Origin of the sequence: Chitinophaga sp., assembly GCF_039596455.1 — a bacterium.
Lineage (GTDB): Bacteria > Bacteroidota > Bacteroidia > Chitinophagales > Chitinophagaceae > Chitinophaga.
Genome location: NZ_JBCNJR010000011.1, coordinates 1 through 115,343, shown reverse-complemented (window position 1 = coordinate 115,343; position 115,343 = coordinate 1). Strand labels below are relative to the sequence as shown.

Annotated in this window: 87 protein-coding genes (1 of these 87 running past the window's edge); 57 read left to right on the top strand and 30 right to left on the bottom strand. The window is 53.6% G+C overall.

Annotated elements, in window-relative coordinates; translation table 11 throughout:
• Positions 1 to 1,800, top strand: the 3' portion of a protein-coding gene (locus tag ABDW36_RS24470) for a sensor histidine kinase (RefSeq protein WP_343704573.1). It extends 159 nt beyond the left edge of the window; the window shows 1,800 of its 1,959 coding nt (coding positions 160-1,959); its start codon lies off the left edge, out of view; the stop codon is at positions 1,798 to 1,800.
• Here the strand turns inward: ABDW36_RS24470 and ABDW36_RS24465 are convergent, their stop codons facing one another.
• Positions 1,801 to 2,241 carry an SRPBCC domain-containing protein gene (locus tag ABDW36_RS24465; protein ID WP_343704572.1) on the bottom strand — a complete coding sequence of 147 codons (441 nt, stop codon included), beginning with the start codon at positions 2,239 to 2,241 and terminating at the stop codon, positions 1,801 to 1,803.
• Between the two features lie 128 nt (positions 2,242 to 2,369).
• Here ABDW36_RS24465 and trxA point away from each other — a divergent pair, with 128 nt between their 5' ends.
• Entirely contained in the window at positions 2,370 to 2,666 is a 297-nt protein-coding gene (trxA, locus tag ABDW36_RS24460; protein WP_343704571.1) for a thioredoxin, read from the top strand.
• A 1-nt stretch (position 2,667) separates the two neighbouring features.
• Positions 2,668 to 3,183 (top strand): GNAT family N-acetyltransferase, encoded by a 516-nt coding sequence (locus ABDW36_RS24455; protein WP_343704570.1) that lies wholly within the window; start codon positions 2,668 to 2,670, stop codon positions 3,181 to 3,183.
• 14 nt (positions 3,184 to 3,197) lie between these two features.
• On the opposite strand, the gene ABDW36_RS24450 is transcribed toward ABDW36_RS24455, so the two are convergent.
• On the bottom strand, positions 3,198 to 4,085 hold the full coding sequence (locus tag ABDW36_RS24450) for a hypothetical protein (protein WP_343704569.1): 888 nt from the start codon (positions 4,083 to 4,085) through the stop codon (positions 3,198 to 3,200).
• Between the two features lie 100 nt (positions 4,086 to 4,185).
• Here ABDW36_RS24450 and ABDW36_RS24445 point away from each other — a divergent pair, with 100 nt between their 5' ends.
• The 13 genes from ABDW36_RS24445 (at position 4,186) to ABDW36_RS24385 (ending at position 23,522) form a co-directional block, all read left to right on the top strand.
• Positions 4,186 to 4,596 (top strand): Dabb family protein, encoded by a 411-nt coding sequence (locus ABDW36_RS24445; RefSeq protein WP_343704568.1) that lies wholly within the window; start codon positions 4,186 to 4,188, stop codon positions 4,594 to 4,596.
• A 673-nt stretch (positions 4,597 to 5,269) separates the two neighbouring features.
• Complete coding sequence (locus ABDW36_RS24440; RefSeq protein ID WP_343704567.1) at positions 5,270 to 8,575, top strand: TonB-dependent receptor; 3,306 nt, start codon at positions 5,270 to 5,272, stop codon at positions 8,573 to 8,575.
• Between the two features lie 17 nt (positions 8,576 to 8,592).
• Positions 8,593 to 10,299, top strand: a complete 1,707-nt coding sequence (locus ABDW36_RS24435) for a RagB/SusD family nutrient uptake outer membrane protein (RefSeq protein ID WP_343704566.1) — start codon at positions 8,593 to 8,595, stop codon at positions 10,297 to 10,299.
• A gap of 160 nt (positions 10,300 to 10,459) precedes the next feature.
• A complete protein-coding gene (locus ABDW36_RS24430; protein WP_343704565.1) occupies positions 10,460 to 11,479 on the top strand; it encodes a histidine kinase in 1,020 nt (339 codons plus the stop codon).
• Complete coding sequence (locus ABDW36_RS24425; protein WP_343704564.1) at positions 11,476 to 12,168, top strand: LytTR family DNA-binding domain-containing protein; 693 nt, start codon at positions 11,476 to 11,478, stop codon at positions 12,166 to 12,168. The genes ABDW36_RS24430 and ABDW36_RS24425 overlap by 4 nt, the downstream gene beginning before the upstream one ends.
• 132 nt (positions 12,169 to 12,300) lie before the next feature.
• Complete coding sequence (locus tag ABDW36_RS24420; RefSeq protein ID WP_343704563.1) at positions 12,301 to 12,552, top strand: hypothetical protein; 252 nt, start codon at positions 12,301 to 12,303, stop codon at positions 12,550 to 12,552.
• Between the two features lie 367 nt (positions 12,553 to 12,919).
• The gene (locus tag ABDW36_RS24415) at positions 12,920 to 14,005 is read left to right on the top strand and encodes a DNA alkylation repair protein (protein WP_343704562.1); all 1,086 of its coding nucleotides are present in this window, start codon (positions 12,920 to 12,922) and stop codon (positions 14,003 to 14,005) included.
• A gap of 68 nt (positions 14,006 to 14,073) precedes the next feature.
• Complete coding sequence (locus tag ABDW36_RS24410; protein ID WP_343704561.1) at positions 14,074 to 14,679, top strand: sigma-70 family RNA polymerase sigma factor; 606 nt, start codon at positions 14,074 to 14,076, stop codon at positions 14,677 to 14,679.
• Between the two features lie 70 nt (positions 14,680 to 14,749).
• Positions 14,750 to 16,060 carry a FecR domain-containing protein gene (locus ABDW36_RS24405; RefSeq protein WP_343704560.1) on the top strand — a complete coding sequence of 437 codons (1,311 nt, stop codon included), beginning with the start codon at positions 14,750 to 14,752 and terminating at the stop codon, positions 16,058 to 16,060.
• Between the two features lie 219 nt (positions 16,061 to 16,279).
• A complete protein-coding gene (locus ABDW36_RS24400) occupies positions 16,280 to 19,606 on the top strand; it encodes a TonB-dependent receptor (RefSeq protein ID WP_343704559.1) in 3,327 nt (1,108 codons plus the stop codon).
• 12 nt (positions 19,607 to 19,618) lie between these two features.
• Entirely contained in the window at positions 19,619 to 21,082 is a 1,464-nt protein-coding gene (locus ABDW36_RS24395) for a RagB/SusD family nutrient uptake outer membrane protein (RefSeq protein WP_343704558.1), read from the top strand.
• A gap of 12 nt (positions 21,083 to 21,094) precedes the next feature.
• The gene (locus tag ABDW36_RS24390; RefSeq protein ID WP_343704557.1) at positions 21,095 to 22,726 is read left to right on the top strand and encodes an FAD-dependent oxidoreductase; all 1,632 of its coding nucleotides are present in this window, start codon (positions 21,095 to 21,097) and stop codon (positions 22,724 to 22,726) included.
• A gap of 103 nt (positions 22,727 to 22,829) precedes the next feature.
• Positions 22,830 to 23,522, top strand: a complete 693-nt coding sequence (locus tag ABDW36_RS24385) for a hypothetical protein (RefSeq protein ID WP_343704556.1) — start codon at positions 22,830 to 22,832, stop codon at positions 23,520 to 23,522.
• Between the two features lie 11 nt (positions 23,523 to 23,533).
• Here ABDW36_RS24385 and ABDW36_RS24380 read toward each other — a convergent pair whose 3' ends face one another.
• The gene (locus ABDW36_RS24380) at positions 23,534 to 23,908 is read right to left on the bottom strand and encodes an STAS/SEC14 domain-containing protein (RefSeq protein WP_343704555.1); all 375 of its coding nucleotides are present in this window, start codon (positions 23,906 to 23,908) and stop codon (positions 23,534 to 23,536) included.
• Between the two features lie 54 nt (positions 23,909 to 23,962).
• Positions 23,963 to 25,114, bottom strand: a complete 1,152-nt coding sequence (locus ABDW36_RS24375) for a hypothetical protein (RefSeq protein ID WP_343704554.1) — start codon at positions 25,112 to 25,114, stop codon at positions 23,963 to 23,965.
• 303 nt (positions 25,115 to 25,417) lie between these two features.
• Between ABDW36_RS24375 and ABDW36_RS24370 the strand changes: the two genes are divergently transcribed.
• From ABDW36_RS24370 to ABDW36_RS24315, 12 genes are all read left to right on the top strand, one after another.
• Positions 25,418 to 25,990 carry an RNA polymerase sigma-70 factor gene (locus tag ABDW36_RS24370; RefSeq protein WP_343704553.1) on the top strand — a complete coding sequence of 191 codons (573 nt, stop codon included), beginning with the start codon at positions 25,418 to 25,420 and terminating at the stop codon, positions 25,988 to 25,990.
• Between the two features lie 144 nt (positions 25,991 to 26,134).
• The gene (locus ABDW36_RS24365; protein ID WP_343704552.1) at positions 26,135 to 27,211 is read left to right on the top strand and encodes a FecR domain-containing protein; all 1,077 of its coding nucleotides are present in this window, start codon (positions 26,135 to 26,137) and stop codon (positions 27,209 to 27,211) included.
• Between the two features lie 173 nt (positions 27,212 to 27,384).
• Positions 27,385 to 30,675 carry a TonB-dependent receptor gene (locus tag ABDW36_RS24360; RefSeq protein ID WP_343704551.1) on the top strand — a complete coding sequence of 1,097 codons (3,291 nt, stop codon included), beginning with the start codon at positions 27,385 to 27,387 and terminating at the stop codon, positions 30,673 to 30,675.
• A 103-nt stretch (positions 30,676 to 30,778) separates the two neighbouring features.
• The gene (locus tag ABDW36_RS24355; protein ID WP_343704550.1) at positions 30,779 to 32,419 is read left to right on the top strand and encodes a RagB/SusD family nutrient uptake outer membrane protein; all 1,641 of its coding nucleotides are present in this window, start codon (positions 30,779 to 30,781) and stop codon (positions 32,417 to 32,419) included.
• A 62-nt stretch (positions 32,420 to 32,481) separates the two neighbouring features.
• Positions 32,482 to 34,590 carry a hypothetical protein gene (locus ABDW36_RS24350; RefSeq protein WP_343704549.1) on the top strand — a complete coding sequence of 703 codons (2,109 nt, stop codon included), beginning with the start codon at positions 32,482 to 32,484 and terminating at the stop codon, positions 34,588 to 34,590.
• Between the two features lie 12 nt (positions 34,591 to 34,602).
• On the top strand, positions 34,603 to 35,976 hold the full coding sequence (locus tag ABDW36_RS24345; RefSeq protein ID WP_343704548.1) for an arylsulfatase: 1,374 nt from the start codon (positions 34,603 to 34,605) through the stop codon (positions 35,974 to 35,976).
• Between the two features lie 10 nt (positions 35,977 to 35,986).
• Positions 35,987 to 36,925: a glycerophosphodiester phosphodiesterase family protein gene (locus ABDW36_RS24340; protein WP_343704547.1), complete on the top strand. Its 939-nt coding sequence runs from the start codon at positions 35,987 to 35,989 to the stop codon at positions 36,923 to 36,925.
• Positions 36,926 to 36,956: 31 nt separating this feature from the next.
• Entirely contained in the window at positions 36,957 to 38,255 is a 1,299-nt protein-coding gene (locus tag ABDW36_RS24335; RefSeq protein ID WP_343704546.1) for a Gfo/Idh/MocA family oxidoreductase, read from the top strand.
• A 123-nt stretch (positions 38,256 to 38,378) separates the two neighbouring features.
• Positions 38,379 to 38,870 (top strand): GNAT family N-acetyltransferase, encoded by a 492-nt coding sequence (locus ABDW36_RS24330; RefSeq protein WP_343704545.1) that lies wholly within the window; start codon positions 38,379 to 38,381, stop codon positions 38,868 to 38,870.
• A complete protein-coding gene (locus ABDW36_RS24325; RefSeq protein WP_343704544.1) occupies positions 38,867 to 39,364 on the top strand; it encodes a MarR family transcriptional regulator in 498 nt (165 codons plus the stop codon). The genes ABDW36_RS24330 and ABDW36_RS24325 overlap by 4 nt, the downstream gene beginning before the upstream one ends.
• A gap of 70 nt (positions 39,365 to 39,434) precedes the next feature.
• Positions 39,435 to 39,698, top strand: coding sequence for a type II toxin-antitoxin system HicA family toxin (locus ABDW36_RS24320; protein ID WP_343704543.1), 264 nt, complete (start codon positions 39,435 to 39,437; stop codon positions 39,696 to 39,698).
• Positions 39,691 to 40,062 (top strand): type II toxin-antitoxin system HicB family antitoxin, encoded by a 372-nt coding sequence (locus tag ABDW36_RS24315; protein ID WP_343704542.1) that lies wholly within the window; start codon positions 39,691 to 39,693, stop codon positions 40,060 to 40,062. Before ABDW36_RS24320 ends, ABDW36_RS24315 begins: the two co-directional genes overlap by 8 nt.
• 44 nt (positions 40,063 to 40,106) lie before the next feature.
• Here ABDW36_RS24315 and ABDW36_RS24310 read toward each other — a convergent pair whose 3' ends face one another.
• The 4 genes from ABDW36_RS24310 to ABDW36_RS24295 all read right to left on the bottom strand — a co-directional run bounded on the left by ABDW36_RS24310 (position 40,107) and on the right by ABDW36_RS24295 (position 44,508).
• Positions 40,107 to 41,153 (bottom strand): linear amide C-N hydrolase, encoded by a 1,047-nt coding sequence (locus ABDW36_RS24310; protein ID WP_343704541.1) that lies wholly within the window; start codon positions 41,151 to 41,153, stop codon positions 40,107 to 40,109.
• Between the two features lie 92 nt (positions 41,154 to 41,245).
• Positions 41,246 to 42,838 carry an ABC-F family ATP-binding cassette domain-containing protein gene (locus ABDW36_RS24305; RefSeq protein WP_343704540.1) on the bottom strand — a complete coding sequence of 531 codons (1,593 nt, stop codon included), beginning with the start codon at positions 42,836 to 42,838 and terminating at the stop codon, positions 41,246 to 41,248.
• A 244-nt stretch (positions 42,839 to 43,082) separates the two neighbouring features.
• Entirely contained in the window at positions 43,083 to 44,003 is a 921-nt protein-coding gene (locus tag ABDW36_RS24300) for a bestrophin family ion channel (RefSeq protein ID WP_343704539.1), read from the bottom strand.
• A 19-nt stretch (positions 44,004 to 44,022) separates the two neighbouring features.
• A complete protein-coding gene (locus tag ABDW36_RS24295) occupies positions 44,023 to 44,508 on the bottom strand; it encodes a hypothetical protein (protein ID WP_343704538.1) in 486 nt (161 codons plus the stop codon).
• A 190-nt stretch (positions 44,509 to 44,698) separates the two neighbouring features.
• Between ABDW36_RS24295 and ABDW36_RS24290 the strand changes: the two genes are divergently transcribed.
• Both ABDW36_RS24290 and ABDW36_RS24285 read left to right on the top strand, forming a co-directional pair.
• Complete coding sequence (locus ABDW36_RS24290; protein WP_343704537.1) at positions 44,699 to 45,409, top strand: response regulator transcription factor; 711 nt, start codon at positions 44,699 to 44,701, stop codon at positions 45,407 to 45,409.
• The gene (locus ABDW36_RS24285) at positions 45,396 to 46,778 is read left to right on the top strand and encodes a HAMP domain-containing sensor histidine kinase (RefSeq protein WP_343704536.1); all 1,383 of its coding nucleotides are present in this window, start codon (positions 45,396 to 45,398) and stop codon (positions 46,776 to 46,778) included. The genes ABDW36_RS24290 and ABDW36_RS24285 overlap by 14 nt, the downstream gene beginning before the upstream one ends.
• Before the next feature lie 66 nt (positions 46,779 to 46,844).
• Here ABDW36_RS24285 and ABDW36_RS24280 read toward each other — a convergent pair whose 3' ends face one another.
• From ABDW36_RS24280 to ABDW36_RS24270, 3 genes are all read right to left on the bottom strand, one after another.
• Entirely contained in the window at positions 46,845 to 47,975 is a 1,131-nt protein-coding gene (locus tag ABDW36_RS24280) for a serine hydrolase domain-containing protein (RefSeq protein WP_343704535.1), read from the bottom strand.
• 184 nt (positions 47,976 to 48,159) lie between these two features.
• Positions 48,160 to 48,630, bottom strand: coding sequence for an SRPBCC family protein (locus ABDW36_RS24275; RefSeq protein WP_343704534.1), 471 nt, complete (start codon positions 48,628 to 48,630; stop codon positions 48,160 to 48,162).
• Between the two features lie 81 nt (positions 48,631 to 48,711).
• Entirely contained in the window at positions 48,712 to 49,413 is a 702-nt protein-coding gene (locus tag ABDW36_RS24270; RefSeq protein WP_343704533.1) for a DUF2071 domain-containing protein, read from the bottom strand.
• 86 nt (positions 49,414 to 49,499) lie between these two features.
• Between ABDW36_RS24270 and ABDW36_RS24265 the strand changes: the two genes are divergently transcribed.
• From ABDW36_RS24265 to ABDW36_RS24255, 3 genes are all read left to right on the top strand, one after another.
• A complete protein-coding gene (locus tag ABDW36_RS24265) occupies positions 49,500 to 50,720 on the top strand; it encodes a transglutaminase domain-containing protein (protein WP_343704532.1) in 1,221 nt (406 codons plus the stop codon).
• A 102-nt stretch (positions 50,721 to 50,822) separates the two neighbouring features.
• Positions 50,823 to 51,230 carry a hypothetical protein gene (locus ABDW36_RS24260; protein ID WP_343704531.1) on the top strand — a complete coding sequence of 136 codons (408 nt, stop codon included), beginning with the start codon at positions 50,823 to 50,825 and terminating at the stop codon, positions 51,228 to 51,230.
• Positions 51,203 to 51,598, top strand: coding sequence for a hypothetical protein (locus ABDW36_RS24255; RefSeq protein ID WP_343704530.1), 396 nt, complete (start codon positions 51,203 to 51,205; stop codon positions 51,596 to 51,598). Before ABDW36_RS24260 ends, ABDW36_RS24255 begins: the two co-directional genes overlap by 28 nt.
• Before the next feature lie 8 nt (positions 51,599 to 51,606).
• On the opposite strand, the gene ABDW36_RS24250 is transcribed toward ABDW36_RS24255, so the two are convergent.
• The 3 genes from ABDW36_RS24250 to ABDW36_RS24240 form a co-directional block, all read right to left on the bottom strand.
• Entirely contained in the window at positions 51,607 to 52,812 is a 1,206-nt protein-coding gene (locus tag ABDW36_RS24250; protein ID WP_343704529.1) for an MFS transporter, read from the bottom strand.
• A gap of 84 nt (positions 52,813 to 52,896) precedes the next feature.
• A complete protein-coding gene (locus ABDW36_RS24245; RefSeq protein ID WP_343704528.1) occupies positions 52,897 to 53,811 on the bottom strand; it encodes a helix-turn-helix transcriptional regulator in 915 nt (304 codons plus the stop codon).
• Between the two features lie 34 nt (positions 53,812 to 53,845).
• Positions 53,846 to 54,838, bottom strand: coding sequence for a hypothetical protein (locus tag ABDW36_RS24240; RefSeq protein ID WP_343704527.1), 993 nt, complete (start codon positions 54,836 to 54,838; stop codon positions 53,846 to 53,848).
• Positions 54,839 to 54,970: 132 nt separating this feature from the next.
• Here ABDW36_RS24240 and ABDW36_RS24235 point away from each other — a divergent pair, with 132 nt between their 5' ends.
• From ABDW36_RS24235 to ABDW36_RS24215, 5 genes are all read left to right on the top strand, one after another.
• Positions 54,971 to 55,780: a CHRD domain-containing protein gene (locus ABDW36_RS24235; RefSeq protein WP_343704526.1), complete on the top strand. Its 810-nt coding sequence runs from the start codon at positions 54,971 to 54,973 to the stop codon at positions 55,778 to 55,780.
• 272 nt (positions 55,781 to 56,052) lie between these two features.
• A complete protein-coding gene (locus ABDW36_RS24230) occupies positions 56,053 to 56,829 on the top strand; it encodes a phytanoyl-CoA dioxygenase family protein (RefSeq protein WP_343704525.1) in 777 nt (258 codons plus the stop codon).
• A 220-nt stretch (positions 56,830 to 57,049) separates the two neighbouring features.
• Positions 57,050 to 58,897: a CARDB domain-containing protein gene (locus ABDW36_RS24225; protein ID WP_343704524.1), complete on the top strand. Its 1,848-nt coding sequence runs from the start codon at positions 57,050 to 57,052 to the stop codon at positions 58,895 to 58,897.
• A 90-nt stretch (positions 58,898 to 58,987) separates the two neighbouring features.
• A complete protein-coding gene (xth, locus tag ABDW36_RS24220) occupies positions 58,988 to 59,758 on the top strand; it encodes an exodeoxyribonuclease III (protein WP_343704523.1) in 771 nt (256 codons plus the stop codon).
• A gap of 236 nt (positions 59,759 to 59,994) precedes the next feature.
• A complete protein-coding gene (locus ABDW36_RS24215) occupies positions 59,995 to 61,455 on the top strand; it encodes an IPT/TIG domain-containing protein (RefSeq protein WP_343704522.1) in 1,461 nt (486 codons plus the stop codon).
• An 86-nt stretch (positions 61,456 to 61,541) separates the two neighbouring features.
• Here ABDW36_RS24215 and ABDW36_RS24210 read toward each other — a convergent pair whose 3' ends face one another.
• The 3 genes from ABDW36_RS24210 to ABDW36_RS24200 are packed head-to-tail and all read right to left on the bottom strand — an operon-like array spanning position 61,542 to position 63,182.
• Positions 61,542 to 61,958, bottom strand: a complete 417-nt coding sequence (locus ABDW36_RS24210; protein ID WP_343704521.1) for an arsenate reductase ArsC — start codon at positions 61,956 to 61,958, stop codon at positions 61,542 to 61,544.
• 8 nt (positions 61,959 to 61,966) lie between these two features.
• A complete protein-coding gene (locus ABDW36_RS24205; protein WP_343704520.1) occupies positions 61,967 to 62,797 on the bottom strand; it encodes an arsenite methyltransferase in 831 nt (276 codons plus the stop codon).
• A gap of 55 nt (positions 62,798 to 62,852) precedes the next feature.
• Positions 62,853 to 63,182 (bottom strand): metalloregulator ArsR/SmtB family transcription factor, encoded by a 330-nt coding sequence (locus ABDW36_RS24200; RefSeq protein ID WP_343704519.1) that lies wholly within the window; start codon positions 63,180 to 63,182, stop codon positions 62,853 to 62,855.
• Between the two features lie 17 nt (positions 63,183 to 63,199).
• On the opposite strand from ABDW36_RS24200, the gene ABDW36_RS24195 reads away from it, so the two are divergent.
• From ABDW36_RS24195 to ABDW36_RS24160, 8 genes are all read left to right on the top strand, one after another.
• Complete coding sequence (locus ABDW36_RS24195; protein ID WP_343704518.1) at positions 63,200 to 63,880, top strand: RNA polymerase sigma-70 factor; 681 nt, start codon at positions 63,200 to 63,202, stop codon at positions 63,878 to 63,880.
• Positions 63,881 to 63,968: 88 nt separating this feature from the next.
• A complete protein-coding gene (locus ABDW36_RS24190) occupies positions 63,969 to 65,120 on the top strand; it encodes a FecR domain-containing protein (protein ID WP_343704517.1) in 1,152 nt (383 codons plus the stop codon).
• A 200-nt stretch (positions 65,121 to 65,320) separates the two neighbouring features.
• The gene (locus tag ABDW36_RS24185; protein ID WP_343704516.1) at positions 65,321 to 68,722 is read left to right on the top strand and encodes a TonB-dependent receptor; all 3,402 of its coding nucleotides are present in this window, start codon (positions 65,321 to 65,323) and stop codon (positions 68,720 to 68,722) included.
• A gap of 24 nt (positions 68,723 to 68,746) precedes the next feature.
• Positions 68,747 to 70,597, top strand: a complete 1,851-nt coding sequence (locus ABDW36_RS24180) for a RagB/SusD family nutrient uptake outer membrane protein (RefSeq protein ID WP_343704515.1) — start codon at positions 68,747 to 68,749, stop codon at positions 70,595 to 70,597.
• A 20-nt stretch (positions 70,598 to 70,617) separates the two neighbouring features.
• Positions 70,618 to 71,004, top strand: coding sequence for a DUF5017 domain-containing protein (locus ABDW36_RS24175; protein WP_343704514.1), 387 nt, complete (start codon positions 70,618 to 70,620; stop codon positions 71,002 to 71,004).
• A 22-nt stretch (positions 71,005 to 71,026) separates the two neighbouring features.
• Positions 71,027 to 74,236 carry a polysaccharide lyase family 8 super-sandwich domain-containing protein gene (locus ABDW36_RS24170; RefSeq protein WP_343704513.1) on the top strand — a complete coding sequence of 1,070 codons (3,210 nt, stop codon included), beginning with the start codon at positions 71,027 to 71,029 and terminating at the stop codon, positions 74,234 to 74,236.
• 28 nt (positions 74,237 to 74,264) lie between these two features.
• Complete coding sequence (locus tag ABDW36_RS24165) at positions 74,265 to 77,333, top strand: PVC-type heme-binding CxxCH protein (RefSeq protein ID WP_343704512.1); 3,069 nt, start codon at positions 74,265 to 74,267, stop codon at positions 77,331 to 77,333.
• 40 nt (positions 77,334 to 77,373) lie between these two features.
• Positions 77,374 to 77,850 carry an isoprenylcysteine carboxylmethyltransferase family protein gene (locus tag ABDW36_RS24160; protein WP_343704511.1) on the top strand — a complete coding sequence of 159 codons (477 nt, stop codon included), beginning with the start codon at positions 77,374 to 77,376 and terminating at the stop codon, positions 77,848 to 77,850.
• Positions 77,851 to 77,868: 18 nt separating this feature from the next.
• Here ABDW36_RS24160 and ABDW36_RS24155 read toward each other — a convergent pair whose 3' ends face one another.
• On the bottom strand, positions 77,869 to 78,039 hold the full coding sequence (locus ABDW36_RS24155; protein WP_343704510.1) for a BBE domain-containing protein: 171 nt from the start codon (positions 78,037 to 78,039) through the stop codon (positions 77,869 to 77,871).
• On the opposite strand from ABDW36_RS24155, the gene ABDW36_RS24150 reads away from it, so the two are divergent.
• Positions 78,028 to 78,390 (top strand): hypothetical protein, encoded by a 363-nt coding sequence (locus tag ABDW36_RS24150; RefSeq protein ID WP_343704509.1) that lies wholly within the window; start codon positions 78,028 to 78,030, stop codon positions 78,388 to 78,390. The genes ABDW36_RS24155 and ABDW36_RS24150 overlap by 12 nt on opposite strands.
• Positions 78,391 to 78,396: 6 nt before the next feature.
• On the opposite strand, the gene ABDW36_RS24145 is transcribed toward ABDW36_RS24150, so the two are convergent.
• The gene (locus tag ABDW36_RS24145; RefSeq protein ID WP_343704508.1) at positions 78,397 to 78,774 is read right to left on the bottom strand and encodes a hypothetical protein; all 378 of its coding nucleotides are present in this window, start codon (positions 78,772 to 78,774) and stop codon (positions 78,397 to 78,399) included.
• Between the two features lie 685 nt (positions 78,775 to 79,459).
• Here ABDW36_RS24145 and ABDW36_RS24140 point away from each other — a divergent pair.
• The 4 genes from ABDW36_RS24140 to ABDW36_RS24125 are packed head-to-tail and all read left to right on the top strand — an operon-like array spanning position 79,460 to position 87,210.
• Positions 79,460 to 82,582 carry a TonB-dependent receptor gene (locus tag ABDW36_RS24140; RefSeq protein ID WP_343704507.1) on the top strand — a complete coding sequence of 1,041 codons (3,123 nt, stop codon included), beginning with the start codon at positions 79,460 to 79,462 and terminating at the stop codon, positions 82,580 to 82,582.
• 18 nt (positions 82,583 to 82,600) lie between these two features.
• On the top strand, positions 82,601 to 84,436 hold the full coding sequence (locus ABDW36_RS24135; protein WP_343704506.1) for a RagB/SusD family nutrient uptake outer membrane protein: 1,836 nt from the start codon (positions 82,601 to 82,603) through the stop codon (positions 84,434 to 84,436).
• A 17-nt stretch (positions 84,437 to 84,453) separates the two neighbouring features.
• Positions 84,454 to 86,049: a sialidase family protein gene (locus tag ABDW36_RS24130; RefSeq protein WP_343704505.1), complete on the top strand. Its 1,596-nt coding sequence runs from the start codon at positions 84,454 to 84,456 to the stop codon at positions 86,047 to 86,049.
• 54 nt (positions 86,050 to 86,103) lie between these two features.
• Positions 86,104 to 87,210, top strand: coding sequence for an alginate lyase family protein (locus tag ABDW36_RS24125; protein WP_343704504.1), 1,107 nt, complete (start codon positions 86,104 to 86,106; stop codon positions 87,208 to 87,210).
• Positions 87,211 to 87,231: 21 nt separating this feature from the next.
• Here the strand turns inward: ABDW36_RS24125 and ABDW36_RS24120 are convergent, their stop codons facing one another.
• Together ABDW36_RS24120 and ABDW36_RS24115 are read right to left on the bottom strand one after the other, a co-directional pair.
• The gene (locus tag ABDW36_RS24120) at positions 87,232 to 88,809 is read right to left on the bottom strand and encodes a Na+/H+ antiporter (RefSeq protein WP_343704503.1); all 1,578 of its coding nucleotides are present in this window, start codon (positions 88,807 to 88,809) and stop codon (positions 87,232 to 87,234) included.
• A 19-nt stretch (positions 88,810 to 88,828) separates the two neighbouring features.
• Positions 88,829 to 89,836, bottom strand: a complete 1,008-nt coding sequence (locus ABDW36_RS24115) for a bestrophin family ion channel (RefSeq protein ID WP_343704502.1) — start codon at positions 89,834 to 89,836, stop codon at positions 88,829 to 88,831.
• 210 nt (positions 89,837 to 90,046) lie between these two features.
• Here ABDW36_RS24115 and katG point away from each other — a divergent pair, with 210 nt between their 5' ends.
• The 3 genes from katG (at position 90,047) to ABDW36_RS24100 (ending at position 97,715) form a co-directional block, all read left to right on the top strand.
• Complete coding sequence (katG, locus tag ABDW36_RS24110) at positions 90,047 to 92,320, top strand: catalase/peroxidase HPI (RefSeq protein WP_343704501.1); 2,274 nt, start codon at positions 90,047 to 90,049, stop codon at positions 92,318 to 92,320.
• 242 nt (positions 92,321 to 92,562) lie between these two features.
• Positions 92,563 to 96,627 (top strand): hypothetical protein, encoded by a 4,065-nt coding sequence (locus ABDW36_RS24105; protein WP_343704500.1) that lies wholly within the window; start codon positions 92,563 to 92,565, stop codon positions 96,625 to 96,627.
• Positions 96,624 to 97,715 (top strand): hypothetical protein, encoded by a 1,092-nt coding sequence (locus tag ABDW36_RS24100; RefSeq protein ID WP_343704499.1) that lies wholly within the window; start codon positions 96,624 to 96,626, stop codon positions 97,713 to 97,715. Before ABDW36_RS24105 ends, ABDW36_RS24100 begins: the two co-directional genes overlap by 4 nt.
• Positions 97,716 to 97,837: 122 nt before the next feature.
• Here the strand turns inward: ABDW36_RS24100 and ABDW36_RS24095 are convergent, their stop codons facing one another.
• The 5 genes from ABDW36_RS24095 to ABDW36_RS24075 are packed head-to-tail and all read right to left on the bottom strand — an operon-like array spanning position 97,838 to position 106,102.
• Positions 97,838 to 98,980 (bottom strand): metallophosphoesterase, encoded by a 1,143-nt coding sequence (locus ABDW36_RS24095; RefSeq protein ID WP_343704498.1) that lies wholly within the window; start codon positions 98,978 to 98,980, stop codon positions 97,838 to 97,840.
• Positions 98,981 to 98,991: 11 nt separating this feature from the next.
• Complete coding sequence (locus ABDW36_RS24090) at positions 98,992 to 100,044, bottom strand: glycoside hydrolase family 99-like domain-containing protein (protein WP_343704497.1); 1,053 nt, start codon at positions 100,042 to 100,044, stop codon at positions 98,992 to 98,994.
• A gap of 21 nt (positions 100,045 to 100,065) precedes the next feature.
• Positions 100,066 to 101,673 carry a SusD/RagB family nutrient-binding outer membrane lipoprotein gene (locus ABDW36_RS24085; protein WP_343704496.1) on the bottom strand — a complete coding sequence of 536 codons (1,608 nt, stop codon included), beginning with the start codon at positions 101,671 to 101,673 and terminating at the stop codon, positions 100,066 to 100,068.
• Between the two features lie 12 nt (positions 101,674 to 101,685).
• Complete coding sequence (locus tag ABDW36_RS24080; RefSeq protein WP_343704495.1) at positions 101,686 to 105,087, bottom strand: SusC/RagA family TonB-linked outer membrane protein; 3,402 nt, start codon at positions 105,085 to 105,087, stop codon at positions 101,686 to 101,688.
• Positions 105,088 to 105,106: 19 nt separating this feature from the next.
• Positions 105,107 to 106,102, bottom strand: coding sequence for a FecR domain-containing protein (locus ABDW36_RS24075; RefSeq protein WP_343704494.1), 996 nt, complete (start codon positions 106,100 to 106,102; stop codon positions 105,107 to 105,109).
• A gap of 115 nt (positions 106,103 to 106,217) precedes the next feature.
• Here ABDW36_RS24075 and ABDW36_RS24070 point away from each other — a divergent pair, with 115 nt between their 5' ends.
• On the top strand, positions 106,218 to 106,772 hold the full coding sequence (locus ABDW36_RS24070; protein ID WP_343704493.1) for a sigma-70 family RNA polymerase sigma factor: 555 nt from the start codon (positions 106,218 to 106,220) through the stop codon (positions 106,770 to 106,772).
• A 5-nt stretch (positions 106,773 to 106,777) separates the two neighbouring features.
• On the opposite strand, the gene ABDW36_RS24065 is transcribed toward ABDW36_RS24070, so the two are convergent.
• On the bottom strand, positions 106,778 to 107,263 hold the full coding sequence (locus tag ABDW36_RS24065) for a DUF1772 domain-containing protein (RefSeq protein WP_343704492.1): 486 nt from the start codon (positions 107,261 to 107,263) through the stop codon (positions 106,778 to 106,780).
• 372 nt (positions 107,264 to 107,635) lie between these two features.
• Complete coding sequence (locus tag ABDW36_RS24060; protein ID WP_343704491.1) at positions 107,636 to 111,004, bottom strand: chondroitinase-B domain-containing protein; 3,369 nt, start codon at positions 111,002 to 111,004, stop codon at positions 107,636 to 107,638.
• Positions 111,005 to 111,365: 361 nt separating this feature from the next.
• Between ABDW36_RS24060 and ABDW36_RS24055 the strand changes: the two genes are divergently transcribed.
• Positions 111,366 to 112,136 carry a hypothetical protein gene (locus tag ABDW36_RS24055; protein ID WP_343704490.1) on the top strand — a complete coding sequence of 257 codons (771 nt, stop codon included), beginning with the start codon at positions 111,366 to 111,368 and terminating at the stop codon, positions 112,134 to 112,136.
• Positions 112,137 to 112,207: 71 nt separating this feature from the next.
• On the opposite strand, the gene ABDW36_RS24050 is transcribed toward ABDW36_RS24055, so the two are convergent.
• The gene (locus ABDW36_RS24050; protein WP_343704489.1) at positions 112,208 to 113,551 is read right to left on the bottom strand and encodes an alkaline phosphatase family protein; all 1,344 of its coding nucleotides are present in this window, start codon (positions 113,549 to 113,551) and stop codon (positions 112,208 to 112,210) included.
• A gap of 81 nt (positions 113,552 to 113,632) precedes the next feature.
• Positions 113,633 to 114,220, bottom strand: a complete 588-nt coding sequence (locus tag ABDW36_RS24045; protein ID WP_343704488.1) for a DUF488 domain-containing protein — start codon at positions 114,218 to 114,220, stop codon at positions 113,633 to 113,635.
• A gap of 39 nt (positions 114,221 to 114,259) precedes the next feature.
• Here ABDW36_RS24045 and ABDW36_RS24040 point away from each other — a divergent pair, with 39 nt between their 5' ends.
• Complete coding sequence (locus ABDW36_RS24040) at positions 114,260 to 114,817, top strand: hypothetical protein (RefSeq protein ID WP_343704487.1); 558 nt, start codon at positions 114,260 to 114,262, stop codon at positions 114,815 to 114,817.
• Positions 114,818 to 115,343: the final 526 nt, after the last annotated feature.

Below are 115,343 nucleotides of genomic sequence, written 5' to 3'. Positions count from 1 at the left end.
GCGCAGGTGCAGCAGGCCGGGTACCAGTACCGTTTCCGCCAGGGCAGGGAAGAAATAGGCGCCTTTGGTCTCAATAATGGCGCTGTTTGGGCACATGGCAGCTTCTCGTCTTCCGCGCCGGGCAAAGTATATCTCCTGATAGAGTTTGCGAATGTAGACAGTATTACCTTGTACTACTATGACGGTCCTGAGCTGAAAACCATTACTTCCGGCAGCCGCCTGCGTGACAAACATAAAGTATGGGACCTGCCCGGCTTCAATTTTGAACTGCCGGCGCTGGGAGACCGGCAACAGGAGTTCTGGCTGCGTATGCGCACCGGCAACGCGGTGATACTGCCGATTACGCTGGCTGCGGAAAAAGGAGTGCCGGCGGCTTTGTGTGGCATGTACGTGGTGGAGCTGGTGTACTTCGGCATTGTGATAGCCCTGTTCTTTTACAATTTCTCGTTATTCTGGTGGATCAGGGAGCGCAACTACGCCTTGTACCTGGGGTACCTTTTCTTCCTGGCCTCATTTGTATTGTTGTACCTGCGTGGGTTTCACGTTGTATTGCCGGATGCGCTCTCTGCTTTCGTGAATATGTACGGCATGAGCTTTGTGGCGGTCAGCTACCTGTTTGCCATCCCGTTTTCCATTTCGTTCCTCCATGGCCGCCAGCATGCGCCCCGCTTGTGCAAGGCGCTACAGGCCTTCAATATAGTAGCGTTGGCGGCCATTGCCTTCAACATAGCCGGCCTCAGGCATGTAACCATTGTGCTGGAGGAAGTGATCAGCATTGTAGTGCCCGTACTCTTCGTATGGCTGGCTGTGACCGTCAGGCGTAAAGGGTATGAACCGGCGCTCTATTTCCTGGTGGCCTGGGCGTTGCTGCTGTGTTCCATTGTTCTATTTACCATCGTTAACATGGGCCTGCTGCCGCTAAAAAACTGGTACTTCCATATTTTGCCGGTAGGGTCTGCATGCGAAGTGGTGTTACTGTCACTGGCGCTGGGCCACCGGTATGCGGTGCTCAAAAAGGAGAAGATCGAGCTGCATGAGAAGCAGATGCAGTTTGTGAATGAGCAGAACGCGTTGCTGGAACGGAAAGTGGCAGAGCGCACGCAAGACCTGAAAGAGAGCAACCAGGTAAAAGACAAGCTGCTGGGCATTATTTCTCACGATCTGCGGACGCCGCTGAACAACCTCTCCGGCCTGCTGGAGCTGTCTGAGCAAAAGGCGCTTTCTGCCGGGGAAATACAGCATTTTTCGCAAACCGTGCGCCACAACATCAAGTACATTGCGGGTACCATACAGAACGTGCTGAACTGGTCTCTCACCCAAATGGAGCGGATAGAGACCAAACCGCGCAAGGTGCCGCTTTCGCCGCTGGTATACCAGGTGATAGATACCTATCGTTTTGCGGCAGACCAGAAAGCTATCTTATTGCGGAAGATAGTACCCGAAGACATAACGGTTACCGCAGATTACCACCAGCTGGAGCTGGTTTTCCGCAACCTGGTAGACAATGCTATCAAATTCACCCCGCAGGGCGGCATTATTACTATTGGCTGCCGGCCGCGGGATGAACGGATAGAGGTATTTGTAGCAGACACCGGCAAGGGCATGACGGAAGAGCAGGCGCAACGCCTGCTGCGTGGCGGCAGCCTGTATACCACTGAGGGTACGGACGAAGAAAGAGGTACCGGCCTGGGGCTGCAGCTATGCAAAGAGTTTATAGCAAACAACGGCGGCGTGCTGCAGATCAAAAGCGAACCGGGGAAGGGCACGGAGTTCTATTTCAGCCTTCCGCGCGGGCAATAGCTAAGACTGTTCAGACAGCTCTTTCACAATGGCCAGCGCCTTCGGGAACATGTCGCTGAAAATGCCGCTATGATCTTCCGTAACGTCCAGGTCTACCTTCAATTCTGTTTGCCCGTTCACTGTGCTCAGCGTATAGTTTTCTTCCGCACCAGCCCAGGCTTTTACTTCAGGGCTTTCCGTGTCTTTAACACCGTTGATGATATTGCCATGGTGCTTGAAAGACAGATATTCAGGCTCCCGCTTTACAGCAATGGAAGATAACATGCCGTTGCCTTCCCCGTCCAGGAATTTCACTTCGCTGCCTTCCTGCCAGTCCGTTTCCACGGCACTGCCTTCATTGAACGGTTTGGTCCATTTCGGGTAGCTGGTCTCGCCCCAGAGTATATCCCATACTTTTTCACGGGGGGCGTTGATGGTAGTGTTGAAATGCAACTTTTTCATGGTGCGTTGATTTGTTCTTCACAAAGATGAAGATCTTTCCATTTCCTGATGCGGTGTAAATACGACAAAATAAGGGCAGATCGGGCCAGTTGCGGCAGATGTTGTAAATTTGCATGAAACGGAATCTTATGGCCACATTTTCGGAAACCATCAACAGCAATAAACCCGTGCTGGTTGATTTTTTTGCCACCTGGTGCGGCCCCTGCAAGATGATGGAGCCTATCCTGAAAAACCTGAAAGACCAGGTGGGAGATGATGCTACCATTATCAAAATTGACGTGGACAAGAACCCCGCCGCCGCGGCTGCATACCAGGTGCAGGGCGTACCCACGCTGATATTGTTCAAGGAGGGAAAGATACTATGGCGCCAGGCCGGCGTGGTGCAGGCCAAACAACTGGAACAACTGATCAAACAGCACACATAACATGGATATTGAACTGGTGAGAATAACCCCGGCAGACGTAGCGGTGCTGCAACAACTGGCGCTGCAAACATTTTCAGACGCATTTTCAGAAGCCAACACTGCAGCCAACATGCAGTCGTATGCCAGCGAAGCATTTTCAACCACCCGCCTGACGCAGGAGCTGAATAACCCCGGTTCCCTGTTTTTCTTTGCCGAAACCGGCGGCAGGCCGGCAGGTTACCTCAAGCTGAATTTCGGGGCGGCGCAAACAGACCTGCAAGACCATAAAGGCCTGGAAATTGAGCGCATCTATGTATTGCAGGAATTTCACGGCCAGCAGGTAGGGCAGGCCCTTCTGAACAAAGCCCTGGAGATAGCCGCCCGGAACGGTTCGGAATACATCTGGCTGGGCGTATGGGAAAAGAATCCCCGCGCCATCCGGTTCTATGAGAAAAACGGTTTTGTTCCATTCGGCACGCACCTCTTCAGGCTGGGAGACGATGAGCAGACGGACGTGCTGATGAAGCGGGTGTTGTAGCGGGCGGACTTCTATCAATTCCCCGTTCTTTCCAGTGATTTTAATCTTTTTTCCATTTCCAGCAACTGTTGTTGCTGCGCCTGGATGGTTTTATGCTGATCTATCAGGTACAGTGTAAGCTCTTCTATTTTCTGCAGGAGCTTTGCCTGGTTGTCTCCCAGGTCAAGCCCCTGTGTTTGTACGTCGGCGGCGGAGGGGATGTTGGGGAGGTGTTTGTTGGTTTTGACAAAGGCTTCTACATGTGCCAGGGGAGGCAGGCGGTAACCGGGGGCAAATACGAAATCAGGCCAGTTGTTGATGTCAAGGGAAACTTTGACCTTATGCGCAATGATGCCGCCGTTTACGGAGAGTTTGGCGGCAGGTGACAGGGTGCCAATGCCCACATTACCGCCGTCAGGATTGATGATCAGCGGGGTATTGGCGCCAACGCCTTCACCTATTTGTATTTTGGTTTCCCATTGCGGTGCTTCGGTTGCGCCGATCTGGAACTGAACGGTACCGCTATATGCATCCCGGAATATTCTGAAACCGTAAGTTCCGTTGGTCCGGCTGAGGGTAAGGGCATGATTTTCATCAGAACTGAGGTGGAGCTGGCTGGCGGGATTGCTGGTACCGATACCCGTGCGGCCATCCTGCATGATGTACATCAACGTCTTTTGCATATGGGAATTGAAGAACTCCCAGCCTCCGCTCCCGAGAATGCTCTCGCAATCAAACCGCAGTATTCTGGATGCTACGGGAGAGGGCCGCAAAAAGTGGGAGAAGGCCGAGTAGCCTGCAGAAGCGTCCACGCCAATGTTAAGCCCATTTGCATTCTGTATCTTGATACCGTGGGTGGTAGTGTTGCCAATGTTTGTTACATCATCCAGGTCCTGGGCAAAGGTGGCAACAGACAGAAACATACATATTAACACACAGGATGAAAGTTTCGTTTTCATAGCAAGGGATTTTTCTTAAAGATAAGATATTCCAAAATCCCGTTTAATTCACTATTTTACTTGCATGAAAAACACGAACAGACGAAAATTCCTCCGCTCCGCCGCCGCGCTCGCCGGCGCCGGTACGCTGGCTTCGGCCATGCCCCTTTCCGCCGCCCAAAAGAAATACCCCGTGGCGCACCATGTCTTTTTCTGGCTGAAGAACCCTGATTCAAAGGAAGACCGGGACAAACTGATAGCAGGAGTTAAAAGCCTGGCCAAAATTGAAACAGTGAAAGATCTCCGTGTAGGCATCGTAGCCCGTACAGAGAAAAGAGACGTGGTAGACAACAGCTGGGCCGTGTCCGAGCTGATCTTTTTTAATGACCTGGCAGGGGAGGAGGCTTACCAGGTACACCCCATTCACCAGGAGTTCATCAAAAACTGCAGCCACCTCTGGAGCAAGGTAGTGGTATATGATGCCGTGGAAATTTGACTATCCTGAAATACATATTTGGAATTAACAGAAAATGATGTAAATTTACCCTGTTGTAACACGTTATCAACAAAACTGAAAGAAATCTACTTCGAGTACCACCTGACATCAATCGCTTCTTATCAATCATTTTATTCATGCAGAAGGCCCGCAGTGGCGGTAGCGTAATCCGCTACGGTAGCTGATTGTGATGCTTTTTTGCATGGCGCTGTGCCGGTTACGGGTAACTGTGGCCTTCCCAGCTTATGATGATTGGTGTGGCATGTTTAACCCGTGAATATGCTCTGCCTGCATCTGATCCAGCATTCTATTGTTTAACTAAAAATGTTTATGAAAGCCGTCTGCAGAACCAAAATCAACATCAGTAAACGCAGTGCTCAATTGATTGTATAAATTTTTTCTCCGCCGTTCTGATACAACAATGAAAGAGGCTCCGCAAGCACATTGCCCGCGGTACGGGGGAGAGGTTTGCCTGCTTTATGCTGTCATCAACCAAATCGATTATAAGAAACACAATCCTTAATCCTTAAAAACAATCCATGTTATGACAAGAATAGAAACTTAACAATAATGAAACCGGCAATACGGGAATATTGCCGGCTAAAAAAACTGGAGTGAAGCTTCCAGTCTATTACAGTTCAAAATACTTGGTGAACCATAACTCTTCAAAAATATGAAAAAAAAGAGGAATATTGCTTTTTTTACGAAAGCGATAAGAGGTACCTTTTTACCAGCGTTTACGCTACTTTCCACACTTTCTTTCACGTATGCCCCAGCCTCCACAGCCGCGCCGGCGCCTTACTTCCAGCAGGAAACCACTGTTAAAGGAAAGGTGACCAGCGAAGACGGGTTGCCTGTGCCCGGAGCGGTGATACAGGTTAAAGGGCAGACAAGGGGTACTGTTACCGGGGAAACCGGTGAATTCACCCTTCGCGCCAAACCCGGTGAAATACTGGTGGTGAGCAGCATCGGCTTCACGGCACAGGAGATGGCCGTAGAAGCGGGTAAAACTTACAACGTTATACTCGTTGCCTCCAACAGCACGCTGGACGAGGTGGTGGTAACGGGTTACTCCAGCCAGCGCGTGAAAGACCTTACCGGCTCTGTGTCGGTGGTGAATGTTAAACAATTGAAATCGCAGCCGGTGGCCAGTCCGGTAGAAGCGCTGCAAGGTAAGGCAACCGGTGTGCAGGTGATCAGCGACGGAGCGCCGGGCGCCACGCCGCAGATCAGGATCAGGGGTTTCAGTACCATCAACAACAACGATCCGTTGTTCGTAATTGACGGCGTACCGTATGAAGGCAAGCTGAGCTGGCTCAGCCAGAATGATATTGAAAGCATGCAGGTGCTGAAAGATGCGGCATCCGCGTCTATTTACGGCGCCCGTGCCAACAACGGCGTAGTGATCATCACCACGCGGAAAGGCATCAAAGGGCCGCCCCGCATTTCGCTTGACATGTATTATGGCCAGCAGTCTCCCCGCAGGGAAGCTTTCCCGGAAATGATGACGCCCATGCAATACGCGGAATTCCTGTTCGAAGCCTTCCGCAACAATAACCAAACGCCGGGCACACCGGAAACAACGGGCAGCAACTACGGCCCCGGTCCTAATCCTACCTTGCCGGAGTACCTGCTGGCAGGCGCCGCCACCGGTCATAATGTAACGGCCGCCGATGCCGACCCGTCCAAATACAACTATAGCCGGGATGGCGCTACGTTTTACCAGATCACCAAAGCCAACCAGGCCGGCACCAAATGGTTTGATGAGATCACCCAGAACGCACCCATGAAAAGTGTGCAGCTGGGCGTGAATGGCGGCGGAGAAGATGCCACTTATGCCATCGGCGCCGGTTATATGGGGCAAAGAGGCATTGTCCGTCATACCGGTTATGAACGTTTTAACGTAAGGGCCAATACCATTTTCTCGGCATTCAACAACCATGTTCGCTTCGGTGAAAACCTGCAGTACAGCTACGAAGAGTTTGTAGGCGTTGGGGTGAACCCCAATATCTCCGGAGAGTACCAGGGAGAGGGCAGCGCCTTCGGCTTTGCTTACCGTATGCCGGCCATCATACCGGTGTACGATATTATGGGCAACTTTGCCGGCAGCCGGGGAGACAAGCTGGGCAATGCGCAAAACCCGATGGCTTTGCTCTACCGCGCAAAAGACAATGTGAACAAACGGAACTTTTTCTTCGGGAACATCTTCGGTGAGGTAGATATCCTGAAAGGCCTGATGTTCCGCACTTCTTATGGCATCCGTTATGAAAACTACAACGGCATAAGCGTGGGCTACCCCAACCTGGAATTCTCCGAAGGCGGCAATGCCAACAGCCTGAGCGAGTTCCAGGGGTACAATACAGATTGGACCTGGACGAACACGCTTACCTACAAGCTGAACATCCAGAACCGCCACGCATTGACGGTGCTGGCAGGCACGGAAGCCTTCAATGCCCGCAACCGCACGCTCAACGGTGGCAGGAACGAGTTCTTCCTGCTGGGGAATATGGACTACTACTATCTTTCCCGCGGCTCCGCCAATATCAGCAATAACAGCACCGGCGGTGTGGGTTCCCTGTTCTCTATATTCGGCCGGGCGGATTATTCATATAACGACCGGTACCTGCTGAGCCTCACCGTGCGGAGAGACGGTTCTTCCAACTTCGGTTCGGAAAACAAATACGGTACCTTCCCCGCGGGCAGCGTTGCCTGGCGTTTGTCTGAAGAAGGTTTCGTGAAAGACGCCGGGTGGATAACCGACCTGAAGCTCCGCGCCGGTTACGGTATTACCGGTAACCAGCGCATCCCCGGCTTCCAGTACCTGCGCCGTTTTGAAAGCTCGCTCACTACCTCCGCTTACGCCATTAACGGCGGCAACGGGGTGGTAACAGGGGTTTGGCAGAAAGATTATGACAACCCGTCCGTAAAATGGGAAGAACTGCGCTCGCTGAACGTGGGCCTGGACTTCACCTTGCTTGACGGTACCATAGACGGTACGCTGGACTGGTACAACCGTAAAACCGTAGACATGCTGTACCCCGTGCCGCTGCCCGCCACGGCAGTAGGGCAGGGTAACTCGCCTTTTGTGAACATTGGCGATATGCAGAACAAAGGGTTTGAGATTGCCCTGGGCTACCATTACGGCCAGCGTGGCAATAAGCCCTTCCAGTTTGACATAACCGCCAATTTCTCCCGCAACGTGAACGAAGTGCTTTCCCTGGCGCCCACTGTAAAAGAGCAACTGTATGGTACCTTCCGCAGCCTGCAGACCACCATTCTGCGCCCCGGCGCGCCTTTCGGCTCCTTCTACGGGTATGAGGTGGCTGGTATCTACCAGGACGATGCAGATGTGGCCAACAGTCCCTCTTACAGCGGCGCGCGCCCCGGCAGCTTGAAATACCGCGATATTTCAGGGCCTAACGGCAAGGCAGACGGCATCATTGACCCGTTTGACCGCACTGTGATCGGCAACCCGCACCCTGATTTCCTGTATTCCCTGGCCATCAACGCCAAGTACCGGAATTTTGACATCATGATGTTCTTCAACGGCTCACAGGGTAACGATCTGTATGAGGCCACCCGCTATTTCACAGACTTCTTCACCTTTGACGGTACCGCCAGCACCCGCATGCTGAACCGCTGGAGCCCCACCAACAAAGGGTCAGACATTCCTTCCCCGAAAAGGCAGGCCTCTGACTTCGAGTATGCGTCTTCCAGCTACTACGTGCAGGACGGCAGCTTTTTCCGCATGAAGAACCTGCAGATAGGCTACACCTTCCCCACGGAGGGATGGTTTGGAGGCCGCATCCGCAACCTGCGGGCTTACGTAGGTGCTACCAATCTTTTCACCATTACGAAGTATACCGGTCTTGACCCCGAGGTAAGCCAGACCAACAGCACCTTCTCCGCGCTGGGTGTTGACTTTGGCATCTACCCTGTTGGCAGGCAGTATCTCTTTGGTATCAGTGCAGGTTTCTAACTTAAAAGCTTCTAACAATGAAAAGAATTAACAGCATCATACTTTTATGCACCGCCGCATTTTTTGCGGCCTGCAACAGCGACTTTCTGGAAAAAACGCCGCAAGGGGAGCTGACCATTCCCCAGCTGGAAACTACAGACGGCGTGGAGGGCGCGCTGATAGGCGCTTACGGCCTGCTCAACGGCAACGTGAACGGCACCTGGGGTAACTATTCTTCCGCGCCCAGCCAGTGGCTTTTCGGGGAAGTGGGGGCAGACAATGCCCACAAGGGCAGCGTGAACGGGGACCAGCCCAACATGAACCAGGTAGAGCTGTACGACGTGTCTGTCACCAATGACAATACCGAAATTATGTGGAACCGGTATTACGAAGGCGTAGCCCGCTGCAACAACACCCTGCGGCTGCTGAAGGCCGTACAGGCCGGCAGCGGCAGCAAGTTCAGCGACGCCAGGGCCACTGAAATTGAAGCGGAGGCCCGGATGCTGCGCGCCCACTATTACTTTTACCTGGTAAGGGCTTTCCGGCACATTCCTTATGTGGATGAAACCGTAGCCACAGCGGATGCCATCACTATTCCCAACGAGGAAGAAGTATGGCCCAAAATTGAGGACGATCTCAAATTTGCCGTACAAAGCCTTACCGTAGAGAAACCCAAGAAGGAAGTGGGCCGCGTTAACAAAACCGCGGCGCAAGCCTACCTTGGCAAGGTATACCTGTACCAGAAAAAGTACGGCGAAGCGCTGGTATTGTTCAAGGATGTAATGACGGCCAAGGGCAACCTGGTAGACATGCCATTCCAGAACAATTTTGACGTAACCACCGAGAACGGCCCGGAATCCATTTTTGAAGTGCAACACAACATTAACCCCGATGGCAGCGGAGACAATGCCAACGTTGGTGATATGCTGGGCGGCTTTTACGGCAGCGCGCCGGTGAACTGCTGCGGCTTTTACCAGCCTACGTTCGACCTCGTGAACGCCTTTAAGGTAACCGCTGCAGGCTTGCCCATGCTGGATAACAGCTACCGCACAAATCCGTATAAATCCGACTTCGGCCTTACAGGAGACGCCAAGGCGAATTACCAGGTAGATAAGACCATTTCCTTCGACCCCCGGCTGGATTATACCGTGGGCAGAAGAGGCGTTCCCTTCCGTGACTGGGGCATTATGGCCGGAGACGCCTGGATACGCGACCCCGCTTATGCAGGCCCCTTCGTAGGTGTGAAGCATATGGTGGAACAGGCCCAGTTTGCCAGCCAGACGGTTTCCGGCGGCCGCTACATCACCGGCCTCAACGTACACCTCATCCGCCTGGCAGACGTGTACCTGATGGCGGCTGAATGCGAGGTGGAAGCGGGAAGCCTCACAGAGGCCATGCGCCTCGTGAATGCGGTAAGGGCCAGGGCGGCTAAACTTCCCGGCAAGGTGGTAGACGGCGGCCCTGCTGCCAACTATCACGTAGGCCAATACACGTCTTTCCCCAACCCTGACTATGCCCGCAATGCCATCCGGTTTGAAAGGCGGCTGGAACTGGCCATGGAGGGCCACCGCTTCTACGACCTGGTGCGCTGGGGCATAGCCAAACAGGTGCTGGAAAGTTATTCCGCATTTGAAGGCGGCATACTTTCCGCGTTCGCAGGCCTGGTATTTGATGCAAGGGATGAGTACTTCCCCATCCCCCAGCAGCAGATAGACAGGAGCCAGGGCGCCCTTAAACAGAAATAGAAAACCCGCATACTGATCTTACAACAAAAGCAGGAGCGTTTACCCCGGTGGTAAACGCTCCTTGTTTTTTCGTCTGCACATTTAGCCCGCTTGTCTATTCATCCCGCCCGGAGCAGGGTTTTAAGGCCATAACAATTATCTTTATCCTATTGAATGGCCCATGAAACTGCACGTACCGCCTAAATACATCACCATCGCCATGCATGCGCTCATCTGGAGCGTTCTGCTGCTGTTGCCCTATTTTGTTTCCGGCCCCGAGAACGGTTTCAGGATAGGCATGATACCCGGCGCGTTTTTTACCCTGGCAGGGCTGGTGCATATGGGCCTTTTTTACGGCAACGCGTATTTCCTGTATCCGAAGCTCTATAACCGGCGGCACTGGTGGCTGTACATCCTTGCCAGTATTGCACTGATAGCGGCCGCTTCAGGGCTGAAAGGGGGGATGCTGAGGGCCTGGTTTCCCGGTGTGCTGGAAAACCACATGGCCGGCCGCTTTGTGTTCGGCTCCACCATGCCGTTTTATATCATCAGCATCGTTTACCGCAGAATTATTGACAAAATGCGGCAGGAGCGGGAGCAGCGGGAAAGGCAGGCCACGCAATTGCTCACAGAGCTCAAATTCCTCCGTTCCCAGATCAGCCCGCACTTCCTGTTCAACGTGCTCACCAACATGGTATCCCTGGCCCGTAAAAAAAGCGACCAGCTGGAGCCGGCGCTGATTACCCTGGCAGACCTCATGCGCTACATGCTGTATGATACGCGGGGCAAAAAAGTGGCGCTGGAGAAAGAAATAGCGTACCTGAACAGCTACATTGCCCTGCAGAAGCTGCGCTTTGGCAGTGATGTGGATGTAGACCTCCATATTACGGCCAACACGGAAGGCCTGCTGATAGAGCCCATGCTGCTCATCCCGTTTGTGGAGAATGCCTTCAAGCATGGCACAGGCGCATCCGGGCCCAATACGATGAACGTACGGCTGGCGGTCAGCAACGGGGTGATGACGTATGAAGTGAGCAACCCGTATACGGACGAGCCCGCCGCCAGCAAAGACGACAGCTCCGGTATAGGCCTGGCCAACGTGCAAACAAGGCTGGAATTGCTGTACAGGAACAAATACACGCTCCACATCCGGAAAGACAACAACCTGTTCCATATCACCTTAACTTTGAAACTGGTATGATACGCTGTATTGTAGTAGATGATGAACAACTGGTGCGGGAATTGCTGGAAGACAACATCCGGCAGATACCTTTCCTGCAGCTGGTCAGCACATGCAAAAACGCCATGGAAGCCGCCGCGGTGCTGCAGGAAGAAGAAGTAGACCTTATTTTTCTTGATATACAGATGCCCCGCCTCAGCGGGCTGGAATTTCTCCGTACGCTCAACAACCCGCCGCTGGTGATACTGGTAACGGCCTATGAAAAATACGCCCTGGAAGGTTATGACCTGCGCGTGGCAGACTACCTGCTGAAGCCCTTCAGCTTTGAACGTTTTCTCAGGGCCTGCAACCGCGCCCAGGAGCTGCTCCGCCTTAAAGCCGCGCCGCCCGGGGAGCTGAAAGACTTTTTTGTGCACGTGGAATATACGCAGGTGAAAATTGTGGCGGACGATGTGGAGTATGTTGAAGGGCTGAAAGACTACATCAAGATACACCTCAATTCACAACCCCGCCCCGTGCTCACCCGCATGACCATGAAAGCCATTGAAGAAAAACTGCCGCCGCCGGCTTTTATCCGCACGCATAAATCCTTTTTGGTGGCGGTTGCAAAGATCACCGCTGTAAAGCGGGAACTGGTTTGCATCGGCAACAAGGAAATTCCTGTTGGTGATGCTTACAAGGAAAATGTGACCCGCATGCTGAACACCTGAACCCTTTTGTCGGCACACTTTTCCCGTACGTCTACTTCGCTCCGCAGGCCTTTTCCTTTGAGGTAATTTTACAACAGGTGAAAAAGATACGCCATTCTTGTCACCTTATTGTTCACTTAAAATCTTACGATCATGGCATTCGGAGCTATTATTCTCATACGGGTGTTGTTTATTGCCTGTATGGTATTCATTATCGGGTATGTTTTCGGCGGCTTTTCAAAAAGGCCCGCCCTCACCGTTATCACCAAAGTGGCCGCCATTTTGATGATAGTATTGTTTTTTGCCGCCAACGCGGTAATGATGCGCGGCCGTTTTGCCGACAGGGGCCACTGGCATCATCATGGCTGTGACAGCGTGCAGGTAGACGGGCGGTATCTGCGGTAGGCTTTCTTTTAAGCGCCTGCAAAACAAAGGTAGCTCAAGCGTGCATACCGTGGCAAAAAATGGGGCGGGCTTCGGTGAAACCTGGGGCGGGCATCGGAGAAAGCCGGGGTGAATGTAATAACGAAGGCCGGGAGAATAGTGTTTCCCGGTCTTTTTGCTGGGAAAAACCGGTGCCCCGGAATACGTCCCTTCTTCGGTCATCCTTCGGTGATCCTTCGGTCAACCTTCGGTTAAACACCCTCAAACCCGTACTGCTACCGAACACCACCGAAGGATGACCGAAGGATTGTCAGTGGCATGTCAGTAGGGCGCAGGGAATTTTAAGCCGCAATCTGCTGATATTCCACCGTTTCTGTAATTTCATGGCATGGAACCGCTGAAGGAAATGTTCAACCGCCGTTTTTATACGGGCTTTGCTGAAGCATTCGGTAAAGCAGACAGGAATTTTAACGTGGAAGGGTTTATGAAGGATGTAACGCAGGGGCTGGACGGTTTGTCTCTCAACCAGCGGCTGCACAACACTTCCGTAGTATTGCAGAAGCACCTCCCCGCAGATTTTCAGAAAGCCCTGGCCGTGCTTTACAAAGTAGCCGGCCAGGTGCAGACCGGGTATACCGCGCTGGTGTTCCCGGGTTTTGTGGCGCTGTACGGCAAGGGTCATTTTGATGCCTCCATGGAAGCGCTGAAGTTTTTCACGCCCTTCGGCTCATCGGAGTTTGCCGTGCGCGAGTTCCTGAGAACAGACTTAAACAGGGCGCTGCAGGTCATGAAGGGATGGGCCGCAGACAGCAACCACCATGTGCGCCGCCTGGCATCGGAAGGAAGCCGCCCACGGCTGCCGTGGTCGTTCAAGCTGGATGCCGTTATTCAAAACCCCGCGCTCACAAGGGATATACTGGAACAACTGAAAACAGACACGGAACCGTATGTACGTAAATCCGTGGCCAACCATCTCAACGATATTTCAAAAGACCACCCCGCGTACATGATCAACCTGGTGAAAAGCTGGGACGCGTCTAACACCCACACCGCCTGGATCATCAAACACGCCAGCCGCTCGCTCATCAAACAGGGCCACCAGGACTCGCTAGCCGTTTTCAATTTTGAAAAGAACGTAAAGGTAAGGCTGGAAAAGCTGCGGCTCGGTCCCGCGCGGATCAACCTGGGGGAGGCGCTGCAATTTTCTTTCGAGCTGGTATCTGAAAAGAAAACGCCGCAGAAGCTGGTGATAGATTATGCGCTGCATTACCGCAAGGCCGGCGGCGGTCTTTCCCGCAAGGTATTCAAGCTGAAAGAAGCGGAGCTGGCGCCCGGCGCAATACTGCAGGTAGCCAAAAAGCAGGTGCTGAAAGACTTCACTACCCGCAAACACTACGCCGGCCGCCATTTGCTGGAGATCATGGTGAACGGGAGAACCATGGGGGAGAAGGCTTTTGACCTGCGCATACCCTGATTGCCGCGAAAAAATAGCATTTTTACCGGGCATCCTGTATATTACCACCGTAAAAATCCACGTTGCCGTTGCGTAAAACCTTACCAGACCTGAACAATGAACATGCGCTGCTGCAAGAAATAGCAGGCGGCAGCCAAGCCGCGTTTGCCGCGCTGTTTGACGGCTACTGGGCAGGCGTGTACGCGCATATCCTGAGTTTTCTGAAAGACGCGGCCCATGCTGAAGAAGTAACGCAGGATATTTTCATGAAGATATGGGAGCTGCGCCGGCGCCTGCCGGAACTGGAGAGCTTCCGGAATTTTCTTTTCGTGATCACCCGCAACCGTATCTTTTCGGAGCTGCGCAAAAAGAAGGAACTGCCCGCGGAGCCGGAAGCATTGTTGCTGGAAGAACAGCAGCTGGTGCCGGACCGGCAGCTGGGGTACAAGGAGTTTTACCGCCAGGTGATGGAAGCCATTGAGCTGCTGCCCGCCCAGAAAAAACGGGTGTTCAAGATGTACCGGGTAGAGCAGATGAGCCGGGCAGACATTGTGCGGGAAACGGGGCTCAGCTACGGCACGGTGAACCAGTACCTGGTAGAAGCCCTCAGCTTTCTCAAAACACGCCTCAAAAACAGCGTCAGCGCTGATTTCCTGTTGCTGCTATCCGTTGCGTGGTTCATGTTCGAAAAATAATTACAGATTTTTTGGGGAACGGCACTACAAGTGCCGTTTTTTTTGCGTCTTTAATATTGAAAGCATTGTCATGCATACGAAACAAGACATTCAAACCCTTTTGGACGATTATATCACCGGCAGGCTGGACGCGGCCGGGCGGGAAAAGCTGCACCGCATTTTTAAAGACCCTGGCTGTGAGCCGCTACTGGCCGGCATGCTGGATGATGCGCTGAAAGAACGGCTGGCCGGGAGTTACGACTTCCCGGAAACGGGGCAGCGGTTAAAAAGCAAGCTGCTGCACCGCATCAGCGAGATGAAAGAAGAAGGGCAGGCCGGGGCCCCGCATGCACTGCCTCATGAGGCCCAGGTATCTGCGGGCCCGGCAGCAACGGCGCAAGCCAGCGAAGCACCTTTCCGCGAAGGGTCTCTGCATGACATTCACGCCACGGCAGGCTCCGGCGCAAACCGCGCACGCCCGCTGCATACGCGCCGCCGCCGTGTATGGCTGGCCGCGGCCGCAACAGTGGCGGCCGTTACTGCCGCATGGTACCTGTATGAACGGCCCGCCGTGAAAGCCCCGCCATTACAGGTGGCGGCGCAGCCTCTTCCCGGCGGCAACAAAGCCATGCTGGTACTGGCAGACGGCACTACCGTGCAGCTTGACAGCACCGGAGAACGCCAGATACGCCAGGGGCAGGCCGCCATTCAACAGCAAAACGGAAGCCTTCAATACACCACGCAGGGAACAAGCGGTGCGCAGGGTTATAATACCCTCCGCACGCCCCGCGGCGGCCAGTTCCAGGTTACCCTGCATGATGGTACCAGGGTTTGGCTCAACTCCGCCAGCAGCCTGAAATACCCTGTGGTGTTCGGTGAAAGTGAAAGGGTGGTGGAGCTGAGCGGACAGGGGTATTTTGAAATTGCCGGCAACGCCGCCAGGCCATTCAAGGTGAAGATCAGCAGCGCCACGGAAGTGCAGGTACTGGGTACCCGTTTTGACGTGATGGCGTATCCTGACGAGCAGGCCGTTAAAACAACGCTGCTGCAGGGCGCCGTGCGCGTAAGGCATAAAGCGGCCACACAAACGCTGCAGCCGGGCCAGCAGGCTGTAACGGAGCCAGGCGGGTTGCAGATAGCCGTACATGAAACGGACGTGAACAAAGTGACGGACTGGAAAAACGGCCTTTTCATTTTCAACAACATGGAGCTGCCGGCCATTCTGCGGGAGGTGGCCCGCTGGTACGACGTAGATGTTGTATACAAGGCGCCGGCCAACAAAGGCTTGTACGGCGGAGGGCTTAGCAGGAAAATGGCGCTGGCTGACGTGCTCCTTTTCCTGGAAGAAGGCGGCACCAATCATTTTAAAATAGAAGGGAGAAAAGTGATCGTATTACCGTAACACAACCAAATAAATAAAAACGGGGTACAAAAGAAACCGGAGATGTTAGCGGCATCCCCGGTGATATCTGGCGTGCTCTGATAATCTCTGTGTGACTATTTAAGAACCACCAAACACCACGAATGTATGTATTTTAAACTGAAAGGAGAAATCCCGCAGCCGTGCGGGGTATCAACCAAATTTGCCTCCGTTTCTCTCAGAAGTAAATTATGCCGGGTGATGAGAATGACCGCATTTATTTTACTGGTAACCTGCCTGCATGTGAGCGCCGCGGGTTATTCGCAGAAAGTTTCCCTGTCAATGAAAAACGCGCCGTTGCAGCAGGTGTTTGCGGAAATCATTTCGCAAACGGGCATTTCCATTATCTATAATGAAAACGCCCTTTCCCGCACCAGGCCGGTATCCATCCAGGTCAATAACGTGCAGGTGAAAGATGTGCTGGACATCTGCATGCAGGGCCAGCCTATTGCCTACCGCGTAAAAGGCAAGAACATCGTGATAGAGACCCGGAGAGCCGCGCCGGCCACCGCCGTGCCAGACACGGTGGCGGCGCTTTCCCCGCCTGATAACACACTGACGGGCACGGTAACGGACGAAAAAGGTACACCCGTACCCGGCGCCAGCGTAGTGATCAAAGGTACCAGGCAGGGCGTGTCTACCAATGCCAAAGGAGAATTCACCCTCAACAACGTACCGCCCGGCGCGGTGATAGTAGTATCAAGCCTGGGTTATACCACGCGGGAGCTGGCTGCCGAGGGGCAAACACACCTCAGTGTAATACTGCAGGAACATGTGGGCAAGCTCAATGAAGCGGTGGTAGTGGGGTATGGCACCGTTAAAAAAAGTGACATCACCGGCGCCGTGGCCAGCGTAGGGGAAGATGACATCAAGGCCACGCCGGTAACCGACCTGGACAGGGCCATGCAGGGCCGTGCAGCCGGCGTGCTGGTCACCCAGAACTCTGCCCGGCCGGGCGGCGCGGCTACCATCCGCATACGCGGCACGGGGTCTGTAAACGCCGGCAATACACCCCTGTACGTGGTAGACGGTTTTCCCACCAACAGCATCAACGACATCAATCCCTCAGACATTGAGTCTATTGAAATACTGAAAGATGCCTCTTCTACCGCCATTTATGGTTCACGCGGCTCTAACGGCGTGGTGATGGTGACCACCAAACGGGGTAAAAAAGGCGTATCCAGCGTCAACTTTGAAAGTTATTACGGTATTCAGTCCGTAAGGCGGAAAATACCGCTGCTGAACGCGCAGCAATACGCGGAATTTATTAACGAGGCCAGGGTGAACGGCGGCGGCGCTCCGTACTTTGACGGCTCTTCCGCAGACCGGCCATTGCCGGCTAATGTGGGCAAAGGCACAGACTGGCAGGATGAAGTGTTCCGCCAGGCGCCCATCCAGAACTACCAGTTGTCTTTTACCGGCGGTGAAACCAAAACACGTTACGCCATTTCCGGGAATTATTATAACCAGGACGGTATCCTGCTCAACTCTTACTTTAAGCGCTATACCCTCCGCGCCAACGTAGACCGGGAAGTGACCTCGCGCCTCAACGTGGGGCTGTCTATGCAGGCGGCCTATACCAAATCAAACGCTTCCCGCACGGAAACGGATGGCGGCGCCAGCTCCGGTGTTACCAACGCCGCCATCAACTATGCACCGGTATTCCCCGTGTACAATGCCAACGGCTTGTATTACCGTGACCAGGGGCCGCTGAACGGCAACCTGGTAGATAACCCGGTAGGGCTTGCCAACGAGATCACTGACCAGGTGAGCACCATTCGCCTGCTGGCCAACTTTTTTGCAGAATACAAGATACTGGAAGGCCTCACTTTCCGTACCTCCTGGGGCGCAGATCTGAACAGCTTCAAAACGAACTATTATGCTACCCGCCAGATAGGGCTGGGCGCGGGCACCAACGGGGATGCTTCGGTATCTGCCGGCCAGGGCATCAACTGGCTGAATGAAAATACGCTCACGTATACACGCACTTTCCATAACGTGCATCAGCTTACTGCGCTGGCAGGCTATACCACGCAGGCGTATCACAATGAGAACGTAACCGCCAACGCCACCAACTTTATAGATGATTTTGCGAAGTACAACAACCTGGCCTCCGGCGCCACGTTGAGAACACCGGGCTCTTCCGCGGGAGACTGGGCGCTGATATCTTACCTGGCCCGCGTGAACTACGGGTACGATAACCGTTTCCTGCTCACGCTAACCGCCCGGCGGGACGGCTCCTCCCGCTTCGGCCCCAATAATAAATACGGTTTCTTCCCTTCCGGCGCCGTGGCATGGCGGGTGATCAATGAAAATTTTATGAAAGGCCAGCAGCTGGTTTCTGACCTGAAAGTGCGTGCCAGCTATGGTTTGACCGGCAACCAGGAAATCGGGGATTACGGTTACCTGTCTTTCATCTCCAACGTAAAGTACCCCTTTGGCCCCAACGCCGTGCTGCAAACCGGCGGCGTACCGGGCGGGATCAGCAATCATGACCTGAGCTGGGAAAAGAACGCGCAGCTGGATGTGGGGGCAGACATCGGCCTGATGCGCAACCGTATTATGCTGACGGCGGATTACTATGTTAAAACTACGTCAGACCTGCTGTTCAGCGTAAACGTACCGCAAACAACGGGGTATAGCACTTCCCTGCAGAACATCGGCAAGGTGGAGAACCGCGGTTTTGAGCTGGGCTTGAATACCGTGAATATAGACGGGCCCGCTTTCAAATGGAGCAGCGCTTTCAATATTTCATTCAATAAAAACAAGGTGCTGACGCTGGACGGGCGCCCTGAATTTACCGCCGGCTCCGGCAGCGGCCACCTGGGCGTATGGGGCAGTACCGTGCTGATGCGGGTAGGCCAGCCGCTGGGCAACTTCTACGGGCGGCAGATGACCGGCATTTTCCAGAACAAGGCGGAAATAGATGCTTCCGCCCAACCGTCTGCCAGCCCCGGAGACATCCGCTATGCAGATATCAATAACGATGGCGCCATCAATGATGCAGACCGTACGGTGATCGGGAACGGCAACCCTGATTTCTTCGGCGGCCTCAACAACACGTTTACCTGGAAAGGGCTGGAGCTGAACATTTTCCTCCAGGGCAGCTATGGCAATGATATCCTGAACTTCGGGCGTTTTGACCTGTATAACCTGAACGGCAACAACAACCAGTCTGCAGACGTGCTGGGCCGCTGGACGCCCTCCAATCCCTCCGGCACCATTCCCCGCGCCAACTCCAACGGAGGTCAGCGCATTTTGTCCAGCTTCCACATTGAAGACGGCTCCTACCTGCGCGTGAAGAACATATCACTTGGTTATTATTTTCCGGAGCATCTGCTGAACCGCATGCGGCTGGCCGGTTTGAAAGTGTACATGTCTGCGCAGAACTGGGTGACTTTTACCAAATACAAGGGCTATGACCCGGAAGTAAGCCGCTTCGGCAGTTCTGCTATTGACCAGGGCATGGACTACGGCGGGTACCCTACCGCCAAAACACTGTTATTCGGCTTAAACGTAAAATTCTAAAAGGCATTTATCATGAGATCTCTTGCAATCATCATATGTGTATGTATAATAGGCTGCCAGCCCAGTCTCGATCTTTCTCCTGACGGCTGGAAGGCCAGCAGTACTTTCTACCGCAACGCCGCGGATGCGGAAGCGGCGGTAACAGGCGCCTACAGCGTGCTGCATGAAGTGTACCGCAACGAGCACATTCTTACGCCCAACGTGATCTGTGCGGACGACGGCATTCCCTTCCTCACCGGCGCGGCAGACAGGGTGGCCCTCTGGAAGTACGAGCAGGTATCTTCCAATACCTACTCCGGCCAGATATGGAGCAGCGCCTACCGCGGCATCCAGTTCTCCAACATCATACTGGCGCGGATACCCGGTATACAGATGGACGAAAACCTGAAAAAACAATACCTCGGAGAAGCGCATTACCTTCGCGCCCTTCATTATTTCAACCTGGTGCGTTTCTACGGCGGCGTACCGCTGATCACCAGGGAGGTGACCACACTGACAGGTGTGGAAACCCCCAAGTCAACCGTAGAAGAGGTATACGCGCTGATAGAGGCAGACCTGAAAGAAGCCGAACTATCGCTGCCCAAAAGCTACAACTCCACCGCTCATATCGGCAGGGCCACCCTGGGCGCGGCCAGCGGCCTGCTGGCCAAAGTGTACCTTGCGCGCGCCGGCAATACGGCCGGTTCTCCCTACTGGGCACAGGCTGCCGCCAAAGCCAAAGCCGTGATAGACCTGGGGATATATGACCTTTGGGACAACTATGCCGATGTATTTGCCATCAAGAACCGTGGCGGCAGGGAATCGCTGTTTGAGGTGGTGTTCCTGACAGATATACAAGGCAACTCTTTCACCACCGGTTATGCCCCTCGAGGGGCGCCCATTGTGCCTAACAACGGCTTCGGTATTTTCAGGGTAAGCCCGTCTCTCTTTAACGCCTATGCGGCCAATGACAAGCGGAAGGCCGTCACTTTCCTGACCTCCTATGTGCACCCCGTTACACAGCAAACCGTGCAGTTGTCTGTAGACAACCCTGACCCTGCGCTGGCCGTTTCTTTCTGGAAGCTGGCAGACCCCACGGTGAAGGTGGGGCTGAACGGCGGCACCAGCTGGCCTTATATGCGTTACGCTGAAATATTGCTCATCTATGCAGAAGCTTTAAGTGAAGCCAACGGCGGGCCGGGTACGGACGCATATGCGGCTATCAATGAAGTACGGCGGCGTGCCGGCCTTGATGACCTGGCCGGTCTCAGCGCCACGGAGTTCAAAAATGCCGTGCTGCAGGAAAGAAGACTGGAATTATGTTTTGAAGGACAGCGCTGGTTTGACCTGGTGCGTACCGGCCGGCTGGAAGCCGCGGTAAAAGCGGAGAACAGTTTCTCCCGCAATGCCACCGTGCAGCCGCATCAGGTATGGTTCCCCATCCCGCAGCGGGAAATAGACGCCAACCCGGCGCTGGAGCAAATCAAAGGGTATTAAACAGGAAAAACGATGATCAGGAAATATATAACAGGCCTGGCCTGCTGCCTGCTGCCATTGCTGGCCGCGGCGCAGCTGCGGTACGATGTGGTAGTGTACGGCGGTACGCCTGGCGGAATAACCGCGGCCATACAGGTGGCCAGGATGGGCAAAAACGTTGCCCTGATAGAAACCACCGCCCATGTAGGCGGCATTATGACGAACGGCCTCGGTGTAACCGATATAGACAGCCAGCAGGCGTTTCAGAACAGCGTGGCGGTAGGAGGGCTGGCGCTGGAATATTACCGCCGCATAGCCAGGGTATATGGCCGTGAAAAAGAGTTTGAAGAGGCGTGGCGGACAAGAACAAAAAAACATGCCCTCTGGTCTCACGAGCCAGGCGTGGGCGAAAAGGTGCTGATGGACTGGCTGGCAGCGCACAAAGTGAACGTATTCACCCGCTCCCGCCTGGCGGAAAAACGCAACGCCGTCAGCAAGAAAGGCACTGCCATTACCCGCATCCGGATGGAGAACGGGCAAACGTTCTCCGCCGGTATTTTCATAGATGCTACGTACGAGGGAGACCTGCTGGCAGCAGCAGGTATCTCCACCGTCATTGGCCGTGAGGCCAACGCGCAGTACAATGAAACGCTGAACGGCATCAGGGGGGAAACCACGCATGCCCAGTTCCAGGTGAAAGTAGACCCGTATAAAATACCCGGCAACCCGCAAAGCGGCCTCATACCCACCATTCAGCCGGGGAGCATCGGCACGCCGGGCGCGGCAGACAAGCACCTGCAGGCTTATTGCTTCAGGGCCGTGCTTACGCCGGAGCCCGCTAACCGTGTGCCTTTCAGGAAACCGCCCGGTTATGACCGCAACACCTATGAGATATATGTGCGCTACCTGGAAGCCGGCGGTCATTTGCTGTGGCCCTGGGTGAGCGTGCCCAACAAGAAGTCTGACCTTGGCGCCTGGCACGACCTTTCTCATAACCTCTACGGCATGAACGTAGACTACCCCGGCGGGAACTATGCCACCCGCAAACGGGTATATGACGAGCATCGTTTTTTTACCGAAGGGCTCTTTTACTTCCTGGCTAACGATACGGCGGTGGGGCGCCTGGCGCCTGACCTGCAGAAGGAATGGGCGTCATGGGGGCTGGCGAAAGACGAGTTTACAGACAACGGCAACTGGCCTCACCAGTTCTACGTGCGTGACGCGCGGAGAATGGTATCTGATTATGTAATTACCGAACACCATATCCTGAAACCGAATCCCGTACCGGTAGAAGACCCCGTGGGCGTGGCTTTCTGGCCGCCAGACGTACACAGTGTAAGAAGGATCGTAAAAGACGGGTATGCATACAACGAAGGGTTTGTATTTGAACCCGCCGGCAACTGGCGCCCGCTGCCGGTGGCTTACCGAGCGCTGGTACCCCGCAGCAGGGAATGCACCAACCTGCTTACGCCCACCTGCCCGTCTTCCAGCCATATCGCTTACGGCGCCATCCGCCTGGAATGGACGTTTATGGTGCTGGGGCAATCTGCCGCAACGGCAGCCGTGATGGCGCTGGATGAAGGCAAGAGCGTGCAGGAAGTGGATTACGCCCGCCTCCGGGCAAAGCTGCTGGAACAGGGGCAGGTATTGTCATTGGATGAATGACCTGTTGGCGGCAGGGATGGGATGTTATGAATGGGCGGAAAAGTTAACATTGGCTGAATGCCCGGATTTGAGTATTTTCAGGGTACTTTATCATGTACCGCTTATGAAACCGCTGCCCATCCTTGCCGCTTTACTGATGCCGCTCGCCGCCCTGGCGCAGACTACCATCCTCGTCACCAACAATTCCGACAGGTACCACGCAAAGATCACCGCCATTCCCTGCGAAGGCAATGAATGCAGCGGCGAAGCCAAAATACAGTTGCTGGAAAAAGAGCGGAACCGGGCGGTGCAGTCTTTCACGGCAAAACGTATGGTTGTGCGCCTGGACAGCAACCGGCAGAAAGGAGACAAGCAAGCCGTGCCCGCGGAAGGCGAGCATCCCCTCATTTTCGATGATTTCAATTTTGACGGAGAGGAAGACGTAGCCATCCGCAACGGTAACAACGGAAGCTATGGCGGCCCTTCGTACGATGTGTACGTATACAACAAGGACCGTAAGGCGTTTACGCCAGACAAGGGGCTGACCAGGCTGGCCTCCGAAAACCTGGGCATGTTTGAAACAGACAGGCGGCGCAGGCAGCTTACTGTCCGCCAGAAAGACGGATGTTGCCGGCGTACCACCATTGTATATGGCATGAATGCGGCCGGGAAGCTGGCGAAGGTAGAGGAGGTAACAGAAGATACCACGGGCGGGGGAGACATGGTAACCGTTACCATCAGCCAGATAACGAACGGCAGAATGAAAAAGACGATAAAACACTACAAGGCCAGTGAATATTACAAGAATGAGCAGTAAGGGCGGGGCGCTCAGTTCGCAAACGGCCCCGATACCCAGGTGCGCGCCGCTTCGAAGTCCCGCAGGGGATAGGTCCTGATCTCACCGTGCACCAGCGGGCTGAGCATGCTGTAGGCTTTCCTGAGCCAGCTTTCGTCCGTAACAATGGCCATGCGCTGCCACTTGAAGAAATGCTCAAAACTTACTTTCAGGTACTCAAGGAAAGCGCCGATGCTGTAATTTCCCATGTCTGTTTCCAGCCGTACCAGAAAATTGATCTGGCCGTACTTTCCGGCTACCTCATCAACCCGGCGCATCACTACATCCCGGTATTCTTCTTTGCTGACAGCCCCCGACGCCTTGTAGGCCGCTACATGCGGGGGAAAGTCTGCGAGTAGTTCCACCATGGGCAAATATTTTGGTATCTGCCGCTATTTTCGTGCCATGACGGAGGATGGGTATTATTTGCTGCTGTTTTTCAGGGCATCCAGTTCTTTTTTCAGTTCGATAACGTAAAGGGTCAGCTCTTCCACCTTTTCCAGCAGCTTGACGTTCATTTCCGCAAGGTCTATACCCTCCCGCTTTACGGTTGATTCTGCCGGTATGCCGGGCAGGTGCTTATGGGCCCGGATAAAGGCATCCAGCTCCAGGAGGGATGGCCTGTGGTGGGCGTCTGTAAACACATGGTCTGCCCACGAAGCAACACTGGTCACTTTTACCTTTCGCGCGCCAATGGTGCCTTCTACGGCCAGTTTGTAGCTGCCGGGAGTGGTGGTGCCGATGCCTACGTTGCCGGTGGTTACCCGAAGGCCGCTCCCTACGATGTCTACATAGGATTTTTCGTAGACCGTACCCGGGTCAAGGATGATCCCTGTATTCCAGCCAAGCCGTAATTGCTGGTAGGCCGGATATACCCAGGGGCCGGCAGTTTTATGAATACCGTATTCTGTAGGGTTAGCGGTACTGTGATACCAGGAGAGGCCAACCGCTCTTTCAGCTTCAGTTACATTTGGAAGGTTGATATCCGAAGACTTTGCCTGCGTACCTACGCTGAGTGTACCCATGGCTACCGTACTGGGACCGCGGACGGTCAGATCGCCGCCAAGGGAAATACCGGCAGACATAATGTAAGCATCCAGCTCCGTTTTATAGGTATAACTTACTCCGTTGGTGGTAACAAAGGGGCCGGCATCATACACCTGCACCGTTATGGCCACGTTGCTGTTGCTGACATAAGTGGTACCACCTCCTTTTAACCATACTACCAGGCATAAGTGGGCATTGGCGCCGGAAGCGTCCGCAAAGCCGGCAATAAAATGCTGGTTAACATTGCCATAATTGTACTGGCGGATATCAGCGTCAACAAAATTAGACCCATGCCCCCAGTTGGTAGTGTGAAACCGGAATTTGGCAATAAGGGAGCCCAGGTTATCGCTGTCCTGGTGAACGTGGGAACGGCCTATTTCCAGTTCTGTGGCCTTGTTCAAATACCAGCCGCCGTCATAAAAAGTAACCGGGTAATACTTGTCCGCATCACCGTTTACCATAAAGGTCTGTTGTGCAGTTACTATCAGGGGGCAGCAGCTCATGAGAAATACGAAAAAATGCTTCATGGCACAGGGTTTTAACTGTTTATGGGAAAAAGAACGGGTAACGTCAGATGTTTAGACAAAAACAGCCGGGCTCCAAACAAATCATTTCAGATGCGGTAAATATTCGGGCAGGCACGGGTATAGGGCTTCGTCCAAACCTGATAAAGATAGATAATTGCAACTGATTTTGCATTTCTCCTCCAAAAATCTATAAATTTGTTTCACTACCCGGGGTCAACCACCGGGCTTTCTCTGGTAACGCCACGTTGTTCATATTCAGTTAATATTGGTTATAGATATTGCAGATTAGACCAATCAATCTATATGTTGGATCCGGTTACGAAAAACTTTATTGATCTGATTGCTGATAAAAAGGACAATGAGGCCTGCCAGCTGCTGTATGCTCACTATCATGCCACCCTGCTCGATTTTTCGGCTGCCTACCTCAAGAGCCGCGAGCCGGCGGAAGAAATTGTGAATGACGTGCTGTACAAGGTATGGCTCATGAAGGAAAACATCGTGGAGATCAGCAACCTCCGGGCTTACCTCTTCACCGCCGTGAGAAACGCCAGCCTCAACCTGCTGGCCAGGCTGAAAAAGGAGCAGCACCTGCTTTCCGGCCTTCCCTTCAAAGACCTGGCTTCCGAAGACCCGGAAAGCCTCATTATTTCCATGGAGCTGTATGATTGCATCCGCAACGCCATCAACGCCCTGCCGCCCCGCTGCCGGCAGATCTACGAAATGGTGCGGGTAGACGGTATGCGAAATAAAGATGTAGCGGAAAAACTGCAGATTTCCGTCAACACCATTGACGTGCAGCTGGCCATTGCCCTGAAAAAACTGGTACAGGCCGTAGGCGCTTTCAACCGGGAGAAAAAGATCTCCAACAAGATATGATCCGGCCACTGCTCCCCCCGCCAGACTTTTTTTCAACCGGCTTTAGTAGAACCCCCCCGTTTCATTGTCTTATCATAAACTGGTACATACAATGAGCTGTTTCCACCGGCATTCCCACCGATTTAAAGTATTATACGTTCATCCATGAAACATTCCAACAGGATCTGGTTCCTGATGGGCAAACAATTGTCCCATTCCATTACTCCCGCAGAAGAGCAGGAGCTGAAAACGTTATTGACGCAAGATCCCGAACTCTGGTATTCCTACGAGCTGATACAGGCCGTCAACAACCTTGACGATGTTACCAATGAATTTATAGACGAGATCAAGCTGCTGCTGGACAACCGCGCTCCGGAGCAGCTCAATGAAGCGTTGCTGCGCCGGCTGGAAGAGCCGCAGGGCCCCGAAGCGCCGCGCCGCCGCAGGCTCGGCCTGCTTTTCAAAGTGGCCGCCGCCATTGCAGGGATAGCCATACTGGCCTGGGGCGGTTTTACCTTGCTGAAACCCAGGCTCAGCACCATCACCGCGGCCACAGCCATCAACGAAATAATAGCCCCCAAGGGCTCAAAAACACAGATCACCCTGGCAGACGGTACGGAAATATGGCTGAACGCCGGCAGCAAGCTCACCTATCCCAAAAATTTCAGCCTGGAGAACAGGGAGGTGACGCTCACGGGAGAAGCGTATTTCAAGGTGGTACATCACGATCAGCATGCATTTGTTGTACATACTCCCCAGGCAGATATCAAAGACCTGGGCACCACTTTCAATGTAAAGGCCTATGAAGGCAGCTCCACTACAGAAACCACGCTGATAGAAGGCGCACTGGAGGTGTTGCTCACAAAGGGCAGCGGGCGGAAGGTGCTGCTGGCGCCCAATGAAAAAGTGGTAGTGCACCACCAGCCCGCTACGGCAGGAAAGCAGCAGGAAGAAGTGATGGAAACGCAAAAGCTGGTGCCTTTCCAGGCTACCAATGACATTGTGGAAACTGCCTGGGTAGATAATAAACTCATTTTCAGGGACGAGCGGTTTGACAACCTGGCCGCCATGATGGAACGGCGGTACAACGTATCCATCGTTATAACAAATGAAGATATCAAAGCCTGGCAGCTGACGGGCATATTCAAGAACGAAAGCCTGGACGAAGCGCTGAAAGTGCTGCAGGTAATTGCACCATTCAAATTCACAATTGACCATGACACAGTAACCATCACCCGATAAAAAAGAAAGAGAGATGCGTCAACATCCCCCTTTCGTGTAATTACCGGATTTAATTTGGAAGATCGTTGTGAAGAGCGGCTTCCAAAAAACCAATAAAAGCTAAAAGTATGAAAAAAAATCTACTTAATGGATGGCTATGCCATGTCATTAACGTCAGGCAAATTGAAAGAACTATGCGACTTACGCTACTGGCTGTTTTTCTATTTTGCATGCAGCTGTCTGCCAAAGTGTACTCACAGAAAGACATAAAGCTATCGCTCCAGGTGAAAGACGTGAAACTTTCAAGCGCCCTGGAAAAAATAGAGTCAGCCACCGGCTGCCGCTTCTTCTACAACGCAAAAGAAATCGCACCCCATAAAAACATCAGCTTTTCCAGCAACGGCCAGCAGAAGCTGGGAGATATCCTGAACAGCCTGCTGAGCCCTGCCAACCTCAATTACCAGGTACTGTCAGACAGCGTGATTGCCATCACAGCCTCCCAGCATACCAGCTTCCTGATGGTGAAAGGCATCGTGAAAGACAGCAAAGGCACAGCTTTACCCGGCGTATCCATCAAAATAAAAGGTACCAGCATGGGCACGGTTACCAATGCTGACGGCCGCTTCGAGGTAGACGCCCCGGCAGACGCTACGCTGGTTGTGTCTTACATCGGTTTCCAGACAAAGGAGGTGCCGGTAAACGGCGCTACGACGCTTGATATTACCCTGCCAGACGAGCTGCAGGGCCTGAACGAGGTGATAGTAGTAGGCTACGGCACACAGAAAAAAGCTTCCACGACCGCCGCGGTGTCTACCCTGAAGGGAGATGTGATCACCAAAAATCCGGTGGCCAATGTCAACAACAGCCTGGCCGGCCGCATTTCCGGTGTGCTGGCCTTCCAGGGAAGCGGCGAGCCTGGCGCGGACGCCGCCACACTGCGGGTGCGGGGTGTAGGGACCACCGGCTCCAGGAATGGCGCGCTCACTATTGTAGACGGTGTGCCCCGTAACTTTTCGCAGATCAACCCCAACGAAATTGAAAGCATCACCGTGCTGAAAGATGCGGCGGCCATTGCTCCCTACGGCCTGGCAGGCGCCAACGGGGTAGTGCTCATCACTACCAAAAGAGGCAAACAGGGAAAAGTGGAAATGGGCTTTGATACCTGGTACGGCATACAGCGCCCCACCCAATACCCTAAATACCTGGATGCCTACGGCTTTGCCTCCACGCTGAATGTAGCTAACAAAAACGCGGGACTGGCGCCGGCTTATACGGAAGAACAGCTGGAGAAATACCGTACCCATTCAGACCCTGATCATTTTCCTGATCATGACTGGATGAAGGAAGTGATAGATTTCAGCGCGCCCATGACCAGCCAGAACCTGACCTTTTCCGGCGGTTCGGAAAAGATACGCTTCTTCAGCTCGCTGGGCCATCTGTACCAGCAGGGTTCCGTGAAGGTGATCAACTACCGCCGCTACAACCTGGCTACCAACGTAGACGTGAACGCTACCAAAACCACGGTGGTATCCCTTGACGTAAAGGGCAGCCTGGAAGTAACGCAAAACCCCGGGTCCCAGACCGGTACCGGCATCTACACGTCTGTTACGAAAAACCCGCCGCTGCTTAACCAGCAGCTCCGTTTCTCCAACGGCCTGCCCGGCAACACTTTGCTGCCCTCCATTTACGAAAGCGGTTACAACCGGGATAACAAGAACACCTTGTACACCCAGCTTTCAATTGAGCAGCAGATAGCCGCCGTGCCGGGCCTGGCGCTGAAAGCAGTAGGCGCGTATGACAAGAATTATGCTACCAACAAACAATGGCAGCTGCCCTACAACATCTATTCCCTGAACGCGGCAGATGAATTTGTGCCCATCAAATCAGGCGTGGCGGCGCCCAGCCTGAACCAGGGTTTTGAAGAAGTGGTGAACACCACGCTGCAGGGCTACCTTACCTATAAAAACACTTTCGGCAAACACAGCGTGAACCTGCTGGGCGTAGCAGAACTGCGGCAAGGCAACAACAACCAGTTCGGCGCGTCACGGTTGAACTACCAGGTGAACCTGGATGAGCTTTCCCTGGGCAGCCCTTCCAAGAATGACCTGGACAACAGCGGCTCTTCCGGCTCTTATAAACAAATGGGTTTTGTATACCGCGTAGGATATGATTACGCGCAGAAATACCTGGTAGAGCTTTCCGGCCGGTATGACGGGCATTATTTCTTCGCCCCCGGCAAACGTTTTGCTTTCTTTCCTGCATTTTCCCTGGGCTGGCGGTTGTCTGAAGAAAACTTCATCAAGGATAATTATCACTGGATAGATAACCTGAAGCTGCGCGCTTCTTACGGTATTTCCGGCAACCTGGCGGGCGCTGCGTTCCAGTACCTGAGCAGCTATGGCATTAACAGCAGCTACATTTTCGGCGGCACGCAGTTTACGCAGGTGCAAGGGGCATTTGAAAGGAACGAGCCTAACCCCGGCATTACCTGGGAAACCGCCCGCAAGGCGGATATTGGCCTGGAAGGAATGCTCTTCGGCGGAAAGCTGGGCTTTGAGCTTGATTTCTTTAAAGAACGGCGCTCAGACATGCTGGTAAGCCCCAATGCGGTGGTGCCGGTAGAATACGGCATCGGGATCTCGCAGGTGAACGCGGGAATTATGGATAACAAGGGATTCGATTTCTCTGTCAATACATCGCATGTTTTCAATAACGGCATCAATTTCAGCGGCGGGCTGAATTTTTCCTACGCCAAAAACAAGCTGGTGCAAACCTTTGAAAATGCCGCTACGTTGAACAATCCCAACCGCAGCCGCACCGGCCGCCCGCTCGATACCCAGTTCGGCCTCAGGGCCATCGGGCTCTTCCAGTCGCAGGAAGAGATCAACGCCGCTCCCAAACAGTTTGGCACCCTGCGCCCGGGAGATATCCGGTATGCAGACATCAACGGCGATAAAAAGATTACGGACGATGACCAGGTGGTGATCGGCCATCCGGCTTTCCCGCAGGTGATATTCGGCGTTACGCTCAACGCAGGCTGGCACGGGGTAGACCTGGGCATGCTCTGGCAGGGCGCTACGCAAAGCAGCTTCCAGCTTACCAACGAAGCCGCGCTGCCTTACTTTAACGGCGCCAAGATCTTTGAAGAACAGCTGGATTACTGGACGCCCGAGAACAGGAACGCCAAATACCCCGTCATCCTCCCGTCTCCCAGCACCAACAGCCAGCAGGTGTCTTCTTTCTGGCAGCGTGACGGCTCGTACCTGCGCCTGAAGAACATTGAGCTGGGATACACCCTTCCCCGGTCTGTCATGGACAGGCTCAGGATTTCATCCATCCGCATATACACCGCCGCGCAGAACCTGCTGACCTTCTCCGCGGAAAAGTACCTCGATCCGGAAATAGGGGTGAGCAGCGCCAGTAAAAGGGCCCGCTACTATTTCCAGCAAAAGGTGTTCTCCTTCGGCCTGAACGCCAATTTCTAACAACCGTTAATTGTCAAATGATGAAACCGAGCATGATACGCTTTGCCACCCATGGCCAATTAATGCGAGGTTCCATCTGGCCCGTAAAAAAAAATATTAACAGATGAAATACTTACGCCTGATATACATTGTTGCGGGAGCATGCTTTATGGCGGCCTGCGACAAAAACCTGAACATAGACCCGACTGACCAGCTGACAGATGCCGCCATCTGGAGCTCGCCTGCCAACGCGGGGCTGTTCCTGAATGATATTTACAACAACCTGAATCCCGGCCCGCAGTCTACCGTGTTCACCAACCTGCCGTCAGAGATCAGTAATGACCCGCTGGACAATTTTTCGGACAACAGCATCAGCGGCCCGTTGTCTGGCATACCTTCCTACGAGAATTTTGCGCAGGGCTCCTACGGCCCCTCTGCGCCCATCTTCACGCCGCACTGGAAGAACATGTACGCCAACATCCGCAAATGCAACCTGTTCATCAAGAACGTTACGCCAGCGGAGTTTGATGATGCTGTTAAAAAACCGCTGCTGGCACAAGCCCGTTTCCTGCGCGCGTATTTCTATAAATCACTGATAGATATTTACGGCGGCGTGCCCATCATCACTATTCCTTTAAATCAGGCAGAGCAGGGAGAAGGCATTTTTTATCCCCGTAATACTTACGAAGAATGTGTGGCCTTTATACAAAAAGAATGTGAAGAAGCCGCAACAGACCTGCCGCTGAAAGTAAAGCCGCAGGAAGCCGGCCGCGCTACCAAAGGCGCTGCCTGGGCGCTGAAAGGCGAGCTGGAGCTGTATGCAGGGAAATGGCAGGATGCTGCCGCCACCCATCTGAAGATCATGACGGCAGGCGCCGGGTACGATCTGTTTGCCGACTATGAAGCCCTCTTCCTGCCGGCCAATGAAAACAATATAGAAGTGATCTTTGACGTGCAGTATGCCGCCAATATCCGCGGCCACATCCGCGAAAAATACTGGAACCCCGTGCGCGTAGCTGACGGTACCGGCTGGGGCGCTGTGAACCCCACGCAAGACCTGGTAGACGATTACGAGTTCCTGGACGGTAAAACCGAAGCCGAAGGCTCCGCCCGCTTCGACCCCGCTAATCCCTACGCCAACCGCGACAAGCGTTTTGCCGCGTCTATCATTTACGATGGCGCCAAATGGAAAGGCGGTACCATCTATACCCGCCTGGGCGTGCCCAATAACAACAACGAGCTGGATGCCTCCGGCGCGGGCGGTAAAGGCCGTACCGGCTATTTCCTGAAAAAGATGCTTGACCCTGCGCAGGTGCCCGGCATCAGCAGCGGCGCCAACCCCATTATATGGCGGTATGCAGAAGTGCTGCTCAACTATGCCGAAGCGCAGAACGAAGCCGCAGGGCCGGATATTACCGTGTACAACGCCATGAACAAAGTGAGAACAAGAGCAGGTTTGCCTGATTTGCCCCTGGGCCTCAACCAGGCGGAGATGCGCGCAAGGATACGGCGGGAGCGCAGGGTAGAGCTGGCTTTTGAAGGCAAGCGCCTCTTTGACCTCTGGCGCTGGAGAACAGCGGAGCAGGTGTTCAGCAAACCGCTGCGCGCTATGAAGATCACCACTGTAGCAGGCCAGCTGGTATACGAAAAAGTAAATGCAGGCGGAGGGAAAATTGCGTTTGACCCGGCCAAAAATTACCTGATGCCCATTCCGCAAAGCGTTATTGCACAAAACGAAAAAATTGTTCAGAACCCGAATTATTGACCCGCATATGAAACCACTATTTAAATAACCTCCAAAATTTAGTTATGAAAAACACTTTCATAATGCTTGCAATCAGCATTGCAATAGGGCAGGGTATTGCCTGCAAAAAAATGAGCAGCAAACTCGAAAAGAGCGTGCTGAACGGTGAACGCTCCGGCACGGGCAGCGCTACCATTGCTTCTTCAGTACCTTACAACTGGAGCAATGTAGCCATTGGCGGCGGCGGCTATGTAACCGGCATAGCCATTCACCCTACTCAAGGCAACCGCATGTACGTGCGTACAGACGTGGGCGGCGCTTACAAATGGGACGGCACCAACCAGCGCTGGATACCCATGCTGGACGGCATCAGCACCATCCGGGTAGACGGCATGGCCCTGGATGCCAATTCGCCAGACAGGGTGTACCTGGCCCTGAACGATGGCGTGTACCGCTCAGACGACCGTGGCGTTAACTGGAGCAAGGTATTCTCCACCACTTACGATGGTAACGGAGATCTGCGCTGGGCCGGGGAATGCCTGGCGGTAGACTCGCTCACCAGCACCGTAGTGTATGCCGGCACACGAACAGATGGATTGTACCGCAGCACGAACACCGGCAGCACCTGGACCAAGATCACCTCCGTGCCCAACGGCACCAAAGGCGTGCGCAGCGTGGCCGTAGACCCTTCTACCAGCACCAGCGGCCGCTCTGCCATTGTATATGCAGGTATACCAGGTACCGGCATTTACCGCAGCACAGACGGCGGTACGACCTTCTCCGCCATGAGCGGCGCGCCTGCCTCACCTAACCGCATGGTGGTAGTGGGCGGCAAACTTTACGTAGCGCATACCACCGGTGTAAGCGTATGGAACGGCAGCGCCTGGAGTGATATTACCCCCGCCGGCGGCGCCAATAAAAACTATTGCGGCCTGGCGGTAGAAGCCTATGATTACCAGAAAATAGCCGTGTGCCAGCGCTATTCCACTTTCAACAACCCGCTCTACCGCTCTTCAGACGGCGGCGCCACCTGGCAGCAGATGAATACTGCCGCCCTGCCCATCACCAAAACGCTGGAAGCTCCCTGGTGGCCCAACAGCTGGTTCTCCAGCGCCACCTCGGCCCTGGCCTTTGACCCGCTGCATCATGGCGACCTGTATTACACAGACTGGTTCGGCGTATGGTTCACTTCCAACGCATGGGCCGCAGGTTCTGTAGCATGGACCACCCGCATCAAGGGAGATGAGGAAACCGTGGTGCTGACGCTGACCGCGCCTCCCGGAGGCGTTTCCCTCTATTCCGGCCTTGCAGACGTGTTCGGCTTCCGGCATGATGATGTAACGGCGTACCCGACCGCGCGCCTCTATAACATCAACGAAGGGTTCAGCATTGCCTATTGCGAGAGCACGCCTGCCAACATTGCCATCCTGGGCGCTTCCGGCAATGACGGTACGGGCACCATTCTCGCCACTTCCAGCAACAGCGGCACTTCCTGGACTGTCCGCACCTTGCCCTCCGGCGTTAAGCTGGGCCGTATTGCCATTTCCGCTACCAATCCCGATAAAATGGTGTACATAGCCGGCGGCAGCACGGGAGCGGTGTACTACAGCACCAACCGCGGCAATTCCTGGTCTGCCGCCACCGGCGCCCCCACCGGCGCGGTGAACGCTATAGACGTGTGGAGCAAAGACTTTTCGCTGGCGGCGGATTGTGTAGACGGGAATACGTTTTATATTTATAAGACCGGCTACCTCTATGCCTCTACAGACGGAGGCGCCACCTGGGTACAGAAAAATGCCACGGCCATTCCCAACAAGAACTCTTACCTGTTTGTAGCGGCACGGCCAGGCACCAACGGAGAGGTGTGGGTAAGCCTGGATAATAACGGGCTTTATAAAACCACCAACGGCGGCACCACCTTCACCAAGGTAACCGCGCTCACTACCACCACCGCTTTTGCATGGGGCGCTCCGCCTTCCGGCAGCAGCACGCCCACGCTGTTCTGCTACGGCACCGTGTCAGGCATCAAAGGGATGTACCGCTCTACAGACCTGGGCGCCAGCTGGGACCAGATAGATAACGGCACGGAGAAATTCCCGGCCGGCGTGAAAGGGCTGGCGGGAGACAGGCAGGTATTCGGGCGCGTGTACGTAGGTACCGGCGGCCGTGGAGTAATGTACGGACAACCATAGATCAGATATATCATGCGCATACTTATTCTTTTTACGTTGCTGGCCGCGGGCATACCCGGCAAACCGCAGCGCCCGCCAAAGCCTAACATCATACTCATCATGGCAGACGATATGGGCTACGGAGACCTGGGCTGCTACGGCCAGCAGCAGATACAAACACCGCATATAGACGCATTGGCAAAGAACGGGATGCGCTTTACCGGTTACTATGCCGGCAGCACTGTTTGTGCGCCCTCGCGCGAGGCGCTGCTGACCGGCAGGCATACCGGCCATACCGCCATACGGGGCAACTTCCTGACTGACAGGCAGGAAGACCCCGCTATGCCGGGAAACAAGGTGACTATAGCAGAGCTGCTGCAACAAGCCGGTTACCGCACCGGCCTCATCGGCAAGTGGGGACTGGGCGGCGAAGGCCAGGGCCCTGACACGCAGGGTTTTGATTACAGCTACGGCTACCTTGACCAGATACAGGCGCATAACTATTTCCCGCCTTTCCTGTATGAGAACGGGAAAAAGGTGATGCTGCCGCAAAACGGGAACGGCCGGCAGGAAGCTTACAGCCATCACCTCTTCGTGGAAAAAACCATGCAGTTCCTGGCAGAAAGCAAGCCCGCGCAGCCTTTTTTTCTTTACCTGCCTTACACCATCCCGCATGGCAAACATGTAATCCCGGATAATTCGCAGTACGCCGGGAAAGACTGGCCGGAGCAATTCCGGAACTACGCCGCCATGATCTCCCTGCTGGACGCAGACATAGGCCGCATCATGCAGCAGCTGCAGCAAAAAGGGCTGGATAAAAATACCCTCGTGCTCTTCACCAGCGATAACGGGGCCAACCCCGGCTTTGCAAAATTCTTTCACAGCAACGGCAGCTTCCGCGGGCATAAAACCACCTTGTACGAAGGCGGCATCCGCGCCCCCCTCATTGCATATTGGCCAGGCATGATAAAGCCCGGCCAGACCACCGGCCATCTGGCTGCCGCGTGGGATATACTACCTACCTTATGCAAGGTGGCAAACGTAGCGGCGCCGGCAGGTACAGACGGCATCTCGCTTTACCCTTTGCTTACCGGTACAGGACAGCCGGCTGCGCATGACTACCTGTATTGGGAATTTTACGTCTACAACTACAACTGGAACAAACCCGGCGCCACGGAGCCACGCAACTGGCTGGATGCGCGGGCCATCCGCTCCGGCAACTGGAAGGCCGTGATCAAAAACACGCCTGCCGGGAAGGAAGGGGAGATGGAGTTGTATGACCTGGCTGCCGATGCCGGTGAAAAAAATAACGTGGCCGCGGCCAACCCGGCAGTGGTACAAAAGATGAAGGCGTGGATGGCCGCTTCAACGCGGGCAGACGCGCCGTATTTTCCGTATAAACCTTAATTCGTCAGTAATGAAAATCAAGATCCTCGTTCTATTTTTTATAGCTGCAGCTGCCTGTGCTTTTCAGCGGCCGGCGGCGCCGCGCCTGCATACCATTCAAACCGGCAGCGCGCAGGCACTAAAAGCCTTCCTGAAATACACGCCAGACCGGCTGCCCTTCATCTGCGCCCACCGTGGCGGCCCCAGGAAAGGGTTTCCAGAGAACTGCATCCCTACCTTTGAAAATACCCTGGCGCATAACCCTGCCATGCTGGAAATAGACCCGCGTTACACAAAAGACGGGCACATCGTACTGATGCACGACCCCACGCTTGACCGAACCACCAACGGCCAGGGTAAAGTATCTGACCATACGCTGGCAGAACTCCGGCAGCTGCGGTTGAAAGACACGGAAGGCCATCTCACCGATTACACTATTCCCACGCTGGATGAAGCGCTGGAATGGGCGAAGGGGAAAACGGTGCTGGTGATAGACGCGAAGGACGTACCTGTTGAAGCACGCGCCAAAAAGGTACTGGAGCACGGCGCGCAGGCCAATGCCATTGTGATAGCCTATTCCATTGACGATATCAAAAAATGCTACCAGGTGAGCAGTGATATTGTAATGGAGGTAATGACCGGCAAAATGGCGCATGTGAAGCAGCTGGACGAAAGCGGCGTGCCCTGGGAAAACATCATCGGTTTTGTAAGCCATGAGCTGTCGCCAGACTCCGCCATTTTCCGGGAAGTGCATCAGCGCGGCTCCATGTGCATACTGGGCAGCTCCCGGAATTACGACCGGCAGTTCACGAGCGGCAAAATAACCGCGGAGGCCCTGGAGAAAGGATATCTCAGCCTTATCAGTTACGGGGCAGACGTTATAGAGGCAGACCTGAGCATTGAAAGCGGCGCAGCGCTCAAGCCATTGCAAACCGCGGCCTCTTCCAAGTCAAAGTTTTTCCGCTATTAACGGCGAAAAAAAATATCTATCTTAAGCTATTATGAAAAACAGCAAGAATACCATCAGCCGCCGGCAGTTTGTCAGCAATGCCGCGGCGCTTTCCGCGTTTATGATACTGCCCCGGCACGTACTGGGAGGCCGGGGTTATACCGCTCCCAGTGACCAGGTGAGCCTGGGTTTTATTGGCGCCGGGCGGCAGGGGCTTTCCCTGCAAAAGTCTTTTCTGCCGCAGGAACAGGCGAAGATTGTGGCGGTGTGTGATGTATATGATTCCAAAGCCGCCCATTTCTGTAAGCAGGTGGATGCTTATTACACGGCCAAGTCCGGCCAGGCGGCCTACAAAGCCTGTACGCCCTTTCATCACTTTACGGAGCTGCTGGACCGTAAAGACATAGATGCCGTGGTGGTTGCCACACCCGACCACTGGCATGCCGCCATGGTAGTAAGGGCCGCCGCGGCAAAAAAGGATATTTACTGTGAAAAACCATTGTCACTCACCATTGCCGAGGGCCGCGCCATGGTAAACGCCGTCAGCAAACACAAGCGTGTGTTGCAAACCGGCAGCATGCAGCGTTCCCGGCCGGAATTCAGGCAAACAGCGGAGCTGGTGAGGAACGGGCTGATTGGTGATATCAAAAACATCAAAGTAAGCATAGGCGGCCCCCCGGTGCCGTACAACCTGCCGGAAGAAACAGTACCCGCTGACCTGGACTGGGACCTCTGGCTGGGGCCGAATGATTATGTGCATTATAATCACCAGCTGAACCCCGTTATTGGAGACAGCATCTGGGGCCGCTGGAGGGATTTCAAAGGTCTTGGCGGCGGAGATATCACAGACTGGGGCGCGCATATGTTTGATATAGTGCAATGGGCGCTTGACATGGACCAGAGCGGTCCGGTGGAGATTACCCCGCCCAACGGCAACGACGTGCAGCACCTCACCATGCGCTATGCCAACGGGGTGATCATGACGCATGAAGACTTCGGTAAAAAACACGCTATCCAGTTCAATGGTACCGCAGGCACTATTGAAGTGCAAAGAGGCAAGCTGGTAACGCAGCCGGAGGGCCTCATCACGCAATTGAACGGCAACCTCTCCAAACGTGTTTACCATAGCGATAATCATCACGCAGACTTCCTGCAGGCCATCAAAAAACGCAGCAAGCCCATAGCCGATGCGGAAACCGGCCACCGCAGCGCCACTGTAGGCAACCTGGCCAATATTGCCTTTGAGCTGGGTACGCCGTTGCGCTGGGACCCTAAAAAGGAGCGCTTCGAGAAGAACGATGCCGCCAACGGGCTGCTGTCAAGGAAAATGAAGAAGGAGTGGGCGGTTTGACGGAACTTTACAGATTGCTTTAAGAATCCGGCCGGAGGGGACCAGTCCTTCCGGCCGGTTGCATTTTACCTGGTTTTGAAGATATGTAGTCAACTACGTATATTTGTACATATTTTGGAGACCATGATTAATATACAAACGCTCAACAACACTTATTCCGGTCAGGTGGTAAACCTGATATTGCCTATCCAGCAGGTGGAGCATAATATTCCCGTAACCCTTCAGGACCAGCCTGACCTGCTGAGCATCGAAGGTTTTTACCAGCAGGGGGGCGGCCAGTTCTGGGGCGCGTTCAAAGACGGGGAGCTGATCGGTACTATAGCCCTGATCAACATCGGCCACCACGCCGGCGCTATCCGCAAAATGTTCGTGAAGAAGGAGTACCGCGGCAAAGAGCTGGCGGTGGCGCAGCAACTGCTGGAAACCCTGCTGGACTATTGCCGCCGGCAAGGCATTACAGACATTTACCTGGGCACGGTAGAAGTATTGAAGGCCGCCCACCGCTTTTATGAAAGGAACGGTTTTACGAGGATCGCCAAAGCTGCGCTGCCGCCGTACTTCCCGCTGGTGCATGTAGACACGCTATTCTTTCACCTTCACCTGGCTGCAGCATGAATATTATAGACGAGGCCGGCATATTGGCCATTTCCACAAGGCTGCAGCGCCTCAGCGACCAGTTGCGTAAAGACGGGCAGCTCATCTACCAGGCCTGCGGTATTGATTTTGAGCCCAAATGGTTTCCCGTGATCTGGACCCTCACGTCCAAACCTTTGCTGAGCGTAGTGGAGATAGCCGAAGAGATCGGCTATACCCATCCCTCCACCATCAGTTTGCTGAAAGAGCTGGAGAAGATCAAACTGATACGTTCCAGGAAAGACAAGGCGGATGAAAGGAAGCGCCTCATAGCGCTCACGCCGAAGGGTAGGGAGCTGGTGGAGAAAATGAGGCCCGTATGGCATGTGATGGCCCTTTCGCTGGCGGAGATTACCAATACGCCCAACAACCTGCTGCGCGCTGTTGAGGAAGTAGAGGCGAAGTTGAAGGAGCGATCTTTTTTGGAGGGCGCAAAAAATATTTGGAATGCCGGAAAGGATGGTGTAAGTTTGTAACTGAAATTTAGTTGCAATGCCAGTTATTCATATGGAGAATGTTATCGAAAGAAAACAAACTCGTAAACATATGAGCAGGCAAGAAAAACTACTAACCCGGATGTTATCGTTCCCCCGGGATTTTACATGGAACGAGATGGTGAGGTTGCTGATGATGTATGGATATACAGAGCTCAGGAACGGGAAAACAGGCGGGTCGAGGCGGAAGTTTGCAGACATATACAGGAATGTAATTGTGTTGCATAAGCCTCACCCTGAGAATACCATCAAGGAGTATGTCATCAAGCAGGTAATTGCACATTTAAGAGAAAAAGGTCACTTAAAATATGAATGACGTGTTACAATACAAAGAATACCGGGCTTCCGTTCACTATAGCGCAGAAGACGATGTGTTTTTTGGCAAGGTGCTGGGCATAGATGATCTGGTAAGCTTTGAAGGCTCTTCAGTGAAGGAGCTGAAAAAATCTTTCCGTGAAGCAGTGGAAGATTATATTGAAACCTGCCGTCAGCTTGGCAAGGAGCCAGGAAAAACTTATAAGGGCTCTTTCAATGTGCGTATTCCTACAGACCTGCACAAGGAAGCCGCTATGTTTGCTGCAATCAACAATGTTTCATTAAACGATTTTGTCAAAAAGGCCATTGACTTTGCGCTTTCGCATAAAATCGAAATGAACAGGGAGTTGCAGGTGAATGCCTAGCGGGGTGGCAGCAAAAATATGCTGCCGCCGCGTATTGTTTTGTCTTAAATGCCCAAAAACCTGAAGGGCTGCGTGGCTATAAAAGACTTCACGGCGTTGCCCGCATATACTTCTCCCTTGGTAAGCCCCAGTTTTTTTACCGGTGCCCCTGCGTTAAAATTGACGTCTTTGAAATCTACCCAGAATACGTTGGGCGTGAGTGTAGATTCAAAATAATAAACCAGGTTTTTGTGGTCTGATACCGTCCGCCAGAGTGTAGAGGAAATATTTGGCTGATCAGGTGTTGAAATGCCCAGTGGTACAGAGCAGTTGCGGATCACGCTGAAAGCGCAGGCTACCGCTACACGGGTATTGTCTGTTTTAGGAACGGCATTGCTATAGAAAGACGCTCTTGCAAACCTGTCTGCCGCCCGGTTGGTGCCCGGAAGCATTACCGTGCCGCCAATTTCTTTCCAGTATTCATTCAATGCCAGTTGCTTCTCAAATACAGGGGAATTGGTCATTACATTGTAGGCCGTGTCATGATGTATGACCAGCTTGCCGTTAACGTACTCAAAAACGGCGTTATCACCGGTGGGGTCGGAAATAGACAGATGCAGGGTGGCTTCCCGGTCCTGTCCGGGCACCTTGTCTGTTACTATCACAAATTTTTCCTGCTGAAGGACGTCTACCGCTTCCTTTACGGTGGCAAAATTATCCAACACATATTGTACCCAGGCCGAAATAGCGAGCCCCGGTTTCTGGTGGTCCCATGCCGGGTATTGGGATTCCGCCAGCCACAGCAGGTTGGCCACGAGCCCTTTTTCATTCATACCGTCTGTACTGGAAATTTCATACGCAGACGCTATTACGCTGCCGTACTTCGATGTCCATTTGATGGTCTGGGGGCCGGTTTCTCCCGTCCGCGCCATGCCCCGCGGAAATATCCAGAGGTTGGTCTTGAGATCTTCTTTCCAGTCCATAGAGCGGGCAGTAAGAATAAGATGATTCAGGCCTTTGTATACCACCCTGGTGCAGGCGGTGGCAGTTTGCGCAGGGGCAAGGGAGAGAGCGATCAGAGACGCCAGCGTGGTCTTGAGCAATAGGTTCATAGCAGTTATTTTACCAGTATAACACACCGGAGGCAGAAGTGTTCGGGAAAAAAAAGCGCCGCTGCGGTTTTTGTCACGCAGCGGCTTCTTTTTTACAAATGCAATTCTTCTGTAATCCCCGCATCCTGCAGAAAACCGGCATCGTGAGAGATGATCACCAGCGCACCGCGGTAGCTCGCAAATACTTTCCCCAGCATGTCAATATTAGCCAGGTCGAGGTTATTGGTAGGCTCGTCCAGGAAAATAATATCCGGTGCTTTGTGCTGCAACACCATGCAGCATAAGGCCAGGCGCAACATTTCGCCGCCGCTGAGCACAGCGCAGGGTTTCTCCCAGTCCGCCGGGCCAAACAGGAAACCTGCCAGCAATGTATGCACCCTGGCGGCTTCCAGCCGGGCTTCGTTAAAGCTTTCGGTTTGCTGCAGCACGGTTTTCTGCCGGTCAATGAGGCTGTAGTCCTGGTCCAGCAACAGCGCCCGGCAGTCTGCCGCCGTAACGCCGCCCTGGCCGGGTTCCACCCGGCGTTGCAATATGTTCAGCAAGGTGGTTTTACCGCTGCCGTTATTCCCCGAAATGGCCAGCCTGCTGCCGCTGCGGATGGTGAGCGTAAGAGGTTCCGGCCACAGCCACTGGTCATTGTTAAAAGCATGATTGACGCCGGTGGCCTGTATCAATACTTTGCTGGCGGGCAGGGTAGAGGCGCCGAAATATCCCTTCATGATGCGCTGCACCTGTGCCATGGCGGCCACTTCTTCCAGGTCTGCGCGCAGCTCGCTTACTTTATCTGCATGTACCTGTTTAAGCTTTGACGTGCTGGCTTCCGCGGCGTTGCGGCGGCCGTTCAGAAAACCTTTAGGCTCGCTTGACCCAGCGTACCGCTTGCGCGCCTGGGCATCTGCATGCTGCTTTCTTTCCAGGGCCTGCTGCTGCTTCTGGCGGGCTTCCTTGAGCGTTTTTTCATGATGCGCCAGCTTGTGCTCTATGGCGGCGGTTTCTGTGTCTTTCTGCGCCGCATACAGGTCATAGTTACCACCGTATACCTTGACGCCGCTGGCACTCAGCTCCCAGATGGGATTGCAGAGGCGGAGCAACTGCCGGTCGTGGCTGGTGAGCAGCAGCGTGCAGGCGGTGTTTTCCATCCACCCGTAGAGCTGCGAGCGGGCCTGCCGGTCAAGGTGATTGGTGGGCTCGTCCAGCAACACAACGGCGGGTTTGAAAATATCGATGCCGGAGAGGAACAGTCTTGTTTTCATGCCGCCGCTCAGCTGCTGCAGCGGCTGCTCCAGGGAAATTCCCTGCAGGCCCCATCTGGCAAAGGCTTCTTCACAACGGGCGGTGATGTCCCAGTTATGTTCCAGCAGGTCATAATAGTGCGGGTCTACGGCGCCTTCTTCCACGGCGCGCAGCGCCTCCAGCAGTGGCGCTATGCCCAGGGCTTCCGCCACGGTAAAGTGATTGAAGTGGCCATAGTGCTGCGGAATGTAATACAGGTGGCCGGCTACCTGGAGGTTGCCGGAATAGTTTTTTTCCAGCCCCGCTATGATCTTCAGCAGGGTGGTTTTACCGGCGCCGTTGTTCCCGACAATAGCGGCTTTATCTCCTTTCTGGAGGCTGAAATTAATATGGCTGAAAAGCGGTTCCCGGTTGGGCGTATGATAGCTGATATGTTGTGCGTTGATAAGCATGGAATGTTCTTGTGTAACGATGAGGAATGAGCTTCCACAGGCGGGAAGCAATACAGCAGGCAGCCCGTTGGCAGGATGTAATTTTCATGACAATGATGTTTTGTACAGTAAATAGAATGATAAATGAAGATGATGAAGCCGGAGCGGCTTGCAAGGTGCATCTGTGAGATGCTGTGTATGGGTGGATTATAACTTCATGATGGGGCAAAGGTACAAAAAAACCGGTTGTTTCCAAGCAACCGGTTTATAGTACGTAAAATTGTTCGGTTTGTGCCGGCTCGTGCTCCGGTTCCGGGAGCGGTACATCGTCCAGCATCTGGAGCAGGTCTTGCTCTATACGGCGCGCAATAGCGGTCATGGGGGTGTCTGTAGGTTTGTTCTCAAAAGGGTCTTGCAGGTTAACGGCCATTTTTTCTATCAGCAGAAAGGAGGCGGATATGGCTGCTACCAGCGGTACTTCCATCATGCCCAGCGAGTCAATGAGCGCAAAGGGCAGCAGGAGTATAAAAAAGATCACGGCAAAATGGGTGTACAAGCTGTAAGTAGCTGGGAACACGGTGTTTTTAATACGTTCACATTTGCCCATGGCGTCACAGAGGCGGGTGAGCGTTTTATCTATCTCTACCTGCTGGTAGGCATTGAACCATTCATGGCGCAGGGCGTACTTGAGGTCCCGGCTGTGCATGTGCAGGATGCCGGCGGGTACGTTGTCAAACCGGGCCAGGTAATTCATTTCCCGGCGTGAAAGCAGCCTTTCCAGCCCCTTCAACGGATCTTTTCTCCGGAGCGATTGCCCAAGGGCGTAATTCCATGCTATCTGCCTTTTAACGAACTGGAGCTGGAAATGCCGCGTTTCATCCGATTCTTCTGCTGCATCCATCAAAGACATCAGCTGCCTCACCAACGTGCGGGAATCATTCACAATAGCGCCCCACACGGTGCGGGCCTCCCACCAGCGGTCATACGCCTGGTTGGAACGGAAGGCCAGCAGCAGGCTCAGCACAGTGCCCAGTACCATAGGTACGCCCAAGGGAATGGAAATTTCCTTGAAGCCGTACTGATAGTATAATATATTGATTACCAGTGTGTAGATTGTCACCACCAGTATCTCATATTTAATCTTGCCGAATATGTATTGGAGAGGAATGCCTTTTTTTAGCAGCATAACCGTAGTTTAAAGTTGATCAATGATAAGCGCCCAGCAATTCGGAAATAGAGGATGGCGCGGTTACAACCCTGCGGTGCTGGCTGATCTGCAAGCCAAACGCGGGTACTTTGCATTTGCGGAAAAGGGGCTCCGGGTTATAACTGTTCTCGCAGGGCAACTCATAGCGGTAGTTTTCCGGCAGGCCGATTTCGTTGATGTTATGCGCCTGGAGAAAGTTACGCAGGGCGGGAGAGGTGCTGCCGTAAAAAAATTCCACTTCGAGAGACAGGAAAGTTTGGGCATACCTGTTCCGCATCACCTCACAGGCTTCCCTGAAATTGTCTGTTATCACTGCATGCTGCCTGCCCGTTCTGGTAAAGGCCCAGAAGTCCATAATAGAATCAGGCAACCGGAGGGCATGCATTAAAATGATGTTGGCCGGCGTTTGCTGCCGTTCAGCCAGGCTATGCAAAAAATTCAGTGAGCGGATGGAGAGGTCTGTGGGTACAAGTATGTTTTTCATGATGCAAATTGTTTTTGGCAAAACTAGCGCCACGTGGTAAGGAAGGGGTAACAGGCAGGTTAGAAGGCTGTTTTGAAACGGTAAAAATCCGGTGGCAGTGAGGTTAAAATCCGGTAAGAGAATACCGGTTGCCTGCTTTTTACGGAAGCAAGGGGTTATATTTGAACGCATCAATGCGATTTGTAACGATATGAGAATATTACTAGTGGAAGATGAACCGGCCGTGGTATCGGTCATTTCGCGGGGACTGGCGGAATCTGGCTATGAAGTGAGCGTGGCGCCGGACGGGCTGCTGGGGCTTGAAATGGCCCGCGGCTCAGACTTCGGGCTGATCATACTGGACGTAATGCTGCCGGGAATGAACGGCGTAGAGCTGTGCCGGCAACTGCGGGCGGAGAAAAACAGCACGCCCATCCTGATGCTCACCGCGCTGGGCACTACAGACAACGTGGTAATGGGGCTTGACAGCGGGGCGGACGATTACCTTTCCAAACCCTATAAATTCCAGGAGCTGGAGGCCCGTATCCGTTCGCTGATGCGGCGGCAGGGGGGAACAATGCCGCTGCCGGCCGTTAATGCACCCAGGCTGTTGCGCCTGGGCAACCTGGAGCTGAATACAGACACCCGGCAAGCCAGCCGCAACAACCGGGTGTTCATGCTCACGGCCACGGAATACAGGCTGCTGGAGTACCTGCTCAGCAACCCGCGCAAGGTGCTGTCACGGGCGGAAATCCTGGAACATGTATGGGGCATAGATTTTAATATGAACACCAAGGTGGTGGACGTATACGTGAACTACCTGCGCAAGAAGATCAACAAGGGCCAGGAGCCTGAGCTGATCCACACCATAGTGGGCCACGGGTATATGTTAAAGGAAACGCTGACAGATGAGAATCAGTAACAAGATCATGCTGCTCTTTTCGGTGCTCACCGCCACCATCATTTTGCTGATGAGTTTTTTTGTGTATTACCTGGCCAACCGCTATTCTTTCGGGGACTTTTACAAGCGCCTGGAAATACGGGCTTACATGGCTGCCAACGCAGCTTATCCGCCAGTGGGCACAGATACGGTGGTCTATAATTACATCCGCGACCATCACCTGGAAAAGCTGCCTTCCGAAGAAGAGTACATCCTTCCCATACACTCCGCTACCAATACCGTGCAGCCGCCGCCCGCCCTGGCGCTGCCGGCCCGGTTTTACGGGTCCGTATTGCAGGAAGGGAAAGCAACCTTCCGTAACGGGGAGCGTTTTTACAGTGGTCTTGTTATTCCCCATGCACAAGGCAAAAACCTGGTGATCGTTTCCGCCGTGAACGAATACCGTAGCCAGTACATGACGGAGCTGCGCCGCATCCTCAGTTTCTGTTTCATTATTGGCGCCGCGCTTATCATAGGCGCAGGCCTGTTCTTTTCCCAATACATCCTGCAACCCGTACACCGTATCATGGAGCAGGTGAAGAATATCAGCTCCAGCAACCTGCATTTGCGGGTGGCCTCAGGCAGCGGGCAGGACGAGGTGAGCGAACTGGCGGCTACTTTCAATAATATGCTTGACCGGCTGGAGACCGCCTTTGAAACACAGAACAATTTTGTGAGCAATGCTTCGCATGAACTGGGTACCCCGCTCACCGCCATTATTGGCGAAGGAGAGCTGGCCCTCAGCAAAGAGCGGGAACCCGCCAGCTACCGGGCTGCCATCAGCAACATGCTGCGGGAGGCGGAACGTCTCAACCAGATCACCCGAAGCCTGCTGCACCTGGCGCAAACCGGCTTTGACGGTAAAAAACAGAATTGGGGCATTGTGCGTACAGACGAGCTGCTGTTTGCCGTGAAGCATATGATAGACAAAATAACGCCCGGCAACCATGTGGAAATAGATTACAGCCTGTTCCCCGAAGAAGAGGAGAAGATGTGTATCAACGGCAACCAGCAACTGCTGGAGCTGGCGCTGGCCAATATTGTGAGCAATGCTGTAAAATATTCCAGCAACCGGCCTGTGTCAATGGCCCTGGCAGCTACAGACACACGCAATATCATTATCGTGAAAGATCATGGCATCGGCATTCCGCCCGAAGACCTGCCATATATCTTTTCTCCTTTTTTCAGGGCCTCCAATACAGAACGGTTTGAGGGTTACGGCATCGGCCTGCCGCTTACCAACAACATCATCCGGATGCACAAGGGAGAGATATCCGTGAGCAGTTACGTAAATCAGGGCACGGAAATTAAAGTAGTGCTGCCCTCGGCCGTCCGTGAGCCGGAAACCTGACAGGGCCTGCATGCAAAGGGCTGACCGTGCTGGTCAGCCCTTTATGTGCGGGGAGAGACTATGCGGCTACTCCCAGGAATCGTTATAGGCGTTGTTGGCAATAAGGGAGAGCTCACGCCTTGACCCGTCCCAGGAATTGACGGTAAGCGCGAGTTCTACCTTGCTGGGATATTTCACCACCAGGGTTTGCATGCCGCGGTCATCCCAGTAGAGCAGGCCGCCTTTGCCGTAAGACGGGCCGGCTATGGTCATCCAGGAATCATCCTGGTCCCAGCCCAGGAGCTCATCGTCCATTAATTTCTTTTGTGCATTGCTCAGCAGTTTTTCCGTATATACCAGGTATGCCATAACCCTGGCCATTTCCATGGTAGAGAGGTGTATGCCGCCTCCGGCGCAGTCTTCCGTCCAGTCCCCAAAATCAACATAGCTGAGTTTAGGGCCTTCATTGAAGTAATGGGCCGTAACGGGGCCGGGTTTGCAAAGCACTTCATTGAGACCGATGGGTGTAAATACATTTTCCTGCATGTATTTGATGTATTGTTTCGCCATGAACAGTTCAAAGGATGCCGTATCGTCCGGCACCAGGGATGCTTCAATCTGCAGGGCGGCGGTCCGGTTGATGAGATAGGGGATGATAACGCGGAACAGCGCGTAGTTCATGTTGGCGTAGGCATAGCCCTTGGAGGGCTTGGCCAGCGGTTGTTTCACAATGTCTTTCATCACCACGTACTCATGAGAACCGGAGGTAATGCCGGATTTGTGGGCCAGCAGCTGGCGGAAGGTGATGTTCTTCACTTCTGCCGTAGCCTTAAAATAAACCGGCAGGTATTTGCCGATGCTGCTGTCAAGGTGCACGTTCTGCTTTTGCAGCAGCTGCAGTACGGCAATAGCTGTGAGCGGCTTGGTGACGCTGGCAATGTTGACCTCCAGATCTGGCCGCATGGGGCTAACCCGGTCTCCTTTAATATAGCCATAGCCATATGAGCAGGTGTCCACCCACTGGCCGTTCTGGTTGATCACGAAAGAGAAGCCCCTGGGCAGGGTAGCTTTGGCTTTCATAATACCGTCTTTCAGGAGCGCTTTGAATTTTGCCACATTGAATACTTTGGTGGGCATGGGCGCCTTGTCTTTGACGCAGGAGGAGGCCGTTATTGCTACAGCCAGGGCTAACAGCCAACATTTGAATAACGTTTTCATTTGATGTTCTTTTTGGGGTGAAAAAATTGATGCAGCAAAGTTGCAGCGGCACGGCGTGTGATGAAAACGGGAATTAACGGAAAAGATATTTGGATTTACAGATGGCGGTTGTAAAACAACAAACCCCGGGTAATTACCCGGGGTAGCCTGTTATATGTTGTAACAGATGGTTTAATTGAAAACTTTATTTACCATGCTTTACCGCTTCTTTGGGAAACTTGTCCCCGATCAGGTTCAGGTCGATGCCGTGTTCCAGGTAAGCCTTCAGGCCGTCCAGCACAGTAGTGAAGCCTCCGGTAGAATCCCGGATTATGGCCAGTAGATCGTCTCCCGTTTGTTTGAAGCCGTATTCACGGACAACTACATACGTGCTGCCGTCCTGCAGGGGCTGGAAGTTGAAATCAACCGCGGTAGACGGGTCACCCCAGTCTACGGCGATTTTTGTATCCGGTATTATCTCTTTTACCATCACTTTGGTAGATACATTGTACATTTCCCATTCCCAGGTAATGGTTTTGCCTGTTTCCAGCTTGCCGCTGCTTTTGGTGAACCAGAAATGGCGGGTAACGGCAGGGTCTATAAATGCTTCAAAGACCGTTGCGGCGGGTTTCCTGATGAGCATCTGCGCTTCTACGTAAGCATTGTTGTTTTCCATGATATGCCGGTTTTTGAGGTTTGGTAATGAAACCGTTTGGTTACAAAAATAAAGGGAAGTGATTTACCGGGCAAGTTTTTTTCAGAGGCTTCGCCATTCATGCTCTGTGTTTTTCATTAGCAGTGCATGGTCAAAGCAGACATCGTTTGCGCTAAAGAACGAACGATTTTCAAAGAAGCTGGAAGTAACCTGGAATACCTGTAGTGGCGACACTTTCCATTGATAAACCTGTAAGCAAAGCCCATCCAGTTGCTGCCGGCCGCTGGGAGAGTAACCATTTGCTCCTTTTTCGAAAAAGTCTGAGGCTTCCTGCAGGGAGCTGAAAACGGAACCGGCCGGGAAAGTAGTACTGGTACGGGCTGTAATGGAAATATGGGTCTGGTCGGAACTGTTAAAGGCAACATGATAGTCATCTCCATCTTCCCGTACCTCAAACTGCGCCAGATGGTGTTTCCCGGGGAAAAAGCGTCCACCCGCCCAGGCATTCCACCTGGAGGAAGTATCTCTGCGTGGTATATAAACACCTTCCTTTGTTTCGCCGTTCTCTTCCCACTCTATGGCAATACGGTGAGCCCCGTTTTCGGAAGAGAGACCCATAAAGGCAGGGAACCCCTTGGGTTTTATTTCCCTCAGCCTGATAAGGCAAACACCCGCGATGGCCCTGCCTTTAAAAAGCTTGGGCCGGAAAGGCGGCGGCAGCAATGGCTGCACGGCGTCAGGATTTACCGTGAAGTTTACCAGTATGCGACGATCTATGAACCCATGTATGACTGGAATTTTCATGTGGGTCAAATATCCCGAAATCCCGCCATTCCCCCAACTTTGCAATAGCATCCGCATATACTATCTTTACGCCTCAAAAGTTGCCCATGCGCCCGCTATACCTTTTCATTGTTATTTTAAGCCTGTCTTTAAACGCCGCTGCCCAGTCAAGGCCCGCTGCCCGTACTCAAAAGACCGCCGCACCGGCCAAACCCGTAAACGCGTATGCCGCTATAGACGCAAAGGCACTGCAGGTGCCGGAAGAGGCAACGGCTACCACTGCCGGCATTGCGGCCTATATCAATGCCAGCTTCACCAAGCCGGTAGACAAGGTGAGGGCTGCCTTTATCTGGACCGCTTCCAGCCTTCAATACGATCTTGATAACATGTTTGCGCTCAACTTTCATGAAAAAAGAGAGGAAAAGATTGCCCGGTCGCTGAAAACCAGGAAGGGCATTTGTGAAAACTATGCGGCTATCTTTAACGATATCTGCAATAAGGCCGGCATCAGGGCCTTCGTAGTGGAGGGTTATACGAGGCAGAACGGGTTTACGGACTACATTCCACATGCATGGTGCGCGGCTTACGTAGATACTGCCTGGTTCCTGTTTGACCCCACCTGGGGCTCCGGCTATGTTGTCAGCGGAAAGTTCGTCAAAAAGATCAATAACGAATACTTCCTGGCGGCGCCCCGGCAGCTTGTCAAATCCCATATGCCGTTTGACTACCTGTGGCAGCTGCTGCATTACCCGGTTACAACCGCTGAGTTTTATGAAGGCAAAACGGAGGAGAATACGTCCAGGCCGTTCTTTAGTTATGCTGACTCTATCGCTGTGTTTGAAAAGCAAGACGAGGTAGACTATTACGCAGCGGCTGCGTCCAGGATGGAAAGGAACGGCGTCAGGAACTCACTGGCGTTTGACCGCCTTCAACAAATGCGCAGGGCCATTGATATAGAAATGCAGAACCGGGTGGTGCACCTTTACAACACGGCGTCAGTGAACTACAACAACGCCGTCAATTCCTTCAATACGTTCATAGATTACCGCAACAAACAATTCAAACCTGAAAAAACCGACCCCCAGATCCAGGCCATGCTGGACGAATCTGCTGATGAGCTGAAAAACGCTTCCCTGAAACTGGCGCGGATCAAAAATCCCGACGCCAATACCGCCTCGCTTATTACCGGATTCAACAAACAGATTGGAGACCTCTCGGCGCGTATTGACGAGCAGCAGGAGTGGCTGAAGAAGTACTTTTCCAAAGGAAAGGCCGGCCGCAGGTCTATGTTCACAAAATATTCCTGGTTTGGTATCCCGTTGAACTGAGGGCGATTAAAATTGCCGGTAGGGCTGCATTACAAAAAGGGCTGATTGAGAAGAATCAAAATCCTGCTGTATATTTAGGGCGTAACATCCCCTGAAAATACCATGAAAACAAAGCCCCTCTTTTTAGTAACCCTTTTGATCGTACCCGCCCTTCGTACCCTGGCCCAGAACGATTTTCCTTCCAGCGGCAATGTCCGGATCAACACGACCCAATCTTATAACACGCTGGATGTATATGGCAGTGTGGGACTTGGTTCCGGCCTTGATAATATGACGGTACGGCCGCCAGTCTCCTCAGGAACACTTACCGGCGAGCTCCGCGGTATTGGGGCGCATAATCATTCTGACGATGGCTTTCTGAGGCTCAGCGCCGGTGGAGGTACAAATACCTACACCAAGTCATTTATTGATCTGTCTGGTTATACAGATAATTTAAATGAACGGCATCAGAACATTATTATGGCCACCAGCGGGAAGAAAGAGTGCGGATCGATCACGCTGGCAATGTAGGCATCAGTACTACGCAAATGCACGGTTACCGGCTGGCTGTAAACGGTGATGCTATTTTTACGAAGGTAAAAGTGAAGGCCTTTAACACCTGGCCAGATTATGTGTTTGATGACGCACATCACCGCCCCGCATTGACCGACCTCGAAAAGTATGTTCAACAAAACAAACGCCTGCCTGGCATGCCATCGGCAACGGAAGTGGCAGTGCAGGGAATTGACCTTGGGGAAATGAACCGGAAACTGCTTGAAAAAGTGGAAGAGTTGACGCTGTACATTATTGAGCAGCACAAAAAAAGCGAGCAGCAGGAAAAACGGCTAAATGTCCAGCAGCAGCAAATTAACGCACTGCAGCAAAAGCTCGGGGATTAGGTAATGGCTTACGCTCCCGCACCCGCCGGTGCTTTCAGCCGGTAGCCCGCCGCCAGCAATACACCCAGTATCAGCAGGCTGAACACAAAGTACCCGGTGGCCAGTGACTGTTGCCCGGATATGGTGATAATTCCCAACACCCCGGAGCTACCTGCGGAAGTGACCAGGTAAGAGCCGCCGCTGGTAATGCCGCTGGCTACTCCGGCATTTTGCGGGAAGCGGGTAAGGCAATACGTCAGGAATACATTGTATACAAATCCCCCGATGCCATGTATCAGCACCACAAACAGCATCATTACCGGCAGGCTGTTAATAAATGGACCAGTGGTGAACATCACAGCAATTACCACGGCCTGCAGAATGCCGGCCGTTATCAGCTTGCTGTACAGGGAACCGGTTTTTAAAGATTTGCCGAATATGCCGCCAACAAACAGGGACAGGCCGGAGAACAGCGCACAGTAGCCGGTGGTAATGGCGGAGAGGTGAAAGGTATGTTCCACAATAAAAGGCGCGGCCATGGAAAATACCATTACCATAGAATAGCTGGCCCCCAGTACCAGCACGCCGGCGCTAAAATCCGGCGTGGAAATGAGACGGCGGTATACCCTTAGTACTGCGGGCAGCTGGAAGGGCTGCGGAGTGTGGAGAGATTCCCCGCTAAAACTCCATTCCAGCAGGAACATTGCCAGTCCGTAGATACCCAGCAGGTAGAAGTTGGCCGTCCAGCCGAAGCTGTTTTGCAGGAAACCGCCCAGGAAGGGCGCCACAATGGGGGCTGTGGCCCAGATGATAGACAGCAGGCTGGTATAGTGTTTACGCTGCTCGCCCGTGTAAACGTCTACCAGCAATGCACGCTTGCCTACAATGATGAATGCCGTACAGATACCCTGTATAACGCGCATCATGTATACTACGTGAATATCTTTTGTAGCAATGATAACAAAGTTGCTGGCCGTAAAGATGAACAGCGCCAGCAAGTTCAGCCGGTACCGGCCAAAGCTGTCTATGATGCTGCCTACAAAAAGCTGGGAAATGCCGTAGCTCACCAGGAACAGTACCATTGTTTGCTGAATACCGGCTTCCGTAGTGTTGAATGCTGCCGCCATATCAGGGAAGGAAGGCAGGTATACGTCTGTAGCCAGGCCGGAGAGGGGTATTAGAATAAACGAAAGGATGGTGCTGATCCGCCTGTTATGTTCATTAATTCGTCTCATGACTCATATGATCGGTTACAGGCGCAAAATTATTCCAACCGTATTCGGCAAAAAATAAACGATTCAAACTATTTATTATACAAATCAAAGATTTTCCAGCAAGGTCAGGCGGTACGATTTCGGACTTTTGCCGGTTTGTTTTTTGAAGAAGGCATTAAAATACTGCGGATAGTCGAAGCCCAGCCCGGCGCCTATTTCCGCTATGGTCCATTCAGTATTCTTCAGCAGGGCCATGGCTTCTGCGGTCCTTTTACCGGCAATCAGCTCGCTGGTGGTTTTGCCGGTGGCGGATTTGATGGTATGGTTAAGATGGTTTACGTGGATGTTGAGATGGTCTGCAAAATCTGCCGGCGTTTTCATGCGGATGGGGTTGCGGGGCGAGTCTATAGGGAATTGTGCATCAAGCGCGTCCAGGAAGCGGTCCACCAGCTGGCCTTGCCGTTCCGCTTTGGCGGAGGGGTGGGAAGCGAGGTGAATTTTCATGGCGGTGAAGATGATCAGTTTCAGGAGGCTTTGTATCACTTCGTCTTTATACTCAAAGTGGCCGGCATATTCTTCTGCCATGAGCCTGAAGTATTGATGGAACAGGTCGTATTCTTCATCACTGAGCGTTACGAGAGAGTATACCTCGTTTTCAAACAGCCGCCCCAGCTTTTTCAATTCCCGCTTGAGCTCCGCGCTCACATACAGTTCATTGAAAAGGCAAACATATCCTTCCTGATCGCGGGAAATATTGCGCCAGCCGAATTTGATGACGGGGTTGGAAAAGAACAGGGTAGGGCGGGTTACGGCTACTTCTCCTTTCTCCGTATACAACACCGCCTGCCCGCGGCTGAGGCAGATCTTGTAATAGTCCCGGCGGCCGAAGGGCATGGTGAGCATGCAGTTCTTGCGCAGCAGTACGTTAAAATGGCGGGTATGGCCTGCGCGCTGCAGTTCTTCCGGCACCTGCCGGCGGGTGATCTCGTAATATTGCTGTAAGGTTTCCGGAGCGTCCATACGGTGCAAAGTTAAGAAATTCAAAGAAATGGTCTCAAAGCTCCAGTTTCTTTAAATACCGGTATTTTCCGTTTTCCTTCGCGAATACGTATTGTTCCCAGAAGCGGTCATCGTCAAGCGTGCAGGAGGAGTGGAGATAATCTACCTCATCCCATGGCGAAATGGTTTTCAGCTGGGTTATTACCAGCTCCGGATAATGACCGCGGATCTCAGCCCGGTTTGAAAAGTACGTCCATTCAAATACCTCCCCGCTCTTGCACTGGTAGAGCAGATAACGTAGTGTGCCCGCGGTGTCATGCCTGCCCCTGGCTGCGGTACCCAGCAACACAAACTGCTTGTGCTCAGGGAAAATACTGGTGAAGTGTCTTGCGCCGAACAGGCCATCCAGCACGTCGTACTTTTCCGGGTATCGGAGGCGTAGCTGCGCCGCCAGAGGGGCCAGGGTGGTAGCCGTGAAGTAGTGCCTGAACGCATGATTGATTCGCTCCTTTTTTTGTTGGAGGAGATGTGCCACCAACCACGGTGCATCTGCAAATTCCCTCATCGTTACAGCGTTTGTGGCCCATGTTGTCTGGCTGACGGAACGGTAAGTATCCCGGGAAAAAACATGTTCAGGTGTGTTGAGTTGCATAACATCCCCTTCATTCATGCCGCAAAAAACGGAGACGGAAGGGAGAACATACCATTCTCCCCGGTACAGGGCGCCGTAAAAGGAAGCCGAATATCCGCTATATTCCCGCTTGCTGTCTGGTTCCATCTGAGCAGCCTCGTATTGTTCCTCCGGCGATAAGGAAGCCCAATGCAGGCCCTCTGGTGTATTTGCTGATATTTGACTTACAATAGTATATCCCTCAAAAAATAGTTTCAGATCGTTAAGATCCTGATCTTCCAGCACTTTATTCACATAGCTAGCTGCATAGAACTGATCCTGCATATCATTGAACACACCGCCGTAATACCCTTTCAGCATGAACGGGTCAACACGCGGGTACAGCAGGTCATAAATAGACTGGTTGTAAGGAAACATAAGTAAACGGGAACAAAACACCCGATTAGCAAAAATATAGATTTAAAGCATACACGGAAGCACCTGTAACACAACGGGATACACTTTTGGAGCCATTTTTGCGCTGCACAACAGGTAACCAAATCCTTCATTATGAAAAACAGCCGTATCCTGACCATGCCTGCCCTGGCCGCAGCCGGTTTGCTGGCACTTGCCGCCTGTAACAAGAACGATAACCCCAATCCGGACATCATCTGGAGCATTCCCCTCAGCACCAGGCTGGAAAATCCCACACCCGCCGGCCGCACTGAAACAGGGCTCCTCACCATGCAACTTTATAACACTACGCTCAAATACTCTTTCAGGGTGGAAAACCTGGCTTCCGGAGACCAGTTGACCATGGCGCATTTCCATACCGGAGACCCGGTCACCAACGGCCCCATCATACTACCTTTCCCCGCCTTCAGCGGCACGGCCGCTTCCGGGGAGATCACCTTGCGGCAGTCGCTGGCAGACAGCCTGAAAGACAGTAAAAACGATATCTATTTCAACGTGCACTCCACCCAGTTCCCCGCGGGCCTGGTAAGAGGTACGGTGAACAGTGACATCATTATGGCGGCGGATGTGGAAATGAACGGCCTCAACGAGGTGCCGCCCGTAACCACCCTGGCTACCGGCAGGGCGCTGGTACGCCTCACCATAGACCGCAAGCTGTACTCCCGCGTGACGGTGGAAGGCGGGCTGGGCGGCGAAACATTGACTGCCGCGCATATCCACCGCGGTGCAGCCGGTACCAACGGCGCGGTGCTGGTAGGCCTTTGCGCCAGCGCGGCCGATTTCGGCATTTCAAAAATGACACCGGTAGATGAAGCAACGGCAAATGCATTAAGGAATGAAGCATTGTACACTAATGTGCATACTAATGCCCATCCTGACGGGCTTATCAGGGGGCAGATCCGCTAGACGTACTTTTCATGAAAAGGCCTGCAAAGAACGCAGGCCTTTTTTCAAAAAATTTCTGCCTATATTTGCGATACCATGAGAATGACACCAACACTCTGATAACTTCCTCTCAATGCCCTTCCGGCATGGCGCCTGCTTCAGGCGCCTGTAGATTATTTCCTACATTCTGATCACATAGCTGGCCGGCGCCCACCGGGCCCTGTTAGTATTTCTTATCACATTACCACCGGTTGCTATTCCATTGCCCGGCAGGTAAATAATGCACAATAATCATGGCAGATATTCTTTCAAGTCAGCAGATAACACAATTCATACAAGACGGTTTCATTCGTATAGACAATGCATTCTCCGCCACCCTGGCCGAAGAAGCCCGCACTATACTCTGGCGCAATATGCCTGAAAACCCTCATGACCCCGCCACCTGGACGCGCCCGGTAGTGCGGTTGGGTATGTTCACTGAAGGACCATTTGTTAAAGCGGCCAATACTACGCTGCTTCACCAGGTGTTCGACCAGTTGGTAGGACAAGGTAAATGGCTGCCCTGTATGGCTATGGGCACCTTCCCGGTACGCTTCCCATCCCCGGAAGATCCGGGAGACGCAGGCTGGCATATAGACGTCAGTTTTGCCGGTGAGGATACCGGTGATTTCATGGAATGGCGCGCTAATGTACAGTCAAAAAACAGGGCGCTGCTGATGTTGTTCCTGTTCTCGGATACGGGGGAGCATGACGCGCCTACCCGCATCCGCAAAGGCTCTCATCTTGATGTGGCAAAGCTGCTGCAGCCGGCGGGGGAGCAGGGGCTTTCGTTAAGGGAAATAGCGGCCAGTCTGGATGCCTTGCCTTCAAAGGAAGAAGTGCTGGCCACCGGAAAGGCAGGTACCGTATACCTTTGTCATCCCTTCCTGGTACATGCCGCGCAACCCCACCGGGGCAAAGAGCCGAGGTTTCTGGCACAGCCGCCGCTGCTGCTGAAGAAGGAACTGAATATTGAAAAACCTGAAGCACCGGTTGAAAAGGCCATTCATCTGGCATTGGCGCAATCATGAAAATCAGTGATAGCGCACCCATGAGCAAAAGACCGCTTGATGCCGCGCCAGTGTGGGCGCGGTAAAAGCGCGCCAAATGCGGACATGCTGCAAAAAAGGGCCGGGGCACTTGCATATATCATAAATTAGCAATAGTTTGTAATTATTGCAGAGAATAGTTAAGTGTACCCCGGCCCATTGTAGCACATTGTATTTGTATTCACCCAATAAATCCACGTTTATGATCCAAAAAACCCTGGTAACAACGTTTGCCCTCACCACGTTAGCATTGCAGTTTTTTTTGTTTACGACCGCCTGTCGTAAACCGTTGCCCAAAGAAGCCCTTCATAACGGGCTTGCCACTACGCAGCCACTCAGCGCCCAATCCGCAAACCTGAAGGTGGGCATCAACGGTCACCCGCTGAACACCTACGCTTACAATGCCAGCTCTTCTACGGTGGCAGGTGTGAGCTATACCACGCAGGCAGCTATGATAGAGCAGCTGGGCATGGGCTGGTACCGGATAGATGTGTCCACGCAGCCCGATGGGCAGGCGGTGAACCATGCCAAGCTGCTGGACATCATAGCCAAATGCTCTGCCAAAAACATCAAGATCCTTCCCATGGTGTATGACCGTTGCCGGTATGACGGCACGCCGCAGGAAGCTTATGACGAAGCCTTTGCCCAGATGGCCGGCTTTGCTGCGCTCTATGGGCAGTACTTCGATCATTTCGAGCTGGGCAATGAATGGGAGTTGTTCGACCACCTGCTCTCGAACGGAGACGGCCGTGTGCAAAGCAATTATGACATGGCCCGTGTGCTGATTGCGGAGCAGTACGTAAAAGGCATGGAAGAAGGTCTCAAATCCGTACTACCCAACGCCAAAAGCATGGTGAACACCGCTGGTTATTTCCCCATTTTCTGGATGGACAGAATGCTGGCCGCCGCACCCACTATCAACATCTGCGCCTGGCACCTGTATTCCGAAATGCCGTCTGCCTACCAGGGCAACCTGGGCATCAGCAACATCCACCAATACCTGTTCAACCGCTATCAGCGCCCCATCTGGTACACGGAAACTAACGCCCGGTCCAAAGAAACACTTACGCAGCAGCAGAATGAAGACCGGTCTAACGACTGGCGCATCCGCCTCACTTCTGAAGTACAGGCTGAACCGAGCGTAGAAGCTATTATTTTCCACGAGTTGCTGGACCAGCCGGAGCGGGCAGGTAGCGCTAATTATGAAGAAGAGAACTTCGGCTTTGTGAAGTTCAACGGCTATCCCGGTAAAACGGATTCCGTAGCGTTTAATGCCTGGAAAGCGGATCCCAACCGGTACCAGAACTGGTCTTACAAAAAACAGGCGCTCGATTCCGTGAGGCCAGACCTGGTGGTAACAGATGTTACCTGGGTGCCCGCCTTCCCTGAACCGGGAGAAGTGGTCACTTTCACAGCCGTTATCAAAAACCAGGGAGATACCGCTACACCTGCCGGCGTTATTCACGGCGTTGCCTTTAAACTGAACGGTGTGAACGTGGGCTGCAACGGAAGCTCGGTTACTTCGCTGGCGCCCGGCGCTTCCAGAACGCTGACGGCTAACGGCTGCTTGCCTTCCACGTGGACGGCGGCACTGGGTACTCACTCTGTTGTAGCAACGGTAGACGATCAGTTCCGTTTTAATGAAAAGAGCGAAACCAATAACACCCGCACAGAAACCTTCACCGTGAACCCACCGCGGCCAGACATGATAGTGACAGACATTACATGGACACCTGCTAACCCTGTGGCTGGTGATGTAGTACGTTTCACCGCAGTGGTGAAAAACGTAGGCACAGTAGCCACTCCTGCCAGTGTAATCAATGGGGTGAACTTCAAGGTGAACGGCGCCAGCGTAGGCTGCAATGGCTCCTACACTGCTTCACTGGCGCCCGGCGCCTCCATCACCTTGGTGTCTAACGGCTGCTCGCCCAGTACATGGACGGCCGTTTCCGGCACACATACTGTTGTAGTGAAAACAGATGATCAGAATCGTTTTGCGGAGCGGGATGAAACTAATAATACCCGCACGGAGAGCATAGTGATACCATAGTGAAGGTCTTGTTACGCATAGCCGGCGGGCCAGGGTTGCCGGCGTAAAAATATTATGCCTAAATTGAGGGTCTGAAACGAAATCCGTTGTATGAAAATAGCCACTTATAATGTAAACGGCATCAACAGCCGCCTGCCGGTGCTGCTCCGCTGGCTGGAAGAATCTGCGCCTGATGTGGTATGCCTGCAGGAGCTGAAGGCCCCGCAGGAAAAGTTTCCTGAACAGGCCATCCGTGCTGCCGGGTATGATGTGAACTGGCACGGCCAGAAAAGCTGGAATGGCGTGGCCATCCTGTCTCGCATAGGGGAGATCAAAGAGCTGCGCCGCGCGCTACCCGGAGACCCTGATGATGTGAACAGCCGCTACATAGAAGCAGTGGTAGGCGGTATTCTCGTAGCCTGCCTTTACCTGCCCAACGGCAACCCGGCGCCAGGCCCCAAGTTCGATTACAAACTGAGCTGGTTCAAACGCCTGCAAACGCATGCTAAAGAGCTGCTGGCACAGGAGCTGCCGGTAGTGCTGACGGGAGACTTCAATGTGATGCCCACAGAAAAAGACGTGTACAAACCGGAGCGCTGGGTAGACGATGCGCTCTTCCGTCCGGAAACCCGCGCAGCCTTCCATGAGCTGATGCAGCAGGGCTGGACGGACGCGGTGCGCCACCTTCATCCTGATGAGACCATCTATACTTTCTGGGACTATTTCCGCAATGCCTTTGGCCGCAACGCCGGCCTCCGCATAGATCACTTCCTGCTTAGTCCGCAACTGGTGCCACGGCTGCAGAAAGCCGCAGTAGACATGCATGTGCGCGGCTGGGAGAAATCTAGTGACCACGCCCCGGTGTGGATCGAGTTGAAGTAGCAGCACCGGCCACGCTCCGGTTTATCAGAGACACCGGTTGCGGTGAGCGGCATAGCGGCAGTGGTTTATATCAAGACAAGTTTGCTGTTTGTCGGACCGTTGGTAAAATATTTTTCCGATTCTCATTTTTTAAATTACTTTTGCATCATCATAGCAGTTCCTGGCAGGAGCTGCTATTTTTTTATGCTGGCAAATACTGAAGAAGCACCCCAAACGCTACAAACCCCTTTTAGACAATGAAGACGAACCATGCATTCATGGCATTAACTGCCTTATTCCTGACTGTATTGTCATGCAAGAAAAACAATGGCCCCGGCGCCCCGCCAGACAATGAGCGCATTCCCGTAATAACCGCGTTTACTCCCTCCCATGGTGTGGCCGGCACGGCTGTCACCATCACGGGCAAGAACTTTTCGGCCACCGCGGCAAACAATGAAGTCACATTTAACGGCGCCGCGGCCGTGGTAACGGAAGCCTCAGCCACGCAGCTGAAAGCAACGGTACCAGCAGGAGCCGGTACAGGCAAGCTGCGTGTAACCGTTAACGCGCAGCGCGCGGTGTCTGCTACAGACTTTGTTGTAGATCCCTTACCGGATGGCATCGCAGACTTTACCCCTAAATCAGGGCCTTTTGGCACGGAAGTGACCATCACCGGCCGGGGGCTGCCGCTTTCTCCCAAAGTGAGGCTGAACGGCGTGGAAAGTGCGCTGAAAAGCAGCAGCGTAGACCAGATCATCTTTACCATCCCTTTCAACACCAGCCTCACCAGACACAAGATCACGGTAGAGGCAGACGGCAGGCTCTTTGAGAGCGCGGCGGAGTTTGAAGTGACTGCTCCCGGCAAGTATGCCACCTGGGGAACTCCCACAGTTCCGCCCAACGCGCCCGGCGCCAATATTTACCCCGGCGGGATATCTTTCGTTTATGGCAACAGGTTATACTGGGGCTTCCGTAGTCTGGCAGCCAATATCAACACCGCATCCTTTCACGTGTGGGACCCCGCCAAACCAACGGACGGCTGGCTGATGACAGACCTTCCAGGCATACCCGCCAACCTGCAGAACGCCACCGCGGCAGTAGTGGGCAACCAGGTGCTGATAGGCAACGGTCTGCCGCAGGAGCATTACGCCCAATGGTGGGCATTTGACCCGGCCGGGGGCACGGTAACCGCGGCAGCGCCCTTTGCTGCTTTTAACCCGGGTATGGGTATTTCGTTTGTACTGTATGGGATGTTGTATGCCGGCTCCGGATTGGGGAATACGGATATTTACGCCAGGGATGCCAACGGCAACTGGAACAAAATGGCACAGGCTCCCTGGCGGCAGATAGACGGCGGCAATGCCGTTAATATGGGCAGTTACGTGCTCATCGGTCCCGCGCTGATGCAGCTGAACTCCCCCCGCAATGCCGTATTCCGTTTTTACCACGCCAACGGCGCCGCACAGCTGACGCGGGTGGCAGACTTCCCCGGCCAAACCGGTACCAACACCCCGGCATTTCACTGGAATGGCAAAGCCTACTTTGTTGCCGGCAGCCGCGTTTGGGAATTTGACCCCGCCAATGGAACTGACGGCGCCTGGCGCATGGTGCTGGATGAGCCGGTGGGTCAGTTTATTCAGCATGTTGGTGTGATCAATAACAAAGTGTACGGCTGGTCAGACAAGGGAACGATATATGAATTCCGTTTCAGGGATTAGCAGCGCCATATGGTTGGCAAGACAGGGTACCTGGCTATGGGAAATATGCTCCTGCAGCCAGGTACATTGTTCATCGATAGTACAGATTATACCAGGTGCGCAGCCGCAAATTTCTCGCAGTAATCACGAATGACCTGCCGCACCTCCCTGAACTGCGCCATGATCTCTTCCTCAGTACCTGTAGCCTTGGCGGGGTCAGGGAAGTTTTCGTGGAACTTTTGCGCACCGGAGGGAAATACCGGGCAACGTTCCCTTGCGTTGTCGCACACGGTGATGACATAGTCAAACGGAATGCCGGTGTATTCACTGACCTTGTTAGACGTATGCCCGGAAATGTCAATGCCGTCTTCCGCCATCGTGACAATGGCCCTGGGGTTTACCCCGTGCGTTTCAACGCCGGCGCTGTAAATTTCGGCGGTATTGCCTGCAAAATGCCTTAAATACCCTTCCGCCATCTGGCTGCGGCAGCTATTGCCTGTACAAAGTACCAGTACTTTTTTCATAAGATGATTTAAGAACAACACCCCGGCCCGCAGCAGCCTTCCACCGGCTTCTCCGCGTACACGGTGATGCTGTAGATACCGGACTGTCCTGATTTGATCTCTTCCGTTGAAAGGTAGCGGGAAAGAATGTCCTCAGGTATTACGATAGGTTTCTCCTTTTGGATGGTCACATTCCGGAAACCGTTGGCCTTGATCAGGTTGATGTAGTCATCTTTCCGGCTGGCGCCGGCTACACAGCCGGCATACATTTCCGCGGCGGCCTGCAGGGCGGGCGGGAGGCTGCCGGTGAGCACCACGTCAGATATGCTGAAGTGGCCGCCGGGCTTCAACACCCGGAATATTTCAGCAAACACGCCGTTTTTGTTCGGCACCAGGTTCAGCACGCAGTTGCTCACCACTACATCAGCCACGTTGCTGCTCACCGGCATCTGCTCTATGTCGCCCATTCTGAATTCAACATTGTTGAACCCCCGCGCTTCGGCGTTTTGCCTGGCTTTGCTGATCATGGCTTCAGTAAAATCGATCCCGATCACCTTGCCTGTATCGCCGGTTTCAGCACGCGCAATGAAACAGTCGTTCCCCGCGCCGGAGCCAAGGTCTATCACCACGTCTCCCTTTTTGATGTTGGCAAACTGTGTGGGCAGGCCGCAGCCGAGGCCCAGGTCCGCATCAGGGTTGTAGCCGTCAAGAGCGGTGTAATCTTCATTCATGATGTTGTATACTTCGCTGGAGCAGCTACCGGCGCCGCAGCAGGAGGCGGCGTTGGTTTCCTTGTCCTGCAGGGCAATTTGCCCGTATTTTTCCCGTACAATGGCTTTGAGTTCCTGTTCTGTAGGCATGATGGCAAGTGTTTTAGCTTAATTGCAATATTGCGATAGATAAAGGCAAAAAAAATCAGCAGCAATTGCCTTCGGATACGCTGCTGTCAAAAAACTTCGAAAACAGCTCCCGGTACTGTTTCCAGGTTTTGGGGTTGATACAATAACATACGGCCGTGCCTTCCACCGTACCTTGTACCAAGCCCACCGCCTTCAGCTCCTTGAGGTGCTGTGAAATAGTAGGCTGCGCCAGGCCGAGTTCTTCTACCAGGTCTCCGCAGATGCAGGTGTTGATCTTCACCAGGTACTGCAGGATGGCAATGCGGGCAGGATGGGCCAGCGCCTTGGCCATACCGGCAATATCATTCTGCTGCCTGGTAAATAGATCTGTTTTTGTTGCACCCATTTGATTGTAATATTACGATGATAGGTGATAAAAACAAAAAAAACTTCTCAGCATTCTTTTTTATACATTTGTCCGCATACAACCAGGTCTGTAACCAAGCCGCCACCACGGGGATGTACGGGGAAATTCAAAATCAGACATACTTATTGCATGAGATGGCTGCTGGCAACCAGCAAGCCCTCAAAACTATTGTGTCCGTTTTCTGGCCCAATGTATACGCGCATGCCCTGGCCTACCTGCGCTCTCCGGAAAAAGCGGAAGAGCTTACGCAGGACGTGTTCCTCGCCATCTGGGAAAAGCGGGAAAGCCTCCCCGGCGTAGAAAATTTCCGCGGTTACCTGTTCATCATTGCCAGGAACAAAATTGTATCCCGCTTGCGGGAAAAGCTTGCCGCGGAGCATACAACCGAAGAGGTGCATGCGGCGGAAACCCTGTATGTGCCGGACAGCCAGCTGGAGCTGAAAGAGCTGAACGGCCTGCTGCGCCAGGGCATAGCGCAACTGCCGCCCAAACGGAGGAGGGTGTTTGAAATGAGCCGGCTGGAAGGCAAAAGCCACGCGGAAATAGCGGCGGAGCTGAACATTTCAAAAGACACGGTGAGTGAATACATCACCCTGGCGCTTAACTTCCTGCGCACTTACCTGAAGAACAACGGCAGCCACCTGCATATAGCCATATTCTGCCTGTATTATTTATAGCGGATAAGAATATTGAAATTTTTTTTGACAGCCATCCCCGGTACCTCTTTTCTTTTGCGTCTTTATATGTAACCGCTAACCTGACAATATGAACAAGGCCCTGCTGCAAGAACTGACAGACAAATACATTACCGGTACCGCCACTGCTGCGGAAGAGCGGGAGCTGCACAACCTGCTGGCAGATCCTGCGTACCTGCAGGCGTTTGAGGAAATGCTGCTGGGCAGCCTGGAACAGGAAAAGTACGGGCAGGAGGGGCAGGAGGAGGTTTTCCGGCGCATTTACGCCCGTATTGAAGCCGCCATTCGCCCTCCTGCGCCGGTACGCCGCCTGAAGCCGTACCTGGCCGCTGCTGCAGCCGTGTTGCTGCTGGTGCTGGCAGGAGGTTTCTATTTCCTGCTGCAGCAACCGCCCTCACCGCCGCAAACGGCGCAAATGGAAGAGGTGATGTCGGGCAGCAACAAAGCCGTGCTCACGCTGGCAGACGGCAGTACGGTAACGGTAGACAGTACGGCGCGGCAAATTGCCCAGCAGGGCAGCGGCGCTATCCGGCAGCAAAACGGACAACTGCAATACACCGGCGCCACCGCGGCAGCGGGCGCCTACAATACGCTCACAACGCCCGCCGGCGGCCAGTACCGCCTCCGCCTGCCAGACGGCACGGAGGTATGGCTCAATGCGGCCTCATCCATTCGTTTCCCCATTTCCTTTGACAAACATGAAAGAAAAGTGGAGCTGACCGGCGAAGCCTATTTTGAAGTGGCGCAGCAGGCATCCGCGCCGTTTAAAGTAATGGTGAACCGGCAGGCGGAAGTGCTGGTGCTGGGCACTACGTTTAACATCAACGCGTATACGGACGAGCGCAACATCAAAACCACGCTGCTCAGGGGCAAGGTGAAAGTAACGGCAGGCAGCAGGGACATACAGCTTTCTCCAGGGCAGCAGGCCGTAAGCACGACCACTTCGTTAACGATCAACAACGCGGCAGACACTGAAAAGGCCATTGCCTGGAAAAACGGCCTGTTCAATTTCCAGGATGCCTCGCTGGAAGAGGTGATGCGCCAGCTTTCCCGCTGGTACAACATCACGGTGGTGTATGAAAACGGCATACCTGACATGGAGTTCTACGGCAAAATGCAACGCAACATCCCGCTTTCCACCATGCTCAAAATGCTGGAACGAACCGAAGTGAAGTTCAGGCTGGAAGGTAATAACAGGCTGGTAGTGCTGGCCGTCAAATAAGAGGAAACAATTCGCGCGTCACAAAAAGAATACGCCCCGGATTAGGGCCCGGGGCGCATCGGCTGACGTGGCGGACAATGAATACGCACAGTCGTGGCAGACTGGTTATTAGTCAACCAAATCAATGTAAATGTATGCAATTTAAAGCTATTTACAGGGGCCTTCTATTGCCCGGCTCCTGTAGCCAAATGTTCCGCGCCATGAGATTTACAGCTTACCTGTTGCTGCTTTGTTTGCTGCATGTTTCGGGGAAGAATATTGCGCAAACGGTTACTGTTGCAGGCAGTAACATGCCCCTTACGCAGGTGTTCAGCACCATTGAAAAACAAACGGGCTATGTAGTGTTCAGTAACAAAAGAGTGCTCGGCAACAGCCGTCCCGTTACGCTGAACGTAGTGAACATGCCGCTGCCCCGCTTGCTTGACATGGTGCTGCAGGGCCAGCCACTGGGCTATGAGATCAGTAACAAAACCATCCTCATCTACAAAAAAGACGATAGCAATGCCGGCAACGCGCTTGCCGCCACGCGGAACATCACGGGTATTCTGCAAGACAGTGCGGCCGTTCCCGTACAGCGTGCTTCCGTAAGACTGTTGCCCGGCAACAAGGGCACATCTTCAGACGCACGCGGCGCCTTCCTGCTGGCGGGCGTGGCGCCGGGTAACTATATGCTGGAAATTTCCTGCCTGGGTTACCAGTCACTCCGCATTCCCGTTACCGTAACAGCAACGGCAGACCTTGACCTGGGCAAAGTGCGCATGCGGCAGCAGGCTAATAACCTGGGGCAGGTGGAAGTAGTGGTGGCCTACGGCTCTGTAAAAAAGACAGACCTCACCGGCGCCGTAGGCCAGGTGGATATGGGAGACCTTGCCAAAGCGCCCGTAGCCTCCTTTACAGATGCACTGGCAGGCCGCATTGCGGGTGTACAGGTAGCCGCGCAAGACGGGCAGCCCGGCAAGGGAATGGACATTGTGATACGCGGCGCCAACTCCCTCACGCAAAGCAACGCCCCCTTGTACGTGATAGACGGGTTCCCGATTGAAGACCCGGAAGACGGCATGCTCAACCCTGATGACATTGAAACCATCAACATCCTCAAAGACGCCTCCGCCACCGCCATTTACGGTTCCCGTGCCGCCAACGGCGTAGTGCTGGTAGAAACAAAAAAGGGCAAGCTGGGCAAACCCGTTGTAACCTTCAACACCTCCTGGGGCATGCAGCAGGTGCAGAAAACAATACCGGTAATGGGGGCGTATGATTTTGTGGAATACCAGTCGGAGCTCAACAAAACCTCCGCTACCAATACCTATTTTCAGAACGGGCGCACGCTGGAATCTTACCGCGGTATGGAAGGCATCAACTGGCAAGACCAGGTGTTCCGTACTTCGCCCGTTATGATCAGCAACATTGCCGTAAGGGGCGGCACCGGGCAAACACGGTATTCCATCTCCGGCTCTGTATTTGACCAGCAAGGCATCATCATCAACTCCGGCTATAACCGCTACCAGGGCCGCATTGCCATAGACCAGGGTATTGGCCGCCAGTTCAAGGCAGGCGTTACGGTGAACTATAGCCGCATCAATACCAACGGCCAGCCGGTGGCGGAAGGTAACGGCCCCATGTTCACCACCTACCTGCTGTCCCGCGCCTGGGGCTACCGCCCCGTGGCCGGAGATCCGAATACAGACCTGATTGATGATGATGGCGACATGGCTTTCATCAACCAGTACGACATCAGGCTGAACCCCATCACCACCAGCAATAACGAGCATAACAAATCCAGCACCTCAGACTTCCTGGCCAATGGGTACCTCACTTATACGCCCATCCCTGACCTCGTGTTCCGCTTTGCCGGCTCCATGTCAAGCAGGCGGCGGCGGGGAGATGTGTTTTTCAACTCTAAAACCGTGCAGGGCAGCCCGCTGAACCCACGCAACGTCAGAGGCCAGCATGGTTCCGTTACCTATACGGAAACCAACATCTTGTCTAACGACAATACGGTGACCTACACCAAAAAGATCAACGATCACAAGCTCACAGCACTGGGCGGTGTTTCCTTCCAGAACTACAAAGCGGACACCTATGGGTATGCCGCGCAAAACCTGCCCAATGAATACCTGGGAATGCCCGGCCTTGATGAGGGCATTCCCTATACCGCCTATGCCACTTCCGGAGAAAATTTTATTGCTTCCTATTTTGGCCGCCTTACATACAACTACCGCTCCCGGTACCTGCTGGAGTTCACTTTCCGGGGAGACGGTTCCTCCAAGTTTGCGGAAGGCCACAAATGGGGCTATTTCCCCTCCGGCTCGCTGGCCTGGAACATGCAGGAAGAGAATTTCATGAAAGGCCTTTCATTCGTGTCCAATGCCAAGCTCCGTCTGAGTTACGGCAGCACCGGCAATAACCGCGTAGGTAACTACGATGCGTTTTCCGGCCTGAGTTTCCCCATCGGCAATTCCTATTCTTTCAACAACGCCGCGCCTTCCAAGGGCGCCATCATTTCCGGTCTTGGCAACCGCAACCTGAAATGGGAAACCACGCGCCAGCTGAACATCGGTTACGACCTGGGCCTCTACAACAACCGGGTGGAGCTGACGGTTGACTGGTACCGCAAGGTAACCAGTGACCTGTTGCTGAATGCAGACCTGCCCGCTACCATGGGCCTGGTGCAGGCACGCATGAACATCGGCAAGATCCAGAACCAGGGGCTTGAGCTGGCGTTAAGAACGGTCAATTTCAAAACGAAGGCCTTTGAATGGAGCAGCAACTTCAACATCGCTTTTAACCAGAACAAGATACTGGAGCTGGTGAGAGGGCAGGAGGCGCTGTATTCTACGGTGAACTTTGAAACGCAGTACAACAACAACCCGCCGTACATCTCACAGGTGGGGCAGCCCGCCGGGATGTTTTACGGTTACATTTTTGACGGCGTATACCAGCTGAGTGATTTTGACAAATCTCCTTCCGGCGTTTACACCCGCAAGCCCGGTGTGCATAACAATGGCGCCAACGCACAGCCCGGCCATATCAAGTACCGGGATGTGAATGGGGATGGAGATATTACACCGGCAGACCAGGTAGTGATTGGCCGCGGGCAGCCCATCCACACCGGCGGCTTCTCCAATAACTTTTCCTACAAGGGCTTTGACCTCAATGTGTTCCTGCAATGGTCTTACGGTAATGACATCCTGAACGCCAACCGCTACATGTTTGAAGGCAACGGCAACATCAGGCTCAGCCTGAACCAGTTTGCCAGTTATATGGACCGCTGGAGCGAAACCAATCCCACCAACAAGAACTTCAAACCTGGCGGCCAGGGCACCATTGGCAGCTATTCTTCCAGGGTCATAGAAGACGGTTCCTACCTGCGGTTGAAAACGGTGTCTTTGGGCTACAACCTGCCGGAACGTTACCTGAAGGCGCTGCATATGAGCAGGCTGCGGCTGACCGTGGCTGCGCAGAACCTGCTCACGTTCACGAAATACACGGGTATGGACCCGGAAGTGTCTGTACGCAGTTCCGTGCTTACGCCCGGTTTTGATTTTTCCGCCTATCCCATTGCCAGGACCATTGTGTTTGGCCTGAACGCTACTTTTTAATTCCTGACGCTCATACTATAAAACATGAAGTACAGAAAACTGATCTTATTTGCCGGTATGCTGCTTTCACTGGGCAGTTGCGTAAAAAAGCTGGACCTCCGGCCGCAGGATTTTGTTGAACCGGACGCTTACTACCGTACCGCCGAGCAGCTGAACGTAGCGCTCACCGGCGTGTATGACAACCTGGGCGTACTGTATTCCAACCCCATTCATTTCCGCTTCGGCTTTGAGGGAGATGAGCACTGGTACGTAAAGAACTCCCCGCTCAGCGGGCTGCATGTATATGATTACACCGCCGCACACCCTGATTTCCAGAGCGTGTGGAGCAATTTGTACATCGGCATTGGCCGCGCCAATTACCTGCTGGCCAACATAGACAAGAACCCTGAGATAGATGCCGCCCTGCGTTCCAAAGTAAGGGGAGAAGCCCTTTTCCTGCGGGCGTACTACTATTTTATGCTGGTGCAGAGCTTTGGCGGTGTGCCCCTGGTGCTGCAGCCGCCCGCATCGTTGAATGATGTGGACGTACCCCGCGCTACCGCCAGGGAAGTATACGAACACATTATTGCAGATATGACAGAGGCCGAAAAGCTGGTAGCTCCCATCCAGGAGCTGGGCTTTGGCGGCCGGGTAAACAAGTCTGCCGTACGCGGCATGCTGGCACGGGTATGCCTGTACATGGCCGGCCACCCGGTAAAGGACGTGAGCAAGTATGCTGAAGCACGCAGCTGGGCCAAAAAGGTGATAGACGATGCGGCCGCCGGCCACGCCCTGAACCCTTCTTACGTAGGCGTGTTCATGAACCTGATCACAGACAAGTATGATATTAAAGAGTCTTTATGGGAAGTGGAGTTCTGGGGCAATAAATCAGACGCCTATACGGAAACCGGTTCCCTGGGAGACGTGAACGGCCCGGCTACACAAAATACGCAGACGGGTTTTGCCTATGCCGGCATCAAGGCCACGGCAGACCTGTATTACCGTTTTGAGGAAGGAGATGCCAGGAGGGACTGGTGTATTGCCAATTTCAACTACGGCACCGCCAGTCAGCCCGCTTTTTTCAGAACCTACGTTACCACCGCTGTAACGCGGAACACGGCTTACAACCGCTGGCCCGGCAAATACCGGCGGGAATATGAGCTGGTACTGCCCAAAAACAACACGGGTACGCCTACCAACTGCCCGCTGCTGCGTTTTTCGGACGTGCTGCTGATGTATGCCGAAGCAGAGAACGAAATAGCAGGCCCCACTGCGGAGGCTGTTGAAGCCGTGAACAAGGTGAGGAAAAGAGGATGGCGAACAGGCATCAAAACAGTGACCATCACCAACGGCGGCGCCGGCTATACTGCAGCGCCTGCAGTGAGCTTCACCGGCGGGGGAGGCAGCGGCATCAGGGCTACTGCTACAGTATCTGGCGGCAAGGTAACGGGTATTACTTTCGCATATGATTCCGTGACTGGCAGGGCATGGGGTATGGGATATACATCTGCCCCGCAGATAACTTTCACCGGCGGCAACGGCTCCGGCGCTGCGGCAACGGCTGCCATCTACACGCCTGCAGACGCGCAGGTGCCTGCGGCAGCAACGGCCGGGAAAGAGGAGTTCCGGAAGTTTTTGCAAGACGAGCGCTCCAGGGAGCTGAACGGGGAAACCTTCCGGAAGGCAGACCTGCTGCGCTGGGGCATTTTTGTGGAACGCATGCACCAGTTATCTGCCACCATACAGCAAGACCTGGGCAACCTCACTACGCCCGCCTACCTCAATCTTTACATCAAAGGCTTCGGCCCCAATATATCTGAAAGGAACACGCTCTGGCCCATTCCTACCAAGGAACTGACCTTAAACAGGGCATTAACCCAAAACCCGGGATGGTAATGCATTAAAACGATATGCTCATGAAACGTATACTGATCATCTGCTGCATGCTGGTGCTGACCATGGCATGCAAAAAAGAAATATTGCCTGAAACGCCTGATTTCAACGTAACGGCTGCTGCCTTCACCTTTGCGGCGGGCAAGGAGGGAACTTTTGAATTTAACGGTACGGCTGGCATCATTGCCTTTTACTCCGGGGAGGCCGGCCGTGAATACGTGGCGGGCGGCGCGCCGGATGGCGTTAATAAGTCTATTTCCGTAAAAGGGTATTCAGATTCCCGTCTGCAGCGCTTTACGTACACGTATGCCGCCAAAGGCGAATACAAGGCGTATTTCATCGGCAAAAATACCAGCATTTATGGCAGCAGGGAAGTAGTGAAGGCCGTTACCGTCACTGTTACAGAATAAGTACAACTAAAACGTATCCGCTATGAAAACAATTTTACTGACTTTGACAGTGATGTTGGCAGTGTGCGGTCCCGCTTCGTCCCAGCAACGGTCCGTGTCTTTTGACAACGATATTCCCGTCAACTGGCAAACCAATTCAGACACGCCGCTGGCGCGCAGCAGCGAACATGTAAAGGCAGGCGGCCACGCCCTGCTGTGGAAGGCGGCGAGCGGCAACTACCTCAGCGCATCAGCGCTGGGCATTCCTTCCGCCGAAGTGGGCAATGCCACCACCGGTCAGGCGCAAATATTCTTCTACGTGCCGCAGGCATCGGAAGATACGCTGCTGTTCCAGTTCCTTGACGAAACCGGCGCCATCCGCCGCGAAGCCAAAATGCTGCTCAACTTTTCAGGCTGGCGGGAGTTTCACCGTTCCTATTACTATGACTACGGCAACAGCGCGGGCCTGCCGGGCTTCAATCTGGAAGAGATGCGCATCACCTTTCGCCCGCAAAACCCTGCCAATACCTGCACTGTTTACATAGACGAGGCCACTATTATCGGAGATAACAATGTACGCATACCCGGCCCTCATGTGTGGCCTGACTATACAGCCTTCCGCAAGCACGTTACCAACGCGCCTTACATGAATGTGCTGGAGAACTGGAAAGCCGGGCCAGACCTGCCCGTTACCACGGCCACCGCGCAGGAGCTGGCAGATCTTGCGGTGTTGAGAAGCCGTTTTTCCCGCCCCGTTCCAGACACTTCCGCCGCCGCTGTTACCGCCGCCAAAAACTATGTAACGGCCTGCCAGATCACAGTGAATGCAGACGGCAGCCTCAACGGCGCAGGCATTTCCAACATTTACCAGCCCGCTACGCTGGTGCTGTTGTCTAATCATGTGGCCGCGCTGGCAAGGGCGGCCAACAAGGGTGATGCAGACGCAGAGGCCAAACTGCTGTTGTTCACCCGGTATTTGCTGAGTGAAGGCCTGGCGGAAGGCGGGAGAATTGTACTGCAAACAAATTCTTATCCCAACGCGCGCACCTTCCCTGTGGGTTTCCTGGAAGCGCTGACGTTTTACCCGGCCGCGCTGCGGGAAGAAGTGCTGAACATGCTCAAATGGAGCAATGAATACAGCGTGATATACGGCGCCACTTTCACGGAAGGTTACAGCGTTGATTATCTCAACATCCGCATTGCCTTCCTGTTTGAGCTGGCGCTGGCCAATACGGATGACAACGTGGCCGTGAGAGACCTGAAAATGGTGAAACGTTTCCTGGAACGCAATACCGTGCCCGGCATTGGCGGCAGGGACGGTATGAAGCCGGATGGCGTAGGGTATCATCACGGCTCCCAGCACACCAGCTACATGGGCGCCTGGGGCCGGTGGATAGAAATGGCAGACCGGTTGAAAGGCACCGTGTACCGCGTCAACCTCGCTTCGTACGAAAACATCAGCACAGGCTTTAAATACTTGCTGGCAGGCTCTTCCGGCGGCGTGCTGTTTGCACATGCCGAGTCTGGCCGCAATCCTTTTCCGGCTGCGCTGCCCGTGAGCCTGGCGCAGTTTCAGCAGTTTGCACAGATTGGCGGGGATATTAAAAACACCACGGCAGACCCGGTGATGGGCGCCTTCTACAACGCTGTAACCGGCACCACCACCTTCCCTGTACCTGCTGTATCCGCAGACGGCTTTTATCAATACAATTACGGTGCATTGGGCATTCAGCGGAAAAGGAGCTGGGTAGCCGTGATGCGGGGTTTTACCAGCAAGATATTCGGCGCGGAAATATACAGCGCGGAGAACCGCTACGGGCGTTACCAAAGTTACGGCACGCTGGAAGTGCTCTACGGCACCACGTTGGCGGCTACGGGATATACATTGGCCGGCAAGGGCTGGGACTGGAACGTGATGCCCGGCACCACCACCGTTCACTTCCCCGACTTCCTGGGCCTGCAGCCGGTGAAAACCACTGCCATGGAGTTTCAGAATAACAACTTTGCCGGCTCCTTGTCCCTCGGGCAAAACGGCATATTCGGCCTCAACCTTGACGAACGCGCCAATGGCAACTACAGCCCGTCAAGACTGAAAGCCAAAAAATCCGTGTTTGCCTTTGACACCATACTCGTGTGCCTGGGCAGCAGCATCAACGCCCTCAACGGGTTAGGGAACGTGGCTACCAATCTTTTTCAGACCATCAACAAAACCAGCATCGGAGATATTTACGTGAACAGCACCACGCCGCTGTCTACCCATCCCTATGACGAGCTTTTTGATACGCAAACCGCCGGCCTTTGGCTGCTGAACGCGCAAACCACGGGGTATTACGTGCCGCAGGGCAACGGTACGGTGCAGGTGGTGAGAGGCCTGCAGTCTACACCCAGAGAAACGGTGGCAAACCAGAGCCTGCCCAATTCTTTCGAGTCTGCTTATGCCAGCAAAGCCTGGATGAACCATGGCGTCAATCCTGTGAATGCGAAGTATCATTTTGTAGCCGTACCCGGCACCACGCCTGCCGCCATGCAGGCGCTGGCTCCGCAGCTGGCTGGCGGCACGGTGTACAGCGTGCTGCGGCAAACAGATACCATGCATATTGTGAAGTACCACCCGGCTGCGCTCACAGGATATGTGTTCTTCAAAGCCAATACCGCCGTCAATACCGGGCATATCAAAAGCGTATCGTCCGTTTGCATTGTGGGCATACAGGAAAACGGCGACGAGATCACCCTCAACATCAACTCGCCGGATATGAACATTCAAACTACCACTGCATTTGACAATTACTGGAAAACACAGCCGCGCACGGTGAGCCTGGTGTTGAACGGCAACTGGGATGTAGTGGAGAACCTTCCCGGCGCAGCCATCACCCAGCAAGCCACCACCACTACCGCGGTGTTTACGCTGGAACACGGCTTTGCGCAAACCATCCGCCTGAAAGTGCCGGAAGCTTTGCAACGGGCGCAAACGCTGGCTGCCCTGGCCGTGAAGCCAGCTGAAGACCGGTCGTTCATCCTGTTCCCGAACCCTGCTTCCCGTCAACTGGAGACCGGCTTCACCGCAACCCGGGCGGGGGCGGCCTACATCCGGGTATTCAACATGCAGGGCGCCGCGGTGCTCGTGAAAAGCATCACGGTAAACAAGGGGTATAACCGCCAGGCGGTAGACGTAGCAAGCCTGCCGCCCGGCAGTTATGTACTGGTACTGGATGGAGCCGGGCTGCAGGAAAGGAGCCTGTTCATCAAACAATAAAACGGACGTTGTTATTAAAGCATAAAAAATGAACCTGAGTTTCAGAGCCTGGCTGCTATGCCTGGGCATGGCGGCCCTTACGGCCTGTCAGCAAAAGAACACTAAAAAGGAAGCGGCTTCACTGCTGCCGGAAAGTGATAATGAAGATGTAGCCCGCTACATGCAGCAGTTCAGCGGCGTAGGCGCCCTGAGCGATTCTTCGGAGCCTACAGCGCCTAAAGATGCGCTGGCGCATTTTAAGTACCCGGCAGACCTTGCGCTGGACCTGGTGCTGGCTGAACCGCAGGTGGTGCAGCCGGTAGAGCTGAGCTTTGACCACCGCGGCAGGCTGTGGGTAGTGCAGTATCACCAGTACCCTTACCCGCAGGGACTGAAAGTAAGCAGCATAGACAACTACCTGCGCATAAAATTCGATAAAATTCCCGCCGCCCCGCCGCAAGGCGTGAAGGGCGCAGACAAGATCACCATCTTTGAAGATACGGACGGTAACGGTACTTTCGACAGGTCGACGGATGCCGTTACGGGACTGAATATTGCCACGAGTGTACAAACGGGACGTGGTAAGGTCTGGGTGCTCAACCCTCCGTATCTTCTTGCTTATCCTGATGCCAATAACGACGGTATTCCTGAAGGCCCGCCGCAGGTATGCCTGGAGGGTTTTGGCCTGGAAGATACCCATGCCGTGGCCAACAGCCTGCGCTGGGGCCCTGATGGCTGGCTGTACGGCGCGCAGGGCAGCACTACCACCGCCAACGTAAGTTCATCTGTTTCTAAAAATATAGCTTTCCAGGGCCAGGCCGTATGGCGGTACAATGTGGATACACAGGTGTTTGAAGTGTTTGCTGAAGGCGGCGGTAATACCTTTAACGTGGAGTTTGACAGCAAGGGGAGGCTCTTTTCAGGTGATAATGGTTACAACCGCGGTCCTTATTTCAAACAGGGCGCCTATTACCAGAAAAGCCTTGGCAAGCACGGCCCCTATACCAACGCCTATACCTTCGGCCATTTGCCCAGTATGCCGCTTACAGGGGAAAAGAAACGCTTCACCCATTCACTGGTGCGCTATGAAGAAACCGCGCTGCCGGAGCGTTACCGCGGTAAAATGATAGCTGTTAACCCGTTGCTGAACTTTGTGCAGCTGACGCGTTTTGCAACAAAAGGCTCGTCATTCGCTAATGTGGACGAAGACAAGGTACTGCAAACAGATGACCGCTGGTTCCGCCCCGTCAACATCAAAACCGGCCCGGACGGCGCGGTGTACCTGGCAGACTGGTATGACAGCCGCCTTTCCCATGTAGACCCGCGTGATACCTGGCATAAATCTTCCGGCAGGGTGTACCGCCTGCGCAGCAAAAGCGGAAACCGCCCAGTGCCTCGTTTCGATTTGAGCCGCTATACTATACCTCAACTCGTCACCCTGCTGCAGGACGAGAATAAATGGTTCCGTCAGCAGGCGCAGCTGCAGTTTGCCAACCGGGCAGATAGATCGGCCATACCCGCCTTGCTGCCCCTGCTCCGTTCCGGCAACCCGCAGGCCGCGCTGGAAGCGCTCTGGGCCATTCACGGCAGCAAAGGGTTTACCGACGATATGGCGCTTGAAGCCCTGGCGCATCAAGACCCGTATGTAAGGAGCTGGGCAGTGAGGCTGTTGGGAGACGGCAAGGCTGTGTCTGTCAGGGCCGGGGAGGGGCTCGAGCGGCTGGCAAGAAAGGAGCAGCACCCTGAAGTAAGAAGCCAGCTGGCCGCTACCGCCAAACGGCTGCCCAGCAGTGTGGCCGTACCTGTTATCACCGCTTTGCTGAAAGACAACAAAGATGCGGAAGACCCCGATATTCCACTGCTCACGTGGTGGGCCATGGAAGCCAAAGCGGAAACAGACCGGGAGCAAATACTGGCCATGTTCGGCAACAGTGGCTTATGGCAGAACAAAGTAGTACAGAAAACCATTCTGCCGCGTTTGGTACAGCGTTACGCAATGCCCGGCGGAGAAGCTAACTACGCCGCAGTGGCCAGGCTGCTTGCGCTGGCTCCTTCAAAAAGCATGGTGAAAATATTGATAGACGGGTTGAGCGAAGGCCTGCGGGGAAAAGATATCAATGCCCTGCCTCCTGTGCTGGCCAAAGCCATCCAGCCCTACCAGGCGGAGCTGTTTGGCGCTCCGCTGGCGCTGGAGGTCAAGCAGGGCAACGCCAAAGCAACCGCAGCAGCTATCAAAACCATTACGGATACCAAAGCTGCCACCCGCCACCGCCTGGCATATATCAGGATCATGGGGGAAACCCGGCAGCAGCAGGCAGTACCCGCCCTGCTCAAAGTAGTGACCGCCGCCGGCGCTTCCGCCGCGCTGAAACAAACCGGCCTGCAGGCATTACAGTACTTCAGCGCGCCTGAAATAGGCGCCCGCGTAGTAGCTGCCTACCCGCAGCTGCGGGGAGATGAGGATGTACGGAATGCGGCCATAGACCTGGTGGCCAGTCGCGCCGCGTGGGCCGCCGCTTTCCTTGACGCTATTGAAACACAAAAAGTGATCAGCCCGGCGGATGTGAGCGAACAGGCCGCCCGCAAGCTGCAACTACTGAAAGATGAGGCCATCACAACGCGGGTAAACCGGCTGTGGCCGAACGTCAAAGTAGCTACCGCCGCCGAAAAGAACGCCAGCATGGCCCGCTACGTGAAGATCATCAAAGCCGGCGGGGGAGATGTCGGCAAAGGAAGAATACTCTACCAGAACAATTGCGGCGCCTGCCACCGCCTGTTCGATGCCGGCGGCGCCATCGGGCCTGATCTCACGGGGTACGACAGGGATAACATCAGCAGCATGCTGCTCAATATCATAGACCCCAACGCAGACATCCGGGAAGGATACGTGATACACCGTGTTATTACCACAGACGGGCGCACGCTGGAAGGAAAGATCGTTTCCCGCAACGGGGATGCCATCACCCTGCAGTCCTTGGCAGGTAAAGACATGACGCTGCCTGCCTCCCAGGTAAAGGAAATGAAAGCACAGCCAACGTCCATTATGCCGGAGCGCATCCTCGACAGGCTAAGCGAGCAGGAGGTGAAAGATATTTTTGCGTACATCATGAAGAAGTAGGCGGGGAGGCGTTATCTTTACCTGACCCTAAAAGGCAGGGATGATGAAAACAACAACGTCCTTATTGCTCAGAAACCTCCTGTTCACCATTTTACAGCCCGGTGTGGTGGCCGGGTTGATTCCCTGGCTGATTGTTCGCAGCCACCGCGCTACACCGGTTTCTCCCTGGCTTCACTATCCAGGCATTGTCCTTTTTGCAGCAGGGGTGATAATGGTGCTGGCCTGCATTGTACAATTCGCTTTACAGGGCGCAGGCACGCTATCTCCCGCAGATCCTACGAAGAAACTGGTGATTGCCGGTTTGTACCGGTATTCAAGGAACCCGATGTATATTGGTGTGATGATGACGTTGGCGGGAGAGGCCATGGCCTGGGGGAACATATATCTCTGGTTATATGCTGCGCTGATCTTTCTCTGTTTCTACCTGTTTGTACGGTACCGGGAAGAGCCGCGGCTGCGGCGGGATTTTGGGGAGGAATACGATGACTACCGGCGGCGGGTGAGGCGGTGGTTCTAGTAAGATACAACAGAACTGCTAGCTGCCCGGTCTCACAGACAAAGCATGATGAAACACCTTCAGCGGGTCCCATTTCCGCTTTACCTGCTGCAACCGCGGGTAGTTTTCCTTGTAATACAGCATATGCCACGGCTCGCCAGACTGGTTCCAGGCCGGGTCTGCAACGTCTGTGTCAGGGTGGTTGATCATGCAGCCGTCTGCCTGTACATCGGCGCCTTTGGCACGCAGCGTTTCAACGGGCGTGAGCAGCTGTTCATGACTTATTCCAATTTACAACGAGCATTGGTGAAAGACAGTATGAAGCTTGTGCTGTACAATGTGAATGGCCAACACCCTGTGCAGTTATTCAACCTGGCCAAAGACCCTTTTGAAAAGGAGGACCTGGCAAACAGGAAGGAATATCAGCCCAAAGTGATGGCCATGCATAATTTGCTCTATGCAGAGATGCGCTCTTATGGCGACTTTTGTGACCCTGCAAAAAAAGACTGGGGCTACCCAAGGAAACTAAAATGGGAAGATGCCTTGCGCATCAACCCATAATGAACGTTATCTGCCGCAGTCCGCGCTCCATGAACGGCCGTCTCTCGTAAACCCTATTACCAGCCTGTCTTTATTGATAGTGATCAGTCCCGTGCCGGCGGAGCCTACGCTTACCAGGGTGTTGTCATCCTTTCTTTCAAACTGTACGCCGGTAAGGTCCGGAATACCGTCTGAAAAACGGAAGTCATACCGGGTGTCTATTTTGGTAACGAACACGCTGCCGTTGTCTTGAGAAATATTCTTTTCGGCATCAGTGTATCCTATTTTACCCCTGAACGTCCCGGCAAAAATATCTCTATCCGCGGGGTCTGTGTCTTTACTGCAAGATGTAATAACGAGTGCTGTGAACAACAATGCGCCCATGATTTTTAGTATCGATTTCATACTGACAGATTTGGTATGTAGATGAAAAAGCAATTTGCATACCAAAGTGGTGTACGGTTGATGGGAGAGGGGTGATTACAGCAGTATAGCGTAGTGTGATATAGCAGCTTTAACGTCTGAATGAGGGGAATTTTGTTATAGTATGATCATGACCAGGTGCAAATAGGAGCATCAGAATAAAGATGATAACTATCAGAATTGCAAGATACCTTCGCCACTTGGGTATATCTTCTGATTTGCGTGTCATAACGTTACTATTTCCTTTTTTCTAAAGAAACGGTTCACTTGCCAGCAGGGGGCTGCAACGGCTCCTCGGTTGGTTGTTTCTCTATAATATCGGTGGTCGTTTTCATGGCAGGAGCACTTATCGTTATTTAAGGTATAAAAAAAGACGATGCTTGCCAAATGGGAGCCTTATCCCTGGCAGCATAAAAACCAGCTCCTTTTATATATGTACTACATATTAAAATAGCTTCATCAGTTCCAAGCCGTCAGGCACCGCAAACACCCTGCAGTAACCCCCACCCAGGCGCATTCTCCTATTCCCTTATCAATGCGTACAGAATACACTTCCCCGTTAATCAACAACTATTTTCAAAAAGTATTTGGATGAATCAAAAAACTGCCGCATATTTGATATGTACTACATAAGTACCAATCCCTTTAATATTTATAACTTCCAGTTATGATCAAACATTTACTCACCTATACCGGGCGCGTACCCAGTATATTTTCCCTCTTTATTCTAACGGTGCTGCTTGCGCCGGACTTACATGGCCAGGACAGGATACTGAATGTTTCCGGCAAGGTCACAGACGAGCTGGATGCCCCGGTGATAGGCGTCAGCATCCGCATTTCGGGTACACGCCTGGGCACCCTGTCAGACGTAGACGGCAAGTATGCCATTGCAGTGAACCCGGCAGATACGCTGGAGTTCTCTTACGTAGGTTATAAAACCGTGCGGTTCCCCGTGAAAAACAGGGTAGACCTGAACGTGAAGCTGGAAGCCGCCGCCGGCGGCCTCAACGAGGTTAGCATAGTTGGCTACGGGCAGCAGAAAAAGATCAGCGTAATAGGCGCCCAGTCTACCCTCAATGCGGAAGACCTCAAGCTGCCCGTGCGGGATATTGCCAGCACCCTGGGCGGCCGCATTGCGGGCATGATCACCACCTCCCGCGGTGGCGGGCCGGGGCAGGACAATTCCGGCTTCCTCGTGAGGGGTGTGTCTACCTTCGGCACCAGCGTGCGTACGCCGCTGATCATTATTGACGGGGTGCCAGACAGGGCGCTGAATGATGTAGACCCGGAAGATATCCAGACGTTCACTGTACTGAAAGATGCGGTATCTACCGCCGTATACGGTACCCGCGGAGCCAACGGTGTTATCATCATCACTACTAAAAAAGGCGTAGCCGGCAAACCGGCCGTGAAAGTGGAGCTGAACCAGGGCGTTACCCAGTTTGTACAGGTGCCCAAAACGCTGGACGCGCCTACCTGGATGACGCTGTATAATGAAGCGCTCACCACCCGTGGCAGGAACGCGCTCTACACGGATGAGCGCATTGACCTGCACCGCTCCGGCGTAGACCCTGACCTGTATCCCAATGTGAACTGGTACGATGAGATCTTCCGGAAATCCGGCATGACGCAGCGCGCCAACATCAATATCAGCGGAGGCTCAGATAAGGCTACTTATTATATTTCCGCCGGCTACTACGGAGAAACCGGTTTGGTTAAGAATGACCCTGAAGAAACGGGTTACGACTCCAAATCTTATTACAGGCGTTATAATTTTACGGCCAACATAGGCGTGAACGTAACCAATACCACCAAGGTAGACCTGAACATATCTTCCATTATCAGCAGGCGGAACGCTTCCTGGGGCGGAGACAACACCAACTCCAACAACAACCTGTTTCTGCAGGTGCTGCGCGTGCCGCCGCATGTGATGCCGGGCAGGTACTCTACGGGCGCTTACACCATGTACCCCGGCGGTTTCAGCAGTCCCAGCAGGATCGCTTTTGCGGTGGGCGCTGCCAATGACTATACAGCTACCATCCGCCCAAGCCTGCGCCTGAAGCAGGAACTGGATGCCATCACCAAAGGCCTCTCTGTTTCCGGGTTGTTCTCATTTGATATTTATACTGACGGTACTGTTGCCACCACAAAGAACACGCCGGCGGAATACGCAACCGGCAGGGATGCCAACGGCAACCTGATCACCGAGATCACCTACAATGCGCCCGGTACCCTGAGCTTTTATTCGGAAAGAGGCTCCACGAGGCGCATGTATTCCGAGGCTTCGCTGAACTACGGGCGTACTTTCGGTAAACACGAAGTTGGAGGCCTGTTCCTGTTTAACCAGTCGGAGTATATTAACGGTAATGCCAACACGTTCACATCCGCCGTACCGTTCCGCAACCGTGGTTATACGGGCAGGGTTACCTATGGGTATGACAACCGTTATTACGTGGAAGGCAACTTTGGGTATACGGGCTCCGAGAACTTCAGTCCCCGCAAACGCTACGGGTTCTTCCCTTCAGCGGGCGTAGGGTACGTAGTGTCTAACGAAAAGTTCTACCAGCCGCTGAGCGATTTCATGCCGTACTTCAAGTTGCGCTACAGCTACGGCCTCACGGGCAACGGCGGTTTCAGCACCCGTTTCCTCTACCTGACGCAGTTATCCAAAACGGCGGCTTCGGGTTACCAGTTCGGCATTCCTTCTTCTCTTTCCCCGAACTACAGCGGTTATGCTGAATCGCAGATCGCTACTGACCCTTCCTGGGAAACTTCTTACCGCCACAACCTGGGTATAGAACTGGGTTTCCTCAACAACGATCTTAAAATTGTCACAGAGCTGTTCCGTGAAATGCGCAAAGGCATTCTGCGGGCAGACCAGACCATTCCCGGCATTTCCGGCTTTGGCGGCGTAAACCCCACGCGCAACATCGGTATTGTGCTGAACAAGGGTGTTGACGTAACGCTGACCTACCGCAAAACCCTGTCTGAACAGAAATGGGTAGACATCACGGGTACCTTCACCTACAACCGCAACACCAACCTGGAAGACGGCCTGCCGCCGCAACGCTATCCCTGGATGGAGTGGAAGGGGAAAGAGGTAGACGCCAAAACCCTCTACATTGCTGAAGGCCTCTTCAGAGACCAGGCGGAAATAGACAGGAGCGCGGTACAGTCCGGCAATATCCGCCCCGGTGATATCAAGTACAAAGACCTGAACGAAGACGGCATCATAGACGCGAATGACATTGCGCGTATAGACGTATCCGGTACGCCCAAAATGATGTACGGCCTGAACCTCTCTTTCGGGTATAAAGGTTTCGACATCGGCGCTTTCATCCAGGGTACCGGCAAGGTATACCTGAACTACGGCCTGGGAGATGGTACAAGGCCCTTTAACTCAGGCGCCATCAGCGGTGCGCTGATGGAAATGGTGGCAGACCGGTGGACGGAAGAAAATCCCAACCCGAATGCTTTCTATCCCCGCCTCAACACCAACCAGGACCCTAACTCCAATTACCTGAACAGTACCTGGTGGCTCAAACCCTCCGATTTCATCCGCCTGAAAAGCGCGGAAATAGGGTACACCCTCAGCCCGTCTCTGGTGAAACGCTACGGTATTAAAAACCTGCGGATGTTCATCAACGGTACCAACCTCATCACCATCTCCAAATGGAAATACTGGGACCCCGAGCTGAATGATACCGGCACCAGCTCCAACAATTACACGCGCGGCGAGTCTTATCCCAACATCAAGGCGTACAATTTTGGCGTAAGGGTAACTTTTTAACAGCACAAGCATCTCAACATGAAACATTATATCAGCAACTATACAGCATTAATGATTACTGCCGTGGTCTTGTTCACAGGCTGTAAAAAGGGCTTTTTCGACAATGCGCCCAAAGACCTGCAGACCATAGACATGGTGTTCCAGAACAAGCTGGAAACGGAACACTGGCTGGCCGGCGTATACAACCGCCTGCCTGATGTGTGGGCAGACGGCAACGTAACCGGCAGGGGCCTGGCCGAACTGAGCGACGAGCTGGAGCTTTCTTCTCCCTCGATCATCGGCGCGGGCAGCATGAGCAGCCAGAGCGGCATCAACGTGTACACCGGCTATTACCAGGCTATCAGGCTGGCCAATATTTTTATGGCCAATGTAAACAATAGCAAGTCTAACCTGATGAAGGAGCCGAACGGCGAAGAGCTGGTGCGCCAGTATACCGGCGAGGCCCGTTTCCTGCGGGCATATTATTACTGGCAGCTGATCAGGCTGCACGGCCCGGTGGTATTGGTAGGAGACAAGATAGCGGGCGTGGACGATGATTTCCAACTGCCCAGGAACACCTGGAGCGAATGCATACAGTACATCCTTTCAGAGATGGATGCCGCCAAAGCGCTGGTGCCGGAGAAACACGTGGTGCCCTCTTCCGGCGCGGACGATCTTTCGCAAACCGGGCGCATCACCAAGCTCATTATAGACGCCGTAAAGAGCCAGGTGCTGTTGTTTGACGCCAGCCCCCTGTTTAACGGCAACGCAGATTTTGCCGAGTTCAAAAATAAAGACGGCAGGCAGCTGATGAACATAACGGCGGCGCCGGAGAAATGGGCAAGAGCGGCAGAAGCCGCCAAGGCAGCCATAGACCATGCGGAGGCCAGTGGCAGGAAGCTGTACAAGGCAACCAACGCAGATCCCTTCCTGGCGGCGGTCAATTCATTGCGCGGCCTGTTCATGACCGGCTGGGCGGATGAAGGTATCTGGATCAGGACCAACACAGGGTATTCCGTATGGGAAGAAGATGCCGCGCCCCGCGCAGCCAACGGCACCAAAACCAACGCCCGCCTTTCCCTGCCACAGGAAATGGTAGACAAGTACAGGATGATCAACGGGAAGAATATTGAAGAAGCCGGCAGCAACTATGTGGAAACAGGCTTTACCAATACCGCCAAATCGGGGTTCTATGTTGCAGGCACTTCCAACATGTACATCAACAGGGAGCCCAGGTTCTATGTAAACGTTACCTTTAACGGCTCCACCGTGCCGTTTGTGCCCCGTAGCGGCGCCACGCGCGTGGAGTTCTGGCCCAGCGGCAATTCAGGCAATGCCAATGGCAGCCAGACCATGTTCCCCATCACCGGTTACCTGGTGCGTAAAAACACCAATGTGAGCAGGAACCTGCAAACCAACGCCGGCAACGTAGTACGGCCTGCCATGTACATCCGCCTGGCAGAGCTGTACCTCAACTATGCGGAAGCGCTGAACGAGTCTAATCCCGGTCACGCAGACGTGCTGACCTACCTGAATGCCGTACGTACCCGCGCCGGTATCCCGGCCATAGCCGCCGGGCTGGACCAGGCCGCCATGCGCGCCCTCATCAGGCGGGAGCGGTGTATTGAACTGGCCTATGAAGGGCATCGCTTTTACGACCTCCGCCGCTGGAAAATTGCCAACGATGCGGAAGGCCGCCAGGCGGGAGACTTCCACGGCATGAACGTATTTACCGGGCAGAACCTCGGAGACGTGGCGTTCTATGAGCGTACCCGCACCAGCACCCGCCTCTGGTATGATCGGTATTACCTGCTCCCGCTGCCGCAGAGTGAAGTGAATAAAAACTTGAACATGGTACAAACCATCGGTTATTAAATATGCAAACCAGGATATTGACATCAGTCCTGCTGTACTGCCTTCTGCCCGCCACACTGGCGGCGCAGGAGGCAGCGCAGCGTAAATACAAGGTGCCGGTGCTCACCGGTAAGGAAATCAATCCCGTCATCCGCATCAGGGTAGACGCAGCGGCAGACAATCAAACCCTGCAACAGGTGGAAGTGCAGCTGAAGAGCCCGGCCAGCCACCTGCAGCACATACGGGTGTATGCCGCAGGTACAGACAGCACGCTGCTGAAAGCGGACAAGATGAAAGGTAAAACATTGTTTGCCGAAGCGCCCGCCGGCCGGAAGGTTGTGCTGAAAGGTAATGCCGGCCTGCAACGCGGCGCTAACTACTTTTGGGTAACGGTGACGCCTGCCGCCGGCGTGCGCCTGTCTGCCCGGCTGAACATCAACGCCGCCGCCGTACAGGTCAGCAACCGGTCAATAAAACTGCCGGCAGACGCATATGCTCACCGCTTCGGTGTAGCCCTGCGGCAGCATCAGCAAGACGGCGTGCACACCTACCGTATTCCCGGCCTGGCCACCGCCAAAAACGGCACGCTGCTGGCCATTTACGATGTACGCCGGGAAACCGGCCGGGACCTGCAGGGGAATATAGACATCGGGCTGCAGCGGAGTTTTGATAAAGGCAAAACCTGGCAACCCATGCAAATTGTGCTGGACATGGGCGCCTGGGGCAACCTGCCGGAAAAATTCAACGGCGTGTCAGACGCCAACGTGCTGGTAGACCGCAACTCCGGCAACATCTACATTGCCGGCCTGTGGATGCACGGCGTCATCAACACAGATGGTAAATGGGTAGAAGGCCTTACAGAGAAAGACACCGTATGGAACCATCAGTGGAGAACAAAAGGCTCTCAGCCGGGTTATGGAGAGAAACAAACGTCGCAGTTCCTGCTTACAAAAAGTACAGACAACGGCGCCACCTGGAGCCAGCCCCTTAACATCACCCGCATGGGCAAGCAGGAAAACTGGTGGCTGTGGGCGCCCGCACCGGGGCAAGGCATCACGCTGAAAGACGGTACGCTCGTATTTCCCACGCAAGGCAGAGACAATACGGGCAAGGGCTTTTCCACCATCTCCTACAGCAAAGACGGCGGCAACACCTGGAAAACCGGTACCCGCGCCGCGCGGGAATCTACTACAGAAAACATGGCGGTAGAGCTGGCAGACGGCTCCATTATGCTGAACATGCGCTCCGGCGTTAATAAAGACACCGGCAGCACCAATGGGCGGGTAGTAGCCGTTACCAAAGACCTGGGCGAGACCTGGAGCGTGCATCCCACATCCCGCAACGCTTTGCCGGAGCCCGTCTGCATGGCCAGCATCATCCGCCATACAGACGGAAAAGGGAAAACGATGCTGCTGTTCTCCAACCCCGATTCCAAAACAGCCCGCAAGAACATGACCATCAAGGTCAGCTATGACAACGGGAATACATGGGCGGCCAAAGTGCTGCTGGACGAGGAGAAGAGCCGGGGATATTCCTGTCTTACAAGTCTGGATGAAAACACCATCGGCATATTGTATGAAAGCAGCGAGGCGGATATGGTGTTTCAAACGGTAGGAGTGGAGGAGCTGCGGTAATGGCCCTGAAATTTTCGCAAATAACCATTATTTTAGGGCTTTACAATTCACGTTATGAAACAAAAAGCCACGCTCTTCCCGCGCCTCATCCTGGCGAAAATATTCCTGTTATTGTCTGCCACCCTCATGGCCTATGACCACCCCGGCGGCATGCACCCGAAGGCCCAGATCAGTTTTGTAAAAGAACAGGTAAAACAAAAAAGGGAGCCTTATTACACGGCATATCTTCAGCTCATACATAAGGCGGATTCCATCCTGCAGGTGCAGCACCACGCCCTGGCAGATTTCAGCGTTCCCGGTTATTACATCAAACCCCAAGAGCACCGCGCCAATTCACAGGCCATCCAGCAAGACGGTTTTTCCGCCTATGCCGCTGCGCTGGCCTGGCAGCTCAGCGGGAAATCAGTATATGCGGAAAAGGCGCTGTATTTCCTCAATGCCTGGGCTTCCATCAACAAAAAGTATTCTGACTTTGACGGCCCGCTGGTAATGAGCTATTCCGGCACGTCGCTGATGATGGCCGCGGAGCTGATAAGGCCTTACAAAAAATGGAAGAAGGCAGACCGGGAGCTGTTTGCCGTATGGGTGGAAAACGTGTACCGCAAGGCCGCCAACTCCATCCGCAACCGCAAGAACAACTGGGCAGACTGGGGCCGCATGGGCTCGCTGCTGGCGGCTTATTACCTGGATGATGCGGCAGATGTGGCGGAAAACGCAAGGCTCATCAAATCAGACCTGTTCCATAAAATAGCAGCTGACGGCAGCATGCCTGAAGAGACCCGCCGGGAAAAGAACGGCATCTGGTATACGTATTTTTCGCTGGCGCCCATCACCGCCTCCTGCTGGATCGTTTACAACGCAACAGGAGAGGACCTGTTCACGTATGCGCAGGGCCAGCAGTCTATCAAAAACGCGCTGGATTACCTGCTGTACTACAACCAGCACCCTGACGAGTGGAAATGGTTCAAGAACCCGAACACGGGCAAACCCGGCGCCATCGGCTTCTGGCCGGCCAATCTTTTTACGGCCATGTACGGCATTTATGGAGATGAAACGTACAAAAAATATACCCGCCCGCATGAGCCAATCATCTACGAGCAGCACCACTTTGCATGGACGTTCCCATCACTGATGCCGGTTTCGCTGAAGGGCTACCGCTAAGCCATTCAGCAGGCAGCGTAGTTACGCGTGTTTCATTTTCTCTTCCTCCAGGTCGATCTGGTGCAGGAACTTCCTCACAATTTCCTCATCTATCCGTTGCTCTGCCTTGTTCTTGCGCAGCAGCAGCTGGCGCTGGTTGTCCAGCAGTTTTTTGTAGATGGACTTGATATTGGCCGGAATGGCTAGCGTTTCATCAGACTCCAGCTGGTTGCGCCACTGGTTGGCGAGCTTTTGCAGCACAAAGCTCTGCTCCAGCTCCGTGGCATGGTGCTGCGTCAGGTAACCGAGAGATTCCCGTGCCAGCTCTTCCCTGATCAGGTTTTCGGTTTCGGCTTCCGGCAGATGATCATTGAAGGCAGGCAGCTTTACCTTCCTGATGAGCGCAGGCAGGGTGAGGCCTTGCAGCACGAGCGTTACCAGTATCACAATGAAGGTAATGTAGAGCACCAGGTCACGGTGAGGGAAGGGCGTTCCGTTATCCAGTGCCACGGGAATGGATAAGGCCGCCGCCAGGGACACCACGCCGCGCATGCCCGTCCAGCCCATTACCAGCGGCGCTTTGGTGCCGGGGTTATTATCCGCCACCGTAATGAAATAGCTTGCAATTTTGGTTACAATGAGCGCCCCGAAGGCTGCCAGCATCCTGCCCAGTATCAGTACCGCGGTTATCAGCAGGCCGTATGCCGTGGCCTCATAAAAGCCAATGCCCTCATCTTGCAGGCCGGCCGTGATCTCCGGCAGGTCAAGCCCTATCAGCATAAACACCAGCCCGTTCAGCAAAAACACAAAGCTCTGCCACACGTTCTCGCCCTTGAGGCGGGAAGAGCTGCTCAGGAACACATGCCGGTGGTAAGACAGGAACAGCCCGCCGCTCACTACTGCCAATACGCCGGAGGCATGTACCTCTTCCGCCGCTATATACATGGCATAGGGCGTTACCAGGCTGAAAATAATGTCCATGTTCACGTCAGTAGGCAGCCACTTGTGCGCCTTCAGGAAAACGAGGCCTACCAGCAGGCCTATACCCACGCCGCCAATCACCATCCACACAAAGCTCAGCGCCGCCTCATACCAGATGAACTGCCCGGTGGCCACGGCTATCATGGCAAAACGGAAAATGATGAGAGACGAAGCATCGTTCAGTAAACTTTCGCCTTCCAGGATGGAGGCCATTCTTTTGGGCACCTTCACAAACTTCAGGATGGCGGCGGCGCTCACCGCATCGGGCGGGGATACGATGCCTCCCAGCACAAACCCCAGCGCCAGCGAGAAGCCGGGAATGAAGGAGTTGGCTACAAACGCTACAGATACCGCCGTGAGGAAAACCACTATAAAGGCAAAGCTGCCGATGATCCTGCGCCAGTGCCACAGCTCCTTCCAGGAATTGGCCCAGGCCGCTTCATACAGCAGGGGAGGAAGGAAGATGATGAAAATCAGCTCCGGGTCTATTTTCAGCACCGGCGTACCGGGTATCAGGCATACGCCCAGGCCTGCCAGTACCAGTAAAACAGGGTAGGCTACCTTGATCTTGTTGGCCAGCATGATCAGCAGTACGATGAGTACGATCAGGGCCAGGTAAAATGGAAAGTGCTCCAGCATGTGTGTGGTGGTGATTTGTTTACATTACAATGTTATGCTGCGCCGTAATGGGCTCCGGCAGCGAAGGCTCGTCCAGCATGTCACGCATATCGATTTCTATGGTGCGGCTGATCTGTGTGATCGGTATGTCGTTAGCGCTGCCTTCAAAAGGGTTCACCGCGCTTTCACCGACGCTGTCCAGCACATGAAAGGCCCAGGCGGCAACGGCGGAAAAAGGGATGTTGAACCAGAGGGTATAGCCTTCCAGGAAAGTGCCGTTCCCCAGCATGCTGTATTCCCGCAGCAGCCCGAAGGGCAGCAATACTATAAAGATCACTAGCAGGTAGGTGGTGATGGAAGCAAAATTGCGGGGGTAGGGAAAGTTCTTGATGCGCTCTGCCTTGCCCTGGCCGTCTGTAAAACAGGCAATGCCTCTTTGCAGCGCCGTCCACTGAAAGTCATTGATCACGCCGTCTCTCCGCAGCGCCGCCAGTGTTTCGGATTGCAGGGCTACCAGTTGCGTGGCCCGGTTCTTTTTCGAGAGAATGTACCGCCATTCGTCTTCCTCCAGGTACTTGCGCAGCTCGTCATCCAGCCTGGTTTCCCATTCAGGGATGGTGTAATGGCCGGCCCGGAAATCCTTGTTATTGCGCCGTTGCATGTTCTCCCAGCTGCGCGGCTCCCGCAACTGGAAGCGCAGGGCCGTGAGCCATGCAAAATGGCGGTAGAACATCTTTTGCACCGTGTCTGACCGTTTGCCGCCCAGCGCGTCGCGCAGGGTATAGCCGAAGCTCCTGCTGTCATTGATAATAGCGCCGTATATCTGCCGCGCCTCCCATATTCTGCCATAGCTGGCGTTGTTCTTGAAACCTACCACAAATGCCAGCGCCGTGCCCAGTATGGCAACGGGCTGCCAGGGCAGGGCAATGAAGTGAAGTCCGGCGGCATACAGCACAGTAGGCACGGTGGCAATTAAAAGCAGCCAGAGGGTATCCTGCAATGTCCATTTAAAAAAATCGTAGGGGGCGTATCTTCTTCCGGTGTGCATACGGTTGGGTGTTATTGAACAAATCTAGCAAATAACCGTAATTATCATAGAGGGTCGGGAAAACAGGTGTTAATCGTATAAATAGATTTTACCTATTTCATTATTGAATTAATAGATTATGATTATATTCATAAAGTCCTACTTTTACCCATCTGCACGCAGACAAGGTGCAAGCAAGTATCTATTCAAGACCATATAAACTCAATAACAATGGGAGAATCACAAGACATCAGTAAATGCCCGTTCCACAACGGGAGCATGAAGCAGAACGTTGGCGGTGGCGGTACCCGCAACCGGGACTGGTGGCCCAACCACCTGAAGGTGAACATCCTGCGCCAGCACTCGCCCAAATCCAACCCCCTGGGAGAAGATTTTAACTATGCCGAGGCTTTTAAGCAACTTGACCTGGAGGCGGTGAAGAAAGACCTCCATGCACTGATGACGGACTCGCAGAGCTGGTGGCCGGCAGACTTCGGCCACTACGGCCCTTTGTTCATTCGTATGGCATGGCATAGTGCGGGCACCTACCGCGTATTTGATGGCCGCGGCGGCGCAGGCTCCGGGCAGCAGCGGTTTGCGCCGCTGAACAGCTGGCCTGATAATGTGAGCCTCGACAAGGCCCGCCGCCTGCTCTGGCCTATTAAACAGAAGTACGGGCGCAACCTGTCATGGGCAGACCTGCTGATCCTGACCGGCAATGTAGCGCTGGAATCCATGGGCTTTAAAACCTTCGGTTTTGCGGGCGGGCGTGAAGATGCCTGGGAGCCTGATGAAGATGTGTACTGGGGTTCCGAAACCACCTGGCTGGGCGGAGACATCCGGTATGCAGGCGGCTCTCCCGGCGTGCCGAAGGAGCATGGTGTAGTATCTTCAGATGATGATGCAGACGGCAAGATCCACGCCCGCAACCTGGAAGAACCCCTGGCTGCCGTGCAGATGGGCCTCATCTACGTAAACCCGGAAGGCCCAGATGGCAACCCTGACCCCATTGCCGCCGCTAAAGATATTCGTGACACCTTCGGCCGCATGGCCATGAACGATGAAGAAACCGTGGCGCTCATAGCGGGCGGTCACAGCTTTGGTAAAACCCATGGCGCCGCTCCTGCCACTCATGTAGGCAAAGAGCCTGAAGCGGCAGACCTGGCGCAGCAGGGCCTGGGCTGGGCTAACAGCTACGGCACCGGCAAAGGGGCAGACACCATTACCAGCGGCCTGGAAGTGATATGGACAAAAACGCCCACCAAATGGAGCAACAACTTTTTTGAGAACCTGTTCGGCTTTGAATGGGAGCTCACCAAAAGCCCGGCCGGCGCACACCAGTGGGTAGCCAAAAACGCAGAAGACATTATCCCTGATGCGTACGATGGCACTAAGAAGCATCGCCCCACCATGCTCACCACAGACCTTTCTTTAAGGTTCGATCCCATTTACGAAAAAATATCCCGCCGCTTCCTGGAACACCCGGAAGAGTTTGCAGATGCTTTTGCCCGCGCATGGTTCAAGCTGACCCATCGTGACATGGGCCCCCGCGCCCGTTACCTGGGCCCTGACGTGCCGCAGGAAGAGCTGCTCTGGCAAGATCCTATTCCTGACGTAGATCACCCGCTGGTAGACGATGCTGATATTGCCGCACTGAAAGCCAAAGTACTGGCCGCAGGCCTCACCGTATCAGAACTGGTATCTACCGCATGGGCTTCCGCCTCCACCTTCCGTGGTTCAGACAAACGCGGCGGCGCCAACGGAGCACGCGTACGCCTGGCACCGCAGAAGTTCTGGCTGGCCAACAACCCGCCGCAGCTGCAGAAAGTACTGAGCGCGCTGGAAGGCATCCAGCAGGAATTTAATGGTGCGCAGAAAGGCGGTAAAAAAGTATCGCTGGCAGACCTTATTGTACTGGCCGGTGGCGCCGCTATCGAGAAGGCGGCGAAAGATGCAGGCCATACCATCACCGTGCCCTTCACGCCCGGCCGTGCAGACGCTTCACAGGAACAGACAGATGTAGAATCTGTAGGCTACCTGGAGCCGCTGGCAGATGGTTTCCGCAACTACCGCAAATCAAGGCTGCCGGTGCCCACAGAAGCGCTGCTGATAGACAAGGCGCACCAGCTCACGCTCACGGTGCCGGAATTAACGGTGCTGGTAGGCGGCCTGCGCGTGCTGAACACCAACTATGACGGTTCCAAACACGGCGTTTTCACCAGCAAGCCCGGCCTGCTTACTAATGATTTCTTTGTGAACCTGCTGAACATGGGCACGGCCTGGAAAGCAGTGGGCGAAGACAGGGAGCTGTATGAAGGCAGTGACCGCGCCACCGGTGCCGTGAAATGGACGGCCACCCGTGCAGACCTGGTGTTCGGCTCCAACGCTGAGCTGAGAGCGGTTGCGGAAGTGTACGGCGCTGCAGACGGGCAGGAGAAATTTGTGAAAGACTTTGTAGCTGCCTGGAACAAGGTAATGGAGCTGGACAGGTTTGATCTGAAGTAACAAAAGGCCTGATAAAAGCAAAGCCCCCGGTGAACGGGGGCTTTGCCATTTCTGGAGCACTTGTGAAAAGTTTCTTTTTGCTTTTTGGAAAAGAATATTATCTTGTATTATCATCCCCAACGGCGACAGTTTTCTACGTGCGGGCCGCAATTTGCCTGTTAACGGGCTTTTAACCACTTCCTACAGAATTTCCGGCTTTTTTTACCAAAACAAATTTTGTTAATGGCTTAATTCCCTTGTCTATGAAAGCATTGGACGAAAAGCTGTTGCAAAACCGGATCGACTGCAAAGAGAACGGTGTTATTGAATGGGGAAGCCACTTTGAGATCGGCCAGTTGCATAGCGACAGGTATTATTACGTAAAGCGTTTCTTTCAGCATTCAGAAAATGTAAAAGTGGTATCGGCGCTGCTGCTGGAACGGTTCCGGGAAGACGGCATTTCGCTTGAGCAATGCACCCTGGTGGGATACGGTAGTTATAGCGGCCAGTTTCTCCGTAAAACGCTGGCTATGTCTGGCGTGGCTGAAGAGCAGGCGAATTTTGCGCTGGTGGAAAAAAAGGCAGACGGGTTCTCATTCCTCTTTGAGCCACGTTTCCATAAGCAGGTGCTGGTAGTGATGCCGGTTACCTGTACTTTCAATACCCCGCTGCAGATAGCGCGTTTTCTGCAAAAGTATGTGGCGGCAGACAAAAACGGCGATATGCCGGTGGTGCTGCCGCAGTTGTTCAGCGTCTTGCTGGTAGCAGATATCTTCGTGCAAAAGCTTTCCGATAGTACTACATTCCTGCCCTCAGACCGTTTTCCCACCAAATCCTTGCGGAAACTGTATAAACGCCATCACTGGACAGGAATTGACAGCCGACAGGTATTTCTTGGAGATGGTCAGGCTACGCCTTTTACAGGAGGTTTCCTGCATGTGCTGCCAGCTGAATTACGGCTGGCGGGACGGTGTGAGTACTGTTTTCCTGAAAATGAGACTGAGGCAGAAGTGCCGCTATTGCCCACCCGCCATAGTCACGATACACCGGCTTTTGTACTCAATTTACCTGATTACCGGGGTAATCACCTGGAGCATGCCGGCAAATCTTTCAATGAAGTGTTCCGAAAAAGCTGGCCGTCATCTCATCTGCACGGGCATATCACAATTGGCGGTAAAAACTTCCTGAACTACATCCGAAGCGATCTTTTCTATGAACAGAACAAGGCAGGCATCCTGACATATTTCATTGAAGGACTCCGGCCGCTTGTAAGGCCGGAGGCCGGTGAAAAAATTACACGGTTCGTGATAGTGACTCCGGGCAATTTCAGCAATTCCACTTTCCTGGAAGATCTCATCAACAGCAAACTGTTTTCCGGTACCGATATAGAAGTAAGTGTTATCCCTTTCCAGACCTACATTGATACATATGAAAACTTTGTATCCATCCATGAAGAACAGATACGGTCGGCAGACCGGCTGGCTTATTTTGACGAAGTGATTGCTGGCGGCCTGCAATGTACGCAGATCAGCCATTACATCAGGGCCATCCGCTCAAAAGACGGTCGGCGCGCTGGTTTTGACGTGATCATGGCTCTGATTGACCGGTCAACGCAGTTTTCCAAAAGCGAGGTACACAGCCTGCTGGCCCATCACCCTGAAAACGGACATCAGCTTCCATTCCTGTCTTTTTTTAAACTCAACATTCCGCATATAGAGCTTAAACACGTGGGAGACCCCATTACAGAAAGAAAGACAATGCTGTTGCAGCTGTTTGGCCAGTGCCATCTGGACGCGCTAAAGCTCTTTGTGGGACATGAGCTGCTGAAAGGTAACCCTGTCAGCTTACCAGACCTGATGGAAACCTATTACATAACAGACCTGAAACATTTTCCGTTTACTGCCAACAGTGCTGAGTATGATCTGTACCGGTTAAGGTACACCCTGCCAGTCCGTAACCTCATCAAAATGGAGGTACATCACGATATCAGCATTTTCCTCGCAGATTCCAATAAACAGGATGCAGAGGGCAGGCGGCCTTCCTTCAGCCGGCAGATGCTGGAAGACCTGTTGCAATGGCTTTGCTCTGAAGAAAAACTGAACGCGTATTTTTTTATTGAGAGTACCGCTCTACCCGGTAGGGCGCTGCATAAGGAAAGAGAGCTTATCCGGGAAATTGCGTTGCGTACCTTGTCAGACATGCAGTTCCGCCGGTATAAAAATATTTATGAGGCGGTATTTAATTATAATAATGAGCAACTGGCCGCCACGTTCAACCGGTACATGAGCCGGGAGCAGCGGCAAAAGGCCACGTTTTCAGACTTCATGCGGCTGCGCTTCCACATCAGGCGCTCTGTAGACCTGAATTCCAACTTCATTATATCCCGGAACTTTTTGCTGAACCTTAAACAAAGTTTCAGGCGCGAGGCGGAGATACTGGCCATTTCGGAAAAGAACGCCGTCGGGGAAAGCGGCCTGCCGCAGGGACTGGCTGACGCGAGACAGAAAAACCTGGCATACCGCTCAGACAAGATCAATTCCTATAAATACTTCCTGCTTCACTGCTACAAAGAACTCATCTTCAAAAACCCTTCCCGTTCCATTACGCTGGAAGTACTTCAGAACGATGACGACCTGCTTCCGAACGGTGTTGGCAATACGCTGCCCGGCACCACGTTGGAAGACTTGCTGACAGACCCGTTTTACCAATTAGGCCGTATCCTGAAATCAGAGAACATTCATTTGCTGCACGAGCTTAAGGAAATGTTCATGCGTGACCTGGCGACGGATGAGATATTGAAAGGCTATTCTGGCAGGGAGATAGCAGACCGGGCAACCCCTGCGTTTGAGGCTGCTTTCAGGAAAGAAATGCGGGCGCGGTATCTGCGGCCGGGAGAGTATGACCACGCTTCTGTGACCATGGCGCGGAAATTCATTGCAGCCTCCAAAGACCACAGGAACGCAACACCAGAGGCGTTTCAGCGTATTGAGAACGCTGTGCTGTCTATGCTATATACCACCGCCCTGCTGAAAAGCCCCAGAAACCCTGCCGCTCCACGCGGGATGGGAGATACCTTTCACAACGAGATCAAGAGTATCCTGAACGCTGCAAGCAAGATAATAGGGGAAGACCTGCAATATTATTTTTTTATTGAATACCGGAAGCGGGTAGACAATGAGGACACATCGGGCATCTACGTTATTTCTTCAGACGAGCGGGAAATGTGGCCTCATACGCGCGTTACCCTGGATCCCGATGGCTTGATCTACAACACCCTCTACGGGCTGAAAGACTATCAAGGCGGCAACATGCAGACCTTCCTGGCGCTGGCCCGCAGCGGCAATCGCATGCTGTCTTTCCGGCCACACTATTATCGTGACTCCGGCGAGTCTCCGGTACTGGCGGTGGACGAAGCTTTCCAAAAAGACTTTCAGAGCGCCGGCAACGGCATGCACCACCTGAAGGAAGCTGAAATGGTATTACTCTTCCGCCTGGCTGCCACAGAGCTGGCTCCGGACACTTCCGGACTGCATCATAGCGGGCAGGCCGTGCTGGCCATTTGCAGTAAAACGCCGGCTACCATTAAGAACTTTGTAGAGTTCGTGAATGTGGAACGCGTACGCCTGCTGTTGCTGATCAAGGAGCAGATACTTGAATACCTGCAGCGCAAATTTGACAGCGACGTGTTTATTGAAATAATGGAGGCCAGGGAGTTCCGCAGCTACCAAAGGGGGCTTAAGCACGGCATCCCGGATTATATTGAGGCTATGCGCTCCTGTATGCTGCAAAGGACCGGCGTGTATGACCCCGCATATGAAATAGAGCTGCATCGTATTATAGGCCAAGCCGTAATTGGCCAGATCTGTTACGTGGAAACTTCTTTTGCCGCCGCACCAAGGCGTTACACGGTAGCCGAAGTGCGCATGCTGTTGCGATATGTGTTCGAAACGCCATTTCTTGGTTCTCATAGCGTGGAATTTGACACGGTACAGTGCGAGATATCTGCAACGGACGGCGTGCTGGAACTACAGCCCTACGTGCTGGACGTCGTTATGGTGGAGATCGTGATCAACATGAAAAAGAATTGCCCCAGGTCAGGAGATATGGGCCTGTCTGTAACGATCAAAGACAACAAGTTCACCTTCAGGAATAAGCGGGCCAACGCAACAGCGCCCAGCCAAACATTCAAGGCTTACGGCGGCATTGCCATGTGCCGGAAAATACTTGAGTCCGTTGGCGCTACAGACATCGATTTTAGAACGGAGGCAGGAAACAATGGATGTTTTCTGGCAACCTTCAGTCTCGTACCAAAAAATAGTATACCATGAAACAGGAAATTACCAGGAAAGTATTGGTCATAGATGACAATGAGATGCATTACAAACGGATCAAGGACCGTTTTTCCAACAAGGCGGCAAACGTGTTGCAGGTTTACCCTGAGCACGGAGGAGGAAAAAAGGAGGAATGCAGCTACTTTGGACATATTAATACTCTCGTCCAGCGGCGTGATTTTAAAACAATACTTGATTACTACCATTTCATTGATCTGTTCATTATTGACAGCATATTGATAGAAAGCGAGAAAGATACAGGGTATACACTGGGATTCGAGCTGGGTGACTATATCAAACGTAACTTCCCGCGTGATGTAAAGATTATCTATATCAGCAACATTGTAGATTGCCCGAAAAAGGATCTTGACCCCACAAGGGAGTTTTTTCTGAGCAAGTCGGCTCACCGCATGTATTTTGAGGAAGACCTTCTGGTAAAGGCGCTTGAAATGCTGAATATTGATCCCGGCGAGGTAACAGACCACGATAATACGCCGCAGCCAACGGACACTATGGACCCGTTTTTCTTGCGGAAATATAAATTTCGCGACCTGGCCCGGAAGTTTGGCATATCTTATGCCATCAACGCCAAACTGGAGCAATGGGGGCCCAAGGTAACCCAAGCAATAGATTTTATGCTGCTGTATTTTGTATTTAACCTGCTGCTCTTGTCTACCATTATCTACAGCACATGGCATATCATTGACGCATTCTGGTTAAGCAGTACACCAAACGGAGATACCGCTATTCTACGGAAGGCGGAAAAACTGTTCCTCTACCTGCTGCCTATTTTTATTGTGCAGGGTTTCATTATCTACTACAGGACCTATGTGCGAGTGCACTATATTGAAGGAGAAGCTGCGAAGCTGAACGAAGCCCGGTCTACCGGCGTCATGAACCTTACCAAGGTATTGTTCATAGCATCAGTAGTGTCATACATGCTGATCAAGGTTATTGAAGTTATTTTTCCTGATTTATCTGAAGTACCGCTTAGCCGTGACGAGCGTTTGCTCCGGCTGATAGCTACCGGAGTTTTCCTGTTGATGCTGATGGTCTACTTCCTTTTCCTGAACAGAAAACACTGACGGAATAGCCACCTGTCACATTACTGCTATTATGAAACGCCCCTCTTGCCGCAAGAAAAAAGGTTTAAAAACAAGGAACGCCCGCTGCCATTGACAGCGGGCGTTTTTTAATATCATGCCTCTCACGCGTTACCTTCCCGCAGCAACCCGCTAAGGTCCACCTTGCTCCAGGGCCGGCTATCCATATTGCGGTAAATTTCCAGCTCCATTTCCCCATCTTCCGAAATATTGACGGCGCCATACCCGCAGAAATCCGCATACTCAAAGTGCCTGATAAAGGGCGCTTCCTTTTCGATGTTTTCTTTCCGCTCTGCAAAAGAGGAAGGGGTGAAAGACGGTTCCAGTTGCAGCAGGTCTGCATTGTACTTGTCAATTCCTTGCAGGTGGTCTTTCACCGGGGCGTCCGGGGCAGGCACCACGCTGCCCAGGCCTACCTGTACAAAGCTGCCGCCGGGCGTGCGCCGCGTCAGTATGCTGGTTTTATGCAGGTGCGCAGTGAGCACGATGGCTTTGTGTTTGCCCAGCAGGTTGAGCAGCAGTTCTCTTTTCTGCTGCTGTGCGGGTTTGGCAAATACATGCCAGTTGGCCCGCGCGTTGTAGGGTACTACCGGCTGGTGCACGCAAAAGAACAAGCGCTCTTCCCGGTGTTGCGACAGCACAGATTGCAGCCATACCAGGCTTTCATCTGCGGTATAACAATCAAATATCACAAAGCGGGTGTTCTTGTACACAAAGGTGGCGTTGGCGCCTGATACCGGGTTGTTCTTCAATACCTGCTGCTGCCAGGGCAGCACGGTGCGGTGGTATACTTCCCGGGCGCCCTGGCCGGTAATGTCGTGATTGCCTTTTACTACAAAAAAGGGCCGTTCCAGCTGCATGTTTTTCACATAATCAATAAAATCCTGTGTTTGCCGGGCGGCCAGCGTTTCGGAGCCGCAGAGCCCTTCTACAAAATCTCCCAGCTGCAGCCAGAAGTCTGCCTTCATCGCCGTTGCGCGTTCTTTGGCGGCTTGCATCAGGCCGGGAAAGTTCTCCCGCGTAATGCGGCAGTAATTCTCTATCTGGCCAATGTCATTAGGATAGAACTGGCGCACGTACTGCATGTCATGATGCTCGGGCTTGTCAAAATGCAGGTCTCCCAGCAGCAGGAAGCTGAAGGCGTTGCCCGGCCGGGGCGTAAACCTGAAGGCGGCGGCTCCCAGCGGCAGTGCGGCGGAAAGAGCGCCCATGGTGAGCAGGAATTGCCTGCGGTGTATATTTTTCATATCAGCAGCTATTATTTGGGTAGTTTGAAGTTTTGCCGGGTGGCCTGCAGGTACGCTTCGCCATATTCAACGGCAGGTTCCAGCGCGGTGCCCACCTGGAAGTTGTTCCATGAATTAATGAGCACCAGCCTTTTTTCGCTCATGTTGAGTTTGGCCACGTTGCAATACTCCCGGTAAAATTCCAGGCTCCTTTCTATATCATATATTTTGCTGGTGGGGCTGATCACCTTGTCGTTATACCCCGGGAACACGCAGGGCACAAAATCCACGGATTGCCAGGCCAGGGTAGAGTCCCGCCAGTTCTGCCAGTTGATGTTGCTGTACGATGTAAAGAAATTATACCGGTCATAATTATCCGTGGCCCAGTTGTTTAACACCACGGCGTCCATAGCTTTCACGGCGGGAGCGTAGCGCTGGGGCGGCAGCCAGCCGCTGGTAATGTCTCCGATGATGTAAACGTCCGTTCCTGCGTTTTGCAGCATTTCCCGTATGCTGCGCGCTACTTCCGCATGGTTGATGCTGGCTGCCGCGTTGGCTGAGAGGTTGAGCGGCGTGATCATCATCACCGGTTTGCCGTTGAGGTGATAGTAGTAGTCTCTATCAAAATGCGCCGCGGCCAGCGTGCTGATTTCCTGCTGCATGGTAGCGAGTTTGGCGCCGGTGAGGGGAGAGGCGTTGGTGGCGTTCAGGTGGGCGGTGTTGTAGCTGATCACCATTTTTACCGCTTCGTTCCTTCCGGTAATGAAACTGTTCAACAACGGGTTGCCAGCGGCGGCGCCGTTCCAGTTGAAAACAAAAAAGTCTACACCGCCTATGTCTGCCCAGGTGCGGTGCTGCGCCATGGTTTCGGCTTTCAGGGCGCTGTAGGTGCCCAGCACGGGCGTATCCGCATATTTTTTGGCCCAGTCTGCGGTGGAATAGTTGTAGTAGTAGGCGCCTACTGCTATGTTTGCCGTAACCGGTACGTCTGGTATGGGCTGGTTGAAGTCAGGCGGCAGGTATTCGTTGTTTTTGCTGCAGGCCGCAAGCAATGCAAGGGCCAGCACAGAAAGTATCTTTTTCATGCTGTTCTTTTGTTCAGGTGATCAATAAGGAAGGAACGGGTTTTTTACCTGCGGCAGGGCAAACCAGAGTTTGGTGTACAGATCGTCTGCGCCTTGCAGCCAGCCTGCGGCCTTATTCACTTCGCCGGGATTGGCCTGGTATTCTTCAGAAGGGTAGAGGATGCGCTGCGGCACGTATTTGTAATCCCCGTCGTACGTAGCGAACTGGGGCTGAAATTCCAGCAGCCTTGTTCTGCGGATGAGCGTCCAGGCGTCAATGCCCTGCATGGGGATGGCCAGCCAGTGCTGCATCACAATCTGCCGGTAATGATCGCCTGCAGGCACGTAGCTGGAGCAAATGCCCAGCCAGTCTTCAAATTCAGCCTGTCTGCCGGTAGTGTCAGCAGCAGTGCCCCATCTGATGCCGGGCGTGGCCTTGTAAGCGGCGGCCTGCGCGGTAGAGAGGCCGTAGCGGTTGAAGGAAGCGTCTATGCCCTGGTAATACCATTGCTCCGCCTGTTCCGGCGTGCCCCACCAGCCTTTTAAGGCAGCTTCTGATTTGAGGAAGCAGGCTTCGGCATAAGAAAGGAATACATACTCCGCGTCAGGTTTGGTGAACCGTTCCCCGATCTGCGAATAATCTTCCTGCTTCAGGCCGGTATGCGGGTTTACCTGCTGGCCGGACGCGTACTGGCTTCCGCCGCCGTAAGAAATATTCTGGCCAAAGAAACGGCCTGCCTGCGGCCCTTGTGCGGCGGGCTTGCCGTAAACTCCCAGGCGCGGGTCCTGGTAGGGCAGCGTGTGGTACACCAGTGATTCATTCAGCACAGGTATGGTGGCCTTGTTGGCGGTGCTGTTATACACGGCGTAGTTGTAGAGCGGATTCCAGGTATCGCTGCTGGCGCCCCATTGCGCGGCGGCGGTTTCTGCCTGGGTAGTAATGGTGCTCTGCTGATCGGCAAATATTTCCGCTACCACTTCCCTGGCCTTGTCCGGGTTGCCGTTGGGAGCAGCGTTTGAAATGCGCATGGCCAGGCGGAGGCGCAGCGTATTGGCAAACTTTTTCCATTGCTGCAGGTTGCCGCCGTACACTTTGTCTGCATTGGCGGCATAGGTGTCTCCCGCCGGGTCTATGGCCGCGGCCAGTGTTTTCAGCTCGTCCAGCAATGCATAGTAAATATCTTCTTCTTTGTCATACGGCACGCTGGGCTCTCCGTTGAGCGCATGCGTTTTGGGCACGCTGCCCCAGGTGGCCACCGCGTTGGAGAGAATAAAACATTGCCATATGCCGGCAATAGCCACCCGGTTCCGGTAGGCAGGGTTATCCTTATAGTTCAGCGCTATTTGTTTCACCGGCTGCAGGCAGTCTATGTAAGTGTTTTTCCAGTAGGTGTTGTTGGAGGCCTGGTTGAACGTGTAGCGTTGAAACTCTCCCTGGAAGCCGGAGTAGTGATGGGTGTAGTTGAAAAACACCACGCGGTTCATGTCTCCGCCATACAGGTTCATGGTGCGGAGAATGGCATTTGTCAGCAAAAAATCCGGCTCCACCCGCGTGGGGTTGTTGGGATCGGTATTGATCTCGTCGAAGTTCCTGGTGCAGGCGGAAAAGGCGCACAAGGCAACGAACAGGTATATGTGAATTTTTTTCATCTTGATAGCAGTTTAGAACGTAAGCCTGATGTTGAATCCATAAATGGCGTTGGGCGGCAGTGAACCGTTTTCTATCCCCTGGCCGTTCCCGGAAGTGGAAGAAGCTTCCGGGTCAATGCCGCGGGGCGTTTTACGGTGAAAAATAGCCAGGTTGCGCCCGGCCAGGGATACCCTGGCGTCTTTCAGCGGTGTGCCTTTCAGCAGCCCGGGCTGCACCGTGTATCCCAGTGTTACTTCGCGGAGCTTGATGAAAGATGCGTCGAACATCACAAACTCGGCGTAGTTAGGCCTGGCATACTCGTAGTTCTGCGGCGTAACGTATTTGTTGTTTTTGGTGCCGTCTGCAAAGTAGGCGTCCCACATGGCGCCGCCGGTCAGCTCGTTATTGCTCTCCCCGAATATGACCGTGTGTTTATAGTAGTCATCCCTGCCGTAAAGGGTTTCAGCGGCCACGCCGTTGGTCAGCATGCGGGAGTAGCTGCCGGAATAGAGCACGCCGCCCTTTTTAAAGTCCAGCAAGAAACCCAGGTCAAACGCGCCCAGCGATATCCTGTTGCTGATGCCGCCTATCCAGTCTGGCGTAGCGGTGCCAAAGGCCATGTCGTTGTCTTTTACAAGCAGTGAGCCGCCGTCTTCTATCAGCATCTGGCCTTTTTCGTTCCGGGCCACGCCCAGGCCGCGCAGGTAGGCGTAAGGCTTGCCTACTTCCGCATACACGTATATGTAGCTGGAGTTGTTATTCAGCTGGAACCGCGGCACGCCGTCTATCAGCTCCACTACTTCAGAATTGTTCCGGGAAAAGTTGAGGGATGTTTCCCACTTCAGCTTCCTGGTTTGCACAATGGTACCGGTCATGCTCAGTTCGTACCCCCAGTTCCTGATCTTGCCTGCATTGTAAAGGCGGCGCTGGTACCCGCTGGAGGCCGGCAGCTGCGCGGTGATGATCTGGTTGGTGGTAGCGGCATTGTAGTAGGTAGCGTCAATGTTGAGCCGGTTCCTGAACAGCCGCAGGTCAAGCCCTGTTTCGAAAGAGGCCGTTTTTTCCGGTTTAAGGTTGGGGTTGTTCATGGTGGTGGAAAGCGAGGCAATGGTGGCGCCATTGAAGAAGCCGTTGAAGCTGTAGGTCTGCTCAAGGCGGTAAGGGTCTGTATCGTTCCCCACCACGGCATAGGAAGCCCGCAGCTTGGCAAAATTGAGCAGGTTGCTTTTGATGTTCAGCATGTCTGTCAGTATCAGTGTACCGCCCATGGAGTGGTAGAAGTAGGAATTGCCGCCGGCGGGCAGGGTGGAAGACCAGTCGTTCCGGCCTGTCACGTCCAGGAACGCGAAGTTCTGATACCCCAGTGAAACGGCGCCGAATACGGAGTTCAGCTGCCTGTCTCGCCGGTTCTGGGTGGCCACGGGGTATTCCTTTGCATTGGAAAGGTTGATGAGGCCCGGCTGCAGGAGGGAGTTGACCCGCTGCTCCCTTCTTTCATACCCGGTGCTGAAGCGGCTGGCGCCGGCATTGGCTATCAGGGAAAAGTTATTGAACTTCTTGTCTGCCGTGAGTATGGTTTCCAGGTTAAAATTCTGCTGGCGGGTGTTGAACGTTCTCATAAAACCGTCCGGGTTGCTGGCTACAATGGAGCCGATGTTGTTGAACTCAAAACCTTCCCACCAGTAGATGTCCGCGCCCGCGCGGCCGGTCAGTTTCAGCCAGGAGGCTATTTTCAGCTCCGGGCTGAAGGATGCTATCACCCTGTCTTTCGTGTCTTTGTTGGGATTTTCGTTGATCACCCAGTAAGGATTGCTGAAATTGCGGTGGGTGCCGGTTTCCTTGCCTGTTACCGGATCTTTGTAGGGCAGCAGCTCCGCCAGGTCTGTGCTTCTGGCCATATGTGTGTACAGGTTGGTAGGATTTCTGCCATTGGCGTTGGAGTATTGCCTGTTGTTCACCACATCGCGTATGAAATTGATCTTGGTGTCTGCGCTGAAGCGGTTGCCCATTTTATTCAGCAGGCGGATGTTGATATTGTGCTTGTTGTTTTCGTTGAAGCCCTTCACTATGCTGGTACCGTCATAGTTGGTATAGGCAATGCGGTACTGTGTATTGGCGTTGCCGCCTTCTACCGCCACGGTATTGGTCAGCAGGCGGGCGGTATTATAGAAGTCCTTCACATTATCAGGTTGGGGGAGATACGGCTTGATTTCCCCGTTGAGCGCTACGTAGGGCTGGCCGAGCATGGGAGCGCCCCAGCTGCGGTAATTCTTGACCGCCTGCGGTATCCTGTTGGTGTTATCTATGTAGAACGAAGTGCCTACGCCGTACGCGTTCTGGTATTCAGGGAACTCTGTGAGGCGCTGGAACATGGTGCTGGAATTGACGGATACCCTGAACTTGCCGGAGCCCTTTTTGGTGGTGACCAGTATAACCCCGTTGGCCGCACGGGAGCCGTAGAGGGCGGAGGCATTGGGGCCTTTCAGCACCTGTATGCTCTCAATGTCTTCCGGGTTCAGGTCTGCGGCATTGTTACCATAATCTATGCTGCCAGCGTCTCCCATTTCATTGTCTATCGGCATGCCGTCTACCACAAACAGCGGCTGGTTGTTGCCGGTCAGGGAACTGTTGCCCCTGATGATCACGCGGGAAGAACCGGTGTTGAAACCGGACGGCACTACCTGCAGCCCGGCAATTTTCCCGGACAGCTGGTTGATGATATTGGGGCTTTTTGTTTCGTTCATGGTGTTCATGTCAATTCCTTGCTGGCTGTAGGAGAGGGCTTTTACCTCCCGCCTGATGCCCAGCGCGGTTACCACCACGGTAGAGAGCTTGCCGCTTTCCCGCTTCAGCCTTACCTGCAGCGGTGTGGCCTCACCGGGTTTCACTTCCACGCCTGCCGCCTGCCAGGTAGTATACCCCACAAAACTGATGCTGACGGAGTAGCGCCCCGGCGGCAGGGAAATGGCAAAGGTGCCGTCTGCCCGGCTGGTAACGCCTTTGTTATTGACCCGTATTACGGCGCCTTCAACGGGCTCGCCGCCTTCTTCCTCCGTAATTTTGCCGGTAATGCTGCCGGGCGGTACGGTAGACGAAGGTTTCACCGCAATGTTGCGGCCGGCCACGGAAAAAAGGAAACCCTGTTTCTCCTGCAAACCTGTCAGTACAGCGCCCAGTGTGCTGCGCTCGTATTTCAGGTTGGAAAGCAGGATGTTGTCAAAGCGGTGCCGGTCAAACAGGAAGTTGTAGCCGCTTTGTATTTTCAATTCGTCAAACAGCCGCGTGGCGGATATTTCCCGCGCGGAAAACCGGATGCCGGCAGTGAGAGTCGATAATGTTTCCTGCCCGTCCGCGGCACGCCAGCCGGTCAGCAACAGCAGGAGGAACAGGAGAGGCCATCTCGGGCCCCGTTTTGTTTTCAGTTGAACAGACATAAGTACAAATAGATTTGGATTAAGGAAGAACTACCAGCTTTCCGGCTTCGAGCTTGTACCGGCAATCGGCAATGAACAGGATGTTCCGGACCATCTGTTCAGGCGTTTCGCGGTCAAATACAGTAGAGAACCTTTTGCTGCCGAAATTCACACCCTTGTGATATTGTATGGTAATGCCGTATTGCGCGGCAATTCTCTCCAGTGCGTCTTGTACAGGTACGTTGTCAAACACGGTAGCCTGGCTGGTCCAGTCGGCCGGCGCGGTTAACCGCAGCGTGTCTTTGCTCACCAGCAGCCCTGTGCTGCTGCAGGTAGCAGCTTGCCCTTTTTCAAGGTGAGACAGGGGCGCCGCGCCTGGTGGTGCGTTTTTCCTGAACAGCGCCACTTTTCCGCTAACGAGAGATACGCGAATAGACCTTTCTCCCTGGTAAGCTTCTATGTTGAAGGCCGTACCCAGCACCTGCGTTTCCACGTTGCCCGTCAGCACGGAAAACGGCCTGGCGGCATCAGGTGCTACCTCAAAAAATGCCTGGCCGATGAGCTGTACAAGCCGCTTTTCAGCGGCTATGGAATGAATGAGGCGGCTGGCGGGAGACAGCCATACCCTGGTACTGTCAGGCAGGGTGAAGTGCCGTTTGCCCGTGGTGGTGTTCACCACCGTATCCCATGTTGGCCGCATGGCCGACAGGGAGTTCTCTTGCGGGCGGGGGAGGCTGCCGGTCCAGTACCAGAGCAGCGCCAGCAGCGCAGCGGCGGCAGGTATGGCCAACCGCAGCCATATTTTGTACACCGGCCGCTTTTGTTGCGGCGGGTACAGCTGCCGGCGGAGGTCTGCCGCCAGTTGCTGCTTCAGCGCTTCACCGGCCGGCAGGCCCCCCTCCTGCTCCCATCCGGCTTCCATATGCTTGCGCAGCTCGGGCAGGTCTGCCTGCTGCAGCCAGCGCGCTACCAATGCCTCTTCAGCGGCGGTGCATTCCCCTTTAAAATATTTGTTCAGTAACTCCTGTGTGATCATACATATGTTACACGTTGCCGGAAAAGAGAAAGTATCAGTGCCGTAACGGGATTAACGATTTGGTAATATTGCAACGCTATCTTGCAGCTCTCCACAGATATATTTTTCGTCAGCTATGCAAAAAGAGAAGGTGAGCGACAGATTTGAAAAAGTATACGATGCCACTTATTACAAGCTGTATGGGTTTGTAAAACGTTATCTGGATAACGATCATGAAGTAAAGGACGTGCTGCAGGAATGTTACATCAGGCTCTGGGAGCGAATGGGCACCATCCGCGACGACGAGAAGCTGCTGCCCATGCTGCGCACCTGGGCCATGCATGCCACTATTGACGCTGTACGGAAAGATGCGCGCGCCAGGCTGCGGAACAGTGCCTGGCAGCAAAACCAGGAGCAGACCACCGTAGCAGATGAAGGGCTGCAATGGCGGGAAACCATGAGCGTGTACAAGGCTGCCATAGCAGCATTGCCCCCGCGGCAGCGGCTGGTGTTCAGCCTTACCAAAATAGAAGGCCTGAGCCAGCAGGAAACGGCCGCGCGGTTGAAGATCAGTGTGAACACGGTGAAGCGGCACCTGGGGGAGGCCATGCGCACGCTCCGGGCCAGCTTGCCGGAGAGGGCCCTGCAAGGCATGCTCATTTTATCCCTGCTGCAAACGCGGATGGGGTAGCCGGATCAATAAATGGAAGGCCCTTCGCTGCTCCCGAACAAGACGGCACCGCTGAAACACGCAAAGCTGGCCACCGCCGTCAATGTTCTGATGGCATGGAACACTTTCCACCGGTCTCGTATCTCTTCCCAGTTGCCCGGTAATACTGACGCGCTCCACTGCTTTATCTCGTTATCTATCGGCACTTCAATGCCCACCGTTATCAGCAGGGTGATCACCAGCAATGCGCCCGCCAGCAGGCATACGTAAAAGCCGGCAGACCTTTTATCCGGGTACCACCAGAGAGACAAAATAACGAATGCAATGGCCAGCGGCATAATGACCCGCATAGGCCATGCCACATTGGCAATAATGGTTTTGCCGATATGAATGAATTCCTGCGCAGAGAAAGTTTCGAGAGAACGGGTGAGGGTGAACCAGGTGCCCCAGAAAGTGCCTGTTACCAGCAGCAATAGCAACAGCGCTATATATTGCGAAATTTTCAGTTTCATGGCTTTAGAGTTTGGTGAAACTGTTTTTCAGCAGCAAATATCGGGCTGATTCATTTTCCGTCCCGCGCAAATAATTTCCCGATCCAACACTCAGGGCATACAGCAAATGGTAATTTTGCGGAAATTTCAACCGCTACATGTTAAGCAAATTTGTAATTCTTGGCTGCTACCTCCATGCATTTTTCAGTTATGTAGAAGAGAATCTCTTTAATGCCGACTATTTCCCGGCGCGTTCACAGTGGTTCATGATACCGGGTTTTATTCAAAGGGGAGGGGAGCAGCGTTTAACATCGGGATGACAGTGAAGTATTAAATAATAGCAGGGCCGCCTCAAAAGTACTAAGGCGGCCCCGGAATGAAAAGAAAATCCCTTTACAACTTCACGATCATCCTCACTGTTTTATTTACCCCGTCTGTTACATGAATAAAATAAAGTTCACGCCGGAGGGACGTAAGGTTGAGGCTCATTGTGGCGGAGCCATGCCCCTGCGGCATAATAGCGTAGGCCACCTGGTTGCCGGCGCGGTCAAATACGCGGAAGGTATAAGCACGGTCCAGTTTCTTGTTCAGCCTTACGGTAAGCGGGCCGCGGGTAGGGTTGGGGTAGATGGTGATGTCCACCTCATCCCGCACCAGTTCAGGGCCCAGTACCAGGATGTGTTGTTCAGCGGTGGCCGTATCATAGTTCTCATTACCCGCCTGCGTGGCGCGGATGGTAACAAGGCCCTCGTCCAGCAGCTTCACGGTACTGTCTGTTAGCATGGCCATGCCAGACGTTACCTGGTAGGTTACCGGCAGCCCGGTGGAGGCGGAGGCGTGCAAGGTTACAGATTTCATGCGGCGTTGCGGCTCAATAGCAGGGAATGTGATGAACTGCGACGCTTTTTGCACGGTAAAGGTCTGTTCTACAGAATCCGCTTCGTAAAAATCGTTGCCAGCCTGTATGGCCCGCACGGTTATTTCTCCCGCGCCAAGAATGGTCAGCATCGAGTCTTGCAGTGAAGCCGGGCCTGCCACCAATCTGAAGAACACCGGCAGGTTGGCGGAAGATGTTGCCTGCAGCGCAAATGTGGTATCTCCGTAAGTTTTTCCTTCTACCGGTGTAAAGTCCAGCTCCTGCAAGCCTTTGAGAACGGTGAAGGTCTGGAAGGTATCTGCGGCAAAATAATTATCGTTGCCCGCCGCTATGGCCTTAACAGTAACAGTGCCCGGCGCAAGCAGTTGCAGGCGGTTATCTTCCAGCGTGGCGGGGCCGTCTGTTACGCTGAATGCAACCGGGAGGCCGGTAGATGAGACCGCGCTAAGCTCCACGGGGCCTTCGCCATAACGCTGGGTACCGATACTGTCAAACGAGATCACCTGCAACCTTTTCTCGAACAGTTCCCATTCCGCCAGTTGCGTATTCGTTTCCCCGTTATTGTCCAGGATATCCAGCCGGAAGTATATGTAAGGCTGCATATTAGTGGCTACCGTGTAGGATTTAAGCAAGCCTCTTGACGCGAAAGACTCGCCGGTCCGTACATCCAGCGTATCCCAGCTTGTGCCGTTGCTGGAGCCCAGCAGGCGCCAGTCTTTGGGGTCACGCGCCGGGCGGTCGTTGCCGGAGGTAAGCGTGTAGCGTACCACAATGGCCGGCGCGGCAGACTGGTACTGCACCCACAACGCCGTTCTGCCGCTGCGGTAATATTTGGTAGCCGGGTTGTTATCTATCAGTGACGGGAAGTTCTCTGCAGGTTTGGACGTATTGGGGTACTGGCCTGATATAATGCCGCCATTGTCTGTTATATCGAGATGGCCGGAGAGGATGCTTACTGCTGTATTGGCTGATATGGCAGTATCTCCGTTAACATTCACAGAGCGGGCCTGTAGTACGGCATTGCCGATGGGCGGGCTCATCCAGCGGTACAGGAACGGGGCAACGGAATCAATGCCGATGAGCAAGCCGTTGTTGTAAAAGGCAACGGCGCTAACGGCGGAAAGCGAGTCTGTTGCGGAGGCTGCGAGGTCCAGGTAAACCGGCCCCGTAAGTACAGAACCGTTGAGCGGCGCCGTGATGCTCACTGCCGCTCCGGCGGGATTTACAATCACCTGTGTGGTAGCCGCTGCGCTTTCGCGGTCATTGGCGTCGTAGGCAATAGCAGAAAGCGTATGGCGGCCATAGACGGCATTCCAGTTGATACGGAAAGGGCGGCTGCTGTCTGCCGCTACTTCAACGCCGTTTACCAAAAACCTGATGTGCGTAATGCTGTCTGTAAGCGAGATGGCATCTGCCGCAAAGGGCACCGGCTGGCCGGCCTGAAAGATGGCGCCGCTGAGGGGAGATTGTATGCCCACCACCGGCGCGGTGTTGCCGGCGTTCGGGCCAACGAGAGAACTGTCCATCAGCTGGGCTTTCACCGGCGCCACTGACACCTGGTCTGCACCCGCGTCAAACGGCAGGCTGCGCGGCTGGCCATCCATGTCTGTTGTTATTGCCGGAAAATTGTCAGTTGCCATGCCAATAGCCGGGCTGCCCGGTTGCAGGTGGAAAGTGCCGGTAATGTCACGCGCCAGCAAGGGGTCTGCTATGATGTAAGAGGTGTCAGGGATATTGCCGCCGTTGTTGGTCACATTATGGACAATGTTGCCTTTCCAGACCCTGTTGGTAGAAGGGCCCAGTATCTGCACAGCCTGGAAAGGGCTGTTGGCAATAATGTTATATGCGCCTGTAATGTACGTAGAGCCGAGCCCGTTTGTTCTGGACGTTTGCCGGATGTTGGTGGCATTGCCCACCAAAGTGTTGAAGGTAATCAGCACGCGGTCAGGCCGGTCATGAGAGGTCAGCGCCCCGCCTTCAGACACTTCGGCAGACCCGTTGCCGATGTTGATGGCAATGCTGCAGCCTTCAAAGTGATTACTGTGAATAACATGATCATCACCAAAAAACCGGATGCCCGGCGTGTTCAGGAAATAATTGCCGTACACCTTGTTGAAATTGCCGTGGCGCAACGTGAACTGGGCAGGGCAGTTCTTGAAGGTATTGTAACGGACGGTGATGCCGGATACCTTTACGGATAAGGATTCGTTCTCACCATCACACTGTTCGAACACATTGTATTCAACCAGGCTGTTGCTGGTGGAGAGGCTGAACCCGCTCAGCCCGAACTGCAGGGTTTCAGAGCCGTTGCCGCCTCCGGGCAGCTGGCGGTAAAAATAATTGTGATGCACCCAGATGCGGCGGGCTGCCTGGCTGCCCGAAGCACCCGGCCCGCCGGAGCCGTGAATGGAAAGGAACTGTCCCAGGGCGGCTTTGTTCCGGAAGGTATTGTAGCCCAGCTCATGATCATCTCCCTGCACGTTCAGGTTGTCTCCGGCGCCGGGAGTTTCATACACATTACGGAGCAGCTTGCAGAAAGATGTGCCGCGCGCCAGCGCCGCCTTTCCCGCGCTATGCGTAAACACGAAACCGGATATCACGATGTGGGCGGACGGGCTGGCAATGTAAAAACCGCCTGTGCCGGTGATTTCCGCACCGCCAACAGTTTCTGCCGTAATGGTGATAGGCTGCGCCGCCGTGCCCTGGCGGTTGATGGTGATGTTGGCCGAAGCCGTGTACACACCGTTGGCCAGAACGATCACATCGCCGGGAGCGGCGTTGTTGATGACGGCCTGCAGCGCAGGCAGTGAATTGACCGGGATGACGGCTGCCAGCGAAGAGGCTGCCCATAGCAGCAAGGCAAGGAGGGGTAGTGTTTTCATCATGTGGAATCAAGGTTTGATAAAACGGTTGGCAACGCCGTAAAAGCGCCGCCTGCAGAGCGTGGAATTGACGTATGTAATCTCGATAAAAAAAGCTTGCCGGACTGATAGCATTTTACCCGGAACTGTTATGATTTGCATGTACGGCAGTTTCGTCCAGACACCAGGCATTTCACTGACAGATAGTTTTTGCTCAAATCGCGGTATAAATTTATCCTTTCCTGCCCCTTAACAAAAACGATTTTGCAAAAAGAAGGGATTTATTCTATATTCATTGTGCCGTCACCGTTAGCCGGTTTGTTTTCCTTCCCGTCTGCACAAGAGCTTCTTTTTTTAATCAAACCACACACACATGAAACACGTTATGAAAACTCGTGGAGGCACAGCTATGCGCTGGCCTGAACAACCGCTCCTTGTTTTCCTTGCAGCCGCTATGTTGTACGGCTGCACCAAAGAAGCCGTCCCGAAAGCAGACGGTGGGAGCGCTGCCGCACTGCAACAGCAGAACAGCACTTCCGGCGCAGTAGTAGCCGCGGCCATAGGGTCTGGCTGGGTGGAATACTTTCCCACCAAGAAGATACACCTGGACGATGCCAACGGGCTGCAGATCTTCAACTGGACGACCTACAAATCTGTAGGCAATCCCATCTGTGCGGACTATACGTACAGCAACGGCACAGAAACTTTTCGCTTGCTGAACACACAAACCAACCGTTCAGAGATCCGCCTGCTGAATGATTATTCAACCGGCAGCCGGCAATTTGAAGGGTATGTAAAAATTGTTCCGCCGTTGAACGATGAGTCTCTCATGCAGATATTCGGCAGTACCTCCGGCGCTACACAGCTAATGATACGCGGGTATTCCGCCGATGGCGGCTCCATCCGTGGCGCCGGACAAACGCTGGCCACCAACATTTATGACCAGGAGGTAAAGATCAACGTGATCCACCTGCAGGAGAATGTTGGCAACCGTATCAAGATCTATGTGAACGGTGTGAAGAAGGCAGATATCGCGGATAATGAGTCCGTTACCAATTACATGAAGTATGGCAACTACGGCACGCTGACCACCGGCACGGCAACAGTGCAATGGCGGAACGTGAAATTATATAAAGACGGAACAGCGCCTAACTAACGGTTTGATCTGCTAAAAAGGGCTGACCAGCAAACGATGGTCAGCCCTTTTTTATGCAATGCAGGTTCGGTTTATTTGGCCAGTATCCCGTTGTACAGCATGCCATCTCCTGCGGGCATGTTCAGCTGCAGCAGGTGGCTGATCAGCGGCGCAATGTCTGTCAGCCCCATTTGCGGTATTACGCCGCCTTTGCGGATGCCGCGGCCAAAAGCCACAAAACCTGTCTGTATCTCTTTGAAGTCTGGATAAAAGCCGTGGGTGCCACCTTTTGCCGCGCGGATAAAATCGCCGGTAGCGGCAGGGCTGAAGGTAAAGCCTTGTTGCGCGGCCAGGCCAAAGGCTGCGGTAGCATCGGCGCCGATGGCATCCAGCTCCTCGCGGGTTTTGATGATAAATGCGTTTTGCTGTTGTATGGGCAGGTCTTTCAGGAGTTGCAATACTTTTTCTTTCGTTTGCTGGTCATTCCTGTCTTTCAGTTGCAGGAAAGCGCCGCCGCCGGCAGGGTGGAAATAGGCTTTCCAGTTGTCAGGGCGCTGCGGGTCATACAGGCCTGCCTTTGCCAGCAGCACGTTGGGCGCCAGCGCGGAGTGGATGTCTACAAAACCATGATCTCCTGTTACAATGATGGTAGTGCTGTCTTTGATGCCTGCCCGTTGTACCGCCTCCAGGATGTCTTTGATGGCCCTGTCTGCAGCCGCAACAGATGCCCTTACCTTGGGCCCGTCACGTCCTTCCTCATGCTCAAAGTGATCTACCGTTACCAGGTGTACCGCCATGAAGGCCGGTTTGTATTTGCGGACGATATAGCTGCCCATGCGTGCCAGGTTAGCGTCTATGGCCAGGTAGTCGCCGTCAAAGTCTTGCTCGTCCAGCTTGCCGGTGGCGTATTCTTCCATTTCTTCAAGGAAGCCGCGGGGCTGGGCGTGCTCACGGAGGGCCTTTACCATGATGCGGCCCTTTCCTTTGTCTTTCAGGTACCAGTACTCCGGCACGTTGTAGGTAGCCGGGGAGCCTACAGACACCGGCCAGAACAGGGAGGCGGTTTTGAGGCCTTTGTCTTTGGCCGCACTGAAGAGCGTAGGCGTCTTAATGTCTTTGTATTCCCAGTTCCACTTGCCGGTAATGCCCAGCGGTTCAGGAGGGGTATTGTAATAGATGCCGTGTTTCAGCGGTTTTACACCGGAAATCATGGTGGTATGGGAAGGGTAGGTAACGGTGGGGAATACGCCGGTAACACCGTCTGCATACACGCCTTCCTGCATGGCCTGGCGCAGGTGCACCATGTTCCAGGAAGGGTCTTTATAAAATTCCGGCCGCAGGCCGTCTACACTGATCAGGATCACATGCCTGCTCTGCGCGTTGACGGCGGTGTGGCCCAGCAGGAAGGCGCAGAAAACGATAAGGGCTTTTTTCATATGGGCTGTAGGTTAGTTAAGCGGTGGTGAAATTACGGTATTCAACAGGGCATCGCTGCTATGTAAAATATGAAATTTGGGTTAAGAATTGAAGAGATCTGCATCGTAGTAAAACACATGGCCATTGCTGACCCGCGCAGGTGAAGTATAGGGGTGCTCCTCCGCCTTGCCTGCCGCCATGATGTGCAGCACCTTCCAGCCCTTCGCTTTCAGGTAGTCAGATACCAGGGAGCGGTGGCAGCGCCACCATACCGCTTCGGAACACATGTAAGCCGTTGGCTGTTCCAACGCCATCGTTTCCAGTTTGGCCATCGCCCTTTCAAAATCAGCCGTTTCCATGTAATCCGCGTAGCCCTGGAACGATTTGTTGCGCCAGCGGGTATTTTTAGAACCTTGCTGTACCGGTCTTCTGCCTCCCAGGTCTTCAAAATGCGTGTAGCGGATGCCTGTTTTTTGCAGCTCCGCTGCCAGCTGCTCTTTGTTGAACCCCGGCAGCCGCCGCGAACCGGGGAAGCGCCTGATGTCTGCCAGCGCTGTTATGTGGAAGGATTGCAGCATGGTTATGAATGCTTCAACGCTGTGTGTGGAATGCCCTATGGTGTAGATGGTATGCACGGTGTAAAGCGGCGCAACAAACATGCCATGTAGTAAAAATGTGATCCAACCCATATATTTAGGGCATTGTACATAATCCAGACAGGCCAAAAAATGGAAATAGATATCAATCAGAAGAAAATTTCAATCAGTGACAAGAGCAATATATTCATTGATGGGCAGCAAACACACGTGGCTTCAAAAGAACTATTAACCTGGCTTCCGGAGATACATCTGTTCGAATCCGGGAACAACAAACCTAGATATACCATCAAAAAGAAATGGACTCTCTTCAAGGCATCATATAATTTGACCAGGTGGGACAATGATATATTTGAGTTCAGGACGAAACATTTCTGGAAATCGCATTATTGCTGTCAGGTCGAACAAGACTTGTATGATATTTTCGGGCACAGGGGCAGGAAATATTCTGTCTATAAAAATGATAAGCAAGTAGCATGGTGGGATAAGAGAGCGGTATCCTGGTTTGAAGGGGACAATTACAAAATAATTGCCGACAAAGATTGCGATTATGAGCTGATTATTTCGTTTTGCCTGATTATTGACAACGCTTTTTCAAGTGATAAGGAGGGTAACACAATTACAATAGACTTCGGCCATATTGGCCCCCAAACCAGAAAGTTTGATCCTAGCTGGCAACCTAAATATTAATATTCCCCTGCATATAGTGCCCGGATGAAAACGGTTACAGGTGATGCTATCAGTCCTGAAAACTTACCGTTACACAAATCTCCCAAAACCGGGACTGTCCCGAATGTACCTTACCCCTGAAAATGGCTAAAACATACACTCCCCACGTACCATCCTGGGGGTATACTGGGAGTATGGTGGGGGTTACTATGCCGGAGAGTGGGAGTAACCTGCGGGTAGACTGGTGGTAACAGTTGCCTTCTAAGGTAGCGGCAGTTAGTACCAGGCAGGTACCTTGCAGGTTCCAAGTACGTATGAAGTACGTATCAAGTACCCTAATATAGAGGGGTACTTCATAGGTACTTGGAAGGTACTGCAAACGTACTTGGAACGTACTTGGAATCCCTGAACGCAACACTTGGTCTTGTCCTGATATAGGTTTACACCTTGGTTTAGAAAATACTGATATTGGTTTACAATGCTCAAAACTAATCCTGATTCCGGCTTACAGGGTGAATTTTTGGTCCTGGTTACGGTTTACAGGCGG

Bases quoted from the DNA above. Each gene is read 5' to 3' on its own strand.
- ABDW36_RS24465 (WP_343704572.1), bottom strand. From the start codon at position 2,241: ATGAAAAAGTTGCATTTCAACACTACCATCAACGCCCCCCGTGAAAAA.
- trxA (WP_343704571.1), top strand. From the start codon at position 2,370: ATGGCCACATTTTCGGAAACCATCAACAGCAATAAACCCGTGCTGGTT.
- ABDW36_RS24455 (WP_343704570.1), top strand. From the start codon at position 2,668: ATGGATATTGAACTGGTGAGAATAACCCCGGCAGACGTAGCGGTGCTG.
- ABDW36_RS24450 (WP_343704569.1), bottom strand. From the start codon at position 4,085: ATGTTTCTGTCTGTTGCCACCTTTGCCCAGGACCTGGATGATGTAACA.
- ABDW36_RS24445 (WP_343704568.1), top strand. From the start codon at position 4,186: ATGAAAAACACGAACAGACGAAAATTCCTCCGCTCCGCCGCCGCGCTC.
- ABDW36_RS24440 (WP_343704567.1), top strand. From the start codon at position 5,270: ATGAAAAAAAAGAGGAATATTGCTTTTTTTACGAAAGCGATAAGAGGT.
- ABDW36_RS24435 (WP_343704566.1), top strand. From the start codon at position 8,593: ATGAAAAGAATTAACAGCATCATACTTTTATGCACCGCCGCATTTTTT.
- ABDW36_RS24430 (WP_343704565.1), top strand. From the start codon at position 10,460: ATGAAACTGCACGTACCGCCTAAATACATCACCATCGCCATGCATGCG.
- ABDW36_RS24425 (WP_343704564.1), top strand. From the start codon at position 11,476: ATGATACGCTGTATTGTAGTAGATGATGAACAACTGGTGCGGGAATTG.
- ABDW36_RS24420 (WP_343704563.1), top strand. From the start codon at position 12,301: ATGGCATTCGGAGCTATTATTCTCATACGGGTGTTGTTTATTGCCTGT.
- ABDW36_RS24415 (WP_343704562.1), top strand. From the start codon at position 12,920: ATGGAACCGCTGAAGGAAATGTTCAACCGCCGTTTTTATACGGGCTTT.
- ABDW36_RS24405 (WP_343704560.1), top strand. From the start codon at position 14,750: ATGCATACGAAACAAGACATTCAAACCCTTTTGGACGATTATATCACC.
- ABDW36_RS24400 (WP_343704559.1), top strand. From the start codon at position 16,280: ATGAGAATGACCGCATTTATTTTACTGGTAACCTGCCTGCATGTGAGC.
- ABDW36_RS24395 (WP_343704558.1), top strand. From the start codon at position 19,619: ATGAGATCTCTTGCAATCATCATATGTGTATGTATAATAGGCTGCCAG.
- ABDW36_RS24390 (WP_343704557.1), top strand. From the start codon at position 21,095: ATGATCAGGAAATATATAACAGGCCTGGCCTGCTGCCTGCTGCCATTG.
- ABDW36_RS24385 (WP_343704556.1), top strand. From the start codon at position 22,830: ATGAAACCGCTGCCCATCCTTGCCGCTTTACTGATGCCGCTCGCCGCC.
- ABDW36_RS24380 (WP_343704555.1), bottom strand. From the start codon at position 23,908: ATGGTGGAACTACTCGCAGACTTTCCCCCGCATGTAGCGGCCTACAAG.
- ABDW36_RS24375 (WP_343704554.1), bottom strand. From the start codon at position 25,114: ATGAAGCATTTTTTCGTATTTCTCATGAGCTGCTGCCCCCTGATAGTA.
- ABDW36_RS24370 (WP_343704553.1), top strand. From the start codon at position 25,418: ATGTTGGATCCGGTTACGAAAAACTTTATTGATCTGATTGCTGATAAA.
- ABDW36_RS24365 (WP_343704552.1), top strand. From the start codon at position 26,135: ATGAAACATTCCAACAGGATCTGGTTCCTGATGGGCAAACAATTGTCC.
- ABDW36_RS24360 (WP_343704551.1), top strand. From the start codon at position 27,385: ATGCGACTTACGCTACTGGCTGTTTTTCTATTTTGCATGCAGCTGTCT.
- ABDW36_RS24355 (WP_343704550.1), top strand. From the start codon at position 30,779: ATGAAATACTTACGCCTGATATACATTGTTGCGGGAGCATGCTTTATG.
- ABDW36_RS24350 (WP_343704549.1), top strand. From the start codon at position 32,482: ATGCTTGCAATCAGCATTGCAATAGGGCAGGGTATTGCCTGCAAAAAA.
- ABDW36_RS24345 (WP_343704548.1), top strand. From the start codon at position 34,603: ATGCGCATACTTATTCTTTTTACGTTGCTGGCCGCGGGCATACCCGGC.
- ABDW36_RS24340 (WP_343704547.1), top strand. From the start codon at position 35,987: ATGAAAATCAAGATCCTCGTTCTATTTTTTATAGCTGCAGCTGCCTGT.
- ABDW36_RS24335 (WP_343704546.1), top strand. From the start codon at position 36,957: ATGAAAAACAGCAAGAATACCATCAGCCGCCGGCAGTTTGTCAGCAAT.
- ABDW36_RS24330 (WP_343704545.1), top strand. From the start codon at position 38,379: ATGATTAATATACAAACGCTCAACAACACTTATTCCGGTCAGGTGGTA.
- ABDW36_RS24325 (WP_343704544.1), top strand. From the start codon at position 38,867: ATGAATATTATAGACGAGGCCGGCATATTGGCCATTTCCACAAGGCTG.
- ABDW36_RS24320 (WP_343704543.1), top strand. From the start codon at position 39,435: ATGAGCAGGCAAGAAAAACTACTAACCCGGATGTTATCGTTCCCCCGG.
- ABDW36_RS24315 (WP_343704542.1), top strand. From the start codon at position 39,691: ATGAATGACGTGTTACAATACAAAGAATACCGGGCTTCCGTTCACTAT.
- ABDW36_RS24310 (WP_343704541.1), bottom strand. From the start codon at position 41,153: ATGAACCTATTGCTCAAGACCACGCTGGCGTCTCTGATCGCTCTCTCC.
- ABDW36_RS24305 (WP_343704540.1), bottom strand. From the start codon at position 42,838: ATGCTTATCAACGCACAACATATCAGCTATCATACGCCCAACCGGGAA.
- ABDW36_RS24300 (WP_343704539.1), bottom strand. From the start codon at position 44,003: ATGCTGCTAAAAAAAGGCATTCCTCTCCAATACATATTCGGCAAGATT.
- ABDW36_RS24295 (WP_343704538.1), bottom strand. From the start codon at position 44,508: ATGAAAAACATACTTGTACCCACAGACCTCTCCATCCGCTCACTGAAT.
- ABDW36_RS24290 (WP_343704537.1), top strand. From the start codon at position 44,699: ATGAGAATATTACTAGTGGAAGATGAACCGGCCGTGGTATCGGTCATT.
- ABDW36_RS24285 (WP_343704536.1), top strand. From the start codon at position 45,396: ATGAGAATCAGTAACAAGATCATGCTGCTCTTTTCGGTGCTCACCGCC.
- ABDW36_RS24280 (WP_343704535.1), bottom strand. From the start codon at position 47,975: ATGAAAACGTTATTCAAATGTTGGCTGTTAGCCCTGGCTGTAGCAATA.
- ABDW36_RS24275 (WP_343704534.1), bottom strand. From the start codon at position 48,630: ATGGAAAACAACAATGCTTACGTAGAAGCGCAGATGCTCATCAGGAAA.
- ABDW36_RS24270 (WP_343704533.1), bottom strand. From the start codon at position 49,413: ATGAAAATTCCAGTCATACATGGGTTCATAGATCGTCGCATACTGGTA.
- ABDW36_RS24265 (WP_343704532.1), top strand. From the start codon at position 49,500: ATGCGCCCGCTATACCTTTTCATTGTTATTTTAAGCCTGTCTTTAAAC.
- ABDW36_RS24260 (WP_343704531.1), top strand. From the start codon at position 50,823: ATGAAAACAAAGCCCCTCTTTTTAGTAACCCTTTTGATCGTACCCGCC.
- ABDW36_RS24250 (WP_343704529.1), bottom strand. From the start codon at position 52,812: ATGAGACGAATTAATGAACATAACAGGCGGATCAGCACCATCCTTTCG.
- ABDW36_RS24245 (WP_343704528.1), bottom strand. From the start codon at position 53,811: ATGGACGCTCCGGAAACCTTACAGCAATATTACGAGATCACCCGCCGG.
- ABDW36_RS24240 (WP_343704527.1), bottom strand. From the start codon at position 54,838: ATGTTTCCTTACAACCAGTCTATTTATGACCTGCTGTACCCGCGTGTT.
- ABDW36_RS24235 (WP_343704526.1), top strand. From the start codon at position 54,971: ATGAAAAACAGCCGTATCCTGACCATGCCTGCCCTGGCCGCAGCCGGT.
- ABDW36_RS24230 (WP_343704525.1), top strand. From the start codon at position 56,053: ATGGCAGATATTCTTTCAAGTCAGCAGATAACACAATTCATACAAGAC.
- ABDW36_RS24225 (WP_343704524.1), top strand. From the start codon at position 57,050: ATGATCCAAAAAACCCTGGTAACAACGTTTGCCCTCACCACGTTAGCA.
- xth (WP_343704523.1), top strand. From the start codon at position 58,988: ATGAAAATAGCCACTTATAATGTAAACGGCATCAACAGCCGCCTGCCG.
- ABDW36_RS24215 (WP_343704522.1), top strand. From the start codon at position 59,995: ATGAAGACGAACCATGCATTCATGGCATTAACTGCCTTATTCCTGACT.
- ABDW36_RS24210 (WP_343704521.1), bottom strand. From the start codon at position 61,958: ATGAAAAAAGTACTGGTACTTTGTACAGGCAATAGCTGCCGCAGCCAG.
- ABDW36_RS24205 (WP_343704520.1), bottom strand. From the start codon at position 62,797: ATGCCTACAGAACAGGAACTCAAAGCCATTGTACGGGAAAAATACGGG.
- ABDW36_RS24200 (WP_343704519.1), bottom strand. From the start codon at position 63,182: ATGGGTGCAACAAAAACAGATCTATTTACCAGGCAGCAGAATGATATT.
- ABDW36_RS24195 (WP_343704518.1), top strand. From the start codon at position 63,200: ATGATAGGTGATAAAAACAAAAAAAACTTCTCAGCATTCTTTTTTATA.
- ABDW36_RS24190 (WP_343704517.1), top strand. From the start codon at position 63,969: ATGAACAAGGCCCTGCTGCAAGAACTGACAGACAAATACATTACCGGT.
- ABDW36_RS24185 (WP_343704516.1), top strand. From the start codon at position 65,321: ATGAGATTTACAGCTTACCTGTTGCTGCTTTGTTTGCTGCATGTTTCG.
- ABDW36_RS24180 (WP_343704515.1), top strand. From the start codon at position 68,747: ATGAAGTACAGAAAACTGATCTTATTTGCCGGTATGCTGCTTTCACTG.
- ABDW36_RS24175 (WP_343704514.1), top strand. From the start codon at position 70,618: ATGAAACGTATACTGATCATCTGCTGCATGCTGGTGCTGACCATGGCA.
- ABDW36_RS24170 (WP_343704513.1), top strand. From the start codon at position 71,027: ATGAAAACAATTTTACTGACTTTGACAGTGATGTTGGCAGTGTGCGGT.
- ABDW36_RS24165 (WP_343704512.1), top strand. From the start codon at position 74,265: ATGAACCTGAGTTTCAGAGCCTGGCTGCTATGCCTGGGCATGGCGGCC.
- ABDW36_RS24160 (WP_343704511.1), top strand. From the start codon at position 77,374: ATGATGAAAACAACAACGTCCTTATTGCTCAGAAACCTCCTGTTCACC.
- ABDW36_RS24155 (WP_343704510.1), bottom strand. From the start codon at position 78,039: ATGATCAACCACCCTGACACAGACGTTGCAGACCCGGCCTGGAACCAG.
- ABDW36_RS24145 (WP_343704508.1), bottom strand. From the start codon at position 78,774: ATGAAATCGATACTAAAAATCATGGGCGCATTGTTGTTCACAGCACTC.
- ABDW36_RS24140 (WP_343704507.1), top strand. From the start codon at position 79,460: ATGATCAAACATTTACTCACCTATACCGGGCGCGTACCCAGTATATTT.
- ABDW36_RS24135 (WP_343704506.1), top strand. From the start codon at position 82,601: ATGAAACATTATATCAGCAACTATACAGCATTAATGATTACTGCCGTG.
- ABDW36_RS24125 (WP_343704504.1), top strand. From the start codon at position 86,104: ATGAAACAAAAAGCCACGCTCTTCCCGCGCCTCATCCTGGCGAAAATA.
- ABDW36_RS24120 (WP_343704503.1), bottom strand. From the start codon at position 88,809: ATGCTGGAGCACTTTCCATTTTACCTGGCCCTGATCGTACTCATCGTA.
- ABDW36_RS24115 (WP_343704502.1), bottom strand. From the start codon at position 89,836: ATGCACACCGGAAGAAGATACGCCCCCTACGATTTTTTTAAATGGACA.
- katG (WP_343704501.1), top strand. From the start codon at position 90,047: ATGGGAGAATCACAAGACATCAGTAAATGCCCGTTCCACAACGGGAGC.
- ABDW36_RS24105 (WP_343704500.1), top strand. From the start codon at position 92,563: ATGAAAGCATTGGACGAAAAGCTGTTGCAAAACCGGATCGACTGCAAA.
- ABDW36_RS24100 (WP_343704499.1), top strand. From the start codon at position 96,624: ATGAAACAGGAAATTACCAGGAAAGTATTGGTCATAGATGACAATGAG.
- ABDW36_RS24095 (WP_343704498.1), bottom strand. From the start codon at position 98,980: ATGAAAAATATACACCGCAGGCAATTCCTGCTCACCATGGGCGCTCTT.
- ABDW36_RS24090 (WP_343704497.1), bottom strand. From the start codon at position 100,044: ATGAAAAAGATACTTTCTGTGCTGGCCCTTGCATTGCTTGCGGCCTGC.
- ABDW36_RS24085 (WP_343704496.1), bottom strand. From the start codon at position 101,673: ATGAAAAAAATTCACATATACCTGTTCGTTGCCTTGTGCGCCTTTTCC.
- ABDW36_RS24080 (WP_343704495.1), bottom strand. From the start codon at position 105,087: ATGTCTGTTCAACTGAAAACAAAACGGGGCCCGAGATGGCCTCTCCTG.
- ABDW36_RS24075 (WP_343704494.1), bottom strand. From the start codon at position 106,102: ATGATCACACAGGAGTTACTGAACAAATATTTTAAAGGGGAATGCACC.
- ABDW36_RS24070 (WP_343704493.1), top strand. From the start codon at position 106,218: ATGCAAAAAGAGAAGGTGAGCGACAGATTTGAAAAAGTATACGATGCC.
- ABDW36_RS24065 (WP_343704492.1), bottom strand. From the start codon at position 107,263: ATGAAACTGAAAATTTCGCAATATATAGCGCTGTTGCTATTGCTGCTG.
- ABDW36_RS24060 (WP_343704491.1), bottom strand. From the start codon at position 111,004: ATGATGAAAACACTACCCCTCCTTGCCTTGCTGCTATGGGCAGCCTCT.
- ABDW36_RS24055 (WP_343704490.1), top strand. From the start codon at position 111,366: ATGAAAACTCGTGGAGGCACAGCTATGCGCTGGCCTGAACAACCGCTC.
- ABDW36_RS24050 (WP_343704489.1), bottom strand. From the start codon at position 113,551: ATGAAAAAAGCCCTTATCGTTTTCTGCGCCTTCCTGCTGGGCCACACC.
- ABDW36_RS24045 (WP_343704488.1), bottom strand. From the start codon at position 114,220: ATGGGTTGGATCACATTTTTACTACATGGCATGTTTGTTGCGCCGCTT.
- ABDW36_RS24040 (WP_343704487.1), top strand. From the start codon at position 114,260: ATGGAAATAGATATCAATCAGAAGAAAATTTCAATCAGTGACAAGAGC.